The organism is Streptomyces sp. NPDC107454 (assembly GCF_055582885.1).
Genome location: NZ_JBVJPA010000006.1, coordinates 337727 through 453069, shown reverse-complemented (window position 1 = coordinate 453069; position 115343 = coordinate 337727). Strand labels below are relative to the sequence as shown.

The following is a 115343-nucleotide window of genomic DNA, read 5'->3' as shown; positions in this document are numbered from 1 at the left end:
TGCCGACCCAGGCGGACAATTTCCGGGTGGCCGCTTTCGTGCGTCTCCCGGTGGAGGCGATCTTCGGCGCCGCCCTGCTGATCGTCCTGCCCCGCAAGCCGCGGATCGCCGTGGCGGCGTTCGCCGGGCTCGCCCTGGGCGCCCTGACCGTCGTGAACTTCCTCGACATCGGTTTCAACGAATACCTCGGGCGAGGCTTCAACGTCGTCCTCGACTGGTCGCTCTTCAGTGATGCGCAGGGATACCTCCAGGACACGTTCGGCAAGGGTGGCGCGCTCGGCATCGCGGCCCTGGCCGTGACGCTCGTGATCGCCGTACTCGCCCTCACGACGATGTCGGTGATCCGACTGGGCAACCTGGCGGCCCGGAACACCGAGACGGCGACCCGCACGACGCTGGTGCTGGCCATCGCCTGGGTCACCTGCGCTGCGCTGGGCGTGCAGTACGCCGCGGGGATACCCATCGCTTCGGAGCACACCATGCAGGCCCTCCAATTCAAGACGGACCAGGTGCGGGCCACGCTGCGGGACGAGGCCGCGTTCCGCAAGATCGCGAAGAAGGACGACTTCGCCAACACGCCGCCCGACCAGCTGCTCACCGGGCTCCGCGGCAAGGACATGATGATCACCTTCATCGAGAGCTACGGCCGCAGCGCGATCGAGGACCCGGTCATGGCTCCCGGGGTCGACGCGACGCTCACCGCCGAGAACAAGAAGCTGACCGACGCCGGGTTCGCGGCGAAGAGCGGCTGGCTGACCTCGGCAACGTACGGCGGAAGCAGCTGGCTGGGTCACTCCACCTTCCTGTCGGGCCTGTGGATCAGCAACCAGCAGCGCTACCGCACCATCACCGCGGGCGAGCGCCTGACCCTCCCCGGGGCGTTCAAGAAGACGGGCGCCTGGGACACGGTCGGCGTCATGCCGGGCGTCCAGAAGGCCTGGCCCGAGCAGAATTTCTACGGCATCGACAAGCTCTACGACGCTCACAAACTCGGCTACAAGGGCCCGAAGTTCAGCTGGTCGACCATGCCCGACCAGTACGCGCTGACCGCGTTCGAGCGCCTGGTGCACAGCAAGAAGCACGACAAGCCGCTGATGTCGACGATCATCCTGACCTCCAGCCACCAGCCCTGGGCGCCGATCCCCAAGCTGGTCCCGCAGGACCAGGTCGGCGACGGCTCGATCTACAACGCGATCGAGAAGGCCGGCAAGAAGCCCGCGGACATCATCACCGACTCCACCAAGTCGAAGCAGGAGTACGGCAAGTCCATCCAGTACTCGGTGTCCAGCCTCATCAACTACCTGGTGAAGTACGGCAACAAGAACACCGTGCTGATCTTCCTCGGCGACCACCAGCCCATCGCCCGGGTCAGCGGCAACCACGCCAGCCGTGACGTGCCGGTCTCGATCGTCGCCAAGGACCCGAAGGTCCTGGACAAGATCGCCGACTGGAACTGGGCGGACGGCCTGCAGCCGAAGCAGGACACCCCGGTCTGGAAGATGAACGCCTTCCGCGACCGCTTCCTGACGGCGTACGGCTCGACCCCCGCGCCGTGATTCACGGGGCCGCGGACGCCACGAGCGCCCACACGGTCTTGCCGTAGCGGCCCCGGCTCCACACCCCCCACGCCACGGCGACGCCCTCCACGAGGTGCAGGCCGCGGCCGGTCTCCTCCCCCACGGAGACCGGCCGCGGCCGTGGTGTACCGAGGCCCTCGTCGGAGACCTCGATGAAGCAGGAGCCGTCGGCGAGGGCGGTCACCGCGACCTCGAACTCCCCTTCGTAGCCTTCGTGACCTTCATGAAGGGGTCCGTGGCGCACGGCGTTGGTCACGAGTTCGGAGACGATCAGGACGACGTCCGCGAGGGCCGGTTCGTCGGTGCTGTGACCCCAGTCCCGCAGATGGTCGCGTACCCGGCGCCGGGCGAGTCCGACGGACGCCGGATGCCGGGGCAGCCGGAACGCGTTGCGTCTCAACACCTCAGCTCCTCACCGCGCACACACCTCCGGCACATAGTGCGCACATGGTGCCGCGTTGGGCGAGAGCGCGATGTCACCGGGGTGGGGGGCCACCCCGCGAGATCACGTCACGTGTCATATCCAGCTCAGCCGCCAGAGGCGGAAGACACCGGTCCCGTCCGACAGATACTGGCCGCCTCCGACGTCCTCACTGCTGAGTACATACTCCTTGCGCTGCCACAGGGGAATCAGGGGAACATCGCGGGCCACGATTTCCTGCAGTGTCTGGAAGTCGTCGGACGTGCGGCTGCGGTCCTCGTACTGCTGACTGTCCTGAATCAGCCGGTCCACTTCCTTGTCGCTGTACCCGTTCTTCATGCTGTTGCCGGTGCCGACGAGCGCGGTGCTGAAGGTGTCCGGGTCGGGGAAGTCGGCGACCCAGCCGACCGCCCAGGCGTCCAACCGGCCCTCGGCGTACCGCTTCTGGAAGTCGGTCCACTCGTAGCCCTTGATGTCCACCTTGAACAGGCCGCTCTCCTCCAGCTGCCGCTTGAGCTCGGCGGCCTCCTCGCCGGCGGCGCCCCGCCCCTCGGCGTACCCGTAGGTGAAGCGCACCGGCGTCGACACCCCGGCCTCGGTCAGCAGGACCTTCGCCTTCTTCGCGTCGGGCTTGGGGTAGGAGTCGAAGAACGACGTCGAGTGCCCTGTGATGCCCGCCGGGATCAGCCCGTACAGCGGATCGGTCGTCCCCTTGTAGGTCTGGCTGACCAGTTGCTCGCGGTTGATCAGCAGGGCGACGGCCTGCCGCACAAGGCGGTTGTGCAGCGGCGAGTTCGCGCGGACGCTGAGGACGAGGTTGCGGGTCTCGGCGCTGTCGGACTCGGTGACGTGCTGGTTCGGGTCGCTCGGCGAGAGGGTGGCGAGCGTCGCGGGCGGCAGCTGACGCGTCGCGACGTCGACCTGCTTCGCCTTCCAGGCGTTCTCCAGTGCCTTGGGGGTGGCGTAGTAGCGCAGCACGGTGGGCGTGCCGCTCCCCTCGACGGAGCCCTTGTAGTACTTGTTCGGCGCGAGAACGGCCCGCTTGTCCTTCGTATACGACTTCAGTACGTACACTCCGGTGCCGTCGGCGCCCGCGTCCTTGCGCAGGGTGCGCTTCGGGTAGCGGGTGTGGTCGACGATCGACCCGGCTCCGGTGGCCACCTTGAACGGGAAGGTGGCGTCCGGCGAGGACAGGTGGAAGGTGACCTTGAGGCCCTGGGCGTCCACCGAGCCGAGGGTGGAGAGCAGGGACGCGGGCCCCACCTCGGAGTTGATGGCCTTGACCCGGTCGAAGGAGAACTTCACGTCCTCGGCGGTCACCTTGCTCCCGCTCGGGAACGTCAGGTCGTCGCGCAGGGTGCAGACATAGGTCCGCAGTCCCCCGCCCACGAACCCGCAGCTCTTCGCCGCGTCCGGCACGGGGGCGGCGCCACCGGGCTCGAACGTCAGCAGTGACTGGAACACATTGCTGAACAGGGCCCAGGAGCCGGCGTCGTACGCGCCCGCCGGGTCGAGTGACGTGACGGCGTCCGTCGTCCCGACCGTGATGGTCCTGTTGTCGTTCTTCTTCGACGGCAGTAACTGCCAGCCGCCCACACCCACGGCCGCCAGTACCACCAGCACCGCGAGAATCCGTATGCGAACCGATCGCATCGGCGCCCCTCCCCAGGCCACGCCCCGTGCCACTCCCCAGTGACGCGGATCACCCAACCACAGGTGTTTCGTCTGAGGGAAGAGGTGTCCGAAGAATCAGACGGGGTATTGGGGAAGACCGTTTCGCCCCTGTTTCACAGCTGGTTCTCAGGCTTGCAGGGACGCCAGCTCCACGACGGTGATGTCCGACGGCGCGCCCACCCGGGTCGGCGGCCCCCAGGCGCCCGCGCCCCGGCTGACGTACAACTGCGTGTCGCCGTACCTCTCCAGGCCCGCGACCGTGGGATTGGCCAGTTCCGCGATGCAGTTGCCCGGCCAGAGCTGTCCGCCGTGGGTGTGCCCGGAGAGCTGGAGGTCGACACCGTGCTTGACGGCGTCGTGGATCTGGACCGGCTGGTGGGCGAGCAGCACCACGGCCCGCGCGGTGTCCCGGTCCCCCAGCGCCCTCCCGAAGTCGGGCCCGTGCCCCTCGCTCTCCCCCGCGACGTCATTGACGCCCGCGAGATCGAATCCGGCCATTTCCGTCCGGGCGTTCTCGAGGGGGTGCAGACCCAGTTCCCGTACTTCCCGGACCCATTGCGCGGCGCCGGAGTAGTACTCGTGGTTGCCCGTGACGAAGTAGGAGCCGTGCCGTGCCCGCAGCCGCGCGAGGGGCGCCGCGGCGGGTCCGAGGTCCTTCACACTCCCGTCGACAAGGTCCCCGACCACCGCGATCAGGTCGGGCTGCGTCCCGTTGATCGTGTCGACGACCCGCTGACAGAAGTCCCGGCCGAGGGTGGGCCCGAGGTGGATGTCACTGACGACGGCGATGCGGTAACCGTGCGCGGACCGGGGCAGTTTGGCCAGCGGCACGGTGACCCGCTTCACCCGGGGCCCGCGCAGCACCCCGTACGTCCCGTACCCCACGGTCCCCAGGGCGACGGCCGCGGCGGCCCCGCCGACGGCACGCGAGACGAACAGCCGCCGCGAGGGGGTGGTGACAGGCCGTGGCGGTTCGGCGGGTGAGGTCTCGTGGGAGGCCGCCGCTCCCGTCGGCACCGACTCCGTGTGCGGCACCGACTCCGTCTGCGGTACGGGGGCCGGGTTCGGCACGGGTGCCGGTTGCGGTACGGGTGCCGGTTGCGGTACGGGTGCCGGTTGCGGTACGGCCGCGGCGGGGGCCGCGCGCCGCTCCAGGACCCGGCGCAGCAGCGGTCGTACGACCTCCCCCGCCACGACCCCCAGCAGCAGGTAGATCGACAGCGCCATCCACAGGAACCCGGGCCAGGCCAGCACCCGCTGGAGCCAGAAGGGCGCGCCGGCGCGCTCCGCGGTGACCGCGGCGATCATCAGCACCGGCCCGGCGACGAAGACCACCGTGCCCGCGCGCCGGGTGAGCCCCGGACCGGCCGTCGTGTCGCGCACCAGGCGGCGCCACACGTACCAGTACAGCCCCGCGACCGCGGCGAGGGCGAGCAGTCCCACCAGTACGAAGACGATGACCAAGACGCCGTATCCCCCACTGTCCGCCGTTGTGTTCCGCTGTCCCCCGTTTGTCCCCTGTTGCTATGACGTCTGGCGCAATGCGCGCAGTCCGCGGAACCCGATGCCGCCGACGACCGTCCCCAAGACAAAGGAGACGACGGCGAGCGTCAGGTGCACCCAGAAGTACGCCGTCGGGTCCCCGGCGTCGTTGAACGCGAGCCCGCTGCCGTCCTTCCACAAATTCTTGACGAAAGTGACCCAGATGATCCAGCTCCACACTCCGAAGGCGAGCAGGAACCAGGAGACGGGGCGGCTGAGTTTCACGCGAAGGGACCTTTCATCACTATGCCGGGCACCCGAAGCCGACCCGACCGGCCGGGGGTCCGGGGGTTGTCCCCCGGGTGGGCACAGCATGGGTCCAGTATCGCCGCCGCCGGCCGGGACCGGCTGCCGGGGTGGCCGGGACCAGGGGACTCCAGCTTCGGGTGATGGGACTTCCCGGCCCGCGCCCTGTAATTTCTCGATCGTGCCCGCCACCAAGAAGACCATCCGGCGATCGATGCTGATCACTTCCGCCACCCTGTTGTCCCTTTCGCTGACGACGACGGTCCCCGTCTTCGCGGCCGACAAGCCGTCGTCGTCACCGTCACCGACGGCGAGCCCGAGCGCGACTCCCCCGGCGAACATGTCGACGGTGGGCGGAGCGCGGCTGGGAGAGGCCGGGACCCAGGTGAATCTCGGCACGGGCGCCCCGGTGCTGCCCAAGGAGGTGACCGCGCGCTCCTGGATCGTCACCGACGCCGAGTCGGGCGACGTGCTGGCCGCCCACAACGCGCACTGGCGGCTGCCCCCGGCGAGCACGCTGAAGATGCTCTTCGCCGACACCGTGCTGCCGAAGTTCCCGAGGACCGAGCAGCACAAGGTCGCCGTCACCGACCTCTCGGGCATCGGCGCGGGCTCCAGCATGGTGGGGATAAAGGAGGAGGAGACGTACAGCGTGCACGATCTGTGGCTCGGCGTCTTCCTGCGCTCCGGCAACGACGCCGTGCACGTGCTGTCGGCGATGAACGGCGGCGTGGAGCAGACGGTCAAGGACATGCAGGCGCACGCCGAGGACCTCCAGGCCCTCGACACGCATGTGGTCAGCCCCGACGGCTACGACCAGCCGGGCCAGGTGTCGTCGGCGTACGACCTGACGCTGTTCGCCCGCTCCGGGCTGCAGAAGAAGGACTTCCGGGAGTACTGCTCGACCGTGCGGGCGAAGTTCCCGGGCGAGACGAAGAAGAACGACAAGGGGAAGAAGACCCGCGAGTCCTTCGAGATCCAGAACACCAACCGGCTGCTGACCGGTGACACCGACATCTCCACGTACCAGGGCATCGCGGGGGTGAAGAACGGCAACACCACCAACGCGGGCGCCACCTTCACCGGTGTCGCCGAGCGGAACGGCAAGGTGCTGCTGGTCACCGTGATGAACCCGGAGAAGGACGAGCACAACGAGGTCTACAAGGAGGCCGCGCGACTGCTCGACTGGGGCTTCAGCGCGGCCGGCAAGGTCACACCGGTGGGTCAGCTGGTGCCGCCGAAGGGCGTCGACACCGGCGTGCAGGCGGGTGCGACCGCGTCCGCCGGGTCCAACACGCCGGTGTCGTCAGGAGACCGGGGGGCCAAGGCCTCGTCGTCGCCGGTGGCCGCCTCCGCGGCGGCGAAGGACGGTTCCAGCGGGATCGGGACCGCCCTGGCCATCACGGGCGGTCTGCTCGCCCTGGTCGCCGGCGCCGTCTTCCTCGTCAACCGCCGCTGGCCCCTCCCCGACCTGATGCGCCGCCGCCGCTGACCTCCCCGAAGTCCTCGGGCTCCACGGGCTCGTCGGGGTCGTAGTCGCGTTGCTTCGGGCCGGTGTCGGCATGTCCCGTGGCCGTCCAGGCGGCGCAGAACAGGACCAGTTTCGAGGTGAAGTTGATCCACAGCAGCAGCGCGACGGGCACACCGAAGGCGCCGTACATGCTCTTCGACGCCACGCCCCGCATATAGCTGCTGAGCAGCAGCTTGAGCAGTTCGAAGCCGACGGCGCCCATCAGCGCGGCGACGACGAGCCGGTGGCGCGGCGGCTCGACGCCCGGCAGCAGGGTCAGGACGTACAGGAGCACCAGGAAGTCGGTGAGTACGGCGACGGCGAACGCGGCGGACTGCAGCAGCACGCTCCCCCAGTCGTGCTCGCCGATGCCGAGCTGCCGGGCCGTCAGGCCGACCAGCGAGGACGCGACGGTGGAGACGGCGATGGTGACGAGTACGGCACCGCCGAGTCCGACGAGGATCACGGCGTCCAGGAGCTTGCGCAGGAGGGGGTTCTCCTCCCGGTCGGGCAGCTCCCAGACCGCGCGCAGACAGTCCCGCATGGAGCCGACCCAGCCGATGCCGGTGAACAGCAGGACGGCGCCCGCGATGAGCCCGATGGTGCCGGCGTTCTGCACCAGCGCGTTGATGTCGAGCTGGTCGGAGATGCCCGGCACCTGCTCGACGATCTTGTCCTGGAGCTCCTTCTGCCGCTGGCTGGTGAGGGTGGCGGCGGCGATCGCGGCACCGACGGTCAGCAGCGGGAAGAGCGCCACGAAGCTGATGAAGGTCATCGCGGCGGCGAGCCGCGTCCACTTCACCCGGTCCAGACGCTCGTACGACCGCCACCCGTGCGTGGCCATCAGGCGGGTGACCAACGGCCCCACGCCGGGGAGCTTTTTCAGCCAGTCCATGATCCGACTCTGCCCTCACCTCGGAAAACCCATGTCCGGGTACCCCAAAAACGCAGGACCGTGGCGAGTGCCATGCCGATCCCCGCACCGGAGACCGTGTCGGCGCGTCGCGAGGTGAGCCCGAGGCCATAGTGGCTGACGGCGACGCACAGGAGCTGGACGAGGGCGCCCGCGAGGTTCACGGCGAGGAATACGAGGAAGTCGGCGTACCGCCGGGGTCCCCGCACGGCACGGTGCCGGTAGGTGCCCAGCGCGTTGCCGGTGTACGCGACCGAGCAGCCCGCCACGAACGACAGCGCCTTGGCGGTGAGCGGGCCGAGTCCCACCGGGCCGCGCAGCCAGAGGAAGAGGCCGAGGTCGGCGGCGTAGGCGAGGACACCGACGGTGGCGAAGCCCAGGAGCTCCTGGGTCAGCGGCCGCCGGGCGAGGCTCACCAGTTCACGACCGCGAGCCCGTACATCGCGAGCCACACCAGTCCGATCAGGGCGAGCGCGCGGTCGCGCAGGACGACGTCCTCGGGCTCGCCCGCCGCGCCCCGGTCGGCGAAGACGGCGTACCGCAGGACGGCCAGGATGAAGGCGACCATGGACAGCTGGCGCCAGGGCAGCACCCCGGTGCTGGGCACGCCGCCCTCCTCCAGGGCCCACAGGCAGTAGCCGAGCACGGCGACCCCGGCGGCCAGCTGCCAGACGAAGCGCAGATAGCCGGTGGTGTACTCGGTGAGCAGCGCGCGGGTGGCGCCGGCGTTCCCGGCCAGCTGGACGGCCTCGGAGTACCGTTTCGCCGCCACCATGAAGAGCGCGCCGAAGCCCGTGGTGATCAGGAACCAGCGGGAGAGCGGGATGCCGAGGGCGAGCCCGCCGATCATCGCCCGCATCAGGAAGCCGGTCGTGACGACGGCGAGGTCGACGACCAGGACGTTCTTGAGGCTGACGCAGTACGCCAGTTGCATGCCGAGGTAGGCGGTCAGCAGTGCCGCGGTGACCGGGGAGGACAGCAGGGCGGCGGCGGTCGGGGCGAGGACGGCGAGCACGCCTCCCGCGGCGTACGCGAGGGGCACGGGGACCTGGCCCGTGGCGACCGGGCGGTGGCGCTTGACGGGGTGGGCGCGGTCGGCTTCGGCGTCCCGGGCGTCGTTGATCAGGTAGACGGCGGCGGCGCAGGCCGTGAACAGGGCGAAGACGAGCGCGAGTTGGATCACCGCGTGCCCGGAGAAGAGCCGGCCCGCCGCCGCCGGGGCCGCCACGACGAGCAGGTTCTTCACCCACTGGCGGGGGCGGGTGGTCCTGAGGAGACCCCGGGCGAGGCCGGTGAGGGTCCGTACGGGAACCGGGGCGGTCGGCGTGGGGTCCAGGAGCACCGTGCGTTCAGCCATGGCCTGCCTCGATCCAGCGAGCGCCCAGACGGGCCGTCAGGGCGCCCAGGGCGGCACCCGCGAGCACGTCCGAGGGGTAGTGGACGCCGGCCACCAGCCGGGAGAGGCACATCGCGGCGGCGAGCGGCAGCAGCGGGCGGACACCGAGCGCGCCGAAGGCGACCGCCGCGGCCGTCGCGGAGGCCGCGTGGGAGCTGGGGAACGAGTGACGTCCGGCCGTGCGCACCAGCGGGACGATGTGCGCGGGGCGTGGACGGCGCACGATCCGCTTCACGCCCATGCTGGCGAGGTGCGCGGTGGCGGTGAGTGCCGTGCCGCGCAGCCATGCTCCGCACCGCCCGCGGTCGACCATCGCGCCCGTGAGCCCGGCCGCGAGCCACAGCACGCCGTGCTCCCCGCTCCAGGACAGGGCGCGTGCGACGGTCGCCACGCGTGGATCCGTGCCGCGCTCGTGGAGGGCCGACAGCAGCCGACGGTCCATGCCGTCCCACCGTCGGCGGTCCATGTCGTCAAGGTCGTCCATGTGATCTCACTCTTCTAGGGAGTGGCCGCAGAATTACGGCAATCTCGTACGACATCCCATTAATCACCCATTTCGGTGAGGAGCCGTGAAGACGGGAGAGGTGAGGGCTTTACGCACCTTTTTCGCCGATACGGTCACGGTCATGCCTGCCGACACCGCCTCCGGCCCGGCCGGATCCGTCTCCGGCCCGGCCGAACCCGTCTCCGTCACGGGCTGGGGCCGCACCGCCCCGACCACCGCCCGTGTGGTCCGTCCGCGCACCTACGAGGAAGCGGTGGCCGCCGTCCGCGCCTGCGGGGTCCGCGGGGGCATCGCCCGGGGCCTGGGACGGGCGTACGGGGACGCGGCGCAGAACGCGGGCGGGGCCGTGCTCGACATGACCGGCCTCGACCGCCTCCACGCGATCGACGTCGACGGCGGGACCGTGCTCTGCGACGCGGGCGTGAGCCTGCACCGGCTGATGGAAGTCCTGCTCCCGCTCGGCTGGTTCGTACCGGTCACGCCCGGGACCCGCCAGGTGACCGTCGGCGGCGCGATCGGCGCGGACATCCACGGCAAGAACCACCACGTGTCCGGCGCGTTCGCCCGCCATGTCCTCTCCTTCGAACTGCTGACCGCGGACGGCGCGATCCGCACGGTGGGCCGGGGCACCCCCCTCTTCGACGCCACCGCCGGCGGCATGGGCCTGACCGGGGTGATCCTCACGGCGACCGTCCGGCTCCAGCGCGTCGAGACCTCGCTGATGTCCGTCGACACCGAACGCGCGGCGGACCTGGACGACTTGATGGCCCGTCTCACCGCCACGGACCACCGCTACCGGTACTCGGTCGCCTGGATCGACCTGCTCGCGCGCGGCCGCTCGACGGGACGCTCGGTGCTCACCCGCGGGGAACACGCCCCCCTGGACGCGCTCCCCCCAAGCGCGCGCCGGCGCCCACTGGCGTTCCGACCGCCGCGGTTCCCGTCCGCGCCCGCCTTCGTACCGGAGGGACTGCTCGGCCGCGCAACGGTGGGCCTCTTCAACGAGCTCTGGTACCGGAAGGCACCCCTCGCGCGTGCCGGTGAGCTCCAGCGGATCCCGGCCTTCTTCCACCCGCTCGACGGGGTGCCGCACTGGAACCGGATCTACGGGCGCGGTGGCTTCGTGCAGTACCAGTTCGTCGTCGGACACGGGCGCGAGGAGGCCCTGCGGCGCATCGTGCGGCGCATCGCCGAACGCCGGTGCCCGTCCTTCCTCGCCGTCCTGAAGCGTTTCGGCGAGGGCGATCCGGGCTGGCTCTCCTTCCCGATGCCGGGCTGGACCCTCGCCCTGGACATCCCCGCGAACCTGCCGGGCCTCGGCGCCTTCCTCGACGAGCTGGACGAGGAGGTGGCCGGGGCGGGCGGACGCGTGTACCTGGCGAAGGACGCGCGGCTGCGGCCGGAACTGCTGGCCGGCATGTATCCACGACTGACCGAATTCCGGGAACTTCGAGCCGAGTTGGACCCGCGCGGGGTGTTCACCTCCGACCTGTCCCGCCGCCTCGACCTCTAGAACCGGTCGACCGTCCCGCCTCCTCACCCCTCTAGGAGTTGTCATGAAAGACGCCTTCGGAGCCCCCCAGTCCCTGCTGATCCTCGGCGGCACGTCCGAGATCGCGCTGGCCACGGCGCGCCGTCTGATCGCCCGGCGCACCCGCACGGTGTGGCTCGCCGGACGGCACTCGCCGGCCCTGGAGCGGGACGCCGAGCACTTGCGCGCACTGGGCGCGGACGTCCGTACCCTCGCCTTCGACGCGCTCGACCCCGAGTCCCACGAGACGGTCCTCGGCAAGGTCTTCGCCGAGGGCGATCTCGACATGGTGCTGCTCGCCTTCGGGGTCCTCGGCGACCAGGCCCGGGACGAGCGGGAGCCGGTGGCCGCCGCCCGGATCGCGCAGACCAACTACACGGGCGCGGTGTCGGCCCTGCTGGTGTGCGCGCGGGCCCTCCAGACGCAGGGGCACGGCTCCCTGGTGGTGCTCTCCTCGGTCGCGGGCGAGCGCGCCCGCCGCTCCAACTTCATCTACGGGTCGAGCAAGGCGGGCCTGGACGCCTTCGCCCAGGGTCTGGGCGACGCGCTGCACGGCACCGGCGTCCACGTGATGGTCGTACGCCCGGGGTTCGTCCGTACGAAGATGACCGCGGGGCGCGCGGAAGGGCCCATGGCCACCACGCCGGAGGCGGTCGCGACGGCCGTCGAGGTGGGGCTGCGACGGCGCTCGGAGACGGTGTGGGTGCCGGGGGTGCTGCGCGTGGTGATGGCGGCGCTGCGGCACGTACCGCGAGCGCTGTTCCGCCGCCTGCCGATCTAGCTCTACGGCGGCTGAGCGCTCCGCCGGAAGTGCCGGGATGTGCCGTCGACCGTCTGCGGCGCCATCGTGGCTGGTCGCGCAGTTCCCCGCGCCCCTTCGGGGCGCTGCCGCGCCGCAGGCCCCGCTCAGCGGCTGGCGATGGTCCCCCGCTCCACGTCCGCGTGGCCCGCCTGCGGTGGCACCACGGATCCGCCGAAGGCGAACTCCCGGAGCTTGCGCCACACACTGTCGGAGCCCTGTTCGTAGAGCGCGAACCCCGTGCAGGGCCACTCGGCGTCGTAGTCTGCGAGTTCATGGAACGCGCGGTCCATCGCCGCGTCGTCGATGCCGTGCGCCACCGTGACGTGCGGGTGGTACGGGAACTGCAGTTCGCGCGCCACGGGACCGGAGGCGTCACGGACCCGCTGCTGGAGCCAGGCGCAGGCCTCGGCGCCCTGGACGACCTTCACGAACACCACCGGCGACAGGGGCCGGAAGGTGCCGGTGCCCGACAGCCGCATCGGGAAGGGCCGGCCGGCCACGGCGACCTCGGTCAGGTGCGCCTCGACGGCCGGCAGGTCGGCGGCGTGGACCTCCGTCGGCGGCAGCAGGGTGACGTGCGTGGGGATGCCACAAGCCGCGGGGTCGCCGAAGCCCGCGCGCCGCTCCTGGAGCAGGCTGCCGTAAGGCTCCGGGACCGCGATCGACACGCCGATCGTTACGGTCCCCACGTCGTCTCCTGTCGTCGTGTCCGGTGGTCGTCGGTCGCGTCACCGGTTGCGTTGTCCTTCGCGTCGCCGGGCGCGTTGTCTGGTTCGTACTCAGCCGTCCGGCTTCGACTGTAAGGCCACGGCCGAGTTGTGGGCAGGCGCAGCCGTAGTGATGTGCAGCGCTCCGCCCAGTGGTACGTGTGTGCGGTCGTACGCCTCAGTGCTTGGCGGGCAGGAAGCCCACCCGGTCGTACGCCTGCGCGAGCGTCTCCGCGGCGACGGCGCGCGCCTTCTCGGCTCCCTTGGCCAGGATCGAGTCGAGCGTCTCCGGGTCGTCCAGGTACTGCTGGGTGCGCTCCCGGAACGGGGTCACGAAGTCGACCATGACCTCGGCGAGGTCCGTCTTGAGCGCACCGTAGCCCTTGCCCGCGTAGTTCTCCTCCAGTTCCGTGATACCGGTACCGGTGAGGGTCGAGTAGATGGTCAGCAGATTGCTGATACCCGGTTTGTGCTCGCTGTCATACCTGATGACGGTGTCCGTGTCGGTGACCGCGCTCTTGACCTTCTTGGCGGTGGTCTTCGGCTCGTCGAGCAGGTTGATGAGGCCCTTCGGCGTGGACGCCGACTTGCTCATCTTGATCGACGGGTCCTGGAGGTCGTAGATCTTCGCCGTCTCCTTGAGGATGTACGGCTTCGGGATCGTGAAGGTCTCGCCGAAACGGCCGTTGAAGCGCTCGGCGAGGTCGCGGGTGAGCTCGACGTGCTGGCGCTGGTCCTCCCCGACCGGGACCTCGTTGGCCTGGTAGAGCAGGATGTCGGCGACCTGGAGGATCGGGTACGTGAACAGGCCGACGGACGCGCGGTCCGAACCCTGCCGGGCGGACTTGTCCTTGAACTGGGTCATGCGGGAGGCCTCGCCGAAGCCGGTGAGGCAGTTCATGATCCAGGCGAGCTGGGCGTGCTCGGGGACATGGCTCTGCACGAACAGCGTGCAGCGGTCCGCGTCGAGACCGGCGGCGAGCAGCTGCGCGGTGGCGAGCCGGGTGTTCGCGCGCAGATCCGCCGGGTCCTGCGGAACGGTGATCGCGTGCAGGTCGACGACCATGTAGAAGGCGTCGTGGGACTCCTGCAGGGCCACCCACTGGCGGACGGCGCCGAGGTAGTTGCCGAGGTGGAACGAGCCTGCTGTGGGCTGGATTCCGGAGAGCACGCGGGGACGTTCAGAGGCCATGTTCACCATTCTCTCAGGTGCACCCGGGAGCTCGGGAACAGGTGGGAACAGAGCTCTCCCCGGAGAGAGGACCCGGGCGGATACTCGAGGCACGTGCTGGGGGCGGACGGGGGACACGCATGGCGGGCCGAGGCAGACGGGTGGGAGCGGGGATCGCGGTGTTCACGGGTGTGGTGCTCGCCGTGCCGGCGGCGCACCCGGCGGGAGCTCTCGCACCGGCCGCGGGGCACAGAGGGCCGGACATGGCCGTGGTCATCGAGGGCGGCACGGGGCGCACGACCGCGCTGCACTCCGGGGAGCGGGACTTCACGCGGCTGTGGGACCTGCTGACTCCCACCTACATGGGGACGGAGCGGGTGCCGGACGCGTGGACGGCGGGCGGCTTCCCGCCGGTACGGGCCACCGTGCTGTGGGGGCTGAGCGGGGTCGGGGGCTGGCCGCAGACCGACAGCGCGCCGGGGGGCGATGTCGCCATGGGGCGCCAGGACCAGCTGTTCCTGGCCGCGGACGGCACACCCTGGGTACGCACGGACCCCTCGCCCGACGTGGTGGACGACGACATCCGCTGGCACCGCGCGTCGCGCTCGGTGTTCGAGCGGATGGTGGGGCGCGGGAGGCTCATCGAGGACGCCGCGGGCGCACCGGCCTCGCAACGGGGTGTCGGGGAGCGTGCGCGATGGGTGCTGCCCGGGCTGGGAGCGGGTCTGCTCCTCGGGGCCGGCGGCACCCTCCTGGCACGCCGCGCGGCGGCCCGGCGCGAGGGCGCCGGACCGCCGCGGGAACCACGACAGGAGCTGATCGACCTCTGAACCAGGAGGTGGGTCAGCCGAGGTCGATCTCCGGGTAGAGCGGGAACGGGGCCAGCAGGTCGGTGGCGCGGTGGGAGATCTCGTCGGAGATCTTCGGGTCCAGGACGTGCTGGGCCTTGGACGGGGCGCCCTTGGCCGTGGTGCCGGGCTCGGCGGCGGTGAGGACGCGGTCGATGAGACCGGCGATCTCGTCCATCTCGGTGGTGCCCAGACCACGGGTGGTCAGCGCGGGCGTGCCGATACGGATGCCGGAGGTGTACCAGGCGCCGTTCGGGTCGGCGGGGATGGCGTTGCGGTTGGTGACGATGCCCGAGTCGAGCAGCGCGGACTCGGCCTGACGGCCGGTGAGGCCGTAGGAGGAGGCGACGTCGATCAGGTTGAGGTGGTTGTCCGTGCCGCCGGTGACCAGGGTGGCGCCGCGCCGCATCAGGCCCTCGGCGAGGGCGCGGGCGTTGTCGACGACGGCCTGGGCGTAGTCGCGGAACTCGGGGCGGCGAGCCTCGGCGAGCGCGACGGCCTTGGCGGCCATGACGTGCGGGAGGGGGCCGCCGAGGACCATCGGGCAGCCGCGGTCGACCTGCTCGGCGAGGCTCTCGTCGCACAGGACCATGCCGCCGCGCGGGCCGCGCAGCGACTTGTGCGTGGTGGTGGTGACGATCTGGGCGTGCGGGACGGGGTCGAAGTCCCCGGTGAGGACCTTGCCCGCGACCAGACCGGCGAAGTGCGCCATGTCGACCATCAGGGTCGCGCCGACCTCGTCGGCGATCTCCCGCATGATCCGGAAGTTCACCAGACGGGGGTAGGCGGAGTAGCCGGCGACGATGATCAGCGGCTTGAACTCACGGGCCGACGTCCGCAGCGCCTCGTAGTCGATGAGGCCGGTGGCCGGGTCGGTGCCGTAGGAACGCTGGTCGAACATCTTTCCTGAGATGTTCGGGCGGAAGCCGTGGGTGAGGTGGCCGCCCGCGTCCAGGGACATGCCGAGCATGCGCTGGTTGCCGAAGGCCTGGCGCAGCTCGGCCCAGTCGGCCTCGGAGAGGTCGTTGACGTTGCGGACGCCGGCCTTCGCGAGGGCCGGGGCCTCGACGCGGGCGGCGAGGACGGCCCAGAAGGCGACCAGGTTGGCGTCGATGCCGGAGTGCGGCTGGGCGTAGGCGTGCTCGGCGCCGAAGAGCTCGCGGGCGTGCTCGGCGGCGAGGGCCTCGACGGTGTCGACGTTGCGGCAGCCGGCGTAGAAGCGGCGGCCGACGGTGCCCTCGGCGTACTTGTCGCTGAACCAGTTGCCCATGGCCAGCAGGGTGGCCGGGGAGGCGTAGTTCTCCGACGCGATCAGCTTGAGCATGTCGCGCTGGTCGGCGATTTCCTGGCCGATGGCGTCGGCGACGCGGGGCTCCACGGCCCGGATCACGTCGAGGGCGCTGCGGAAGGCGGTGGACTCGGTGGAAAGGGGCTCGGGCATTGACGGCCTCCGGACGTGGCGTTCAGCGTTCACGGGTCGGCCCAGGCGCACGGCACACAGTTCACGGGACCGCTCCCCGATGGTCGATCCCATCCCAGCGCGCCAGTCACGGCCCCGTCGGCCAGCCTACCGGGCGCGCCGGATCACCGGCCACGCGGCGGTAGCCGCAGAGTGTCCCGCCGCGTCCACCGTGCGAGCGACGATAGGAAGGGAGCCACGAGCCCGCCCCCCCGTGCGGCAGCGGTCCCCGCGCTGCAGGAAACGGAGATCCCGTGACCACCACCGAACGACTCATCGCCTCGGCCGACGCGCACGGCGCGCACAACTACCACCCGCTGCCGGTCGTCGTGGCGACGGCGGACGGGGCCTGGATGACGGACGTCGAGGGGCGCCGTTTCCTCGACCTGCTGGCCGGCTACTCGGCGCTGAACTTCGGCCACGGCAACCGGCGGCTGCTCGACGCGGCGAAGGCGCAGCTGGAGCGGGTGACGCTGACCTCGCGGGCCTTCCACCACGACCGGTTCGCCGACTTCTGCGCGCAGCTCGCGCAGCTGTGCGGCATGGAGATGGTGCTGCCGATGAACACGGGCGCGGAGGCGGTGGAGACCGCCGTGAAGACGGCCAGGAAGTGGGGGTACCGCGTCAAGGGCGTCCCCGACGGCCGGGCGAGGATCGTCGTGGCGAGCGACAACTTCCACGGCCGTACGACGACGCTCATCAGCTTCTCCACGGACGCGGAGGCACGGACGGACTTCGGGCCGTTCACGCCGGGCTTCGACATCGTGCCGTACGGGGACCTGGCCGCGCTGCGGGCGGCGGTCACCGAGGAGACGGTCGCGGTGCTGCTGGAGCCGATCCAGGGCGAGGCGGGCGTGCTGGTGCCGCCGCCCGGCTACCTCGCCGGGGTGCGGGACCTGACGCGCGAACGGAACGTCCTCTTCGTCGCGGACGAGATCCAGTCCGGTCTTGGTCGCACGGGCCGCACCTTCGCGTGCGAGCACGAGGGCGTGGTGCCGGACATGTACGTCCTGGGCAAGGCGCTCGGGGGCGGGGTCGTACCGGTGTCGGCGGTGGTGTCGAGCAGGGAGGTGCTCGGGGTGTTCCGGCCCGGTGAGCACGGGTCGACGTTCGGCGGGAACCCGCTGGCCTGCGCGGTGGCGCTCGAGGTGATCGCGATGCTGCGGTCGGGCGAGTTCCAGCGGCGCGCCGCGGAACTGGGTGACCATCTGCACCGGGAGCTGGGGCTGCTGACGGGCTCGGGGCATGTCACGGCGGTGCGCGGGCGGGGGCTGTGGGCGGGCGTCGACATCGCCCCCGAGTACGGCACGGGACGCGAGATCTCCGAGCGGCTGATGGACCGGGGTGTCCTGGTCAAGGACACCCACGGGGTCACGGTCCGGATCGCCCCGCCGCTGGTCATCAGCAAGGAGGACCTGGACTGGGGGCTGGCTCAGCTGCGTGCGGTGCTGGGTGCCTGAGCGCTCCGCCGGAGCCGCCTAGAGGATCACGTGGGGCAGGAAGCGGGCGTACTCGTCCGTGACCAGCCCGGACGATTCGCGGATGCCGAGCCCCGCCGACTCGCCGTCCACGACCCAGGCGCCGAGGACGACATGGTTGCCGTCGAAGGAGGGAAGGGGGGCCAGTTCCTGGTAGCAGCAGGGCTCGTCCTCGCGTACGACGGGGGCGGCGCCCGGCGCGTGCACCGTCACCCCGGCGCCCTCGCGGCCGAGGAGCGGCTTGGCGACGTATCCCTGGGTGGTGGCCAGCTCCCGGGGTCCGTCGAGGTGGGCGGGGAGGAGGTTGGGGTGGCCCGGGTACAGCTCCCAGAGCACGGCGAGGAGGGCCTTGTTGCTGAGGAGCATCTTCCAGGCGGGCTCGATCCACAGGGTCGTGCCCGTACCGCCGCCGTTGTCGAGGGTGTCCAGGACGTGGTCGGCGAAGCGGTCGGTGGTGAGCCACTCCCAGGGGTAGAGCTTGAAGCAGCTGCGGATGAAACGGAGCTGGTTGTCGACGAAGCGGCCGGAGAGGGGGTCCCAGCCGATCTCCTCCACCGAGATCCAGTCGGTGTCGAGGCCCGCCTGCTCCGCCGTCTCCTTCAGGTACGCGACGGTCATGAGGTCCTCGCCGAGTTCGTCGGCGGCGGAGTGCGCGAAGTAGAGGGGCCTGCCCGGCGGGAGGAGGGCGGCCTGCTTCTTCCAGGCGGCGACGAGGCGTTCGTGCAGGGAGTTCCACTGGTCGGCGCCGGGGAAACGGTCCTCCATCCAGAACCACTGGGGGCTCGCCGCCTCGACCAGGGACGTCGGGGTGTCCGCGTTGTACTCCAGCATCCTGGCGGGGCCCGTGCCGTCGTAGCGCAGGTCGAAACGGCCGTAGACGGACGGGAGTTCGCCACGGCGCCGCCAGGCCTCGGCGACGGCACGCACGACGCGCGGGTCGGTGATGCCGAGGTCGGCGAAACGGTTCTCCGTGACGATGTGCTCGGCCGCCGCCAGGCACATGCGGTGCAGTTCCTCGACGACCTCCTCCAGCGCCTCCACCTCCGGGAGCGAGAAGGCGTAGTACGCGCTCTCGTCCCAGTAGGGGCGCAGGGAGTCGTCCGGGTAGCGGGTCAGGGGGTAGATGAGGCCCTGTTGCTCGACGGTCTGCTGCCAGCCGGCGCGGGGCTCGATGGTGCGGCGTTCCATGGCGTACGGGTCCGATCGGTGCTGGGCGCGCGGCCTACGGGTGCGGTGACGTGGTGTCGCGTCGCTCAGCCGCCGGAGCTGCCCTTGCCGCTGCCGAAGCCGCCGCGGTCGACGGAGTGGTGGCTGCCGCCGCTGGTGCTGCTGCCGGATCCCTTGCTCGCCTTGGTGAAGGAGCCGCCGTCGACCCAGCCGCCCTTCTTCTTGCCGCCGTAGTACCAGCCGCTGCTGACCGAGGTCTTGGTGGTCTCGGTCTTGGAGGTCTTGGAGGTCTTGACGGACTTGGTGGTCTTGCAGTTCTTGTCCGCGATGACCTTGTAGCCCTTGAGCGAGGTGTAGCTGTCGCGGTCGACACAGCGCTTGTCCGGCTCCGAGGAGCAGGCGGTGAGGGCCGCCGCCAGGAGTCCCATGCCGCCGAGCACGACCGTGCCCGAGCGCAGTTGCCGTCGTGTGTCCGCCATCTTCGATCCCCCGTTTGTCAGGACAGTGCGCGCGCTTTGCCTGGCGCAGGCGATCAGATTAGAGGTGCTTTGCACAAGGCAGGCGGGGGACCCCTGCGATTCGGCGTCCCCTACAGTCACTTCGTGCTCTTTGGAATGGTGTGCGCACTCGGTGCGGCGGTCTGCTTCGGTACGGCGACGGTGTTGCAGGCGATCGCCGCGCGGGCGGCGGCCGACAGCGGCGGCTCGGGCGGGGACGCGGCTCTGCTGCTGCGGGCGCTGCGGCAGTGGCGGTATCTCGCGGGCCTCGCGCTGGACGGGCTCGGCTTCCTGTTGCAGATCGCGGCGCTTCGCTCCATCCCCATCTACGCGGTCGGGGCGGCGCTGGCGGCGAGCCTCGCGGTGACGGCGGTGGTCGCCGCGCGGCTGCTGCATGTGCGGCTGAGCGGGGTGGAGTGGGCCGCGGTGGGGGTGGTGTGCGCGGGGCTGGCGATGCTCGGGCTGGCGTCCGGGACGGAGGGCAGCGAGGCCGGGTCCATGACGCTGAAGTACTGGATGCTGGGGACCGCGGTCGTCGTACTGCTGCTCGGTCTGGTGGGCGGGCGGATGTCCGGGCGGGGCCGGGCGCTGGTCCTCGGCCTCGGGGCCGGGTTCGGGTTCGGGGTCGTCGAGGTCTCGGTACGGCTGATCGACGATCTCGCGCCCGCCACGCTGCTGACCAACCCGGCGACGTACGCGCTGCTCATCGGCGGAGGCGCCGCGTTCATCCTGCTGACCTCGGCGCTCCAGCGCGGCTCGGTGACGACGGCCACGGCCGGTCTGGTCATCGGCGAGACCATCGGACCGGCCCTGGTGGGCGTGATCTGGCTGGGCGACCGCACCCGCGAGGGCCTGGCCTGGCTGGCGGTGCTGGGGTTCGCGGTGGCGGTGGCGGGCGCGTTGGCACTGGCCCGGTTCGGGGAGGCGCCGGTGGAGGAGCCAGTGGTGGAGGGGTGACGGGGCGACGGGGCGCGTGGTCCACGACTTGACGGACTGGCTTACGGGGCGCCGACTCGGCGCTTCACCGAGTTCCGGTGCCGTTCCCGCCACCTGTGCCCCCGCCCCCGGTCGGGGGCACGACCGTTGGCCGGGGCCTCAGGCCATCGCCTCCACGATCCCGTCCCACAGCCGGACCCTCGCCTCGAGGGCCAGCGTCGCCGTTTCGACCGCCTCCTGCCAGCGTGTGTCGTCCGTGCCGCAGAGGTCGGCCACCATCTGCATGGCCATGGGGGTGTGTTCCTCGCCGTCGACCTCGATATGTCGGGCCAGGTAGTCGCAGAAGAGCGGGAACCGGTCGGTGCCCTCCTTCTTGATGACCTGGTCGAACATGTCGGGGATGAGGTCCTCCCGGGAGAAGGCGAACGCGGCCGCCCGGCAGTGCAGCGGCCGGTCCGAGATGATCTCGAAGGTGGTGCGGACGAACTCCGCGGCGGGTGCGGGGACTTGGGCGACGCGGAGCGCCGAGGGCACGTCGTGGCCCTCGGTGATCAGGGCGAGGAAGGTGTCGATCCTGGTCGTGTCGGCGTCCGCCTCGGTCATGCCCGCGCGGTACAGCTCGAAGTGGCTGGTGAAACCGCCGTTCAGTTCGTCGCTCTCCTCGACCAGGACGATGTCGTTGATCAGGCGTCGGCTCACCTCCGTGCCGCGCGGCACCCAGGGGACGTCGACGCAGGTCAGTTCCCGCTGGAGGGACTTCAGGAGCGACATGAAGTCCCATACCGCGAACACATGGTGCGTCATGAACGTCGCCATGTCCTCCCGACTGTTTATCCGCTGGTAAATCGGGTGGGTGGTGACCTCCTTCCGAGCGGGTTCGATCACGGAACGCGCCTGCTCGATTCCCTCGTTGTTCATATTCCAGTCGTACCTGGACATGGGATCTCCTCCTTGATGCCGGATGGGGGCCACAGCGGCGATGGATGGCGATCGTGCAGCTTTATCACGGGACCCCGCAAGCACTTTCTGAAATTACGGGAGAGTTACCAGGAGTATCGATCGACAGAAGATGTCAAGATAACCGAAAGGTAAACAAACAGTCACGATCCGGACACTCAAGAAACTTCGTTGAAGATTTGAACGCGCTGTATGCGCTTTCCGTATTCGATGGCGTGACCAGGAATCCCGTAACCGTCACCGTGGCGTATCACGTGATCCCGGGCCGCGAGACCGACTTCCACTCCTGGGGGTGGGCCGTGCTGCGGGCGAGCTCGCGCGAACCGGGCTTCCTGGGGGGTGGTGTACTTGCCGACGGAGAGGCGGAGTGGCATGTGGTCTACCGCTTCGACAGCGAGGGATCGGCCCTGGCCTGGGAAGACTCGACCATCCGGGCGCAGTGGGCCACCCGGGCGGACCCGTTCGCCCGGGAGACGGGCCGGCGGAGCGTCCGGGGCTCCAAGAGCTGGTTCGACGCCCAGACCGGCGCCCCGAAACCGCCGTCCGCACCGCCCCCACCCGCAAAATGGAAGCTTTGGTTCATCAATATGAGCGCGGTTTTCCCACCAGTGCTCTTATTCAATCTGCTCGTGATTCCGTATCTCGGCGGTCTCAATCCGCTCATCCGAACGCTGCTGCTGTGTCTGTGTGTGACGGCCCTCGTCACCTGGATTCTCATGCCGCGCCTCCAGCGATTCTTCAAGAAATGGCTGTACCCACCGCTCCAGGCGCTCCGCGGACGCCACAAAAGACGGACCGCGTAGGCCCGAGAACGATCAAAGGGAGGTGGGCGGGTGAAGACCCTGCTCATCGACAATTACGACTCGTACACGTACAACCTGTTCCAGCTGATCGCCGAGGTCAACGGCGAGGAGCCGGTGGTGATCCTCAACGACGCCGCCGTCGACGGAACAGCCGGAAGAACTCCGGATCTCTCGGAATTCGACAATGTGGTGGTGTCGCCCGGCCCGGGACACCCGGCCGAATCCCGTGACTTCGGGATCAGCGCCAGAGTGCTCGCGGAGTCCACGATCCCGGTGCTCGGTGTCTGTCTGGGTCACCAGGGCATCGCGCTCGGGGAGCGGGGCCGGGTGCTGCCCGCCCCGGAGCCCCGGCACGGGCATCTGTCGAGGATCCGGCACGACGAGCTGGACCTGTTCCAGGGGCTGCCGCAGCACTTCACCGCGGTCCGCTACCACTCGCTGTCCGTGCGCGAGCCGCTGCCCGAGACCCTGGAAGCCACGGCCTGGTCCGAGGACGGCGTCCTGATGGGGCTGCGGCACCGCACCCGGCCGCTGTGGGGGGTGCAGTTCCACCCGGAGTCCGTCCTGAGCGAGTACGGCCACCGAATGCTCGTGAACTTCCGCAACCTCACGGCGCAACGCGCCCGCAAGACCCGTACGAAGAACACCGCGGTCACCCCGTCCGCGGCGGCCATCCCCGCCCCCGCCGCGCCCTCCCGCCCCACGCGGACCGTCCGCCCCGCCCACCGGCTGCACACCCGCCGCATCGCCACCGCCGTCGACGCGGAGGCCGCCTTCACCCGCATGTACGCCGCCTCTCCGCGGGCGTTCTGGCTGGACAGCGCGCGCGTCGAGGAAGGACAGTCACGGTTCTCGTTCTTCGGTGACGGCTCCGGGCCGCTGTCGGAGTTCGTCCGGTACGACGTCACGACCGGCCGCTGCGAGATCGAGCGGGCCGGCCGGCCGCCGCGCAAGGTCCGGGCGAGCGTCTTCGACTACCTCAAGCGGCAGTTGGCGAACCGTCACGTGGACGCCACCGGGCTGCCCTTCGACTTCACCGGCGGATACGTCGGCTACTTCGGGTACGAGACCAAGGCCGACTGCGGCTCCCCCAACCGCCACCGGGCCGAAACCCCCGACGCCTGCTGGCTGTTCGCCGACCGGCTGATCGCGGTGGACCACCAGGAGGGCTTCACCTACGCCGTCTGTGTGGCCGAGGACACCCCCCAGGCCACCCGGGAGGCCACCGACTGGCTCGACGGCGCGCTCGCCCAGCTCACCTTCGTCGGCCCCGACCCGCAGCCTTTACCGCCCGCCCCCGTGTCGGCCGAGCCGGACCTCGGCGCCGCCGAACCGTGGCTCGTCCGCGACCGGGCCACCTACCTCGCGGACATCGAGGCCTGCGTGCGCGAACTCCGCGCGGGCACCAGCTACGAGATCTGTCTGACCAACGCCGCCCGGCTGCCCGCGCCGCCCGACGCGTACGACTTCTACCGGGTGCTGCGCCGCGTCAACCCCGCGCCGTACGCGGCCTTCCTGCGGTTCGGCGACCTCGACGTGGCGAGCGCCTCCCCCGAGCGTTTCCTGCGGATCACCCGCGGCGGCGTCGCCGAGGCCCGGCCCATCAAGGGCACCGCGCCCCGGGGCGACACCCCGCAGGAGGACACCCGCCTGCGGGACGCGCTCGCCGCCGACGCCAAGACCCGCGCCGAGAACCTGATGATCGTCGACCTGCTCCGCAACGACCTGGGCCGGGTCTGCCGGACCGGGACGGTACGCGTCTCCCGGCTCATGGCCACCGAGACCTACGCCACCGTCCACCAGCTCGTCTCCACCGTCGAGGGCCGGCTGCGCGCGGAGACGGACGCGGTGGACTGCGTCCGCGCCTGCTTCCCCGGCGGCTCGATGACCGGCGCGCCGAAGCTGCGCACCATGGAGATCATCGACACGCTGGAGACCGAGGCGCGCGGGGTGTACTCCGGGGCCCTCGGCTACCTGGGGTGCAGCGGCGGCGCCGACCTCAGCATCGTCATCCGTACCGCCGTACTCGCGGACGGGCTGACGCACCTGGGCGCGGGCGGCGCGATCGTCCTCGACTCCGATCCGGCCGCGGAGTACGACGAGATGCTGCTGAAGACGGCGGCACAGATGCGGGCCCTGCGGGAACACCAGGAATCCACCACGGCAGGGGGGAGCGCCCGTCGGGCGGACACCCCCCGCCGAGCCGCCGTAGAGGAGCCCGCCCGGTGACGATCCCCACGTCCACGCCGACTCCGCAGCCGGCGGCCGCCACCCACGCCGACGCCGACGCCCCCGGCAACCTCGCCACCCATCTCGCCGCGCTCGCCGAGCGGCGCGGCTGGGGCGAGCGGATCGCCTTCCACCAGGGCCACCGGGCCTGGACGCACGGCGAGGTGCACGAGCTCGCGGGCCGCGCGGCCGGAGTGCTCTCCGGGCACGGCGTGGGCGCGGGCGACCGGGTGCTGCTCGCGCTGCCCGACGGCATCGCCTGGGTGGCGGCCTTCCTCGCCACCGCCCGGCTGGGCGCCGTCGCGGTCCTGGTCAACCCCGAACTGCCCCCGGCCGAGCACGCGTTCATGGCCGAGGACACCAAGGCCGTGCTCTGCGTGACCGGACCGGGCCTGGAGGACCGCTTCACCGACCGAGTGCGCCTCGGCGCCGATCAGCTGATGGCGCTCAGCGCCGACGCCGAGCCGGCCGCCGCGCACCCGGTCGACGCGCACACCCCGCTCTACGTCCAGTACACCTCCGGCACCACCGGCCGGCCCAAGGGTGTCGTGCACTGCCACGGCGACCCGAAGACGTACCACGACCTCATCGGCCGGCGGCTGCTGCGGATCACCCCGGACGACGTCACCCTGTCGGTGTCGAAGCTGTACTTCGCGTACGGCTTCGGCAACGCCTTCGTCTTCCCGCTCTTCTCCGGCTCCTCCGCCGTCCTGGTGGACCGGCGTCCGAACCCGGCCGCCGTGGACGAGCTGGTCGCCCGGCACCGGGTCACCCTGCTCTACTCCGTTCCCTCCGCGTACGCCGCCCTCGTCGCCGACCGGGGCAACGGCCACGCGACCTGCTTCGCCTCCGTACGGGCCGCCGTGTCGGCCGGGGAGGGCCTGCCCGAGGGGCTCGAGAAGCAGGTCGCCGATCTGCTGCGCGCGCCGGTCCTGGAGCAGCTCGGCTCCACCGAGGCCGGTCACGCGTTCTGCGCCAACAGCTTCGAGCACAACCACCCGGGCACGGTCGGCCGCCCGGTCCCCGGCTTCGAGGTGGAGCTGCGCGACGGCGCCGGTGTGCCGGTGGAGGACGGCGCGGAGGGCGAACTCTGGGTGCGCGGGCCGACGCTGACGCCCGGCTATCTGAACCGGCCCGAGGAGACGGCACGCACCCTGGTCGGCGGCTGGCTGGCCACCCACGACCGGGCGCGCCGGGAGCCCGACGGCAGCTACCGGCACCTGGGACGCACCGACGACCTGGAGATGGTCGGCGGGATCACCATCTCCCCGCTGGAGGTGGAGGCCGTGCTGCGGGCCCACCCGGCGGTGAAGGAGGTCGCGGTCGCGGCCATGACCGACTGGCGCGGTTTCAGCCGGCTGCGGGCCTTCGTCGTCCCCGTCTCGCCCCTGCCGCCCGGTCTCTCCGGACTGTCCGGGCCGTCCGGTCTCGAGGCGGAACTCGTGGGCCTGGCGCGCGAGCACCTCGCCGCGTTCAAGGTCCCCAGAGCCATCAGCTTCGTCCCGTCGCTGCCCCGCACCTCGACCGGGAAACTCCGCCGCCACCTAGTCCGCCAGGGCGCCTGGTGACCACCGCGGCACCGCGACCACGGATCACCGGCCCCGACCACACACCACGACCGCAGACCACAGCCACAGACCACAGGACAGAAGGGAACGGGCACATGCGACAGCAGCAGCCCCTGCTCGCCGACCGCGGTTTCTACCTGGGCCCGATGTTCCGGCACGCGGCGGACCGCCACGGAGCCGTCTTCGTCACCCTGGACCGGCCGCTCGACGTCCGTCCCGGCCTCGGGGTCGACCTCAGTTATCCGGTCCTGGCCGAGGTGGTCGAGGAGCTCTCCGGACGGCTGTGGGAGGCCGGGGTCCGGCCCTCGGAGGAGGTGGTCGTCCACAAGACGGACAACGTCGACATCGTCCTGCTGACCTGCGCCGTCTCCCGTATCGGGGCCGTTCCCGTGCTCCTGTCGCCCGCGCTCGCAGGCCCGGTGGTGGGCCGGCTTCTCGAACGGCTCCACAAACCGTGGCTGATCACCGACAGGGCCAAGCTGGAAGGCCCGCTGGCGGACGTCGGCCTCTCCGCGCTCGTACGACGGACGCTCTCCGTGGACGACGCGCCCGGGGCCGAACCCCTGGAGAAGTACGCCGGGGCAGAGACTCCCTCTCCCGTCCGGCTGCATCCGCGCGAGCCCGCCCTGATCACCCACAGCTCGGGCACCACCGGCCTGCCCAAGCTCGCCGTGCACTGCGCGAACACCATGTGGAACCGGCTCGTCCCGCAGAAGGCGATGGGCTGGCCCACCCGCGGCGAGACCGCCGCGCTGCACATGTCGTTCGTACACTCGCGCTTCTACCATCTGCTCGGCGTCCTGCTGCACTTCGGCAGCCCGCTGGTGCTCATCACCGACCCGGACCCCGCCACGGTGGGACCGCTGCTGACCCGGCACCGCCCCGGCATCGTCGAGACCCACCCCAACACCTTCGTGCTGTGGGAGGAGTTGGCCGACGCGCCCGGAGCGCCGCTGTCCCGGGTCCGCTCGTACGGCTCCACGTTCGACGCGATCCATCCGCGCACCGTACGGCGGCTGCTGGACGCCTCGAAGCGGCGCGCGCCCTGGCTGATCCAGCTGTACGGGCAGAGCGAGACGGGTCCGGTGGCCTTCCAGTGGTTCACCCGGCGCAGCGCCGGCCGCGCGGACGGGCGCCGGGTCGGGATCGGGATTCCCGGCTTCACCCGGGTCCGGGTCACGGACGACTCCGGCGGGCGGGCCAGGCCCGGCACGCCCGGCCGCATCGAGGCCCGCACCCGAGGGCGGATCCTCACCTATCTCGGCGCCCGGGAGCAGTACCAGCGCCAGCTCGACGACGGCGGCTGGTGGCAGATGGGCGACATGGGGTACCAGGACCGGCTGGGCGGACTCCATCTGATCGACCGTGAGATCGATCAGATCGACTCGGTGCACAGCAATCTGGAGGTCGAGGACGCCCTGATGGACCGCCTCGAGGAGCTGCGTGAGGTGGTCATCGTGCCCGGCGCGGACCGCGAACCGGTGCCGGTGGTGTGCGTGCGCGGCGAACAGCCGCTGGACCCGGCGCGCTGGCGGGAGGCCACGGCCGGTCTGCCGCCCCTGGCCGAGCCCCGGCAGTGGCGCTTCGAGGAGCTGCCGATGACCGCGACCTGGAAGGTGAAGCGGGTGGAGCTCACCCGCATGCTGACCGAGGGCGTACGCGCGTGAGCGGCGCGCCCGGCCATCCGGTCCTCGTGGTGGGTGCCGGGCCCGTCGGGCTGTCGGCGGCGCTCGCGCTGCGGGCGCACGGGCTGCCGGTCGTGCTCCTGGAGGCGGACCCCGAGGAGCGCGAACGCCCGGGCAGCCGCGCCCTGTTCGTGCACCGGGAGACCCTGCGGCTGCTCGACGGGATGCGCCCGGGACTGGCCGCCGAGATCACGGCGTACGGGCGCACCTGGCACACCAGACGGACCCTGTACCGGGGCCGCGAGGTGTACGCCCGCACCTTCCCGCCACCGTCCACGCCCGGCCTCCCGCCCTTCACCAGCCTGCGTCAGGTGGACACCGAGCGTTTCCTGCGCGCCGCGTGCGAGGCGGCCGGAGTGGAGTTCGCGTGGGGGGCGCGGGTGACGGGGGTGCGCGTCGCACCGACGGAGGTCGTGCTCACCGGCGAGGACGGCCGCGTCTGGACCGGCACGCACGCCGTCGCCGCCGACGGGGCACGCTCGGCGGTCCGGGGCGAGCTGGGCATCCCGATGGAGGGGACGCGCGCGGACGGCTTCCATGTCGTCGTGGACGTCGCCGACCTGCCGGGCGCCGAGCTGCCGTTGGAGCGGGTCTTCCACTACGAGCACCCGGGGGTGGGCGGCCGCAGTGTGATGCGGGTGCCGTTCACCGGGGGCTTCCAGGTCGACCTGCAGTGCCGGGACGACGACACGCAGGAGGCGTACGGGACCGAGGAGGCCGTACGGGAATGGCTGCCCGCGGTGGTGGGCGACGGGTACGCCGAACGGATCCTGTGGGTGTCGACGTACCGTTTCCTGCGCAAGGTCGCCGCCTCGTTCAGTGACCCGCACCGGCGGGTGCTGCTCGTCGGCGAGGCCGCCCATCTGTTCCCGCCGTTCGGCGCGCGCGGGATGAACAGCGGGATCGCGGACGCGGCGGCCGCCGCGCGGGCTATCGCCGACGGGACGGCCGCCGCGGTCGCCGACTTCGCCGAGGTCCGGCGGGCCGCGGCCCTGTTCAACAGCGCGGCCGCCGGCAGCGCGCTGGACCATCTGCGCCCGCATCGCCGGATCGTCCGGGTCAAACAGCGGGCGGCTGCGGCGCTCGCGCCCGTGCTGCCGTGGTGCGGTTCCTGGCTGGAGCACGCGCCGTACGGGCCACGGAACGGCTCGCCCGCTGTCGCGGGCCGCAAGTACTGAGACCGAGAGGGGTACGCAGTGACACAACCGGCCATCGCGGAGGAGCTGTTGACGTGGGCGCCAGGCCGTGGGCTGACCTCCGGTCCGGCCCCCGGTACGTCGCCGGGCGGCCGGCTGCTCGTCGCGGACTCGTGGCTGCTGCGCGACGGCCGGATGCGCGGCTTCGACCGGCACCGGGAACGCTTCCTGCGGGCCTGCGGCGACTGCGGCGGCCCGCCGCTGGACCGGCTCGTCGCGTTCTGGCGGGACATGACCGCCGCGCTGCCGCGCACCGGGGAGTGGTTCCCCCGGGTCGAACTCGCCTCGGGCTCCATGGAGTTGCGGCTGCTGCTGCGGCACGCGCCGCCGCTCGGCACGGGCGTGCGGGTCTGGGCGGCGGGGCAGAGCGATCCACGGACCGTCCCCCGTCGCAAGGGGCCCGACCTGGACACCCTGGCCCGGGTGAGGCGGCGGGCCGCCGGGGAAGGCGCGGAAGAGGCGGTGCTGATCGCGTCCTCCGGTGTGGTGCTGGAGACGGCCACGGCCAGTGTGCTGTGGTGGGAGGACGACACCCTGTGCCTGCCCTCGCCGCAGCTGCCCGTCCTGGCCGGAGTGACCGCCGGCCTCATCCAGGAGCGGGCCCACCGGTCCGGGATCCGTGTCGCCCACCGCGAACGGACCGTGGCCGAGCTCGACGGCCGTGAGGTGTGGCTCGTGAACGCGCTGCACGGGATCCGGCCGGTGACCGCCTGGACGGCACGGCCGATGAACCCGGCGCCGGCCGTGCGCGCCCCGGAATGGCGGCAGTGGCTGGACGACATCATGGAACCGCTGCCTGCCGACTGAATTCCTTGCACAAAAGCCGAAGACGGCGCGAAAGCCGAAGACGGACCGATGGCAGAAAAGCAGCGCCGGGACGAATTGAATTCGCCCCGGCGCTCCCTCTCATGCCCTCATTCCCGAATTCAGCTTTTCTTCTGGGCCGGCTGATAGGCACCCGGCACCATACGGGTCGCAATCGCGGTCCGGTTGTACGCGTTGATGACCGTGGCCACCCAGATCAGCGCCGCGATCTGGGCCTCGTCGAAGACCTCCGCCGCCGCGGCGTAGACCGCGTCCGGCACGTGTCCGTCGTGGACCAGCGTCACGGCCTCGGCCAACGCCAGTGCGGCACGCTCCCGTTCGGTGAAGAACGGGGTCTCCCGCCAGGCGTTCAGGGCGTAGATCCGCTGCTCGGTCTCGCCCCCGGCACGGGCGTCCTTGGTGTGCATGTCGAGGCAGAACGCGCAGCCGTTGAGCTGCGAGGCGCGAATCCGGATCAGCTCCAGGAGTTCTGGTTCGACCTTGGCGTCCTGGGCCGCGGAAACGGCGGCGCCGTGCAGGGCGGCCATGGCACCGGACACCTCGGGGGTAATCTTCTTGAGGGCCACACGGGACAGGGCTTCACTATTGGTCATGAGGCGACTCTATTCCATGAAAAGGGCCGTCATCCCCCTCGTCATGGAAAGTACCGTTGAAATTTCCGTGGAAAGTTCCGTGGAAAGTCAGTGCCGCGCACAATGCGTCCAGCGCCCCCGACCACCCGTGGTCCGGCGGTGTCCCGTACCCCACCACCAGCGCGTCGGTCCGCCCGGCGGGCGCCTGCGGGTGGCGGTAGCGGTCGAGCCCGTGCAGCGCGAGCCCCTGCCAGGCCGCCGCCCGCAGCGTCTCCTGCTCGGTGCCGGGCGGCAGGCGCAGCACCACGTGCAGGCCCGCCGCGATGCCCGTGGCCCGGACCCCGGGAGCCTGTTCGGCGAGCCGCGCCACCAGGGCGTCCCGGCGGCGCCGGTAGCGCAGCCGGGACGCGCGGACGTGGCGGTCGTAGGCGCCCGACGTGATGAACTCCGCCAGGGTGAGCTGGTCCAGCACCCCGCACGACCAGTCCGCCCCGCCCTTCGCCGCGACCACCTCCGGGGCGAGCGACGGCGGCAGCACCAGCCAGCCCAGCCGCAGACCGGGGGCCAGGGACTTGCTGGCCGTGCCCACATGGACCACGTGGTCGGGGTCGAGGCCCTGGAGGGCGCCGACCGGCTGACGGTCGTAGCGGAACTCCCCGTCGTAGTCGTCCTCCACGATCAGACCGCCGCCGCGTCGCGCCCAGTCCACCACCTGCGCCCGCCGGTCGGGGTGCAGCGGCAGGCCCATCGGGAACTGGTGGGCGGGCGTCATCAGCACCGCCCGTACGCCTCCCAGCGCGCTCCCGCCCTGCGGGCCGGCCGCCAACTCCTCCGTACGCGTGCCGAGTTCGTCGAATCCGAGCGGCACCGTCCGCAGCCCGGCCCGCTCCAGCAGCAGCCAGTGGACGTCGAGCCCGTACGACTCCACGGCCAGCGAGTCCAGGCCCCGTCCGCGCAGCACCTGGCCGAGCAGCATCAGGCCGTGCACGAAGCCGGAGCAGATGACGATGTGCTCCGGGTCCGTGCGGACGCCCCGGGCGCGGGCCAGATAGCCGGCCAGGGCGGTGCGCAGTTCCACCCGGCCGCGCGGGTCGCCGTAGTCGAGGGCCTCGTGCGGGGCGACGGTCAGGGCGCGGCGCGCGGCCTTCAGCCAGGCCGCGCGGGGGAAGGAGGACAGGTCGGGGGAGCCGGGGACCAGGTCGTACGCCGGGCGGGCGTGGGCCGGACGGCCGGGTGCGGAGGTGGTGGCAGGGGCCGGCACCGGGCGGCGGGCGACGCTCGTGCCCGAGCCCTGGCGGGCGGTGAGCCAGCCCTCCGCGACCAGGTCCGCGTACGCCTCCGCGACCGTGTTGCGGGCGATGCCCAGGTCGGCGGCGAGGGAGCGGGAGGAGGGCAGCCGGGTGCCGGGCGCGAGGCGGCCACTGCGGACCGCCGCACGGAGGGCTTCCGTCAGACCTCTGCGGACACCGGGTCCGGTCGGCTCGACGTGGAGGTCGACCCCGAAAGTGGCCCAGGATTTTGCCATGTAAATGGACCATACTCCTGGGCTGCTTCGCTCGTAGGGTCGAGAGTATGACGACGAACGACACCACCGACGAGACGACCGGCGCCACCGCCGAGTACGCCCCCGAGCACAGCCCCCGCCTGCACTGGGCCAAGCACGCCCCCGAGGTCTACAAGGCCATGCTCCGGCTGGAGACGGCCGCGCAGCAGGGGCTGGAGCCGAAGCTGCGTGAGCTGGTGAAGATCCGTGCCTCGCAGCTCAACCACTGCGCGTTCTGCCTCGACATGCACACCAAGGACGCGCTGGCCGCCGGGGAGAGCGTGCAGCGGATCGTCCAGCTCAGCGCGTGGGAGGAGTCGAAGCACTTCTACACGGCAAAGGAGCTCGCGGCGATCGAGCTGACCGAGGCCGTCACCGTCCTCACCGACGGATTCGTACCGGACGAGGTGTACGAGAAGGCGGCACAGCACTTCGAGGAGGCCGAGCTGGCGCAGCTGATCGCCGCGATCACGGTGATCAACGCGTGGAACCGGTTCGGCGTGAGCACGCGTATGGTCCCGGGCCACTACGAGGCGGGCCGGCACCAGTGACGGAGCGCGGCGCCGGCGCTGACGGAGGCGGTGGCCGTCCTGACGGAGGGCTTCGCCGTCGGATCCCACCGGGGGGACACGCACCGTGGGCGGGGTCGGCCGGGGTCACGACAGCCACGTACGCCATGTCGACGCGTGGCTGTCGACCCACTTCTTCGCCGCGTCCTGCGGCGACATCTTGTCGTTCGCGATCATCAGGGAGACCTCGTTCTGGTCCTCGGTGGTCCACTTGAACTTCTTCAGGAAGGCGGCCGCCTTGCCGCCGCTCTTCGCGAAGTCGGCGTTCAGGTACTTCTGGAGCGGTGTGTGCGGGTAGGCGCAGGCGACCTTGGCCGCGTCGGCGTCGCAGCCCTCCTTGTACGGCGGCAGCTTCACCTCCGTCATCGGGATCTTCTTGAAGAGCCACTGGGGCGAGTACCAGTAGGTGAGGAAGGGCTTCTTCTCCTTGGCGAACTGCTTCATCTGGGTGATCTGCGCGGCCTCCGAACCGGCGAACACCACCTGGTAGTTCAGCTTCAGGTTGGCCACCAGGGCCTTGTCGTTGGTGACGTAGGACGGTGAGCCGTCCATGAGCTGGCCCTTGCCGCCGCTCTCCGCGGTGCGCAGCTGGTCGGCGTACTTGTCGAGGTTCTTCCAGTCGGTCACGTCGGGGTGCTGCTCGGCGAAGTACGTCGGGACGTACCAGCCGATGTGCCCGGTGACGCCCAGGTCCCCGCCGGGGGCGATCGTCTTCTTGTCCTCGACGTACCGCTTCTCCTGGTCGGGGTGGCCCCAGTCCTCCAGGATGGCGTCGACCCGGCCCTGGCTGAGCGCGTCCCACGCGGGGACCTCGTCGACCTGGACGGTGTCGACGCGATAGCCGAGCTCGTGCTCCAGCAGGTACCGCGCGACGGCCACGTTGGCCTGCGCGCCCACCCAGGACTGGACGGAGAGGGTCAGGCTCCTCGAGCCCCGCGCGTTCGCGAAGGGCGAGGCCTGCTTGGTCATGTCGACGGCGCCGCAACCGGTCAGCGTCAGCAGCGCGGCCGCACCGGCCATCACCGAAGTCGTACGTAGACGCATGTCACGCTCCCTTCTTCGTGGTCCGCGCGGTCGGCTGGGTCACCCGGTCGAGCATCAGGCCGAGGCAGACGATCGCCGCGCCGGCGACGAGGCCGGTCGCCAGGTCGCCCTGTGCGAGGCCGAACACGACGTCGTAGCCGAGCGCGCCACCGCCGACCAGACCGCCGATGATGACGACGGCGAGGACGAGCACGACGCCCTGGTTGACGGCGAGCAGCAGCGACTGGCGGGCCAGCGGCAGCTGGACCTGGCGCAGCTGCTGGGCGCCGGTCGCGCCGAGCGAGCATGCCGACTCCAGCGCGGCCGGGTCGACGGCGCGCAGGCCCTGGGTGGTGATGCGGACGACGGCGGGCAGCGCGTAGACGACCGCGGCGGCCACGGCGGGCGCGCGGCCCACGCCGAACAGCGCCACCACCGGGATCAGGTAGACGAACTGCGGCATCGTCTGGAAGACGTCCAGGACCGGCCGCAGCAGCCGCTCGACGCGCTCGCTGCGCGCCGCCGCGATACCGGTCGCGAAGCCGAGCACGAGGGTCACGGCGACCGCGGCGAGGACCTGCGACAGCGTGTCCAGGGACGGCTTCCACACGCCGAGCACCCCGATCGCGGCCATCGCGAGGACCGCGGTGAGGGCGGTGCGCCAGGTGCCGATCAGCCACGCGAGGGCGGCGACGATCAGCAGGACCGACCACCAGGGCAGCCACTGGAGGCCGTCCCGGACGGGATCCAGGACCCAGGTGGTGAAGTGGCCCGCCCAGTCGGCGGTGCCGCCGATGTAGGGGACGCCCGAGTAGAGGTGGTTGGTCATCCAGTCGACGACCCGGTTCACGGGCTCGGCGATGGAGAGGGTCCAGGAGGCGGGCCAGTCGAGACGGCCGGCGAGGTGTCCGGCCAGCGCCACGGCGAGGGCCGCGGCAGCGGCGTACGCCCAGCGCAGTGCCATCGCGGGGGAGTCCGAGCCGAGCCGCTCCCCCGCCGCTCCCGTCACCCGGTCGAGGACGACCGCGAGCAGCACGATGGGGATGCCGGCGGCGAGTGCGGCGCCCACGTCGACGGAGGCCAGGGCCTGGTAGACGCGGTCGCCGAGGCCGCCCGCGCCGATCACGGAGGCGATGACCGCCATGGACAGGGCCATCATGATCGTCTGGTTGAGGCCGAGGAGGAGTTCCTTGCGGGCCAGCGGGAGGCGGGCGGTCAGCAGGCGCTGGCGGGCGGTGGCGCCGAGCGAGGTGACGGCCTCCATCACCCCGGCGTCGGCGTCGCGCAGGCCGAGCGCGGTGAGCCGGGCCATGGGCGGGGCGGCGTACACGACGGTGGCCAGGACGGCGGCGGGCACGCCGATGCCGAAGACGAGGACGACGGGCAGGAGGTACGCGAACGCCGGCAGCACCTGCATGGTGTCGAGGACGGGACGCAGCGCGCGGTAGGTGCGGTCGGACAGCCCGGCGGCGAGGCCGAGCAGCGCGCCCAGCAGGACGGACGCGAGGACGGCGACCACCATGAGCGCGAGGGTCTGCATGGTCGGTACCCACATGCCGAGGAGTCCGCAGGCGAGGAACGCGGCGGCCGTGCCGAGCGCGAGCCGTACGCCCGCCGTGCGCCAGGCGACGAGTGCCGCGAGGGCTGTCACACCGGCCCAGCCCGCCGCGAGCAGCACCACGTAGACGGCGCGCACGCAGAGGACGACGGCGCTGCTGACGTACCCGAAGAAGTACAGGAACAGGGGGTGGCTGTCCCGGTTGTCGATGATCCACCCACTGGCTCGGCCGAGGGGTGCGGAGAGATCGACGGTGAGGGCGCCCGGCCAGGTGCCGCTCGCCCAGTGGGAGTCGAGGACCGGGACGATCACGGCCGCCGCGACGGCGAGCAGCAGCAGTTTGCCGACGGCCCGGTGTCCGCGGAGGTTCTTGAGCAGGGCGGAGACGCCGGAGTGACCGACGGTCGCGGTGACGGTGGCCATCAGGCGGCCTCCCCACGGGGGCCGTCCGGCGCCCCGGCGGCGGGCGTGTCCGCGCCGGCCACCACGCCGAGCAGCGCCGCCGAGTCCACGACGCCGACGCAGCGTCCCTGGTCCATCACGCGGGCGGGGTCGCCCGAGCGGGCCACGGCCTCGATGGCCTCGGAGACGGTCGCGTCGGGTGCGAGCGCCGGGCCCCGGGCGGCCTCCGCGGCGGACGCGGCCCGCATGGCCGTACGGACGGTCATGACCTGTTCGCGCGGTACGTCCCGGACGAACTCGCGGACGTAGTCGTCGGCGGGCGAGCCGACGATCTCCTCGGGGGTGCCGAGCTGGACGACACGGCCGTCGCGCATGAGCGCGATGCGGTCGCCCAGCCGCAGCGCCTCGTTGAGGTCGTGGGTGATGAAGACCATCGTGCGGCCCTCGTCGTGGTGCAGCCGGATGACCTCCTCCTGCATGTCGCGCCGGATCAGCGGGTCGAGCGCGCTGAACGGCTCGTCGAAGAGCAGGACTTCGGGGTCGACGGCGAGCGCGCGGGCGAGCCCGACGCGCTGCTGCTGGCCGCCGGACAGCTGACCGGGCCTGCGCTGCTCCATGCCCTCCAGGCCGACCTTGGCGACGACCTCGGCGGCCTTCTCGCGGCGCTCCGCCTTGCCGACACCCTGGATCTCCAGGCCGTACGCCACGTTGTCGAGCACCGAGCGGTGCGGGAGCAGGCCGAAGTGCTGGAAGACCATCGCGGCGCGGTGGCGGCGCAGTTCCCGCAGCCGGTTCTTGTCCATGGCGCGTACGTCCTCGCCGTCGATGACGATCGCGCCCGCGGTCGGCTCGATCAGCCGGGTGAGGCAGCGGACCAGCGTGGACTTGCCGGAGCCGGACAGCCCCATGACGACGAAGACCTCGCCCTTGCGGACGTCGAAGCCGACGTCCCGGACGGCGGCCGTGCAGCCGGTGCGGGAGCGGAGTTCGGCGGGGCTGAGGGCGGCGAGCCCGGGGTCGGCGGGGACGCGCTCGGCCTTCGGCCCGAACACCTTCCACAGGCCGTCGACGGAGAAGACCGAATCGGTACTCATCACGCACCGCCCCCGATCAGCTCGGCGCATTTCTCCCCGACCATGAGCACTCCGATCATCGGGTTCACGGCGGGCATCGTCGGGAAGACGGACGCGTCGGCGATCCGCAGACCGTCGAGGCCGCGCACCCTCAACTCGGGGTCGACCACGGCCAGTTGATCATCCGTGGCGCCCATCCGGCAGGTGCCCGCCGGGTGGTAGACGGTGTGCGCGACCTGACGGGCGTACGCGCTCAGCTCCTCGTCGTCGGTGACCTCGGGCCCGGGGCACACCTCGCGCCCCAGCCAGCCGGCGAGCGGCTCGGTGCGGGCGATCCGGCGGGCGATGCGGATGCCGTCGACGAGGGTGCGGCCGTCGTAGTCGTCCTCGTCCGTGAAGTAGCGGAAGTCGAGGGCGGGCTTGACCGAGGGATCGGCGCTGGTCAGGTAGAGGCGGCCGCGGCTGCGCGGTTTGGGGATGTTGGGGGTCATGGAGACGCCGTGCGCCGGGCGTTCGTAGCCCAGCCGCTCCGGGTTGTCCGTGAAGGGGATCTGGTAGAAGTGGAACATCAGGTCGGGGCCCGCCTGTTCGGGGTCGCGGCGCACGAACAGGCCCGCGTCGGAGTCCATCGCCGAGTTCTCCGGGATCGGCCCGTTGGTCTCCCAGACGATGACCGACTCGGGGTGGTCGAGCAGGTTCTCGCCGACGCCGGGCAGGTCGTGGACGACGGGTATGCCGAGCTCCGCCAGGTCGTGGGCGGGCCCGATCCCGGAATGCAGCAGCAGCCGCGGCGAGTCGACCGCGCCCGCGCACAGCAGGACCTCGCGCCGGGCCCGTACGAGGGTCTCCGTGCCGTCCGCGGCGCGTACGTGCACGCCCGTGGCGCGCGTCCCCTCCAGCTCCAGCCGGTACGCCCAGGTCTCCAGCAGCAGCGTGAGGTTGGGCCGTTCGTCCATCACCGGGTGGAGATACGCGACCGACGCGCTGGAGCGCTTGTTGTTCTCGGGGTGGTAGGCGAGGTCGAAGAAACCGGTGCCCTCGGTGAACGGCTTCTTGTTGAAGCCCTCGACGAGGGGCACGCCCAGCGCGCCCCGGGCGGCGTCGACGAAGTCGCGGGCGATGGCGTTGCGGTCCTTCTCGTCGACCGGGACGATGTTGTTGAGGAGCCGCGCGAAGTACGCCTCCATGGGCACCGCGCCCCAGCCCTTGGCGCCCGCCGCCTCCCACTCGTCCCAGTCGGACGGCAGCGGCTTGAAGGCGATCAGCGTGTTGTGGGACGAACAGCCGCCGAGGACGCGGGCCCGGCTGTGCCGGATGTGCGAGTTGCCGCGCGGCTGCACGGTGGTCGGGTAGTCGTAGTCCAGTTCGCCGCCGAGCAGGCCCATCCAGCGGCGCAGGGTGAGGACGTCCTCACGGCCGACGTCGCTGGGACCGCCCTCGATGACGGCGACCGTGACGTCGGCGTTCTCGGTGAGCCGGGAGGCGATGACGGAGCCTGCCGTGCCGCCGCCGATGACGACGTAGTCGTAACTGTTCTCGGACGCGTTCTCGTGCGTGCTTTCGTGCATGGGGGTGCTCCAGGGTGCAAGGGGCAGGTGCTGTGTGGGCTTGGGGGGTTACGTCACTGGGGTCGGCCCGCGAACCAGCGGACCGGCTTCGGCGCCAGGTTCTGGTAGACGTGCTTGGTCTCGCGGTACTCGGCGAGGCCCGCCGGGCCCAGTTCGCGCCCCACGCCGCTCTTCCCGAAGCCGCCCCACTCCGCCTGCGGGAGGTAGGGGTGGAAGTCGTTGATCCAGACGGTGCCGTGCCGCAGTCGTCCCGCGACGCGGCGGGCGCGGCCCGCGTCGGTGGTCCAGACGGCGCCCGCGAGCCCGTACTCGGTGTCGTTGGCGAGCGCGACGGCCTCGTCCTCGGTGCGGAAGGTCTCCACGGTCAGGACGGGCCCGAAGACCTCCTCGCGGACCACCTTCATCTCGCGGTGGCACTGGTCGAGGACGGTCGGCTCGTAGAAGTACCCGGTGGCGGGCCGCTGGGCGCACGGCTCGGGGCGCCGGCCGCCCGCACGCAGCACCGCGCCCTCCGCGAGCGCGGAGGCGACGTACGCCTCGGTCTTCTCGCGCTGCCCCTCCGACACGAGGGGGCCGCACTCGACGCCGTCCTCGGTGCCGCGGCCGAGCCTGATCCTGCCTGCCCTGCGGGCGAGTTCGGCGACGAAACGCTCGCGCACGGACTCCTCGACGATGAGCCGGGATCCGGCCGAGCAGACCTGGCCGCTGTGGATGAAGGCGGCGTTGAGGGCCTGGTCGACGGCGGTGTCGAAGTCCTCGTCCGTGGCGCAGGCGTCGGCGAACACGACGTTGGGGTTCTTGCCGCCGAGCTCCAGGGCGACCTTCTTGACGCTCTCCGCGGCGGCCCGCGCCACCTTCGTGCCGCTGACCAGGCCGCCGGTGAAGGAGACGAGGTCGACGTCCGGGTGCTCGGCGAGGCGGGCGCCCACCGTGTGCCCCGGGCCGGTCACGAGGCCCGCGACCCCGGCGGGGAGGCCGGCCTCGGTGAGCAGCCGAATCAGCGCGATCGTCGTCAGCGGGGTGATCTCGCTCGGCTTGACCACGAAGGTGTTCCCGGCGGCGAGGGCGGGCGCGATCTTCCAACTGGCCTGAAGGAGCGGATAGTTCCAGGGGGTGATCAGCGCGCAGACACCGACGGGCTCGTGCACGACGACGCTGTGGACGTCGGCGGACCCGGCGTCGACGACCCGCCCGCCGCCCTCCGCCACGACGAGGTCGGCGAAGTACCGGAAGGCGTCCGCGACACAGTCGATGTCGACCCGCCCCTCCTCCAGGGTCTTGCCCGCGTCGCGGCTCTCCAGGAGTCCCAGCTCCTCGCGGTCGCGGACGAGGAGGCCGGCGACGCGGCGCAGCAGCGCGGCGCGCCCGGCGACCGGGGTACGGGGCCACTCCCCCGTGTCGAAGGCGTGGCGGGCGGCGGCGACGGCGGCGTCCACGTCGCGCTCGTCACCCTCCGCGACCACGGCGAACGGCTTGGCATCCGCGGGATCGAGGATCTCGCGGGTCGCACGGGAGACGGCCTCCCGCCACTCTCCACCCACGTGAAGGGTCTGTTGTGCCTGCTGAGCCTGGTGCGCTTGGTGTCCGGCCATGGTCGGTGTTGCCTTCCGTTCCTGTTCCGTGCCCCTGCGTGCCCGTGTGTCACACGCGTGTCACTCTCGGGGACCGGGAGCGCCTGCCCCTCGACCCGGAATGCATGCACAACCAGTGACCAAAAGTGCCCGGCGTCACTGAAAAATGAGTAGAAATACGACCAGAAACCGCACAACGCACACCGCCCGTGGCCGAACCGGTCCCGGTCTCCTTTGACTCAAGTCAAAGGTTGACTAGAGTCAAAGAATGAATGGACGGGTGTCAGCGGAAGACGTGCGGGCGCTGCGGCGCTTCAACCGGTACTTCACCCGGCGCATCGGAGCCCTCGACGACCACTACCTCGGACAGGACCGGCCGCTCGGCGAGGCCCGGCTGCTGTTCGAGATCGGGGACGGGGCCTCGCTGCGGGAGCTGCGCGGCCGGCTCGGCCTGGACGCCGGGTACTTGAGCCGGATGGTCCGGGCGCTGCAGGTGCAGGGGCTGGTGCGGGTGAGCGTGCCGGCCGAGGACAGCCGGCTGCGGGTCGCGGAACTCACGCCGGCCGGGCGGGTCGAGATCGAGGAGCAGAACCGGCGGGCCGACACGCTGGCCGAGGGGCTGCTCGGCTCCCTCGACGAGCGCCGGCGCGGCGAGCTCACCGCCGCCATCGCCGCCGCCGAGCGGCTGCTGCGGCTGGCCGCGATCACCGTCGAGTCCGTCGACGGTGCGTCGCGCGACGCGCGCGACTGCCTCGCCGGGTACGCCGCCGACATCGACGCACGGTTCCCGGAGGGCTTCGACCCCGCCGCCCTCGTACGGCCCGACGAGGTGTCGGGGGACTCGGGTGCCTTCCTGGTCGCGTACGAGGAAGGGCGTCCCGTGGGGTGCGGGGCGCTGCGCCGGCTCACACCGGACACCGGCGAGATCCGGCATGTGTGGGTGCGGCCCGAGGCCCGGCGGCTCGGCCTCGCCGGCCGGATCCTCGACGGGCTGGAGCGGGCGGCCGTCGCGCGCGGGTACGGCGTCGTACGCCTCGACACCCACTCGGTGCTCACCGAGGCGCAGGCGATGTACCGGGCGTGCGGCTACTCCGAGATCCCGCGCTACGACGACAACGTCTACGCCGCCCACTGGTTCGAGAAGCGGCTGCCCGGCCCGTCGGAGAACCAGCGGAAAGCTGGTGGAGAAACGGGCGTTGAGAACTAGGTACTACTCGCGCAACTCGTGTCGGTGGGGCAGAAGGAGTTCAGGGCCGTGGTGAGCGGGCCCGTCATGTCCACGCCCTCGGGACCGCTCGCGTTGATCGCGTAGAGCGTGCCGTCGGCGGCCTGGAAGCGGTGGTCGACCACATGCGTGGCGCCCTTCTGCGGGCTGTCGTAGCGGTAGGTGACCTCCGTCCAGCCGGTGCCGTTCTGCCGCGCGATGAGCCGGTACCCAGGGAGCTTCTGCGAGATCTCCTCGGCCTGGGACGACGACTCGGCCAGGGAGCTCTCCTTGACCTCGAACAGCATGAGCCTGCTACTGCCGCCGGGGGCCGTGTAGGTGACGACCGGCGCCAGCTTGCCCTGGACCTCCTCGCGTACCCAGCCGTCCGGCACGTCCACCGTGTAGCCCACCGGATCCACCGACCTGCTGTAGCCGGGCGACGGCTCCGGGGTCGTGGGCTGCGTCGCCGGGTCGCTGGACCCGCCCGAACCGGCGTAGATGTCCGGACTCCCGGAGGTGTACCCGGTGTCCGGGGAAGGAACGCTCTGGGTCGCCGTGACGGTCACCGCCGGGCGCGACGGGTCGGCGCCGGTGTGCCCGGACGAGTCGCTCCTGGTCAGCGCCCACACCGCGCCTCCGACACCGCCCGCGAGGACGGCGACGGCCACGATCACGACCAGCAGCCGGCGCGAGTCCGTGGGGGCCGGTCCCCGACCGCCGCCGGAACTCCCGCCGGGCCCGGGCCACGACGGTGGCGGCAGGGGCGTCTCGGGCGGGCGCGGTGGCCCCGCCTGGGTCGTCGCCGACGCCCACCACTGCTGCTCCGCGTCCGGCGGCACCCCGCCACCACCGGCCCCGCCCCTGCCCTGCCCGCCCGCGCCGTCGTCGACCCACCGCTGGCGGTCCTCGTCCCACCGTTGCGCCACCTCGTCACCCCGTTCCCACTAGACCGGTCCCGCGCCGACCGCTAACCGGCCAGCTGCGCGATCACCTGCACCACGGCCGCCGTCGACGCCAGCCCCGCCACGGCCGCGGCGGCGGTCTCCAGGCGCATCCGCAGCCGGCCGAGCCGCGCCGGGTCCGCCTGGCCCGTTCTCTCGATCTCCCCCTGCACCACGGCCAGTTCGCCGTCGAGCCCGGTCGTGTCGTCGGTCTCCGTGAGCAGCCGCAGATGGTCGCGCAACGTGCGGACGGCCTCCAGGAGCGCCACGGTCGTCTCGTCGGCGTCGGCCGCGGGCGGCGCCTCGTGATAGTTCGCGGTGCCGTGGTCGCCGAAGTTCACCGCACTGCGCGTGATCCGGTCGACCCGCCCGCCCGAGCCCTCAGTCATCCCTGCTCCCCTCGTTGTACGACGCGCCCCCACTGCCCATGGAGACGGCGCTCTTGCTGATCCGGCCCACCGCGGTGCCACCGCTCATCTGCCCGATGAACTGGCCCCCCGCGGCCACGTTGAAGATGTTCTGCTCGAAGCTGCCCGTCTCACAGCCGCTGCGCCGCAGCGCCTCGCGCACCCCGCTCGCGATGCGGTCCTCGACGGTCTTGATGTAACGGCTGACGTCCATCTCCTGGAACAGCGACAGCCGGTCGGTGCTGCCCATCTCCCGCACGGACACCAACGGGGCGTCCGGCGGGGCCTGTTCGGGCCGGGCCAGCCAGGTGCGCAGGCACTGGACGAGGGTGCGCAGCATGGAGAACCCGGCCACCACGCCCGTCGCCGGGGCGGACAGCACCGTCCGCAGCACCTCACGCGCCGTCGCGCCCTCCCCGGAGGCCGCGATGAAGTCGACGCGCCGGTACTCCTCGAAGATCGGCCCCAGCACGTGCGGCACGACTTCCAGCACCAGCATCCCGCCCTGCGTGTGGACGCGGACCAGCACCGAGACCACGACCTGCTCGTCCCAGGCGCCGACCCTGACGCGCAGGAAGTGACGGCGCGCCTCGCCGCCCTCGTCCACCGCCCCGTCCAGGTGCAACCGGGCCGACGACGGCTCGTACACGCCCTGGTTGCGGCCCACGCCGTAGGGCAGGTAGACGAACTCCTCGACCTCCAGGTCCTTGAGCCGGTCCCGGCTGGTGCGCGCGGCGGACTCCCGCAGCGCCTCCAGCTTCGGTACGACCAGGTCGAGGATCTGCCGGTTGGTCAACTGCACCGGCGGGCGGTGCCCGTTCGCCGATCCGTCGCCGGTCTGCTCGGGCAGCTTCCCGTTCAGACCGTCGAACGGCTTCTTGGCGGGGGTGATCTCCATCGCGAACGACCAGGGCTCGTACGGCTTTCCCGCGCCGACGAACGGCCGGTGGGCGTCGTAGAGCGCCACGGACGCGTGCTGCTCCCAGGTGACGGCCCGCGCGACCCGGAGCTGACGCTCGCTGCCCATGGGCAGTGCCACGGACGTACGGGCGAAGGCGTCCCGGGAGAGTTCGACGCTCATGACCGCGGCCACCTGGGAGCGGTGGGCACCGATCACGAAGGTGAGCAGGAGCGGGAAGATCACCAGAAAGGGGTCGTGGAGCAACTGAGTGAACGCGTACACCCAGTAGGCGATCTCCGCGGCCCGCGCCATGAAGGTGAGCCCCCAGGCGGTCGCCCTGCGCGGCAGACGCAGCCGGGCGGACTCGTCCCGGCTCGCGGCGTACATGCTCATGCCCCACCCGGACGCGGCCCGCGCGGACCACAGCAGAACGCAGACGGCGGCATAGAAGAACACGGCGGCGGCGCCGAACACGCCCGCGAAGCCCTGGACCCCGGAGTCCGCGACGCTGGTGGCCGCCCGAACCACCTCCACCAGGAAGAACACGATCCAGATGGCCAGCAGGCCGAGCCCGGTCAGGGCCTCCCTGCGGCGCGCCCGCAGCGCGTGCGCGAGCACGGCGACGACGTCGACACCGAGGGACGGTGCCGCGGGGCGCTCCTCGTGCCCTATGAGTTCGTCGATGACCCGTGCCCGGAACACGGTGTCCAGATGCACTCCGGCACACAACAGCCGTGTCGCCTCGCTGTGTGCGTACCGTCTCGCCGATTCCGTCACTGGGACCACCCCCGTGTGTCTCCCCCGGCCGCGCCCCAGCTCTCTTGAGCAGCCCTGCGCTCCCCTACCGGACCGTACGTCACGACGATAGCGAGAGTTACTCCCCGTGCACCCCCGCATACAGCGAGAAAGCATGTACGTTCGATGCGTACTTTCTGTACGCATGCGTCGGCCCCGCCCGGGACACTTCCCGGACGGGGCCGATGAGTTGCGAGTGACTCAGGTGAGTCGGGTACCTCAGATCAGACCGAGACCGCGGACCGCGTCGCGCTCCTCCTCGAGCTCCTTGACGGAGGCGTCGATACGGGCGCGGGAGAACTCGTTGATGTCCAGGCCCTGGACGATCTCGTACTGCCCGTCCTTGGTGGTGACCGGGAAGGAGGAGATGATCCCCTCGGGCACGCCGTAGGAACCGTCCGACGGGATACCCATGGAGGTCCAGTCACCGTCGGCGGTGCCGTTGACCCAGGTGTGGACGTGGTCGATGGCGGCGTTGGCGGCGGAGGCGGCGGAGGACGCGCCACGGGCCTCGATGATCGCGGCACCGCGCTTGGCGACGGTCGGGATGAAGTCCTCGGCGAGCCACTTCTCGTCGTTCACGACCTCGGCGGCGTTCTTGCCGGCGACCGTGGCGTGGAAGATGTCCGGGTACTGGGTGGCGGAGTGGTTGCCCCAGATGGTGAGCCGCTTGATGTCGGCGACCGTCGAGCCCGTCTTCTTCGCGAGCTGGGTCAGCGCGCGGTTGTGGTCGAGGCGGGTCATCGCGGTGAAGCGCTCGGCCGGTACGTCCGGGGCGGCGGCCTGGGCGATGAGGGCGTTGGTGTTGGCCGGGTTGCCGACGACGAGGACCTTGATGTCGTCCGCGGCGTTGTCGTTGATGGCCTTGCCCTGCGGCTTGAAGATGCCACCGTTGGCGGAGAGCAGGTCACCGCGCTCCATGCCCTTGGTACGGGGGCGGGCGCCGACGAGCAGCGCGACGTTCGTGCCGTCGAAGGCGACGTTCGGGTCGTCCGAGATGTCGATGCCCGCGAGCAGCGGGAAGGCGCAGTCGTCGAGCTCCATCGCGGTGCCCTCGGCGGCCTTCAGCGCCGGCGTGATCTCCAGGAGGCGCAGCTTGACCGGCACGTCCGCGCCGAGCAACTGGCCGGAGGCGATGCGGAAGAGCAGGGCGTAACCGATCTGGCCGGCCGCGCCGGTGACGGTGACGTTCACGGGAGTGCGGGTCATGGCGTTCTCCGTATGACAGCAGGCGGTGGGGCGTCCCTGCCCCGGGGTGCAGGATCATCCCCTGCGTCCACCGCAATGATCGATCAAAGGAACCGATGATCGATCTCTCGGCGTCAAGAGAGATCCGCCGTCAGGCTATCGCGCATCCAGGATCCCGCACGGCCGGGTCCCGTGTGGCCCACCCCACAGCCCCCCGACCGGGCGGCCGCCGGTCCGGGAGAGGATGACACGACGACCGCCGTCGGGGTGACCGGCCGGGGCCGGATCCCGTGGGGGTACGGTGCGCCTGCCCCAACGGCGCCGGAACATTCCTGCGCCGCGATTTTCGAGGGTGGTTCTCTTCGGCTACGGGTGAACGGGGGTTGCCCACGCCCCCCAGGCGGGGCTGCGCCCCGAAATCCCGGCCGCGTGTTCGTCTTTTGACGGACGGTTGGTGGGGGTTGCTCGCGCAGTTCCCCGCGCCCCTGAAGGGGCGCGGGCCCTGCGGGTGTTTCCTCGGCTGCGGGACGGTGGGGGCTGGGCGCGCAGTTCCCCGCGCCCCTAAAAGCCTCGGCTCGACCGGCGTTCGAGGACGGGGCCGAGGGTTGAACCCCGCCCACCCCGGCCCGCGTCCTTCAGCCAGTCCGGCGTTCGAGGACGGGGTCGGAGGCCGATGCCCCACCCACCCCGTCATCCCACCCGCCTCGGCCCGCCCTCCCCCAGCCCGTCCGGCGTTGGAGGACGAGGCCGTGAGCCGATGTCCCACCCACCCCTGGTCCCTCCACCCCGGCCCGCATCTTTCAGCCCGTCCGGCGTTTGAGGACGAGGCCGTTCAGGCCGATGCGGGGGTCCAGGGGGCGCAGCGCCCCTGGCGGGGGACTGGGGGCGGAGCCCCCGGGTAGGGATGGGACGGGTAGGGGCGGCGGGGGCGAGGAAACATGCCGCACGCACCCACCCGCCCCAGCCCCTCCCCCCGTTACTTCACTTCGTGCAGCCCTTCTGGCCCGATTTCAACGTGACGCAAGCCTTCGCCTCGGCGGCATCCTTGACGGCGATCATCGGGGTGTACGCATCGGTGGCGTTGTCGACGGTCCCGGTCTGCGCGGCAGCACCCCCACCCGTCACCTGCACCGAGTCACCGATCACGGCCTGGGTGATACGGGCCCAGGCAGCGGCGCAGGTCTTGCTGTAGCGCACCTCGACGAGGGTGGTACCCACGGTGATGCTGGTGCTGGTCGTCGCCAGTTGCCCACCGCACCCCATGTTCTCCGGGTCCTTGCCCGTGCAGTCGGCGCCGCTGCACTTCACCCCGGCCGGCAGATCGGGATTGACCGAGGCGGACGTCGAAGGCGTCTTCGGCGCACTCGCCGCCTTCTTGCCGTCGCCGCCCCCGGTGAAGTACACGACCGCGGCTATCACCACGAGCGCACCCACAACCCCCGCGAGGAACATCGTCAGCCGCCGCTTACGCCGCGCCGCCGCGTCCGCGGATCCGCCCACGGGCGCACCCGGCCCACCGGCACCGACCGACCCGGCCGGACCCACAGAACCGCCCGGCTCCGACGAACCCACAGACCCCGCGGAACCCACAGAACCCGCAGAACCCCCCGGCCCCACAGATCCCGCCGGAGTCGACGGACCGTACCGCCCCCCGTCACCGGACGGCGTGGCGACGACCCCCCAGCCCCCACCACGCGAGCCCCCACCGGACGAAGGCCCGCCCGAAGACCCTCCGGAAGACCCGCCCGAAGAGGACCCTCCGTACCCGGCACCCCCACGCGCCCCACCCCCGAGCGGCGACGAAGAGCCGTACGACGAGTCCTCCACCTCCGTGGCGGACGGCTGCGGCGGCACCGTCGGCGACACCCCCGCGGGCCCGGCGATCCCCGGCGTGATGCCGGGCGTCGCGGTCGCGCTGCCGCCCTTGCGGGCCTGCTTGCCGTTGCTCCCCTTCGCCGGGGGCGCCCCGAACTCCCCGAGCGCGGCGCGCGCCTGAGAGATCCGGATCGCTTCCATGGTCATGTCGTGGCGCATCTCCGAGCGGCTCCACGCACGCTCGGCCAGCTCCCACATGGTCGTCAGATGGATGGGATTGGTCCCGGTCACCTCGGCCAGGGCGACGATCGCGCCCTTGGGCGCGAGAAGCCGACCGTTGAGGTACCGCTCCCAGGACGTCTTGCTGTAGCCCGTACGGTCGGCCACCGCGGCGATGCTCAGCCCGCTCCGGTCGACCAGTCGGCGCAACTGGCTGGCGAACTCCCTGACCTGCGGATCGAGTTCATCCGGCAAGTCCCTCCAACGAGGCATTACTGCTCCCCCCTGCTTCTTTCCCCCCGTACATGCCTGACTGTTCCCCCGCGTGTTCGGCGCCCCTCCGTCGAGTCCCCCCGGCCCCCCCGGTCCCCGTTCTGGCTACCCACAGGGATGCGATCGGTCAGGATCTCAGTTCCCGGGATGGGGGCGTACGGGAGCATTCGGGCCCGGGCATGCACCGTTGCACGCCCCGCGGGCTGCGGCCCATTGTCCCATCGACGTCATGCCCGCCAATCGGACCCTCGCCCTCCGCAACAGGACGTCCGATACCGTCCCGATTGGCCACGCTAACCGGGTTGTTGGTGTGGATCAGGGTAAATCCCTGAACTTGTCAAGACATCGACACAACGGGAACACAGGTGCGACCTCACCCGTCACGAGAACGCTCAGTTCACCCGAGGGTGACGGCACCCACGACGGCGGCGAGCAGGATGACGACGGCGAGGAGGGCCGCGTAGAGGAGGAGGCGGGGCGTACGGGGCCCGGCGGGCCGCCGGGACGCCTCCTCGTCGAGCAGGTCCCACCACGGGAGCGTGGGGTCCTCCTCGTAGCCGTCACGGCCGCGCACGGCGGGAGCGCCGTGCACGACGGGGCCGGGACCGCCCGCCGGTACCCGTACGGGCGGCACGGGCGGCACGGGCTCGCGCGGCCAGGCCCGCACCGCCAGTTCCCAGCGCACCCCGAAGCGTTCGGTCTCCTCGTCCGCGACACCCGCGACCCGGCACAGGGCGACGACCGCCTGCCGGGGCGGCGGCTGGCTCGCGTTGAGGTAGCGCTGCCAGGAGGACTTGCTGTACGCGGTGCGCGTGCCCAGCGCGACCAGGCTCATCCCGGTGCGGTCCTTGAGCAGCCGCAGCTGCTCGACGAAGTGCCGTACCTCCGCCGGAAGCTCCTCCGGCAGCGGCTGCCAGGCACCCATCGCTTCACCCACCTCCCGCGGCGCTCACCAGGCGCCCCGTGTCGTTCCCCGTGAGCGATTGACGACGCCGGGCGGTTGACGGTTCCCGTGACGTGGCGCGGACAGCGTGGCGGAATGGTCACTTCCGTGCCACAGGGAACTGACGGCTGTTGTACAGGCGGTGCCTGTACAGAAGGGTTGACCCGGGCGGTCCGGCCGCCCGGCCGCGGCCCGTCCTTACTCGGGGGAGGGGACGGGCCGCGCCCTGCTTCAGGGCATGCGCGGGGGTCTCAGCGGACCGTGAAGTGCAGCGTGTCGTCCAGGAACGGGATCACCAGCCACGGGTTGGGCTGTGCCATCAGCGAGAGCAGCACGATGGCGACGCCCAGCACGCCGTACGTGACCATGTCCGTGAAGCGGGAGCGGACCGCGAGCATGCCCACGTCGGGCAGCATCCAGCGCATCACGGCGCCGGCCAGCAGCGCGGCGCCGATCAGGATCGTGCCGAGCCGGAACACGTCGAGGGCGGTCAGCAGCAGGCCGAGTCCGACGGCCGACAGCACGGCGAGGATCGGCCACTGGCGGGCCGGGGCCGGGGCGTCGCCGCCCGCCGCCCGGCCGCCGCCCTCGGGCCGCGCGGTGTCCCTCGTGAACAGGGGGAAGCGACGAGTGGTGCGGCGCGGCTTCCCCTCTGCGTCGGGGGCGCCCTCGACGTCGGGCGCACCCGGCTCTCCCTCGGCGTCGGGCGCGCTCACGGCGTCGGGCGCACCCGGCTCTCCCTCGGCGCCCGCCGCCTCCCGCACACCCGCCACACCGTTCACGGCCCCCGCCTTCCCCGAACCGGCCTCACCGTTCACGGCCCCCGCTTTCCGAGGACCGGCCTCACCGTTCACGGACCCCGCCTCCCGCGCGACGGACGCACCCTTCACAGCCCTCGCCCTCCGCACGGCCGATCCGCCGTTCGCGGACGCGGACGCGGCCTCCCGCACGGCCGACTCGGCGTCGGAGCCGGTGTCGGTGTCGGAGCCGGTGTCGGTGTCGGAGCCGGTGTCGCGGGCCGCGGCGTCCTCGGGTCCGCCGTCAGCCGACACTGCGCTCCGCCGCTTCCACCACGTTGACGAGCAGCTGGGCGCGGGTCATCGGGCCCACGCCGCCGGGGTTCGGGGAGATCCACGCGGCGACCTCGGCGACGTCCGGGTGGACGTCTCCGACGATCTTGCCCTCGGCGCTGCGCGAGACACCGACGTCGAGGACGGCGGCGCCCGGCTTCACGTCCTCGGCGCGGATGAGATGGGCGGACCCGGCCGCGGCGACGATGATGTCGGCGCGCTTCAGATGCGCGGAGAGATCACGGGTGCCGGTGTGACACTGGGTGACCGTGGCGTTCTCGCTGCGTCGCGTCAGCAGCAGCGGCATCGGACGCCCGATGGTCACCCCGCGGCCGACGACCACGACCTCGGCGCCCTTGATCTCCACGCCGTAGCGGCGCAGCAGGGTGAGGACGCCGTTGGGGGTGCACGGCAGCGGGGCCGGCTCGTTGAGGACCAGCCGCCCGAGGTTCATCGGGTGCAGGCCGTCGGCGTCCTTGTCCGGGTCCATCAGTTCCAGGATGCGGTTCTCGTCGATGCCCTTGGGGAGCGGGAGCTGGACGATGTAGCCGGTGCACGTGGGGTCTTCGTTGAGTTCGCGCACCACCGCCTCGATCTCCTCCTGCGTGGCGGTCGCGGGCAGTTCACGCTGGATGGAGGCGATACCGACCTGGGCGCAGTCGCGGTGCTTGCCCGCGACGTACTTCTGGCTGCCGGGGTCGTCGCCGACGAGGACGGTCCCCAGGCCGGGCGTGACGCCCTTCTCCTTCAGGGCCGCCACGCGGGCGGTCAGATCGGACTTGATCGCGGCTGCGGTGGCCTTGCCATCGAGAATCTGGGCGGTCATGGACCCATCCTCGCGGATGACCCGCTCCCGGTTCCAATCCGGGCGCCCCTTTCCCCCTGTGACCAGCCGCGATCAGCTGTGATCAGCCGTGTTGCGCTTGCACAACACCTGCACAACACAATCGGAAGTGCTCTGGACAAATAAGTAAGGCATTGAGAACGATGAACATCACAGTGCCGCGGACAGTACCGGGGGGACGGACCGCTCTGTAGAACTCTCCTCCGCACCTTGCCGCGCGTCCCCGCACCAGGCAACGGAGGAAGACCCGCCATGAGTTACGGCGACCCGAACAACCCCTACGGTCCCCCGCAGGGCCAGCCGGCCGGCTACCCGCCCCAGGGCCAGCCCGGCTACGGCTACCCCCAGGGCGCCCCGCAGCAGCCCGGTTACGGCTACCCGCAGGCCCCGCCGATCGGCCAGCAGCCGTACGGCGGCTACCCCGGTGGCCCGATGGAGATGCCCGGCACGGTCAAGGCCGCGCGCGTGATGCTGTTCGTCATCGCCGGTTTCCAGGTGCTCGGCGCCATCCTGATCGCGATCTCGGCGCTCGCCGTCGCCGCCGCGAAGAACAACGCGGACCTCAAGGACGACGTCCAGTTCCAGCAGCTCGCGGACTACTCGTCCGGCGTCCTGTGGGGCGTCACGGTCGCGGTCCTGGCGTGGGGCGTCTTCGCGATCTGGCTCGGTGTCAAGTGTGCGAACGGCGGCAGCGGTGTCCGCATCGCCGCGCTGGTGTTCGGCATCCTCACCGCGGTCCTCGGTATCTACCCGTTCGTCGTCATCGGTCTGGTGCACACCGTGCTCGCCATCCTCATCGCGGTGTTCGTCGGCAAGGCGGACGGCGCCGCCTGGTTCGACCGCCCGAAGTACTCGGTCTGAGGCCACCGGCGGCACGGCCGCCACTAGGCCCACTGCGAGGCCGACTCCGAGGCCGACTCCGAGGCCGACTCCGAGGCCGACTCCGAGGCCGACTCCGAGGCCGACTCCGAGGCCGACTCCGAGGCCGACTTCCAAGCCACGAAGGCGACTTCCCGCCATTCGCTCCGAGGGCCGTGTCTCACCCTGCGCAAGGGGAGACACGGCCCTCGCGCGTCTGTCCACTCCCGGTTTCTCAGCGGCCCTGCGGCAACGGCGCGAGCCGGGGCTGCACGACCGGCTTCACGACTCGTCGGGCCGGGCGGGCGACCCGCGCAGGTGCGCGAGCCGCCCTCTGGCTCAGCCGCAGTTACCGGTGATCCACTGGTGGGACCGCACCTTGTACGTACCGGCGAGGTTGCCGCCCTGCTGCTGCCGGGTGCAGCCGATCCGGCCGTTGTAGTTGGTGTTCGCGTAGAAGGCGACACCGCTGTACGACCCGGTGCCGGCGTTCCACACCGACTTCACGTTGGTCGTGGCGGCCCAGGAACACTTGATGGCGCCGCTCTGCCAGTCGGGGTCGGCGACGCTCCACGAGCACTTGCTGCCGGTGAAGTTGAAGCCGGTCCAGAAGCAGACGTCACCCGACGCGCAGTCCACGGCGGCGGCCGAGGCCGGTGCCGCCGAAGCGGAGGCGGGCAGGGCCAGCGTGGTGGCGGCCGCCGCGCTGACGGCGAGGGTCGCGAGCAGCGGGGAGAGCCGGCGCGGACGACGTAGGACGGAAAGGTTCATGGGTCTGTTTCTCCTTGCGATGCGGCTGCTGGTGCTCGGACAGCCAGAAGGTGGCAACGCGTGTCCCGGCCGGGCAAGGAGACCGGGCGGGATGGGACGCCGGGACGGCCGGACGCCCGCTACTTGGCGCGTTATCTAACCCCTGGGACGGCCGTGGGACGGCTACTGTGTCCAGCCACTGGAACGTCTGACCAGCGTGCCGCAAGTGCCAGGGGGGAACCGCGATGCCCGCGTGCCCGGAAACCGAACGGTTCGCCGCGCTGTTGCGTTCGCTGAAGAACCGGTCCGGTCTGAGTTACGAGGCCCTCGCCAAGAAGACCGGAACGGCCGGATCCACACTGCACCGCTACTGCCGCGGCACTTCGGTGCCCCAGGACTACGGGAGCGTGCACCGGTTCGCCACCGCCTGCGGCGCGACCCCGGACGAACTGCGGACACTGCACCGGCAGTGGGCCCTGGCCGACGCCGCCCGGACGGAGCCGGGGACGGCGACGGAGGCGGAGGCGGAGGCGGAGGCGGAGGCGGACGCAGGCGTCGGCGAGGTCGTCGGTCTCGTGGACGGCGCTGGTGCCGAGGAGCCGACGGCCGTGGAGCCGGGAGCGGTGGAGCCGGAAGCGGTCGAGCCGGAAGCGGTGGAAACGGGAGCGGTGGAGCCGGAGGCGGTCGAGGCCGGGCCCGTTCGGACGGTCCGTCAGGGCCGGTTCCGTCTTGACCAGTTCCGGCAGGGCCGGTTCCGTGTAGTGGTGATCGGCGCCGTGGTCCTGACGCTCGGTGTCTCCGCCTGGGCCCTGACGACCGATCACCCGTCGTCCGGCAGCAGCGGCGGCTCCGCGGCGGACGGCCGTCTGCTCTTCTCGGCCGCATGTCAGCCCGTGGTGGCCATGGGCCAGCACGACGCGTGCGTGGGCGAGGTACAACGGCTGCTGCACGCCAAGGGCGCGGACATCGACGTCGACTCGGACTTCGGCCCGCAGACACTGCGCCGGGTCACCGCCTTCCAGGTGTTCACCGGTCTCCAGCCCAACGGAGTCGTCGGGGACGCCACCAAGAAGGCGCTCTACACCTCGAACGTACGCATGACGGTCTGGCCGCCGGCGAAGGTTCGGCAGCACATCCGCACGGTCTTCACCGACGCACCCGACGCGGCGGTCGCCATCGCGGACTGCCAGTCGTTCCTCGACCCGCTGCACATCCTGCCCAACACCAACGGCACCCGTAACTGGGGTCTGTTCCAGATCTCCGACCTGCGCCTGCGCGAACTGGGCGGGACCCCGCGTCAGGCGCTGGACCCGGAGTGGAACATCAGGGCGGCCAGGCGCCTCTGGAGCAAGAAGCGCGACTTCCACGACTGGCCGAACTGCGAGCGCGCGGTCAAGGGCGCCGCCACCACGGCGCCCGCACGGTAGCGGCGGCCCACCGGAACCCCGGTGGACCGCCGCGCACGCACCGACCTGCCGCGGATCAGTGGAAGAAGTGCCGCGTCCCCGTGAAGTACATGGTGATGCCCGCCTTCTTCGCGGCCTCGACCACCAGCTCGTCACGGACCGAACCGCCGGGCTGGACCACGGCCCTGACGCCCGCCTCGGCGAGGATCTCCAGACCGTCGGGGAACGGGAAGAACGCGTCCGAGGCCGCGTACGACCCACGGGCCCGCTCGGCGCCCGCCCGCTCGACCGCGAGCTTCGCGGAGTCGACGCGGTTGACCTGGCCCATGCCGACGCCGACCGAGGCGCCGTCCTTGGCGAGCAGGATCGCGTTGGACTTCACCGCGCGGCAGGCCCGCCAGGCGAAGGCCAGCTCGTCGAGCTCGCCCTCGTTCAGGGCGTCACCGGTCGCCAGGGTCCAGCTCGCCGGGTTGTCGCCGTCGGCCTGGAGGCGGTCGGTGACCTGGAGCAGCGCGCCGCCGTCGATCGGCTTGAGCTCGGTCGGGTTCGCGGGCGCGCGGTGGGCGCGCAGCACGCGGATGTTCTTCTTCTTGGTGAGGGCTTCGAGGGCGCCGTCCTCGTACTCGGGCGCCACGATGACCTCGGTGAAGATCTCGGCGACCTGCTCCGCCATCTCCTTCGTCACCGGCCGGTTGACCGCGATCACACCGCCGAACGCGGACAGCGGGTCACAGGCGTGCGCCTTGCGGTGCGCCTCGGCGACGTTCGAGGCGATCGCGATGCCGCACGGGTTGGCGTGCTTGATGATCGCGACGCAGGGGTCCTCGTGGTCGTACGCGGCACGGCGCGCGGCGTCCGTGTCCGTGTAGTTGTTGTACGACATCTCCTTGCCGTGCAGCTGCTCGGCCTCCGCGAGACCGCCGGCGTGGGAGGTGTAGAGGGCGGCGGGCTGGTGCGGGTTCTCGCCGTAGCGGAGGGTGTGCGCGCGCTCCCAGGTGGCGCCGAGGAAGTCGGGGAACCCGGAGGCGTCGACGGGGGCGTACTCGGAGGCGAACCAGGAGGCGACGGCGACGTCGTACGCGGCCGTGTGCTGGAAGGCCTCGGCCGCGAGCCGCTTACGGGTGGTGAGGTCGAAGCCCCCGGTCCGCACGGCGGAAAGGACGTCGCCGTAACGGTCGGGGCTGGTGACGACGGCCACGGACGGGTGGTTCTTGGCGGCGGCACGGACCATCGAGGGGCCGCCGATGTCGATCTGCTCGACGCACTCGTCCGGCGTCGCGCCCGAGGCGACGGTCTCACGGAAGGGGTAGAGGTTGACGACGACGAGGTCGAAGGGCTTGACGCCCAGCTCTTCCAGCTGCCGCCGGTGATCGGGCAGCCGCAGGTCGGCGAGGATGCCGGCGTGGACCTTGGGGTGCAGGGTCTTGACTCGGCCGTCGAGGCACTCGGGGAAGCCGGTCAGGTCCTCGACCTTGACGACGGGGACCCCGGCCGCGGCGATCTTGGCGGCGGTGGAGCCGGTGGAGACGAGCTCGACACCGGCCTCGTGGAGCCCGCGGGCAAGCTCTTCGAGCCCGGTCTTGTCGTAGACGCTGACGAGCGCGCGCCGGATGACCCGCTTGGTGCCCTCGGTGCTCTCGGCCGTGACTGTGCTGTCGGCGGTCACTGGATAACTACCTTTCGTCCCTCAATGCGATAGCCGTTGCGGGCGAGCCGCCCCACGACATCGACGAGCAGTCTTCGCTCGACTTCCTTGATGCGCTCGTGCAGAGCGCTCTCGTCGTCCTCGTCCCGGACCTCCACCACGCCCTGAGCGATGATCGGTCCGGTGTCGACGCCGTCGTCGACGAAGTGGACGGTGCAGCCGGTGACCTTCGCGCCGTACGCGAGCGCGTCGCGTACGCCGTGGGCTCCCGGGAAGCTGGGCAGCAGGGCGGGATGCGTGTTGACGAAGCGCCCGCCGAACCGGGTGAGGAATTCCTTCCCCACGATCTTCATGAACCCCGCGGAGACCACCAGGTCTGGCTCGTGGTCGGAGACGGCCTCGGCGAGCGCGCCGTCCCACTCGTCCCGGGTGTCGTAGTCCTTGACGCGGCGGACGAAGGTGGGGATCCCGGCCCGCTCGGCCCGGGCGAGCCCTTCGATGCCGTCGCGGTCGGCGCCCACGGCCACGATCTCGGCCCCGTAGGCCTCCGGCCCGGCCACGGCGATGCCGTCGAGCAGTGCCTGCAGATTCGTGCCTGATCCGGAGACCAGCACGACGAGGCGCTTGGTCTTGGCCACGACGGGGCCCTTTCTCGGGGGAGCATTTGTACGGTCGTACGAATGCTTCGCGCCCCTGGATACGGGGAAGTCTACGAAGCGGCCGACCGTCAGCAACGATACCGGCACACCGGGCAGCCCCCACGGGACGGGGGCGTGGCCGGAAGGTAGCGTCTGCGGTGGATCCTCCCGGGAACACCGTTCAGCACGGGGAACGCCCTGTGCGCTTGGGACGTTGACCTGGGACGGGTAGAACGTTCGGGGTACGAGCCCCGGGGGCGAACGTCCGGGGCGCGGGCCTCGGGCGGAAATCCCGGGGCAGGGACTCCATGGAGCGGTGTCCGGGGTGCGAATCCCGGGTCCTGATCCTGAAAACGAACGCCCGGGGTGCGAGCCCCGCGCAGGACGCTCGGGGTGCGCGTCGCGAGCACGATGCCGTGTGGACACGCCGCCCGCCAGAACCACCAAGGGGAAGACGCACACCTGATGCCGGACCGCAGTCTCCGACTCCCTCCGCTGCTGCTTCGCGAGCGGCGCCCTTCGCCTACCCCGCCGCGGGAGAGCGGGGACACGCCCTCGGGTGGGAACGGTTCCGCGGGCGGACGCGGCCCGGACACAGACCCCGGCTCCGGCTCCGGCTCCGGCTCCGGCTCCGGCTCCGGCTCCGGCTCCGGCTCCGACGACAATCCCTTCGCTCCGCCGCCGGAGGGCACGCCCGACCGCCCCTGGCAGCCTCGGCGTCCCTCGTCCGGCCAGAGCCCGAACGACAACGACGGCTCCGGACCTGGCTCCGACCCCGGACAGTCCCCCTGGGGCAGCCAGTGGAGCGACCGGCAGCCGGGGCGTTCGTCCGGCGGCGGTTTCGGCGACCGTCCCGGGGCTCCGCAGGGTCAGGGCGGCCCGGAAGGTCCCGGCGGTGGGCCGGGCTCCGGAATGCGCTGGGACCCGACGGACCCCGCCCAGCGCCGCGCACGCTACGCGCTGCTCTCCGGAATGTGGGCGTTCTTCTTCGCCCTGTTCAGCTGGCCGTACGTGGCGCTGCTGCTCGGCGCGCTCGCCCTGTACTGGGGCGGCAGCGCACTGCGTGCCAAGCCCCGCGCGCAGGACCCGGACACCCCGGCCCCCGACGCGAACACCCGCCCCCAGACGACCGCCGCGGTGAGCGGCCTCGTCACCGCGTCCCTGGCCATCGTCATGGTCGCCGCGACCTTCACCGCGCAGTTCGTGTACAGCGACTACTACTCCTGCACGAACGACGCCCTCACCAACACCGCCAAACAGTCCTGCAACGACCTCCTCCCGAAGGACCTGAGGGGCGTCCTGGGAACGCGCGGCTAGCGCAAACATGGGAAGGGGTAGGGGCGGCGGGGGCGAGGAAAGCGAGGGCTCCCCACTCACCCCATGTCATCGGAGGGCAAGAGGTCGTACGGCTCCAGGCTCGGATCCCGAGCCGGGCCCGAACCCGAAGCCGGACCCGCCCCCACCCTCGAAGCCGCCCCCACCGTAGGAGTCGGCTCCCCCTTCGTAACCGCCTCCACCTGACCCCCCTCACCACTCGACCGCCACGCCCCCCAGGAGAACCACGAGGGCCACGAGGGCCACGAGGGCCGAGTGAGCCGCGTAGGCCAAGAAACCCCCCGTCGCCGCCGAAGCTCCCACCCCCACAACCCCACCCCCACAGGAACCCCCACTCCCACCGTCCACACCACCACCGCGCCCCCCACCTGCCACCACACCGGCCCGAAGTGAGCCAACGCCGCCACCCCCAACGGCCCACCCGCCACCCCGGCAAGCACCGCCATCACCAGCCCGCACAACACGGCCGCGACCTCCACCCCCACCACGACCCGCCCCCACGACCAGGCCTCACGCCCCTCCCCCGGCGCCGCCGCGGTCACCAGGAACCACGCCACCGTGACCCCCGCCACCACCGGCACCGTCATCCCCACCTCGCTCCACACCGTCCCGGGCACCGGCACCGCCGCCAGCAGCGGAAACGCCGGCAGCAACGGCCCGGGCCCCGCCGCGGACAACGGCCCCGCGACATGCCCGGCCCCCAGCACGACCCCGGGCCCGAGCCCGTACGCGGCTCCCCACACCGCCGCGTTCGGCACGAGCGCCATACAGAGCAGCAGTACCGCGAACCGCCCCGACCACACCTCGGTGAGATGCGCGAACGAGCCCCGGACGGCATCGCCGTGCCACACCAGCGACGCCGCCACCAACAGCGAGCCACCCCCGACGAGCACCGCCGCCCCGGCCCCGGCCGCCCGCGCCACGGCCCCGAGGAATTCGGGCGAGCAACGGCGTACGCCGGCGGGCAACACGGCGAGCAGCCGCCGGACCCGCGCGGGCGCAGGGAAGCCGGCGCGTCCGTACGTCGCCCACACCCCCACCCCCGCCGCACCCCCGGCGAGCAACGGCAGGCATGCGGCGGTCCACACCCACGAAGGCCGCAACTCCCCGCCCGAGCAGTACAGCGCGGCCGCCAGTCCGACCGTCAGATAGCCCCCGACGACCCCCGTCCACACCGTGCGCGGCTCCGCCTCGGCCTCGGCGTCCGCCACGCCACGCGCCGCCCGGTACAGCAGCCACACGGGCAGCACGACCAGCAGCAGCGGTGTCACACCCACCGGCATGGGCAGGCCCGACAGCGTCTCGGTGCGGATCAGCTCCACGCCGTGCGCGAGCAGCCACAACGCGGCGGCCACGTGCAGCGATCCACTCGGTCCGCTGTCCGGATAGGGCGAGCTGATCCACAGCATCATGACGAGGACGGCGAACGAGCCGAGTCCGAGCCCCGCCGCGAGGGCGCCACCCAGGAGGCTGGCGCCCAGTCCGGGTGAACGGTGGCGCATCCGGGTGAGCAGGGGCGACAACGACAGCCTGCGGTCGGTCATTTGGGTCACACCCGCCATGCTCCCAACGACACGCGCTTTCTCGTCGTAACAGGCGAACCTCGGATGTGTCGCTCAATATGCAGCTATGTACTTTTTCGTACTAAGGGGCACCCTATGGGGTCCGACATGACAGGCACCCCTGAGACCCCGCTGCCCTCCCCCAAGGAGCGCCGCCGCCTGCGCGAGGCCCAGTCGCTGAGCCAGGCCGACGTCGCGGCCGCGGTGGGCGTCACCCGTGCGACGGTGCGCTCGTGGGAGAACGGCCGTACGACGCCACGCGGCACCAAACGGGATGCGTACGCACGACTGCTGACGGGCGCCGAGGAGGTGACCACGCATCAGGAGAGCCCGGCTCCCGCCCTGGTCGGCGCCGCCACCGGCCCCGTACAGGCGCCCCCCGACCGCGCCGAACCCACCCCCGAGCCGCCCTCCGACACCCCACCCGCCTCCGAACTCGCCCCCACACCCGATCCCGAACCCGGCCCCGAGCTCCTCCCCGAACCCGAGCTCCTCCCCGAACTCGGCCCCAAAGCCGAACTCGAACCCCTTGCGGCCTCCCTGACGCCCGCTCAGGCCTTCGACGCCCTCTACGCGTTCTGCGCCCCCGCCCTCGTACGGCAGACCTACCTGCTCACCGGGCGGCGCGAACTGGCGCGCGAGTCGGTGGAGCGCGCCTTCCAGCTGGCCTGGCACCGCTGGCCCGAGGTGGCCATGGACCGCGATCCGGCGGGGTGGGTGCGGGCGACGGCGTACGAGTTCGCGCTCTCGCCCTGGCACCGGCTGCGCCCCCGGCACCGCAACCCGGAGCCGCCGCCCGCCGCCCCCGCGGACCGCGCGCTGCTCGACGTACTCCTGCAGCTGCCGCCCGTGTACCGGCGGACCCTGCTGCTCTACGACGGGGTCGGGCTCGATCTGCCGGAGACCGCGGCCGAGACGGAGGCGAGCACGCCCGCGGCGGCCAACCGGCTGCTGCGCGCGCGTGAGGCCGTGGCCACGCGGCTGCCGGAGCTGGCGGAGCCGAAGGAGCTGCACCGGCGACTCGCCGAGGTCGCCTCCGCCGAGCGGCTGCGCGCCGCGAAGCCCACCACGGTCCGCTGGGGCGGAGAGCAGCGTGCCCGGCACTGGACCCGCGCCGCCATCGCCTTCACGGTCGTCCTCATCGGCGCCACGACACTGACGCTCCGTACGGCCCCGGACCACTACGAGCCGCCGCTGGCGCCCGGCGCCACGGTGCACGGGGTGCCGCCCCGGGTCGCGCCCGGGCCGCTGTCCGCGGAGGAGCTGGCCCTGCGCGCCAAGCTCAAGGGGGAGACGGTCAGCGGGCCGGAGCGGCTGGTTCCGAAGGCAGGCTGAGCCGGGTACGACGACGGGCTCGCACCCCGGTGGGGATGCGAGCCCGTTCAGTCTGGAGAAGGTCCAGCCTGGAGAAGGTCAGCCGGCGAGGATCTCGCGGGCCAGCTTCGCCGTCTCGGTCGGCGTCTTGCCGACCTTGACGCCGGCGGCCTCAAGGGCCTCCTTCTTCGCGGCGGCCGTGCCGGAGGAGCCGGAGACGATGGCGCCGGCGTGGCCCATGGTCTTGCCCTCGGGCGCGGTGAAGCCGGCGACGTAGCCGACGACCGGCTTCGTCACGTTCTTGGCGATGAAGTCCGCCGCACGCTCCTCGGCGTCGCCGCCGATCTCACCGATCATGACGATCAGGTCGGTGTCGGGGTCGGCCTCGAACGCGGCGAGCGCGTCGATGTGCGTCGTACCGATGACCGGGTCGCCACCGATGCCGACGGCGGACGAGAAGCCGATGTCACGGAGCTCGTACATCATCTGGTACGTCAGCGTGCCGGACTTCGAGACCAGGCCGATGCGGCCCGGCTTCGTGATGTCGCCCGGGATGATGCCGGCGTTCGACTGGCCCGGGGTGATGAGACCGGGGCAGTTCGGGCCGATGATGCGGGTCTTGTTGCCCTTCGACTTCGCGTACGCCCAGAAGGCGGCGGAGTCGTGGACGGCGATGCCCTCGGTGATGACGACCGCGAGGGGGATCTCCGCGTCGATCGCCTCGACGACGGCGGCCTTGGCGAAGGCCGGCGGCACGAAGAGGACGGACACGTTGGCGCCCGTCTTCTCCATGGCCTCGGCGACCGTCCCGAAGACCGGGATCTCGGTGCCGTCGATGTCGACGGACGTGCCCGCCTTGCGCGGGTTCACGCCACCGACGATGTTCGTGCCGTCGGCCAGCATGAGCTTGGTGTGCTTCATGCCCGTGGCACCGGTCATGCCCTGGACGATGACCTTGCTGTCCTTGTTGAGGAAGATAGCCATGGCGGTTGTTTCCCTCGTCCCTTACTTCGCAGCCGCGAGCTCGGCGGCCTTGTCGGCCGCGCCGTCCATGGTGTCCACGCGCTGGACCAGCGGGTGGTTGGCGTCCGACAGGATCTTGCGGCCCAGCTCGGCGTTGTTGCCGTCCAGACGCACGACCAGCGGCTTGGTGACTTCCTCGCCCTTGTCGGCGAGCAGCTGGAGCGCCTGGACGATGCCGTTGGCGACCTCGTCACAGGCGGTGATGCCGCCGAAGACGTTGACGAAGACGGACTTGACGTCCGGGTCGCCGAGGATGATCTCCAGGCCGTTCGCCATCACCGCGGCGGAGGCGCCGCCACCGATGTCGAGGAAGTTGGCGGGCTTGACGCCGCCGTGGTTCTCACCGGCGTACGCGACGACGTCGAGGGTGCTCATGACGAGACCCGCGCCGTTGCCGATGATGCCGACCTCACCGTCGAGCTTGACGTAGTTGAGGTTCTTGGCCTTGGCCGCCGCCTCGAGCGGGTTGGCGGCGGCGTGGTCGACCAGCGCCTCGTGCTCCGGCTGGCGGAACTCGGCGTTCTCGTCCAGCGACACCTTGCCGTCGAGCGCGATGACGCGGCCGTCGGCGACCTTGGCGAGCGGGTTGACCTCGACGAGGAGGGCGTCCTCCTTGATGAAGGTGTCCCACAGCGTCACCAGGATCTCGGCGACCTGCTCGGCGACCTCGGCCGGGAACTTCGCCTGGGCGACGATCTCGCGGGCCTTCTCGATCGAGACGCCCTCGTTGGCGTCGACCGGGACCTTCGCGAGGGCCTCGGGGTTCTCCTCCGCGACGACCTCGATCTCCACGCCGCCCTGGACGGACGCCATGGCGAGGAAGGTGCGGTTGGTGCGGTCGAGGAGGTACGAGACGTAGTACTCCTCGGCGATCTCGGGCGCGGTCTCGGCGATCATCACCTTGTGGACCGTGTGGCCCTTGATGTCCATACCGAGGATGTCCGTCGCCCGGGCGACGGCCTCGTCCGGGGTGGCGGCGAGCTTGACGCCGCCGGCCTTGCCTCGGCCACCGACCTTCACCTGGGCCTTGACGACGGACTTGCCGCCAAGACGCTCGGTCGCCTCGCGGGCTGCCTCAGGCGTGTCAATGACTTCACCGGCCAGCACCGGTACACCGTGCTTGGCGAAGAGGTCCCTCGCCTGGTACTCGAACAGGTCCACGCGCGTCCGTCCCTATCAGTGATCTCGCGGTTCGTTGGATGCGTGGGCGTGCCGCGAAGGGCAACGTGACGTCCGCTGTCACAAGGGTGGCGCACACGGTGTCCGAGCGCGCGGCATGTCCGTCTCGCAGGTTATCGCCGCAGGACGTGGGTCCCTAAATCGCAGGTCACACCTGAGCGGTGATACCTGTCACAGATCTGGCCGGGACGGGGCCTCACCAGGCTGGGGTTTGCCTGGTGAGGCCCCTCGAACAGCCCCTGAGGGGCCCAGGGAGGGTGGTCCCCACCCCAATGGGGACCGCCCCTCCCCATCCGCGGGGTTTCGGTCGGACACGGCTGATGGCTTTCGGCCGTCCGGGGCCGTGGCCCCGCGGAGTCGGTCGGTGGGTAAAGCGGTACGAGCGGTACGAGCGGTACGGCGGGAGGGACGGTCAGAATCTGTACCGCCGACATTCCTCTCGCCGCCCTAGGCCAGACCGGTGGCGCCGGCGGATGTTCTGGCCGGAGACGGTTCGGATCGGGACCGGAGAGGGACCGGAGAAGGTCTGGACGGCGGGCAGACATGTTCCGCTTCCGCCCCTGCGCGGCAGCGCCGACATCGGGGAAAGGACCGCCCTAGCCGGGGAAGACCGGAATATCCCGGTACCTGTCCCGGGACTCGGCCCCGGTCACCGCCGCGGGTACGCCGGGCACGAGCCGCAGCGGCGCCCGGTGACTCGCAGTGACGACGGCCTGAGGATCGCCGTGGCGCGGCGTGCCGCCGTCGACGGCAGACTGACCGCCCAGCGCGCCCGAGGGGTCGCCGGGGGGTGCCTGCCGCTCGGGCGCCGGTGCTGGCGCCGCACCCCGGTGCTCGCCGCGCACGGCGACACCGGCCGTGTCCGTACCGAGGCGGGTGGGGCCGTAGTACGTCGGACCGACGGGCCCGGCGTCCGCGTGCCGCACCACGGCATGCGACGACGAGGGCATGGCCCCCGCACGCGAGTGCTGAGGCCCCGAAGCGGCGGACGGAACCTGGCCCCCCGCGCCCGGACGCACGGGCGGACCGGGCAGTTCCGGCACCTCGGGCAGCGAGGGCAACGAGGGGAGGGACGGCAGGGTCTTCGGCGGCGCTTGGCCCAACTCGCCCGTCACCGTCTCCACGAGATCACCGACCGGCCGTACGACGCTGTCGGCAGCCGACCGTACGACGTCCCGGACGGTGCCGGTCACATGGGTGACGGTGTCGCCGACCTGAGCGCCGGCGACCGTGACATGAGCGTGAGCGACGGTGTCCGTGACGTGAGTGACGTTGTCTGTGACGTGAGTGACGGCGTGGGCCGCCGAGCGCGCCACCGGGAGCGGAGCAGCCGGCTTCACCACCCGTACCGACGAGCTCGTCGGAACCGTCGGAACTGTCGGAACCAACCCGTCCGCCGCATGCGCCCGCTCCCCGCAAAGGAGCCCGAGCGCGAACAACCCGGCCACCAGCAGCGCCAGTCGCAGCGCACGCCGCCCGGCCGCCGTGCGCGGCATGCGCGTCATGCGCAGAGCGGCACCGGCGAAGGGCAGTTCGACGACGGGCAGGGTCAAGACGGGGTGATCCTCCGTGCGGCGGGAAGAGGCGTCGATCCTCGCACGGCTCTCCTGAGGTCGCGCAAGCCCCTTGTCGCCGCTCCTCCCCTACCCTCTCCTCTTCCTCCCCCCACGTCTCCTCAGGCGGTGTCCGGTATCGGGAGCGGTCGCTTCTCGATCGCTGCCGCCATTACCTCGGGAAACAGGTCGGGCGTACAGGCGAACGCCGGTGCGCCCAGTGCCGCGAGCGCCGCCGCGTGCTCATGGTCGTACGCGGGCGCCCCTTCGTCGGACAACGCCAACAGCGTCACGAACTGCACCCCCGACGCCTTCATCGCCGCGACCCGCTTGAGCATCTCGTCGCGTATACCTCCTTCGTAGAGGTCGCTGATGAGCACGACCACCGTGTCGGCGGGCCGGGTGATCTGCGACTGGCAGTACGCCAGCGCCCTGTTGATGTCCGTACCGCCGCCCAGCTGGGTACCGAAAAGGACGTCGACCGGGTCGTCGAGCTGATCGGTCAGATCGACGACGGCTGTGTCGAAGACGACGAGCCGGGTGGCGATGGACCGCATCGACGCGAGGACGGCGCCGAACACGGAGGCGTAGACGACGGACGCCGCCATGGATCCCGACTGGTCGATGCAGAGGACGACCTCCTTCTTCACGGACTGCGAGGCACGCCCGTAGCCGATCAGCCGTTCGGGCACGATCGTGCGGTACTCGGGCAGGTAGTGCTTCAGGTTCGCCGCGATCGTGCGGTTCCAGTCGACGTCGTGGTGACGGGGTCTGCTGATGCGTGCACTGCGGTCGAGGGCGCCGGTGAGAGTCGCCCGCGTGCGGCTCGCGAGCCGCTTCTCGAGATCCTCGACGACCTTGCGCACGACCGCCCGCGCCGTCTCCTTCGTCGTCTCCGGCATGGCCTTGTTCAGGGAGAGCAGCGTGCCGACCAGGTGCACATCGGCCTCGACCGCTTCCAGCATCTCGGGCTCCAGCAGGAGGGTGGACAGCCCGAGCCGGTCGATGGCGTCCCGCTGCATGACCTGTACGACGGACGAGGGGAAGTACCTCCGGATGTCCCCGAGCCAGCGCGCGACCGACGGCGCCGACGCCCCCAGCCCCGCCGAACGGTCCCGCCCGGACCGCCCCTTGCCGTCCTTCCCGTACAACGCGGTGAGCGCCCCGTCCATCGCCGCGTCCTGCCCCGCGAGCACGCATCCGGTGCCGTCCGCCTCCTCACCTCCCAGCACCAGCCGCCAGCGCCGCAACCGCTCGCCGGCGGCCTCGGTGGGTCCGGCCGGACCGTTCGATCCGGTCGCTTCCACAGGTGCCGCTGTCATCGGGCCACCCCCGCAAAGTCGTCGTCGTGGGCCTCGCCCAGCCCCAGCAGCAGGCTCAGCACCGGCAGGACCGCGTCGGCGCGCCCCAGGTCGAGGTCGGGCGCGAACCCGGGTATGCCGGAGGCGGCGGCCTCGGCGCTCCCCCGCGCCCCCGGGCCGCGCCGGACCAGCTCGCCCAGCGTTCTGCGCACCCCTGCCTCGTACGCCGAGAACGTGCGCCGCAGCAGGGGCAGCACATCGGTGAACGCCTCGGCCGGCACCCCGGTCAGCCACGCGTCCACCAGGCCGAGCAGCCGCTCGTCGTGTACGAGCAGCATCCCGCCCCCGGAGCCACCGCCGACGAACCCCTCGATCCACGCGGCCGCGTCCCCCGGCTCCGTACCGGGCGACAGCACGAGACCCATGAGCCGCGCGGCCTCGTCCTGCTCCAACTCCCCGTCGTCCAGCAGCAGTCGTACCGACCGCCCACGGATCACCCCTGGCACGGTGTCGCGCCCGGTCAGCACCCGCAGTACGGAGTGCCAGCGCTCGCGTATGCCGCCGGAGGCGGCCGTGCCCGGCTCCCCCAACAGCCCCACCGCGCCGTGCACCGCGTCCACATGGCGTCGCATGTGCTCGGCGGCCTCGGCGTCGAGGGCCGCACAAGCCGGTGGGAGGCCGACGAAGATCCGCTCGGCGAGGCCCACGGCGACGTCCGTGAGGGCGTGTGTGTCCGTACCGCGCACATCGCCGTACCGCAGGGAGCGGACCAGCGCGGGCAGGGCCTGGGCGAGGTGGCCGACATCCGCGTCCAGCGCCGCCCGGTCGGCGAGGACCCGCATCACCACGGGCAGCGCGTCCGGGAGTTCGGCGAGCAGACAGCGCTCGGCCAGTGCCGTGACATCGGCCAGGGCGTGCGCGGCGACGGCGTCCGCCTCGGCCTTCCCGGTCGCCGCCGACAGCACCGTCGTGCCCCAGACCCCGGCCTCGGCGACCCGCACGGACAGCTCCGGCTCCCAGCGCAGCCGCCAGGTCTCCCGGAAGGTGCCGGTGCTGCCGCGCGAGGCGGTGGGCTCGCCCCACGCGATACCGAGCAGCCGCAGCCGGTGCAGGAGTCTGCTCCGCCCGGCGTCGGTCTCCCCCCGCAGGTCCAGCTCCACCTCCCGCTCCATCGGCTCGGGTTTCAGCCGCAACCGCTTCTGCGCACGCGCCAGGTCGCGCTGCAACGGCACCGCGGGAGCTGACTGAGGCACCTCGCCCAGCGCATCGCCGACCACGAGCCGGTCGTGCACGAGCCCCAGTGGCACATCCGAGCCCTCGCACATCACGGCCCGTATGGCGTCGGTGGTCTCGGTCAGCCCGGGCAGTGGGCGACCGCGCATCGCGGCGAGGGTGTCGGCCAGCCGTACCGCCTCGATGACGTGCGCCGAGGACACCATCCGGTCCTCGTCGCGCAGCAGCCTCGCCACCTTCGTCATCCAGCGCTCGACGGGACGGTCCGGGGCGGCGAACAGATGCCCGTACCAACCCGGCGAGTCGATGCCCGCGCCGTACCCGCTGACGCGCGACAGCCTCCGGTGCGTCCAGGGCACCCACGTCATGTCGGCCTTGGCCTTGGGGAGCCCCTTGAGCAGCGCCCGATCGGCGGCCACGGTCCTCTTCTGCCGCAGCGCAGGCACGTGCCAGGCCCCGCACACCACGGCCACCTCGTCCCCGAACTCCCGCTGCGCCGCCCGCATCTGGAGCCGCATGTACGCCTCGCGCACCAGGTCCCGGTCGTGTCCCCCTGCCCCGTAGGCCTCCCGCAGTGCCGCCATCGCCTCCTCCAGCGCGGTGAACGGCGCCAACGGGTCGGCCCCGGTCCCCGCCCCGCCCCGGTGCTCGACCACGTCCTCCCACCAGCGCTCGGGATCGTCGTACCCGGCCGTCTCCGCGAGTACGGCGAGGGGGTCGATCCGCACGTCCGCGTCGACGGAACGGTCGGCCGCACCGGCCCCCTTCTCCTCTTCGTTCCCCCACGCCAGCGTGTGGGTCGCCGGGAGGTCGATGAACCGGGCCGGGACTCCCTGCGCCAGGGCCCACCGGATCGCCACCCACTCGGGGGAGAACTCGGCGAGCGGCCAGAAGGCGGAGCGGCCGGGCTCGTCCACGACATGGGCGAGGAGTGCGACAGGAGGACGCATGTCCTTCTCGGCGGCGAGCGGGATGAGCGCGTCCGCCTCCGGGGGTCCCTCGATCAGTACGACCTCGGGCGTCGCCGCCTCCAGCGCGGCCCGCACGGCACGGGCCGACCCCGGGCCGTGATGCCGCACCCCCAGCAGCAACGGCCCCGCCGTGAAGCTCGTCATGCGCTCACCTCCCGGCAGGCCCGGTAGAAGTCCTTCCAGCCGTCCCGCTCGCGGACGACCGCCTCCAGATACTCCTGCCAGATGACCCGGTCGGCGGCCGGATCGCGGACGACGGCGCCGAGGATGCCGGCCGCCACGTCGGACGCGCGCAGGACACCGTCGCCGAAGTGGGCGGCGAGGGCCAGGCCGCCCGTGACGACCGAGATCGCCTCGGCCGTGGACAGCGTGCCGCTGGGCGACTTCAGCTTGGTCCGCCCGTCGGCCGTGACCCCGTCGCGCAGCTCGCGGAAGACGGTGACGACACGACGGATCTCGTCCATGCCCTCGGGCACGGCGGGCAGGTCGAGGGAGCGGCCGATCTGGTCGACACGCCGCGAGACGATGTCGACCTCGGCGTCCGCGCTCTCCGGCAGGGGCAGCACCACCGTGTTGAAGCGGCGGCGCAGGGCGCTGGACAGCTCGTTCACCCCGCGGTCGCGGTCGTTGGCGGTGGCGATCAGGTTGAAGCCGCGGACGGCCTGCACCTCCTGTCCCAACTCCGGTATCGGCAGGACCTTTTCCGACAGGATCGTGATCAGCGTGTCCTGCACGTCCGCCGGGATGCGGGTCAGCTCCTCGACCCGGGCCGTCATGCCCTCGGCCATGGCCCGCATGACCGGGCTCGGCACGAGGGCGTCCCGGCTGGGGCCGTGAGCCAGCAGCCGCGCGTAGTTCCAGCCGTACCGGATCGCCTCTTCCGGTGTGCCCGCCGTGCCCTGCACCAGCAGGGTCGAGTCGCCGCTGACCGCCGCGGCCAGGTGCTCGGACACCCACGTCTTCGCGGTGCCGGGCACGCCGAGCAGGAGCAGGGCGCGGTCGGTGGCGAGCGTGGTGACGGCGACCTCGACGATGCGGCGCGGTCCCACGTACTTCGGTGTGATCACCGTGCCGTCCGGCAGTGTGCCGCCCAGCAGATAGGTCGCCACCGCCCATGGCGACAGCCGCCAGCGGGCGGGCCGCGGCCGGTCGTCCTGCGCGGCCAGCGCGGCGAGTTCGGCGGCGAAGGCGTGCTCGGCATGTGGGCGCAGCGCCTCGCCCGCGCTCTCGCTCACGCCTTCACCCAGGCTGTCGCTCACGGGCGGACGGACGGTCGTCGGTTCAATGGACGCAACGGGCACGGACATGGCTCGCTCCCCCTCCAGCTCGGCCGGTTCGGATCTGGTTCCACCGTGCACCACGCCACTGACAATGCGCTCTGACCTGTGCAAATACGCTCGCGAAGGTCGATTGTCAGTGGCGGGACCTACCTTCGATGACATGACTCAGCAGGGGGTGCGCTGGACGGCGGATCAGGTGCTGGCACTGGCGCCTGATGCCGCGTCACGTACGGCCGGCAGCAAGCTCGGCGCGGCCGGGCCGTGGTCGGAGGCAGGCAGTTCTGACGAGGGGACGGTATGGGGACTGTGCAGGGGAAGCGGCAGCAGGCCTTATCAGACGGTCATCGACATCGCGGACTCCACCGGGCCCGCGTACACGTGCAGTTGCCCGAGCCGGAAGTTCCCGTGCAAGCACGCGCTGGGACTGCTGCTGCTCTGGGCGGGCGCGGACGGTTCGGTGCCGCGGGGGCCGGCGCCGGACTGGGCGGAGCAGTGGATAAAGGGGAGACGAGAGCGAGCGGAGGAGAAGGGGACGACGGGCGGGGGATCTGGGACGGCGTCACCGGGCGATCCGGAGGCGGCGCGGCGCAGGGCGCGGCGGCGGGCCGAGCGGATCACCGCGGGGGCGGCGGAGCTGGAGCAGCGGTTGGCGGATCTGCTGCGGGGCGGCCTCGCGTCGGCCGAGCAGGCGGGGTACGGGATGTGGGAGGAGACGGCGGCCCGCATGGTCGACGCGCAGGCGCCCGGACTGGCCGCGCGCGTCAGGGAGTTGGGGGCGATTCCCTCCTCCGGACCCGGCTGGCCGGTGCGGCTGCTGGAGGAGTGCGCGTTGCTCCATCTCCTCGACCAGGGCTGGCTGCGCCGTGAGCGGCTGCCGGACGACCTGGCCGCGACGGTTCGCTCGCGGGTGGGGCTGCCGGGTTCGGCGGACGGGCCACCGGTGCGGGACCGCTGGCTGGTCCTCGCCCAGTACGACACGGCGGACACCCGGCTCACGACCCGCAGGATCTGGCTCTACGGCGCGCAGAGCGACCGCACCGCGCTGCTCCTCTCCTATGGGGCCGCCGGCCGCGCGCCGGAGCTGACACTGCCGGTGGGGCTGGCCTTCGAGGCGGAGGTGTCCGCGTATCCGGGCACCGGACAGCTCCGAGCGGCCCTGGGCGAGCGGTTCACGCCGCCCGCCCCCGCGCAGACGCGTCCACCGGGGCTGACCGCCCCCCAGGCGGCGGCCCGCTTCGGCGAAGCCCTGCGGGCCGACCCCTGGCTCGACTCCCACCCGGTCACGCTGGCCCGGGTGATACCCACCCCCGACGGCGACACCTGGCAACTTGCGGACGCCGAGGGCGACTTCGCCCTCCCGATCGCCTCTTCCCTTCTCTCCCGACCCGGACTGTGGCGCCTCGCCGCCCTCTCCGGCGGCGCCCCCGTCACGGTCTTCGGAGAGTGCGGCCACCGCGGCTTCACTCCCCTGACGGCCTGGCCGGAGGGCGCCGGGGAGCCGGTGTCCCTGTGCTGACCACCGGCACTGCCGGCACTGCCGGCACCACCGACACCACCGGCACCGCCCACAGCACCAGCACCAGCACCAGCACCAACACCAACACCAACACCAACACCAACACCAACACCACTGTCACCGCTCAAGCCATCAGCACCGCCTCCCCACGGAAAGGACGCTCATGAACACGACCTCCGCCCCCGCGGGCGCGCCCGTCGGAGGTTCCTGGGAGGAGCTCGTCACGATGGCCCTGCTCGGGACCGAGCGGCGCCCGGCTCCCGCCTGGGCCGCCGGGCGCGAGGCACCGGTGGTCCTGCTGGACGCGGCCGCGGTGGAAACCCTGCGGCGGCGGGCCGGGGTGCGGGCCGCACGGGCGGCCGCCCGTCCCGAGCCCGCGGCGCCCGACCCACGACCGGCCCTCCCGCCCGCCGCGGCCCATCGACTCGCGACGCTGCTGGCGGACCGGCCCGGCACCGGAGGCGGCGGCCGCCGGGGCACGGCGCCCGACCTCATGGAGCTGCTGCCGCAGTGGCTCGCGCTGGCGAACGCGCGGGGTTTCGCACCGCCCCCGGAAGCACTGCCCGCGCTCCTCGACGCCGCCCGGGGCCGTACGGACCTGCGGCCGGCGGCCCTGTCCTTCGCCGGGCCGCGCGCCCTGTGGCTCGCCCGGCTGAACCCGGACTGGCGCTTCGCCCTGCGTTCGCTGCCCGGCGGCGGCACCACACTGCCCGGCCCAGAGGACCCCGAACGTACGCAACAGCTCTGGCAGGAGGGTCTCTTCGCCGAGCGGGTCGCACTGCTCACATCGATACGGGCCCAGGACCCCGGGGCCGCACGCGAGCTCCTCGCCACCACCTGGGCGACCGAGCGGGCCGAGGACCGGCTGATGTTCCTCGACTCCTTGCGCTCCGGACTGTGCCCGGCGGACGAACCGTTCCTGGAGCGGGCGCTCGCCGACCGGAGCCGCAACGTCCGGGCCACGGCCGCGGAACTGCTGTCCGCGCTGCCCGGTTCGGCGCTCGCCGCGCGGATGGCGGCGCGGGCCGGCTCATGCGTGGCCGTCGACCGGACGCAGGGCACACCCTCGATCGTCGTCGAGGCGCCGCACGAGTGCGACGCGAGCATGGAGCGCGACGGTGTTGTACCGAAAGCTCCGGCGGGACGAGGGGAACGGTCGTGGTGGCTGGGCCAGTTGGTCGAAGCAGCGCCGCTCGGGACGTGGTCGCGACGGCTCGGCGGACGTACGCCGGAGGAGATCGTGGCGCTTCCGGTGACGGACGACTGGCAGAGCGAGCTGCATGCCGCGTGGTGCCGGGCGGCGGTGCGGCAGCGGGACCCGGGCTGGTCCCGGGCTCTCCTCGGCGCGCCGTCGGCTCCGGAGGCCGGCGGGCCGGGGGCGGTGTCGCTGGCGGAGCGGTCGAAACTGCTCGCCACGCTGGGCTCCGCCGAGCGGGCCGAGTGGGTGGCGGGGTTCATCGCCACGCACGGTTTGTCCGAGGCGTTCCAGCTGCTCGGGGTCTGCGCGGTGCCGTGGGCGGGGCCCCTGGGACGGGCGGTGGTCGACGCGCTCAATATCGCGCGGGACGCGGGGAGTTATCCATGGAGCTTCAGTGGGGTGATGGGGCTGGCCGAGCGGTGCCTGGATCCGGCGGAGGCGGGGCGGCTGGAGGGACTCACGGCGGTCGCCGACGAGCCGGAGAACGCGGCGCCCGGTGCCGGTGGCTACTGGGCGGAGGCCTTCCAGCGCCTCGTCACCACCCTGCGTCTGCGCGCGGTGATGTCCTCGGAGCTGGATGGTGCGGAACCACGCTGACAGGAGCGCCCCTTGAAGGGCGCGGGGAACCGCGCGACGAGCCCCCGCCCACCCGGGGCCACCCCACGAGCGAAGGGGACCGCACCCCCGCCGGAGAGGCGCTACGCGCCGGCCGGCTGGCGTACGTTCGCCCGGACCCACTCCACGATCGACGCGGTCGTCGCGCCCGGCGTGAAGATCTCGGCGACGCCCTTCTCCTTGAGCGGCGCGATGTCCGCCTCGGGAATGATCCCGCCGCCGAAGACCTTGATGTCCTCCGCGTCGCGCTCCTTGAGGAGATCGATGACCGCGGCGAACAGGGTGTTGTGGGCGCCGGAGAGGATCGAGAGGCCGATCGCGTCGGCGTCCTCCTGGATCGCGGTGTCGACGATCTGCTCCGGGGTCTGGTGGAGCCCGGTGTAGATGACCTCCATACCGGCGTCGCGCAGCGCCCGCGCGATCACCTTGGCCCCGCGATCGTGGCCGTCGAGCCCCGGCTTGGCCACCACCACGCGGATCGGACCGGCTGCCACAACCATCACTGCCTCCATGAACGGACTTCATCGACCGCCCCGCACCGCACCGGCAGGGGAAGTGAACGAACGTTATCGTCAGATCCGTGCAAACCGCAGTTTCCCGCTGAAGACCGAGGGGGAAATCACACGGTGGGACACATTCGCCGCGCACCGCTCCGCGTCACTGCGGCACACGCGCCGCAGGGATCTGCGACGCGCGGGCCGGGGCCGGAGCCTGCGCAAGGAGAGCCGCCAGCAGGTGGCAGCACCACCGTCGCATCACGGAGGCGCGACGGCGGTGCGGCGCACCGGCGGGAGCACGACGGCAGGGAATCCCGTCGCGTCACCGGCGCACCACACGCCACGGACGCACCGTCGGCAACCGCCCACGCCATCGCCACCGGCACCACCACCGCGGCTTTCCACGAGGGCACACGGGGGACAGAGCGGTCCCGCTGCGTGCCGACTGGAGGTCGGCCATGAAGGTCACCGGGGCTGAGTTGCCCTTTCTCCCTCTCCGTCAGCGCCTGCTGCCCAGCCGACTGACCGGGCTCTCGGTGGCCCTGTTGAAGGCGACGGCCCTGGAGCTCGCCATCCTCGCCGGGCACCTCCTCCTCTATCCGTCCGGCATCACCCAGGAGCGCCGCGGCACCTCCGCGCTCCCCCGGCCCGACGCGCCCCGGCTGCCCACCGGGACCAAGCCGCCGGTCGTGCTGCTGCACGGCTTCATCGACAACCGTTCGGTCTTCGTGCTGTTGCGCCGCAACCTCGCCCAGCACGGCAGGCAGCACATCGAGTCGCTCAACTACTCGCCGCTGACGAACGACATCCGCGCCGCCGCGGAGCTGCTGGGGCGGCACATAGAGGACATCTGCGAGCGCACCGGGCGCGACCAGGTGGACATAGTGGGGCACAGCCTCGGCGGACTGATAGCCCGCTACTACGTCCAGCGCCTCGGCGGGGACCTGCGCGTGCGCACCCTGGTCACGCTCGGTACGCCGCACGCGGGCACCAAGGTCATTCCGCTGATGAACGCGCACCCGATCGTCCGTCAGATGCGCCCGGGTTCCGAGGTGATCGAGGAGCTGCGCAAGCCGGCGCCCGACTGCCGTACGCAGTTCGTGAGCTTCTGGAGCGACCTCGACCACCTGATGGACCCGCTGGAGACCGCCTCCATCGACCACCCGGACCTGCTCGCACAGAGCGTCCAAGTGAGCGGAATCGGACATCTCGCCCTTCCCGTTCACCCCGCGGTCGCCGCCGGGATACGACAGGCACTCGACTTCGAGGAGACACAGGCCCGCCCCGCCGCCGCGCCCGCCGCCGAAACCGGGGGTCTGACAGTGGCGTAACACCCCCGCAGAACACCCTCAACATCGAACGGCAATCGAACGCCAGGCCAAAGCCGTGCCCGCCCTCCCCCGAAACACGGCCGAATGCCCGTTTCCCGAGTGGAGGAAACCTGCGGAAGATTGTCGCGCCCGCGTACCGCCGGGTACAGTCGCCGCACTGCTCTGCCAGCCCCTGTTGTCGAGGCGAAAGAGAAGTTGGTGAACGACCGTCACCCGTCGGGGACCGTAACGCCCCCGGCTCCGGCCTCCGATGCCGCCGCGGCGCCCTATGCGTCGTACGGTGGCCAGGAAGCCCAGTACGGCGACTTCACCTCGTACGACGGCTACGCCACCACCGGTACGTACGCGACCGGAAGCTTCGAGACCACGGGTTTCGAGACCTCGACCTTCGCGGCCGACCCTCTCTTCGGCGACATGTCGGGCGGCGACGGCACGGGTTCGTACGACGCCACGCAGTGGGGCACCGGCAGTCACCAGATGCCGCACTACGACCCGTACGCCGCGCAGCACCAGGCCGCTTACGACACGGGTGCCTACGACACGACCGCCTGGGCGAGCGGATACCAGCAGCTCGCCAACATTCCCGCGCAGCACCCGGGCCCCGAAGGCACCGGCCAGTGGGACGCGGCCGCCTGGCTCCAGGCCGAACAGACCGGCCAGACCCAGCAGTGGACCGCGCACACCCAGGAGACGGGCGCGTACGACGCCACGCAGTGGAACACCGCGGGCGAACACGACCCGTACGACGGGTACGAGCAGCACCAACAGGCCGAGTCGTACGAGCAGCAGCTCGCCGCCGAGGCCTACGAGCATCAGCCGGTGTCCGAGTCCGACGTGGACGAGCGGCCCTTCGACCAGCAGGCGACCGCGACCTTCGAGCAGGTGTCGTACGAGGAATCCGGCGCCGCGGAGGACGAGTTCGAGGACGCCGGTGACGCGCAGGACGCGCCGCTGCTGGAGGACATGGAAGAGGTCACTCCGGCCCCGCGTGCCGCGAACCGGTCCGCGTCCCGTTCCCGGCGGCGCAGCCCGGCGAAGCGTTCCGCCTTGTTGACCGTCGCGGTGCCCTCGGCCTGTGTCATGGGGGTCGCGGGGATCGCCGCCGCCTCCGTGGGCACCATCGGCGGCAGCGACAGCAAGGACAACACGACCCTCAGCGCGTCCGACGGGACCGCGGTGAAGCCGTCGGCCGCCAACAACAAACTGGACACCCAGCTCCAGAGCCTCTCCGCGGGCGCGGACGACTTCGCCGACCGGGCCAGCCGGACGCAGGAACGTATCGACCTCAAGGCTCAGCAGGCCGCCGAGAAGCAGAAGGCGGCGGCGGAGGCGGCTCGCAAGGAGCGGCTGCGGCCGAAATTCGTGCTCCCGGTCACGCAGAAGGGCCTCAGCGCCTACTTCGGCCAGGCCGGCATCAACTGGATGTCCGTGCACACGGGCATCGACTTCCCGGTGTCGTATGGCACGCCGGTGATGGCCGCGACCGACGGCACCGTACGGACGCAGTGGAACAGCGCGTACGGGAACATGGCGATCGTCACCGCGATGGACGGCACGGAGACCTGGTACTGCCACCTCTCCAGCTACAAGGTGCCGTCGGGGACGGTCGTGAAGGCCGGAGACCAGATCGCCTTCTCCGGGAACTCCGGCAACTCGACCGGTCCGCACCTGCACTTCGAGGTCCGCCCCGCGGGCGGCTCGGCGATCGACCCGCTGCCGTGGCTGCGCAGCCACGGCCTGGACCCGACGTAATCCATCGGTCCCTCACCCGGCGACGTGACCGAACGCCGTCGCCAGGTGCCAAGCTGCCCCCCGTAGAACTACAGCTTCTCCACCGGCGCGTACCGCAGCAGCAACCGCTTCGGCTTCACATCGCCGAAGTCGATCGTCGCCTCCGCGTTCGCACCCGTCCCCTTCACGCCGACCACGGTGCCCAGGCCGAACTGGTCGTGGGTGACCCGGTCGCCCACCGCGAGTGAGACCACCGGCTTCTCGGGGACCCCGCGGCGCGTCGCGAAGCCGGAGGCACCGGACGCCGCGGACCGCGAACGCGAGGACGACAGCGAGGCGGCCACACCGGAGACGGGCCCCGAGGGCATGGGAGCGGTCGCGCCGGTGCGCTTCCACTCCAGGTGCGTCTCCGGAATCTCCTCCAGGAAACGGGACGGCGGGTTGTACGAGGGCTGGCCCCAGGCACTGCGCATGGACGAACGCGTGAGGTACAGCCGCTCCCGCGCGCGCGTGATGCCGACGTACGCGAGGCGCCGCTCCTCCTCCAGCTCCTTGACCTGTCCCAGCGCGCGCATGTGCGGGAAGACGCCGTCCTCCATGCCGGTGAGGAAGACGACCGGGAACTCCAGGCCCTTGGCGGTGTGGAGGGTCATCAGCGTGATGACGCCGGAGCCGTCCTCGTCCTCGTCGGGGATCTGGTCGGAGTCGGCGACCAGGGCCACCCGCTCCAGGAAGGCGGCGAGCCCGGCGGGCGTCTCGCCCTCACCCGCACCGGACTCCTGCTCGAACTCCAGGGCCACGGCGGCGAGCTCCTGGAGGTTCTCGATCCGGGTCTCGTCCTGCGGGTCGGTCGAGGCCTGCAGCTCGGCGAGGTAGCCGGTGCGTTCGAGGATGGCCTCCAGGACAGTGGCCGGGCCCGCACCGGACTCGACGATCGTACGGAGGTCCTCCATGAGCGTGTTGAACCGCTTCACGGCGTTCGTCGACCGCGCCGCCATCCCGTACGCCTCGTCGACGCGCTTCAACGCCTGCGGGAAGCTGATCTTCTCGCGCTGCGAGAGCGCGTCGATCATCGCCTCGGCGCGCTCGCCGATGCCGCGCTTGGGCACGTTGAGGATGCGGCGCAGGGGGACCGAGTCCTCCGGGTTGGCCAGTACACGCAGGTAGGCCAGGACATCCCGGACCTCCTTGCGCTCGTAGAAGCGGACGCCGCCCACGACCTTGTAGGGCAGGCCGACGCGGATGAAGATCTCTTCGAAGACACGGGACTGGGCGTTCGTACGGTAGAAGACGGCGACGTCTCCGGCCTTCGCCTCGCCCGCGTCCGTGAGACGGTCTATCTCTTCGGCGACGAACTGCGCCTCGTCGTGCTCGGTGTCCGCGACATAGCCGGTGATCTGCGCGCCCGCGCCCGCGTTGGTCCACAGGTTCTTGGGACGGCGGGACTCGTTGCGCTCGATGACCGCGTTGGCGGCGGAGAGGATCGTCTGAGTGGAGCGGTAGTTCTGCTCCAGGAGGATCGTCGTCGCGTTCGGGTAGTCCTCCTCGAACTGGAGGATGTTGCGGATCGTCGCGCCGCGGAAGGCGTAGATCGACTGGTCGGCGTCGCCCACGACGCACAGCTCGGCGGGGAGCAGGTCGTGCTCGCTGTGCGGGGTGTCCTCGTCTTGCGCGCCGGTGCCGACCAGCTCACGCACCAGCGCGTACTGCGCGTGGTTGGTGTCCTGGTACTCGTCGACCATGACGTGGCGGAAGCGGCGACGGTAGTGCTCGGCGACGTCCGGGAAGGCGCGCAGCAGGTTGACCGTGGTCATGATCAGGTCGTCGAAGTCGAGCGCGTTGGCCTCGCGCAGCCGCGACTGGTACATCGCGTAGGCCTGGGCGAGGGTCTTCTCGAAGCCTCCCCCAGACTCCGTCTGGGAGGTGCCCCCAGCGGCCTGGGCGGCGAAGTCCTCCTCGTCGATCAGCTCGTTCTTCAGATTCGAGATCTTGGCGCTGAAGGACTTGGGCGGGAAGCGCTTGGGATCGAGATCCAGATCACGGCAGACGAGCGCCATCAGCCGCTTGCTGTCGGCGGCGTCGTAGATCGAGAACGAGGAGGTGAAGCCGAGCTTCTTGCTCTCCCGGCGCAGGATCCGCACACACGCGCTGTGGAAGGTCATCACCCACATCGCGTTCGCGCGCGGGCCGACGAGCTGCTCGACGCGCTCCTTCATCTCGCCCGCGGCCTTGTTCGTGAAGGTGATCGCGAGGATCTGGCCGGGGTGGACATGGCGCTCGCCCAGCAGATGGGCGATGCGGTGGGTGAGCACCCGGGTCTTGCCGGAGCCCGCGCCGGCCACGATGAGCAGCGGGGAGCCGGAGTGCACCACGGCCGCGCGCTGGTTCTCGTTCAGCCCGTCCAGCAGGGCCGCCGGGTCCACGGCGGGGCGGTGCGCGCCGTCGCGGTAGTAGGCGTCCCGGCTCGCGGGCGCGTCGAAGCGGCCGCCGAACAGGTCGTCCGGAAGCGGCTCCGGCGCTCCGTCCTCGGGCGGCGGCGGGGGCTCTTCCTCGTGGGCCCCGGAAGGCTTGAGGTCCGCCAGAAAGCTGTCATCAAAGAGGCTGCTCATCGCTCTCCGAGTCTAGGCGGCCCCACTGACAACCCGCGGCCACCCTGAAAACCCGACCGGTTTTTCCGCGACCGCTCATGATCTCTTTCCGTGACAACGCCTGATCGCTTTCCGCCACTCTTTCCGCCGGCCTCTCCGCCGCGGATGCCGTCACCGTTCAGGATCGGTTCATCACGGTCAGCCACAGTCGGTCCCGATCAGTGGCTCCCAGGGTCAAGGTCACAAAAATGTATCGGGCATATCGCACATCAAACTTCACAGAACACTTATGAGTTGGCTACCGTGCCGGGCAGGCCGCTCGACCCAACCGGCGAACACCGCCGGGCCGTGCGGCCTCCGCCGAGTCCGGTGCGCCGTAAGGCAGCCGGAGCCGGGGACCCAACCGACCTTGGGGTGAATCGGTCCAATTGTCCGCTGGGGCAAGGACCGTAGGGCAAACCTTCCGGAAGCACCCGCCCGAACCCGACAGCTAACTCGGTAGGCGGAAGACGGAAGGAGTCGTCTCTCTTGGCGTCGCATCGCAAGTGGAGTCCTACCGGTACGCGCATAGCGGGTATACGGACCCCCGCCCTCGCCACGGCGGCCCTCACCTCCGTGGCCCTGCTCTCCCAGACGGCGAACGCCGCGCCCTCGGCCGACTCCAAGCCGAGCATCGAAGAGGTCGAGAAGAAGGTCGACGACCTCTACCACCAGGCCGAGGCAGCGACCGAGAAGTACAACGCGACCAGGGAGAAGACCGCCCAGCAGCGCAAGCGCGTCGACTCTCTCCTCGACGACGTGGCCCAGCGCACCGAGAAGCTCAACACCGCGCGCGAGGAGCTGGGTTCGTTCGCCGCGGCGCAGTACCGCACCGGCGCCGCCGCCCCCGACACCGCGACCCTCCTGCTGGCCGACAATCCGCAGGACTACTTCGACCAGACCCAGCTGATGGACCGGCTGACCAGCCGCCAGAAGGTGGCCGTCGACGACTACGTCACCGAGCAGGCCGCCACCACCAAGAAGCGCGCGGAGGCATCCAAGAGCCTGCAGACGCTCACCACGACGCAGAGCGCGCTGAGGACGTCCAAGGCCGACGTCCAGCACAAGCTCGCCGAGGCCCGCTCCCTGCTGTCGAAGCTGACCGCCGAGGAGAAGACGCGGCTCGCGGCGATCGAGAAGAAGAAGCAGGAAGCGGCCGACCGCAAGGCGGCGGAACTGGCGCAGCAGCAGGCCGCGGCGGAGAAGAAGGCCCAGGAGGCGGCCGCCCAGCAGCAGACGACGTCCGGGAGCACCGGCACCACCGCCACCACCGGGAGTACGGCCACCGACTCCTCGTACACCGCCAAGGCCGACAAGGCCCTCGCCTTCGCCCGCACCCAGGTCGGCAAGCCGTACGTCTGGGGCGCGACCGGGCCCGGCTCCTACGACTGCTCCGGCCTCACGCAGGCCGCCTGGAAGGCCGCCGGCGTCGATCTCCCGCGTACCACCTGGGACCAGGTCAACGTGGGCACGACGGTCCCGCTCTCCGACATCAAGCCCGGTGACCTCGTCTTCTTCTACGACGACATCAGCCACGTCGGCCTGTACGTCGGCAACGGCATGATGATCCACGCCCCCAAGCCGGGCGCGTACGTCCGCGAGGAGTCGATCTTCTACGGCGGCGAGTCGATCATCCACAGCGTGGTGCGTCCGGCCTAACGCCTCGGCGTCCGGCACGCGCGCGTGGGGCTCATCGAGCTCCACGCGCGCGTGGCCCGCCGCCAACCCGCTCGAAGGTCCTTAGCATCGGGCCCATGTCAGCCATCTCCCCGCCCGGTACCCGGTGGACCGGCCTGCGCACCTGTTGGATGCAGAGTCCGCCGGGCGCCGGAGCCGCGATCCTGGCCACCGGCATCATCTCGATCGGGCTGGAGCAGACCGGCTACGAGATCCTGTCCCGGATCGCGCTGGTCCTGGCGGCCGTCGGCTGGCTCGGGCTCGCCGCGGCCTTCGTCGTACGGCTGCTGCGGGAGCGGGAGCGGTGGCTGACGGAGGCCGGTACACCGAGCGCGCTCACCGCGGTCGCGGCGACCACCGTGCTCGGCACGCGGCTGGTCACGCTGGGGTGGGAGGTGCCGGCCGAGGCCCTGCTCGCCCTGTCGGCGGTGCTCTGGCCGGGCCTGCTCCTCCTGGTCGTACGGCAATGGCGGCCCCGTATGCCCGGAGGGGTGTTCCTCGGCTGCGTGGCCACGCAGGGGCTCGCGGTGCTGGGCGCGACGCTCGCCCCCGCGACGCACACGGACTGGCTCGCGCACACCGCGCTGGTGCTGTTCTGGCTGGGGCTCGTGCTCTACGCGGCGGCGCTGTTCTACTTCGACTACCGCGAGGTCGCCACGGGCGCCGGGGACCAGTGGGTCGCGGGCGGAGCGCTCGCCATCTCGACGCTGGCGGGGTCGAAGCTGATCCTCGCGTACCAGGCGAACCTCTACCTGTGGAACGACGACGACAACGGCGTGCTGCGCTGGGTGACCGAGGCGCTGCTCGTGCTCGTCCTCGGCTGGTACTGCGTGCTGGCCGTGGCGGAGGCCCTGTGGCCCCGACCGCGCTACGACGTGCTGCGCTGGGCGACCGTGTTCCCGCTGGGGATGACAGCGGTGGCGACGCTGTCGGTCGCGGCCGCCATCGGAGTCGGCGGGCTCAGGGGGCTCGGGCAGGTGCTGCTGTGGATCTCGGTCGCGGCGTGGCTGGCGGTGGTGGCCGTAGCGGTCAGGCGTCCGCGGGAGCCGTAGCGGTCCGGCATCTGTGACGCCGTCCGGAAGCGCCGTAGCCGTCCGTGGGGGCCTTCGGGGGGCAGTCAGGTCCAGAGCACCGCGATGAAGATGTTCGCGGTCGTGAGCAGCCCTACGAGCCCGAACAGGCCCTTGTCCACCTTCTCGTCGTCCCGCTTCACATAGACGAGTCCGAGGATCACGATCAGCAGGGCGAGCTTCACGCCGATCTTGATGGTGTTGACCGAGTGGTCGTCGGCCTGGTTGAGGCCGACGAGGGCGACGCCCGTGACCAGCATGGTCAGCGCGCCGTGCAGCATGGCGGGGACGAACCGGGCGGTGCCCTGGCCCATCGCCTTCATCTGGGTGAGGAAACCACCGAGGAGCGAGGCGATGCCGATGATGTGCAGGCCGACGAAGAGATGGATGAGTACGTCCATGGAGCCGGAGCCTAATCTGCGGCCCTGACCCCTCTTGTCACCGGCCCACCCCCTGTAGACCCGTACCACCTGGGAACCACCGATTGTCCCGGAACCGCCCCATCGGTCATCACACCGCGTGAAGTCGACTGCGCCGGGCCGGGATCACGGTCACATACGGTCACCCCGCGATCCAGTGACGCCACTTCCGTACATGACGTCACCAGGGCATCACTCTCAGGTTTAGCGTCCTCCACCAGGTGACCGGCTCCCCACCGCCGCCCGGGCCAGGGGCGGCAGCCGGACACCACCGCCGAGAAAGGTCCGGCGGCGGCCCGCTCCCCCTGTGTGGGCCGCCGCCGGACGTGTCCCCCGCTGACCGCGCTCGTCCCCGGCGGTCGCAGGCAAGTCCCCGGGAAGGATGTGGGCCCTCGTGGCAGCGCACCGAAAGCCCAGACAGCGCTCGCTCGGTGGTAACACGGCCCGCGCAGCCGCGACCATCGCCCTCGCGGGCGCGGCCACGGCGACGGGCTTCGACGGGACCGGGCACGCGGACCCGCAGCTGTCGCCGGCACAGGTGAAGGCCAAGGTGGACAAGTTGTACGAGGAGGCGGAGGTCGCCACCCAGAAGTACGACGGCGCGAAGGACAAGGCCGACAAGGCCGAGCAGCGGCTGAACGCGCTGCGCGACGAGGCGGCACGCAAGGAGGACCGGCTCAACACCGCACGGGACGCGCTGGGTTCGATCGCCGCCGCGCAGTACCGCAGCGGAGGCCTGGACCCCGCGCTGCAACTCGCGCTGTCCGACAACCCCGACCAGTATCTGGAAGGGGCCGCGTTCGCCGAGCGGGCCGGCAGCCGGCAGGCGGAGGCCGTGGCCCGGGTGCGCAAGCAGTTGCGGGAGATCGAGCAGCTGCGCGGGGCCGCGCATGTCGAGCTGGCCTCGCTCAAGTCGCGTCAGGCGGAGCTGAAGCGGGCCAAGAAGACGATCACCGGGAAGCTGGACACGGCGCGGCAGCTGCTGTCGCGGCTCACCGACGAGCAGCGCGCACAGCTCGGGGACCTGGGAGCGGCCGGGGGTACGGGAAGCGCCGGGCAGCGCGCCTCGCGCTCCGCCGCGCGGGACCTCGGCCCGGTGCCGTCGCCCGGCTCCGTCGCGGCCCCCGACTCGCGTGCGGCGGAGGCCGTCGCGTACGCCTACGGGAAGCTCGGCAGCCCCTACGTCTGGGGCGCCACCGGGCCCGACGCCTTCGACTGCTCGGGCCTGGCCCAGGCCGCGTACCGCGCCGCGGGCATCTCGCTGCCGCGCACGACGTACACACAGATCAACGCCGGACACCGGGTCTCACGGTCCGAACTCCGCCCCGGTGACCTGGTGTTCTTCTACTCGGGAATCAGCCACGTGGGTATCTACGTCGGAAACGGCCAGATGATCCACGCCCCGAACCCGTCGGCGCCCGTGCGGCTGGCGCCGGTCGACGAGATGCCGTTCGCGGGGGCCACCCGAGTGGCGTGAAAGACGCGGGGGCGGCCGCGGTGTGGTGCGGACGGAGAAGTGGATCACGGTAGCGTCGGCGCGGACTCTGTTTCCGTCGTCATCGCTCCGTCGTCCCGTCGTCGCTACGTCGTCGCTCCGTCGTCCGAGAGGTTCTGATGCCCGGCTCTCTGCTGCCGCCTCCGCCGCCGCCCGCGCACATCAGGACCTGGCCGGACCGCGCCGCGCTGCTGGCCGACCGGGGGCGGGCGCTGGAGGAGCTGCGCAGGCGGAGCCTCGGGGTGCACCGGGTGCTGCTGCTCTGGCTCCTTGCGCTCGCGGCGATCGTCGGCTGGGCGCTGCTGGTGCTGCCGCTGCGGCAACTCGAGCAGCGCGACCCCACCGGTTTCGTCCTGGGCCCGCTCTTCGCCCTGCTGGGCCTGGCCGCGCTCGCCCCGACCGTCGTCGCCGTCGCCCTCTCCGTCCGCCGGGACCATCACATACACCGACTGCTCGACGCCTGGTCCGAGTTGGACCGGCACCCCCCGACCGACTCCCGGCTCCGCTCCCCCGGCCTCAGCCTCTTCTGGCTGCTCTCCTCGCTCGGCGTCTGCGCGATCGGCGCCTGGACGTCCTTCACGGCAGCCGCGCGGGCCGAGCCCGGCCACCCCCTCTACAGCGATGTCGTCCAGGGCATGGGCATCGGCCTGATCCTGTGGCTGACCGGCCTCATCGGCATCGTGAAGGCCGTACGTCACTACCGCTGGGCGCTGCGGATACTGGGCCCGGCGCCCGAGGCGCCACACCGGTAGGCAACCCCCTCGACGCGATCGGCTAGACCAGCCGACGCGCGGTGGCCCATCGCGTCAGCTCGTGCCGGTTCGACAACTGGAGCTTCCTGAGGACCGCCGAGACGTGCGACTCGACCGTCTTCACGGAGATGAACAGCTGCTTGGCGATCTCCTTGTAGGCGTAGCCGCGGGCGATGAGACGCAGGACCTCGCGCTCGCGCTGGGTGAGACGGTCGAGGTCCTCGTCGACGGGCGGGGCGTCGGTGGAGGCGAACGCGTCCAGGACGAATCCGGCCAGGCGGGGCGAGAAGACCGCGTCGCCGTCCTGGACGCGGAAGACGGAGTCCACCAGGTCCGTGCCGGTGATGGTCTTGGTGACGTACCCACGGGCGCCGCCGCGGATCACACCGATGACGTCCTCCGCGGCGTCCGACACGGAGAGCGCGAGGAAACGGACGGGCTGCCGGGCGTCGGCCATCAACGGGGCGCAGCGGCGCAGCACTTCGACACCGCCGCCCCCGGGCAGATGGACGTCGAGCAGGACGACCTCGGGCCGGGTGGCCGTGATGACCGTGACCGCCTGGTCGACGTCCGCGGCCTCGCCGACCACCTCGACGCCGGTCCGCTCGGTCTCCCCGATCTCGGCCTGTACTCCCGTACGGAACATGCGGTGGTCGTCGACGAGCACGACCCGTACACGGCGTCCGCCCGCGGCAGCCGTCGTGTGGGGGCCGCCGGCGGTCGAGCCCGTGGTCGCGCCCACACCGGCGACGGACTCGGTGGCCGATCCGGTGGCCGACCCGGTCGCGGCCTCGGCCCCGGCCCTCTCCCCCGCCCCGGCGCCGGCCGTGCCCACGGCGGCATCCTCCGGTCCGTTCGATGCCGGGGTCTGCCCGGTCGGTCCGTTCACGTCGCTCATGACGTCTTCTCCGCCCTTTCCATCTCCAGCTCGACCTCCGTGCCGCCGTCCGGCACCGCGCGCAGTCGCGCCGTGCCGCCGTTGCGCTCCATGCGGCCGATGATCGATTCTCTGACGCCCATGCGGTCGGCGGGTATCCCGTCGAGGTCGAAGCCGGGGCCCCGGTCGCGGACGGACACGAAGACCGTCCTGCCCTCGACTTCGGCGTAGACCTGTACGGCGCCGCCCTCGCCACCGTACTTGGCGGCGTTCACCATTGCTTCCCGCGCGGCCTGCATCTGTGCGGTCAGGCCCTCGTCGAGCGGGCAGTCGCCCACGACGACGACCTCGATGGGGACGCCGTGCTTGTCCTCGACCTCGGCCGCGTTGCGACGGACCGCCTCGGCCAGGGTCGTCGGCTCGTCGGCCTCGTCCTTGCCGGTGCCCTCCGGTTTGTAGAGCCAGGCGCGCAGGTCGCGCTCCTGCGCGCGGGCGAGCCGTCGCACCTCGTTCGCGTTCTCCGCGTTGCGCTGGATCAAGGTCAGGGTGTGCAGCACCGAGTCGTGGACGTGGGCGGCGACCTCGGCCCGCTCCTGGGCGCGGATGCGCATCAGGCGCTCCTCGGAGAGGTCCTGGGTCATGCGCACGAGATAGGGGCCGGCGAGGAGCGCCGTGCCGACCAGGACCGCGAGTGCCGCCTGCAGAACCGACCCGAGGTGGGCCGCCGAGCCCTGGAGCACGAATATTCCGGAGACGCCCGCGGTGACGAGCAGGACCCCGGCCGCGGAGCGCAGCAGCGTGAGCGTACGACGACGACGGCCGACCTCGACCCAGCGGGCCCGCCGCGCGTTGTCCGCCTGGCGCCAGACCAGGGCGACGCCCGCGCCGACGAGAACGGTCGGCCAGAGATAGGCCCTTGCCCCACCGCCGAGATTCACATTGCCGACGAAGACCATGGCCACGACGACCATGAGGAGCAGGGCGACCATCTGGCCCCGGTCCGGCTTGCGGGCCACGAGTCTGCGGCGCCCGTCGGGGGCGGTCTCGGTGGTGAAGGCCGGGGTGCGCCCGGAGTCGACGCCGCCGACGCCGAGCGGCACGAAGAACCAGAACGCGGCATAGAGCAGCGCCCCGAGGCCGTCCGCCATGAACAGGCCGACGAACACCAGCCGCACCCAGATCACGGGCAGCCCGAGATGCCCGGCGAGCCCTCGCGCCACGCCCCCGAGCCAGCGTCCGTCGCTGCTGCGGTAGAGCTTGCGCGGGGGCCGCGGGTCGTCGAGGGGCACTGCTGCGGCTTCCGGCATGCCATCGATGTTCACACGGGCGCAGGGCAGGAGCATCAGGGTCGACCCCCGATACTCCCCTGATCTTCGGGAGACCGGTGCTCGAACGGTTCCCTCCGCCCCCGTCAGGGCCGATATCAGGGTTCGGCCAGGGTCGTCCCGACTGCCGCCGGGCCTTCCCGCCCGTCACCATGGACACATGACAGATCAGCAGCACGCGGCAGCGGAGCCGGATCCCGGCCCCGGCCCGGGCGCCCCACCGTCGGGCGCCGGGCCGCGGGACGCCGTGCCGCCCTCCGCGGGCACCGCCACGGGCGCCCGGGCAGCCGGGGGAGCCGCGGAGGGCGTGGGAGTACCGGGCGCGACAGGTGGGGAACCGCGCGTGCACGGGGAGCCGCCCGCGCCCGAGGGCCCGCGCAGGTTCCGGCGCGACCGGCGGCAGAAGATGCTGGGCGGTGTGTGCGCCGGGCTGGGTCGGCAGTGCGACATGGACCCGGTGATCTTCCGGATCGTGCTCGCCGTGCTCTCCGCCACGGGCGGCATCGGTCTCATCTTCTACGGCTTCGTCTGGCTGTTCGTTCCCTACGACGACGAGGAGGAGAACGAGGTCCGCAAGCTCCTCACCGGCCGCGTCGACGGCCACGCGCTGGCGGCCGTGCTCTTCGCGCTGGTCGGCTGCGGGGTGTTCCTGTCGATGTTGAGCAACGGCAGCGTGCTGACGTTCGCGGTCGTCCTCTCCCTGCTGCTCGCGGGCGCGGGGTACTGGTCGCAGCAGCGCGGCGCCCCCGACCCCGACCCGCTCGCCGCCCAGGCGGTGGCGGACGCCCCGCCGGAGGCGCAGGCCCCGCCCGTCCCCGTCTCCTACCCGTCCTGGTGGCGCGACCCGATCGTCAAGGACGGCTCGCACGTGGGCGGCACCGGCTATCTCTGGGGCCCGCCGGGCGCCCGGGACCGGGATGTCGCGGCGGCGCTCAACATCGCCCGCGGCATGCCCCGCCCGGACATACGGGACCTCCGCGCGGCCCGTGAGCCGCAGCCGCGCGGCCCACGCTGGATCGGCGGCTGGGTCTTCCTGCTCGCGCTGGTCGCGGGCGGCCTCGGCACGGGCCTGACCTGGCACGGCCATCCGCTCGCCATCAGCCTGCAGACCGGTCTGTCCTGCGCGCTCGTCGTGTTCGGCCTGGGCATCGCACTCAGCGCGTTCGTGGGGCGTACAGGCGCGGGGTCGATCTTCCTCGCAGTGATCACGGCAGCGCTGCTGGCCGGCTCCGTGGCCATGCCGAAGGACATCAGCACCCACTGGATGCGGGTCGAATGGACCCCCAGGACCGCTGCCGCCGTGCCGGCGCGTTTCGACCTCGGCACGGGTGTGGGCACCCTCGATCTCACCCATCTCGGCCTCACCAAGGGCCAGACGGTGACGACGGCCGCGGAGGTGGGCGCGGGCCGGCTGAAGGTGATCGTCCCCAAGGACGCGACCGTGAAGCTGAACATCGAAGTGGGCGTCGGGGACATCCAACTGCCGGGCGACGGCAAGAAGGACGTGGACGTGGAACCGGGCAAGCACAAGCAGGTGACCCTGCCGGCCCCGACCGGCGGCAAGAACGGCGGCACGCTCGACCTGGACCTCCAGGTCGGCGTGGGACAGGCGGAGGTGGTCCGTGCCACGTCATGAGTTCCAGCCGGGAAAGCTGGTCGCCGGCCTGTTCCTCACCGCCGGGGGCGTCACCTACGCGGGCGACGCGGGCGGTTGGTGGGACACACCGTGGTTCGCGATCATCCCCGTCGTCACGGGTGGGCTCTGCCTGGCGGGCGCGGTGGCGTTCCTGACCCACGGCATACGTCGGCGGCGGTTGCGGCGACGGGGGGCGGGGGTGTCCGGGTAGCGGGGGCGAAAACGGAGCGCTGGTAGGTGCGGGGCGATCGGCTCCCTGCACCTACCAGCCCGCAATGCCCTGCGACGCACGTGCGAGCCACCCTGCGATGCCGTGCGACGCGCTGCGTTGAACTGCCCTGACCCGCGTTACTCAGTAGCGGAGGTTCCCGGACCGTTGCCCGCGCCTCGCGCGCAAGGCCGCGTCGACGGAGAAGACCGAGGCGCCCGCGAGGACCAGGGGCAGCCAGGCCATCAGGTAGGCGAGGTCGTTGCCGTAGTAGTACGGGTCGGAGGCCCAGCTCACCGTCAGCCACAGGCTGAGGGAGATGAGCGCGCCGCCGAGCGCCGCGAGACGGGCCAGCAGGCCGATGAGGGTGCCGATGCCGACGGCCAGTTCACCGAAGGCGATGGCATAGCCGAAGCCGACGGGGCTCTTCAGGGCGAGGTCGACAAGGGCCGGGATCGCGGCGGAGTCATGCACATTGCGCATCAGCTCGCCGATCGAGCCGGAGCCGGAGTCGGAGAGGAAGGCGCTGTTGGTGAGTTTGTCGAGGCCGGCGTAGATGAAGGTGACGCCGAGGAAGACGCGCAGGGGCAACAGGGCATAGCGGGTGGCGGTGTCCCGCCAGTCTCGTCCGCCGCCGTCGAGATAGGGGGTTTGGGTGTCCGACCGCATACCGTGAGTCATCGCTCTCCGCCGCCTCTCGCCACGTGCCGTTGACCCCTCAACAGACCATACGTACGAGAACGGGTTCCCGCTCAATGCTCGGGGCCAGTTTTTTTGATGGCGCGGGCGCGCCCCCAAGGGGGCGGAGAACTGCGCGAACGGCCCCCACCGGCCCGCAGTCGAACGACTCCGGTGGGCCCACCCGCCCGCATTCGAACTTACTCCGGTGAGGCCCCCGCCCGCAGCCGCGGAGTGGTGAGACCCCCGCCCGCGGCCGCGGGGTTCAGTCCGTCACCTCGATCAGGCAGCGGTTCGTTTCCACTCCGGCCGCCGTTACCACCTGGACCTCCACCCGGCCCGGTTCCACGTCGACCGGGACCGGCACGGTCAGGACCGCGTCCGTGGGGTTGCTGAAGCCGCCGGGGACCGGCACCAGGGGGACATGGACGTGCACCGCGCCGATGCGGACGACCATGCGGGACAGACGGTCCGCGCTCTGGGCGCCGGGTGGGACGAAGCCGGCGCCCCGGATCTCGATGTCGTCGCCGGTGCGGATCGGCGCGTCGAGGTCGCCGGCCTCACGGGAGCGGACGACGGAGAGGATGACGGGGCGGCCGCCCTCGGCGTACTTGCCCGCGAGGTAGGTGGCCGCCGAGACGAGGACCAGGAGCGCCAGGCCCCAGGGGAGGTCGGGCAGTTGCTCCGGGCGCCTGGCGAGCCGTACCGCCGCGAAGACCAGGGCGACGGCGCCGATGACGACGTACTGGATGTCGGCGAAGCTGCCCCGGCCGGAGTCGTCCGTGAGGAGGTCGGCGGCGCGCGGCCGGTCCGCGCGTACCTTCTGCAGGCGTTGCCCGAGGACCCGCAGGCCCACGACCCGGCGTACCAGCACCGCGATCGCGCAGACGACGGCGACGACGGTCACCACACCGGCGCCGCGGGCGAGTTCGAGGCCGGCGATCAGGTCGTCGCGCTTGCCGTGGGCGGAGGCCGCCGCCAGCTGGCCCACGAGGACGAGTACGGCGTAGACGACGAACAGGACCCAGCCGGCGGCCATCGCCCGTGAGGTGGAAAGGCGGTTGTCCTCGCCGACGACCGGGGCGAGGGCCCCGCCGCGCGCCCGGTGCAGATAGCCCGCGCCCGTCAGTCCGGCGGCGACCACCAGAGCGGCCAGCAGGCCCGCCGTGCGCGCCGCCGTCCAGCCCGCGCCGATCGCCGTGAGCGCCTGGACGACGAGCAGGGCCAGGACGGCCCCCCACACCGCGTACGCCGTGCGTCGCCACAGGCGTCCCAGCCATGCCTCGCCGTCGACGCGTCCGCGCTCGGCGACCAGGTCGGCGGACTGGGTGAGTTCGTCGGAAACCCACTGCCGGGACGCGGACGCCGAGTGCGCGACGGCGGCGGGCAGTCCCTGTCCGGACGCCAGCTCGTCGCGCTTGGCGAGGAACGCGGCGACGGCGCGCCGGTGCCCCTCGCGCGCTCCGTGCGGACAGTCCCCGCAGGTGCAGCCGCCCGTGTGTGCCGCCCCCTGTCCCGCACCGAGCCCGCCACCGCGCTCCGCGCCGTGTCTCGCCTCCTGCACCGCCACGCCCACTGCCGCCTTCCCCGCGCCGAGAGCTGCCTCGCAAGTCTTGCAACTGCCTTGCGATGACAGGGCATTGTGCCGCACGAAACAGTGCTCGCGTCGGGCAGGTCCGGTCAGCGCGGGTGAAGCGGGGGACCCCGTGTTGACCCGGCTGCGAGAATTTCCCCATGGCCGAGATCATCCAGCGCGACGGGACCTGGGCCTTCGACGGCAGCACGGTCAGGATCACGCCCGGACTCCATCGCTCCGTGCCGTTGTTCCGGCAGACGTACGGAGAGATCGCCGTTCCCCTGGAGGCGGTTTCAGGCATCGTCTACGAACCCGAACGCAAGCGCGGCAGACTGCGCCTCAGGCTCCGCGAGGGTGCCGATCCACTGCTACAGGCGACCGGCGGACGGCTGCCCGACGCGGCGGACCCGTACCGGCTGACGGTCGACATCGACCGTACCGGGGTCGCGGAGTACGTCGCCGAGGAGATCCGGCACGCCCTGCTCCTGGACCAGATCCCCAAGGAGCCGGCGAAGGCCTTCCTCCTCGCGGGGCCGCCCGTGCCCGTGTCCGTCCGGTCCAGCGACGGCACGATCTCCTTCGACGGGGCGCAGGTGCGGATCGACTGGGCGGACACCTCGGACCGGGTCAAGCGGGCGACGGGGCCGCGGATCATCGCCGTCGGGGACCTGGTGCAGGTGGAGTGGCTGCCCAATTCCGGGTACGAGGACGGGTTTCTGCGGTTCGTGACGCGCGAGACCGTGTTCTCCAAGCTGCCGCCGGAGAAGGATCCGTTCGCCCTCGACCTGTGGGGCAGCGCCCGCCGCGACCTGCTCACGGCGCTCGTCGCCGCCGCGGTGACCGCCCGGCTGCCGCATCCGTCCCTCCAGGCGGGCGAGCACGTCGAGGTCCCGCCGCAACTGACCGCGGCGGCGGGACCAGGATCGGCGCCACCGGCAGCATCGGTACCGGCCCAGGCCGACCATCACGACGTACTGCTGCGGCGGCTGCGGGAGCTGGGCGAGCTGCATCGCGACGGTGTGCTCACGGATGAGGAGTTCGCGGCGACCAAGGCGGCTGTGCTGCGGGGCTTCTAGCCGTTGCGCACCGGGATTCAGCTGAGGAGGTCCGGTTCGCTGCGGCTGATGTCCTGCCACAGCGGCTGGTAGTTGATCCACGCCACCAGGTCGCCGCCGAGCTGCTCCCGGGTCGCGACCGCCTGCTTGTGGTCGATGAGGAGGGGGCGGCCCGCGGCCCGTGCGGTCAGCTGGACCTGGCTGGAGCGCTCCATCGACAGGAACCACCAGGCCGCCGCGTCCACCGAGTCGCCCACGGTCAGCAGCCCGTGGTTGCGCAGCACGAGCGCCTTGCGGGTGCCGAGCGCGGAGGCGATCCGGCGGCCCTCCTCGGTGTCCACGGCGACACCGGTGTACGAGTCGTACAGCGCGTGGTCCTCGTAGAAGGCGCAGCTCTCCTGGCTGATCGGGTCGAGCAGGTCACCGAGGGCGGACAGGGCGCGGCCGTGCACGGAGTGGCAGTGCGCGACGGCGACGACGTCGGGGCGGGCGGCGTGGACCTGGGCGTGCACGGTGAACGCCGCCTGGTTGACGTGGTAGCGGCCCTCGATCACCTGCCCGTCCTGGTTGGCCATGACCAGGTCGCTCACGGTGACGTGCTTGAAGGGCATCCCGAAGGGGTTCACCCAGAAGCAGTCGCTGTACTCCGGGTCGCGCGCGGTGATGTGACCGGAGACCCCGTCCTCGAAGCCGAGCCGCCCGAAGATCCGCAGCGCGCCGGCCAACCGTTCCTTGCGATGGCGTCGCTCGTCGTCCAACGAGTCGTACATCGGCGGCATGGCGAACTGCAGCTGGTCGGTGGGCAGGGGCACGGGCGGCGTGGGCCCTTGCATAGGTCCTCCAGCACTGGCGTGTCCGATACGGAGCGGAAGTTACCTCCGGTCGGTGCAGGAGAACAGAGCCGTTCGGTGAAGAGAGTGCGCAACCGTTACGAGAGGGGGCGGGGCAGCTGCCGTGAGCGCCTGCCGAGCGCCCGCCAATACCCGACATCAGTTGTCGGGTATTGGCGCCACACTCACCGTATGAGCGCTGCCAACGGTCTTACCGAGAGCCCTGCCGACCCTGCGAACCCTGCGCGCTGGGGCACCTTCGTCGCCGCCGAACCCTCACTCGCCCAGTCGGTCGAAGAGCGTTTCGGGGCCTTCACGCACCACGTCCTGGCGACCCTCCGCAAGGACGGTTCGCCCCGGACCACCGGCCTGGAGGTGCGTTTCCTGCGCGGCGAGCTGTGGCTCGGCATGATGCCGGACTCGCTCAAGGCACTCGACCTGCGCCGCGACCCGCGCTTCGCGCTCCAGGCGAACCCGGGGCCGGGCACGGCGATGGGGGGCGGGGACGTCCGGATCAGTGGACGGGCCGTCGAGGTCGGCGACGGGGCGGCCAGGGCCGCGTACGTGAAAGAGGTGGAACCGCCGGAGCCGTTCCACCTCTTCCGCACCGAGCTGACGGAGGTCGTGCGGACCTGCGTCGAGGACGACACCTATCTGGTCGTCCAGGTCTGGACGCCCGGAGAGCCGGTGCGGACACTCAGGCGGACCTGACGGGTGGGACTACTCCCACTCGATCGTGCCCGGGGGCTTGCTCGTGACGTCGAGGACGACTCGGTTGACGTCCGCGACCTCGTTGGTGATGCGGGTCGAGATCTTGGCGAGGACCTCGTACGGGAGGCGGGACCAGTCGGCGGTCATCGCGTCCTCGGAGGAGACGGGGCGCAGCACGATCGGGTGGCCGTACGTGCGGCCGTCGCCCTGGACGCCCACGCTGCGGACGTCCGCGAGCAGGACCACCGGGCACTGCCAGATGTCACGGTCCAGGCCGGCCGCCGTGAGCTCCTCGCGCGCGATGGCGTCGGCCTCGCGGAGCAGGTCCAGGCGCTCCTTGGTGACCTCGCCGACGATCCGGATGCCGAGGCCCGGGCCCGGGAAGGGCTGGCGCTGGACGATCTCGTCGGGGAGACCGAGCTCCTGTCCGACCATCCGGACCTCGTCCTTGAACAGCTTGCGCAGCGGCTCGACGAGCTCGAACTCGAGGTCCTCGGGGAGGCCGCCCACGTTGTGGTGGGACTTGATGTTGGCCGTGCCGGTGCCGCCACCGGACTCGACCACGTCCGGGTAGAGCGTGCCCTGGACCAGGAAGGCGACGTCCTCGCCCTCCGCGGCCTCGGCGATGATCTCCGCCTGGGCCTGCTCGAAGACCCGGATGAACTCCCGGCCGATGATCTTCCGCTTCTCCTCGGGGTCCGAGACGCCCTTGAGCGCGGTGAGGAACCGCTCCTGCGCGTCCACGACCTTCAGCTGTACGCCGGTCGCGGCCACGAAGTCCTTCTCGACCTGCTCGGTCTCGCCCTTGCGCATCAGGCCGTGGTCGACGTACACGCAGGTCAGCTGGGAGCCGATGGCCTTCTGTACGAGGGCGGCGGCGACGGCGGAGTCCACGCCGCCGGAGAGGCCGCAGATGGCGCGCTTGTCGCCGACCTGCTCGCGGATGAGGGCGACCTGCTCGTCGATGACGTTGCCGGTCGTCCAGTTCGGCGTGAGGCCCGCGCCGCGGTACAGGAAGTGCTCGAGCACCTGCTGGCCGTGCGTGGAGTGCATGACCTCCGGGTGGTACTGGACGCCGTACAGCTTCTTCTCGTCGTTCTCGAAGGCCGCGACCGGGACGACGTCCGTGGACCCCGTGACCGTGAAGCCCTCGGGGGCGGCGCTGCACGCGTCGCCGTGCGACATCCACACCGACTGCTCGTCCGGGGTGCCCTCGAAGAGGGTCGATCCGGGCTTGGAGACGTGCAGGGGCGTACGGCCGTACTCGCGGGCGCCGGTGTTGTCGACCGTGCCGCCGAGGGTCGTCGCCATCAGCTGGAAGCCGTAGCACATGCCGAAGACGGGGACGCCCGACTCGAAGATCGCGCGGTCGAGGCGGGGGGCGCTCTCGGCGTACACCGACGAGGGGCCTCCGGAGAGGATGATCGCCGCCGGGTTCTTGGCGAGCATCTCCTGGACCGGCATGCTGCTCGGCACGATCTCGCTGTAGACCCGGGCCTCGCGGACGCGGCGGGCGATGAGCTGGGCGTACTGCGCACCGAAGTCGACGACCAGGACGGTCGCGGGGGCGGCGGGGGACGCTTCTGGCACGGTTTGCCTTCCGGCGGTGAGCAGGGGGTGTGGGGTATCGAGTCTACCGGGGGTCCACGCGAGCGTGCCTGCACCGGGTTCTCCGCCCCCGCCGCCCCTACCCGACCCATCCCCAGGGGCTCCGCCCCTTCGCCCCCGCCAGGGGCTCCGCCCCCGGACCCCCGATCGGCCTGAACGGCCTCGTCCTCAAACGCCGGACGGGCTGAAAACGTGGGGAGTCCGGGTCTCAGTATCCGAACCCGCTTGGACGTGGCAAGGCCCTGTGGGCATACTGCTTGCATGCTTACGCAGGCGACCTTCGTGTTTACCTATGGCAACCGGCCCACCGGCTGCCATGGTCGTGCTGCTTGAGCAACTGACAAGCGACTTCCCAGGCGCCCCGGGCCGACAAGGCCCGGGGCGCCTGCCGTTTCCGGGTCCTGCCGATCCGGGGCACCTCATCCCAAGAGGAGCCCACCATGGCCGACGTACTCGACAAGACCGGCGCCCGTACCGACGAGGCCGCGGACGTGATCACCGGCGCCCGTGAACGCATCGACGCCCTCGACGACCGGATCATCGGCCTCGTCCAGGAACGGATGGCCGTGTCGAAGGTGATCCAGGAGGCCCGGATCGAGTCCGGTGGCCGCCGGGTGAACCTCTCGCGCGAGATGGAGATCCTCGCCCACTTCAGGGACGCGCTCGGCAAGCCCGGCACCTCGCTCGCCATGACGCTGCTGGAGCTGTGCCGCGGCCGCGTCTGACCCCGTACGCGACGTGCTCACGTACGCACGTACGCATGCCCTCTCACCCGTACGGCGCGTGACCGGGGCGCCGCGGACTTCGTTGGTCCCGGTGTCCGTGCCAGCCAGGGGCGGGCCCGAAAGAACCACGCGTGGCTCCACTGGGGCGATGAGACGTACGGATCGTGCCGTACGTCGTGGGACCTCGTCCCAGGGGTGTGACCGGACGGCAGGGGACAGCGGCCCGGTCACTCAAGAGAACGGTCGGCTCCGGGGACGCCCGGGGCCGTCCGGCGGAACCCGTTCCACGGTCCCACGTCCCGTATCCCGTGTCCGTGCCCCCGTGTCCGTGCCCCGTGTCCATACCCCCCGTATCCGTCCCCTCATGGCAGTACCCCCGTAGCCATACCCCGTGTCCGTACCAAGACCCGCGGCGCAGCCCCCGGCGCCGCTCCCCAGGCACCGGCGCTGCCCTGACGTCGGTGCTGACGACGAAGGGCCCCGCGGTCTCCGTCCCGCGGGGCCCTTCGCACGCCCGTCACCTCACATCAGGTGCGGGACAGCGTGCCGCACGTCTGCGTGCCGGAGTGCTCGATGTCCCGGCTGCGGTCGTACGGGTCGGTCGTGGGCCCCGTCGGAGGCGCGCCGGTGGGGGCGGCTGAGTCGAACTGGGGGTGCAGGAAACCGTCGTAGACGTCACACGCGGTGTTGCCGAGGTCCTGGTCGTACCGGATGACCGACAGCTTGCCGGGAGTGGCCTGGTACTTCCGCGGGTCGAGGAGTTCGAGGTCGAGGACGCGGCGCACGATGGTGCGGGCGACCTCGGTCGAGCCCCCGCCGGAACCCTCGGTCGGCGCCTTCGACGCCTTCGACGCCTGGATCAGGGGGTAGACGAAGGTGTAGTCCATGTGGATGGCGACGGACCCGTGCTCGCCCGCCTTGAACGTCATCCGGCCACGGACCTTGACCACATCCCCGGCCGGCCGTACCTCGGCCGGGTCGAACCGGCTGAAGAGCAGCAGCGGATCGTGCTTCTTGCCCGGCGCGCGCAGCCGGCTGTTCAGGTCGTCGAGCATGCGGGGCTGCTTCGGGTCGAGGACGGCGAGCGCGCTCTCGGGGCGCTCGCCCCGCAGGGTCCCCGGGGCCAGGTTCGCGCCGACGAGCAGGGTCTTCGCCTGCTTCAGGGCCTCGGCCACCTGCGCGCTCGTGAACGTACCGACCGGCTTCGCCTTCGGTACGACGATGGCGGCGGCGCCGTCGGCCCAGCCCTCGGCGGGCGAGCCGGCGAACGGCCTGTCGAGGGTGGGCGTGTCGGGCGCGGCGCTGGAGGGAGCGGCGGTCGGAGGCGCGGTCTCGGCGGGCAGCGCGGCGGCGGACGCGCCCCCGGACGGCGTACCGGACGACGTGCCGAAGGGGTCGCCCGGCAGCAGCGAGGGCTTGACCGCCACCAGCGCCACGGCGATCGCGACGGGCACGCCGAGGATCGCCCACAGCCGGCGCCGACGGGACGCGCGCCCGTCCATCTCCCTCCCCCAAGCTCTCGACTTCGCTCGACCAGGGGGGACCATGGCCGGACCCGTTCGCCACCCCTCCGGCCGGGCGCCCTCGGCGTCCTTCTGCCGGAGCCGTTCGGTCACCATGCGCGCCCGGGCGGACGGCTCCTTCGGCGCCGAACTGCGGATGTCACGTTCGGTGTCGCGGGCGAACCGTTCCCACACGTCGTCGGGGACCGAGGGTTGCTTGAACTCCCCGGACTCCCCCGCCCCTTCGGGCTGCTTGTCAGACACGAGGATCAGTTCTAAGTGGATCGAAAGCCTGTACACAAGGCAGATCCGCACAGATCCGCATGTGACACAGCCCACATAAGAATTTGGTGAGTGAAGGCACAACCGTTCACAGGTTTCGCGGGTCACACCTGCAGAACCAACGGCCACACCCGCGCCCCACACGCGGAGGCCTCATCCCATACGAGTACCGTGACGACGCGGTACCGGACTTTCCGAGGTCTTCATGAAGCTTCGCCGTGCCATGGCCCTGGCGGCCGCAACGGCAGCAATAGCCCCTCTGGCGCTGCTTTCGGCGCCGGCCGCGTTCGCGGACGAGAGCCCCTCCCCCACCGCGACGGTGTCCGAGTCCGCGAGCGAGTCCGCGTCGGCGACCCCGACCGAGACCACTCCCGCGCCCTCCGAGACCACGTCCGCGACGGCGACCGAGACCGCTCCGACGTCGAGCGCCACCGCCACCGCCACCACCTCGACCTCCGCGACGCCCGCGCCGAGCACGTCGACGTCGCCCGAGCCGTCGGACACGCCGGAGCCCGAGCCGTCCGAGTGCCAGGACTCCAAGGTCGACGTCTCCATCTCCGGCCTGCCCGGCAAGATCGCGGCGGGCAGTGGCTGGCACAAGTTCTCCCTGAACGTGCTCAACAACTCCAAGTCCACTCTGAACGAGCTCGGCTTCTTCGCCGGCGCGTCCTCCGACAAGGCGGGCGACGACCTCTTCCAGAGCAAGAAGGTCCAGCTCCAGGCGTACAACGAGGACACCAAGGCCTGGGAGGACGTCGACTCCGAGGGTTACGCGGTCGGTTACGTCGGCTACACCGACGAGCTGAAGCCCGACTACGAGGTCGACATCCCGCTCCGTATCAACGTGAAGTCCAGCGCCCCGGTCGGCGCCGGCTTCTCGCTCGGCGCCAGCATCTACGGCGACACGGACGGCCAGTGCACGGGCTTCGGTGAGGTCGCGTACAAGTTCCAGATCGTCTCCTCGGGTACCGACACCGATGGCACCAAGCCGCAGGAAGGCGGCAAGGTTCCGGTCTCGGACAAGCCCGCCGACAAGGGCAACACCCCTGAGGTCAACGGCAGCCTCGCCGAGACCGGCTCCAGCTCCGCCCTGCCGATGATCGCGCTTGCCGGTGGCATCGCCGTCGTCGCCGGTGCGGGTGCGGTGTTCGTGGTGCGTCGTCGCAAGTCGGGTGACGCGACCGCGTAAGCGGTGACCGCCACACCCACGTAGGCAGCACGCCTCGTAAGAGAAGAAGGACCTGGGCTCGGAGGGGGGCACAGGTCCTTCTTCGCGTGCACAGAGCCGTCAGCACGCTTGTGTACTGCTTACGCCTGTACTCCCCTCGAAGCCGTACCGCTCACGGCTTCGGGGGCACCTTCGGCATCCCCAGGAACGGCAGCCGCAGCGCGCCGAAGGCGTCCGCGGGCACCGCCGGGTCACGGGGCTCGACCGGCTCCAGACGCTCGTACGCCGCTCCCGGCGCCGGACGCGGGTCCGCCTCGCCCTTGTTGGGCCAGTACGACATCGCGCGTTCGGCCTGGGCGGTGATGGTGAGCGACGGATTCACCCCGAGGTTCGCGGAGACCGCCGCGCCGTCGACGACGGAGATGCCCGGGTGGCCGTACAGCCGGTGGTACGGGTCGATCACGCCGGTCTCCCGGGAGTCGCCGATCGGGCAACCGCCCAGGAAGTGCGCGGTCAGCGGCGTTCCCATCAGCTCGCCCACGTTGCTGCCCGCGAACCCGTTGATCTCCGCGGCGACGGCGGACGCCGCCTCGGACGCGGCCCTGATCTGCTTGGGGTTGGGCGCGCCGTGCCCCTGCCGGGCCGTCAGCAGGCCCTTGCCCGCGCCCTTCGACTTCAGGTAGGTCGTCAGGGAGTTGTCCAGCGACTGCATCACCAGACCGATGATGGTCCGCTCGGACCAGCGGCGGTTGGAGAGCGAGCGGAGCACGAGGAGCGGGTGCTTCGCCGCGTTCGCCAGCCATCCCGCCACCCTCGACGAGCCCTCCGCGTACGGGACCTGGAGGATGGACAGGCCGCCCATGGCGTTCGAGCCCTTGCCGTAGCGGACGGGCTCGATGTGGGTGTTCGCGTCCGGGTGGATCGAGGACGTGATGGCGACACCCTGGGTGAAGTCGGCCTTGGGCGTGCCGTGTGCCTTGCGGTAGCGGCGGTTGTCGGTCTGCGCGCCCACCAGCGCCTCCGAGTTGGTGCGGGTCAGCTCGCCCAGCCTCGGGGAGAGGTACGGCAGTTGGCCGCCCGCCTTCATCCGGTGCAGCAGTGTCTGCGTGCCGTACGTGCCCGCGGCGATGACGACCCTGCGCGCCTTGAGCGTGCGCCCTTCGCCCTTGCGTTTCTCGTCCGTGGGCAGGGTGGCGACGGCGTATCCGCCCTGCGAGTCGTCGGTGACGGACACGACGGTGGTCATCGGGTGCACGACCGCGCCCGCCTTCTCCGCCAGGTACAGGTAGTTCTCGTTGAGGGTGTTCTTCGCGCCGTGCCGGCAGCCGGTCATGCACTCGCCGCACTCGGTGCACGCCTTGCGGGCGGGTCCGGCGCCCCCGAAGTAGGGGTCCTCCACCTCACCCCCGGGCCCGGCCTTGGCCGTGCCGTCCGCGTCCTGCCCGTCACCGAAGAAGACGCCGACCGGCGCCATGTGGAAGCTGTCGCCGACGCCCATCCGCTGCGCGGCCGCCTTGAGATGGACGTCGGAGGGGGTCATGGTCGGGTTGAGCCGCACACCGAGCATCCGGCGGGCCTGGTCGTAGTACGGCTTCAGCTCCGCCTGCCAGTCGGTGATGTCCTTCCACTGCGGGTCGTCGAAGAATGCCTTCGGCGGCACGTAGAGGGTGTTGGCGTAGTTCAGGGAGCCGCCGCCGACTCCGGCGCCCGCCAGCACCATGACGTTGCCCAGCAGATGGATGCGCTGGATGCCGTACATGCCGAGCGCCGGCGCCCACAGGTAGTTCTTGATGTCCCAGGAGTTCTTGGGCAGCGCGTCACGGGTGAAGCGACGGCCCGCTTCCAGCACTCCGACGCGGTAGCCCTTTTCGGTGAGCCTGAGGGCCGTGACCGAGCCACCGAAGCCGGAGCCGACGACGATGACGTCGTAGTCGTACGGGTCGCCTACCGGCGGTCGGGCAGAGTTCTCCTGCGACACGTGTTCTCCTCGCTGCGGGTCGTCCGTGGTTGCTCGCGCAGTTCCCCGCGCCCCTTGCGGGGCGCTAGCGCAACCGGAGCGCCTTCATCACCCTCAGGCTGCGGCTCATGAACTGCGCGTACTTCTCGTCGTCCATGCCGAGCGAGGGCGCCATCGGCAGCAGTCGCTGCTGGGCGACGGTCTGTGCCTCGGTGTACTTGAGGATGCCCTCGGAGCCGTGCCGGCGGCCGAGGCCGGAGTCCTTCATGCCGCCCATCGGCGACTGGACGCTGCCGTACGCGGGCGCGTATCCCTCGTTGACGTTGACCGTGCCGGTGCGCAGCCGCGCCGCGACCGCGCGCCCGCGTCGCCCGTCCTTCGTCCAGACGGAGGAGTTGAGGCCGTACGACGTGGAGTTGGCGAGTTCGACGACCTCGTCGTCCGTCTTGAAGCGGTAGAGGGAGACGACGGGCCCGAAGGTCTCCTCGTTGCAGACAGCCATGGGGGCTTCCACGCCGTCGAGGATGGTGGGCTCGTAGAAGTAGGGGCCGATGTCGGGGCGGGCGACGCCGCCGGCGACGAGCTTCGCGCCCTTGGCGACCGCCTCCTCCACGTGCCGGGTCACGGTCTCCAGCTGCCGCTCCCCCACCAGCGAGCCCATGTCGGCGCCGTAGGCGAGGGAGGTGCCGAGCCGCATGGCCTTGGTCCGCGCGGCGAAGCGCTCCGCGAACGCGTCGGCGACGGACTCGTGGACGTACAACCGCTCGATGGAGATGCAGAGCTGCCCGGCGGAGGAGAAGCAGGCGCGGACGGCGCCCGCGGCGGCCTTGTCGATGTCGGCGTCCTCCAGGACCACCATCGCGTTCTTGCCGCCGAGCTCGAGGGAGACGCCGACGAGCCGGGCGGCGGCTCCCTGGGCGACCTCGCGGCCGGTCCGGGTGGACCCGGTGAAGGAGACGTAGTCGGCGTGCTTGACGACCTCGGGACCAACGACCGGACCGTCCCCGATGACGACCTGGAAGACCTCGGCGGGCAACCCGGCCTCGACGAGCAGGTCGCGCGCCCACAGGGCGGTGAGGCAGGTCTCGGTGTCCGGCTTCATCACCACGGCGTTGCCCGCGACGAAGGCCGGGAGCGCGTCGCCGACGGAGAGTTCGAGGGGGTAGTTCCAGGGCGCGATCTGGCCCACGACACCGCGCGGGTGGCGCAGCTCGGTGACCTTGGTGAGGGTGGGCATGGCCCCGGCGTGCCGCTTGGGGCTGAGGTAGGCGGGAGCCTTCCTGCCGTAGTGGCGGGCGGCCACGACGACGGCCTGCACCTCTTCGTGCGCGTGCAGCCGGGCCTTGCCGGTCTCCAGCTGGATGAGGTCGAGCACCTCGGCCTGGCGGGCGAGCACCAGGTCGTGGAAGCGGAGCAGGACGGCGGCGCGCTGCCGTACGGGCGTGGCACCCCAGGCGACCTGCGCCTTACGGGCCCGCTCGAAGGCCTCCTGTACGTCCTCGGGGGTGGACTCGGGCAGGTCGGCCAGCTTCTCGCCGGTGAACGGGGTGTGGTTGGCCGTCCGCCCCGAGCCGACGACACCCTTGGTGAGCTGCGCGACCAGCTCGGGCGTGACCACGTCGGCGGCGGTGCGGGCGCCCACGGGTGCGGGGGCGAGGGGGTTGGTGCCGGTCTTTTCCGACTTGACCGTGCCGGTGATTTCCGAGGCCTGCGAGTCCGTCATGAGGCGCAGCGTATGACGGAGTGCGGGCTTTGGGTACCCGTTGGTAACTCGCTTTCACCGACTGCACACACCGCGCCAGTGGTCACTGGCAGGGAACGCCCTGATCAGGGCGTTGTTCGGGAGCTCGACGCCGCTTCGCCGATGTCCAGGAGTGCGCGGGCGCTCTTGGACGGCCAGGTGCCCCGACGGCGCGCGCGGCGTCCGCCGCACCCTTTATGCCCCACTTATGCTCCACCCGCGTTCCATGATTACCGCAAGGGAAATTTCCCAGGAAAACCCTCTTTTGCCGTCCCGCCCTTTCCCCTGCCAATTTTCCAGAGCGCTTTTTTCGGGAGAAAGCATGAATGAATCGGTCATTCGAGAAGTGAGCTGAACCACACTTCAGACTCCGACTTCACTGAGCATTCATGTTGAACGCACCGACGACTCACGGTATGTTCACATCTCTATCGGCACCTTCTCCCACACATATGGATCTTGCTTACGCGGTTTCCCAAGTGGCCGGCAAACGAGGGGCGTGCCCCGTCTTGCCAGGAGAACGTGACGATGGCTGTGCCCACTGTTTCGGTGATTGTCGCTGCTTATAACGCGATGCCCTACCTGACACGGTGTATTACGTCCGTCGCCGATCAGAGCATCGGGCAGGACCAGCTGGAGATCATCGTCGTCAACGACGGCTCCACGGACGGCACGGCGGCCGAACTCGAGCGGCTGTCCGACGCGTATCCGGCCCTGCTGCGGGTGATCCATCAGGAGAACTCCGGTGGCCCCTCCGCCCCGCGCAACCGCGGACTCGACCACGCGCGGGGACAGTTCGTGTTCTTCCTCGACGCCGATGACTACCTGGGGCCGGAGGCCCTGGAGCGCATGGTGGCGATGGCCGAGGAGAACGGCACGGATGTCGTCCTCGGCAAGATGGTCGGTGTGGGCGGACGCGGCGCGCCCACGTCCATGTTCCGGCGCGACCAGCCGAAGACCGACGTCTTCTCCTCGCGGGTCTACTGGACCCTGAACCCGATGAAGCTGTTCCGCCGCGAACTCCTGGAACGGCACCACCTCCGCTTCCCGACCGATCTCAAGATCGGCGAGGACCAGATGTTCGTCGGCCCGGCGTATCTGCACGCCTCGGGGATCTCCGTGCTGGCCTCGTACGACTGCCTGTACTGGGTGCAGCGGGACGACGACGGCAACATCACCCTGCAGACCGGCGGCTCCGAGCCCCGGCTGCGGTTCCTGCCGCGCATCGTCGACGTGATCCTGGAGAACGTGCCGGCCGGCCCGGGCCGCGACCACCTCGCCCACCGGCATCTGACCGTCGAGGTGCAGCAGCTCCTCGGTCATGTGGCGCGCGAACCCCGCGAGCTGCAGCAGAAGCAGCTGGACCGGCTCGCCGACGCCATCGCACCGCTGTGGCACGAGGGGATGGACGACCAGCTCTCGGCGATGGCCCGGCTCCGGCTCCACCTCGTGCGGCACCGGATGCTCGACGAGGTGCTCGAACTGACCCGGTTCGAGAAGCAGCTGGCCAAGAGCAAGGTCGCCACTCCCGTGCTGGTCGACGGCGGCCGGGCCTACGCCCGCTACCCATTCCTCCGCGACCCCGCCCGCTCCGTCCCGGACAGCTGCTACGACGTCACCGACCAGCTCGGCCTGCGTCACCAGGTCACCCGCGCCGAGCTGCACGGCACCACCCTGCGCCTGGCCGGGTACGGGTACCTCCACCGCGTCGCGACCGAGGACGTCACCACCGGTCTCGTCCTGCGCGAGCGCGGCAGCGGGACGGAGTACCGGCTCCCCGTCCGGCACACCGCCACTCCGGGGCTCGGCGCGCACGAGGACGAGGGCGCGTACACCTACGAAGAGGCCGGATTCGAGACGACCGTCGACATCGACACCGCCGCGGACGGCGCGCCGCTCGGCGACGGGCTGTGGGACATCTCCCTGGCCGTCGGCGCCCAGGGGCTGTCCCGTGAGGTGCGGATCGGCAGCAAGCGGGCCCTGGACGTCTCCGGCGCGGCGGACACCCGTGTCGTGGACACCGCCCGCGGTATTCGCGCCGTCACCCTCTACACCACCAAGCCGCACGGCAACTTCACGCTCGACCTGGGCGAGAAGAAGAACCGGGTCCTGCCGCACCTCACGTTCGGGGAGTCCCGCTGGAACGCCAGCAACCCCACCGAACTGCTGATCACCGGCCGCTGGACCCTCGGCGCCTACCCGGACGGCCCGCTGACCCTGGCCCTCAGCAACGACAGCGGCGCCACCGCCGCCTTCCCCGTCGCACGCACCGCCCACGCCGACACCTTCACCGCCCGCGTACCGGTCCTCGACCTCCCCGCCGGCACCTGGACCGGCGAACTGCGGCTCTCCGGCTGGTCCTTCGCCCTGCCGAAGATCCCGAAGGACCTGGAAGCGAGCAAGTGGCGCCGCCGGGGTCTGCCCTGGTACGCGAAGTCGGCTTCCGGCTCCGGCGGGCGCTTCGCCCTGCTGGTCGCGAAGACCGACCTGGTCAAGGCGGTCGCGGGCAAGCTGAAGGCGTGACCGGAGCGGCGAGGCCGAGCCCTGGTCAGGCCCTCACAGCCGGTCGATGTCCAGGTTCGCGATCGCCGTCCTGGCGACCTCACGGCCGCGTGCCGTGAAGTCGCCCTTGCCCGGATAGCTGATCGTGAGCTTGTACATGTCGCCCTTGGCCGTCTTGTAGTAGAAGATCTTCACCTCGCGCGGGCGCGGGTTCTGGCTGTCGGTGGTCGTGTAGACGACGGTGTTCTCGGCGGACTGCCTGCCGTGGTACTTCGTTTCCTCCGGGTCCGTGCGCGGGGCCGCGGGCATGCTCAGCTCGTACGCGCCGCTGCCCTTGAAGTCGTCGTTGTCGGCGTACATCTCGGCGGCCGAGGAGTCCTTGATCCGATGGCTCGTGTCCTCGGACTTCTCGATCAGGGTCAGGCCGATCCAGATGCTGCCGCTCCAGTCGGTGTACGTGACCCAGTGCCCTTTGTCCGACGTCCGGTCCGGCGTCGATCTCTGATAACCCGCGGGTGCCGCCAGTGTCGCGGCGACGTCCGTCTCGTGGTGCTTCTTCCAGCCGTCGGGCAGCGGCCCCGCGAACGGGTTCGCGAACAGCAGGTACGCCGCCACCGCCGTCGCGACGACCATCGCGCCGAGGCCGAGGAACAGGGGCGTGCGGCGCACGCGCAGACCCTTGCCGCCCGGACCCGCGATCTGCACGACCTGCGTCGGCTCCGGGGCGGGTGGCGCGGCGGCCTCCTCCAGCATCCGCCGGACCCGGTCCGCGCCGGGGCGGCGGGAGGGGTCCTTGTCCAGGAGTCCGTCGATGGCCTCCGCCAGCGGCCCCCGCGCCGAAGCGGGCGGCGCCGGGGTGGAGTTGAGGACCGACTGAAGCGTCGCGGGCGTGTTGCTGCGGCGGAAGGGCGACACGCCCTCCGTGGCCGCGTACAGGACGACACCGAGCGACCAGAGGTCGGAGGCCAGCCCCGGACGCTGGCCGAGCACCCGTTCCGGCGCGATGTACTCGGGCGACCCGACGAAGCCGCCCGTGGCGGTCAGATTCGTCTCGCCCTCGATCTGCGCGATGCCGAAGTCGGTGAGGACGACCCGGCCGTGCGGGCCGAGCAGCACGTTGTCGGGCTTGACGTCCCGGTGCAGGATGCCCGCCGCGTGCGCCGCCTCCAGCGCGCCGAGCACCTCGAGACCGATCCGCGCCGCCTCCCGCACCCCGAGCGTGCCCTCCTGGAGGGCGGCGCCCAGCGAACGGCCCCGCACCAGCTCCATGACGATCCAGGGCTGACCGTCCACGACCGCGACGTCGTGGACGTTCACCACCGCCGGGTGGTCGAGCCGGGCCGCGGCGCGCGCCTCGCGACGCATCCGCTCGAAGACATTGGCGCGTTCACGCTCGGGAAGGTGGTCCGGGACGCGGGGCTCCTTGACGGCGACCTCACGGCCCACCGTCTCGTCCTCGGCCCGCCAGACCGTCCCCATCCCACCGTGACCGAGCTTGCCGAGCAGCCGGTAGCGGCCCGCGACGAGCCGCCCGGTGCCGGGGTCGGGATCGGGCTCGGCGGCGGGGTCGGGCGCGGTCACGGGATGGAGCACGGGCGTGGGTACTGGACCGGGCGCGGAGTCGGCCGTCGGCTCCGGGGCGACCCGGGTCGGCGGTTGCAGAACGAAACTCGTCGGCTCGTCGGACCCGTAAGGGACTCCCCCGTTGTTCCTCATGGGTCCATCCCTATCGCGGCACGCTCTGCGGCATCCAGACCCGTCACGCACCGGTCACAGACCCGTGACGCGGGCCGTCCCTTATCTCCCGTTGATCCCCCGTCCGCGGGGCCACGAAGATGGTCTCGTCTACGGGGCCACGAAGGTGTCCAACGCCACCTCGAAGTACTCCTTCGCCTGCGTCACCTTGCCGACCGGCGCCGACACCCACACGTCGTACATCCGGCCGCCCTCCTCCCAGCAGAGGTCGTACGTGTGCCGCGCGCCCTCCGCCTCGCTGAAGCCGTTCCAGGTGAACTCCCAGAGCGCGGCGGGCTGTCCGTCGTGCGTGGTGGAGGTGACGGCGCCGTCGTGGTAGCCCGGGTTCGTGGACGGCCCGTCGGCGTCGGCGCGCCGCATCACCGCGAGCGGGCCGCCCGCCTCGGGGTCGGTCGCCTTGATGCCGAGGCGGAAGGTCTGGCCCGGTGACAAGTAGAAGATCCGCTCGCCCTCCGGATCGCGGGTGAAGCCGTCCGGCACGGCGAGCGAGAACCCGTCCGGGTCATGGACCGTCCGGTAGCCCGAGGGTGCCGTGCCGGAGGAGGCGGCCGGCTTCTGCTGCCGGGTGACGGTGACCGTGGGGGCGGGGCTCGGTGAGACCGAAGACCCCGGCGCCGCGGGCGCGCTCGGGGAGTGCGACGCGCTCACGGACGTGCCCGGCGCCGAACTGGCGGACGGAGTCGACGTACCGCCCCCGCCGCTGCCCCCGCCGTGGTTCACCAGCAGCAGCGCCGACACGCCCGCCCCGGCCACGGCGGCGACCAGCGCCGCGACGACGAGCATGGTCCGCGCCGACCGCTTCGGGGCACGGTCGGACCCGGCGGCGGGGGGAGCAACCGGCGGAGGGGAGGGGTGCGCGGCCTGCTGGACGGGTGACTTCCGCTTCGGTACGTCCCGTTGCGTGGGCGTGTAGCCGGCCGACGCGGCCCGCGGCGTACGGCCCGTCTCCAGGAAGGCCTTGAGCAGCCGCTCCGCCTCCATCGCGTCGAGCCGCCGCTCCGGATCGCGCTCCAGCAGCCCCCGTACGACCGGCAGCAGGGGCGCGGCCTGCGCGGGCGGGCGGATCTCGTCCATGACGACGGCGTGCAGGATGCCGCCCAACGAGTCACGGCGGAAGGGCGATTCACCGCTCAGGACCGTGCAGAGCAGCGCCCCGAGCGACCACAGATCGGACTCGGGGCCGGTCCTGACGCCGGACATCCGCTCGGGCGCGGTGTACTCGGGCGAGCCGACGAACGACCCGCTCTCGGTGAGCGTCGTGGCGCCCGCGACCTGGGCGATGCCGAAGTCGGTGAGCACGACACGGTCGGTGCCCGCCTCCATCAGGACGTTGGCGGGCTTGAGGTCACGGTGCAGGACACCCGCCTCGTGCGCGCGGCGCAGCGCGCCGAGGAGGGCGAGGCCGATCCGGGCGGCCTCGCGCGCGTCGACGGGACCGTCGGCGGAGATCCGCTCGGCGAGCGAGCCGCCGTCGATCAACTCCATGACGATGTAGGGCCGTTCGTCCTCCTCGACCACGTCATGCACGACGATGATGTGCGGGTGGTGCAGCTGGGCGACCGCGCGGGCCTCGCGCAGGGTGCGGTCGCGCTGCGTCCGGGCCTCGTCGTCGGAGAGCGAGTCGTCGAGGGCGAGTTCCTTCACCGCGACCTGCCGGGCGAGCAGCTGGTCGGTGGCGCGCCAGACGACGCCCATGCCGCCCCGGCCGATCCTGGCCTCCAGCCGGTAACGGCCGCCGATCACACGGACGTTCTCCCCCTTGGTCCCCATACGCCTCATCATGCCGCACCGGACGGACGCGCTCCGGGCTCCGGACCACGCGAGGGTTGTTATCCGGCCTCGTCAGACCGGTTGCGACCAGTTCGTGTCCGTCCGGCCCGTCAGGTCTTGGGGAGCCAGCTACGGAGAATCACGTCGAACTGCCGGCGCGCCGTGTCCCAGTCCGCCGCGGGCGAGGACATGTAGATCGCGTACTCGACACCCTCGCGGCTGAGGTACGTCTGCTCGATCGCCCGCCGCTCGCCGGGGAACGGCGTCTGCTTCGGCAGCGCGGTCCAGGTGAAGTCCCACAGGGAGCCCGGGCAGTCGCGGAAGGTGTTGGACTGCAGTTGCACCTGGCGGTAGTCGGCCAGCTTGGTCAACTGCTCCTCCAGGTCCTGCTGGTGTGCGTACGGGGTGGGGAAGTCCGGCGAGTCGTCGATGGCGATGCGGACGAAGTGCTTGCCGCCGTCGGGCGTGTAGTCGACCTGGTTGCCGTTGGCCTGCCGCTGCCAGGTCTTGTCGGGCAGGGAGATGGTGAAGCCCTCGACGTCGTCCCGCTGCACCCAGGTGTCGGGCACGGCGCCGGACGGCTTCTGGGTGCCCGAATTCGCGCTCGGGGTGCTCCCGGGCTTGGTGGTGCCGGGACTCGCGGTGGGGGGCGAGGCGCTGTTGTGGGTGTCGTCGGTCCGTGCGCCGTTCACATAGTGCATGGCCACGGCGCCGCCACCGCCGATCAGGGCGGCGAGCACGACGACGAGGGCGATCGTACGACCGCGGCGCCGCCTCCCGGACGCGCCCCCGGTGCCGGTGCCCTCGGCCAGGGGCCCGGGCACCGGCGCATGCAGCGTCGGCGTCGCCCCGTGCGCGCCCGATCCGTGCGCCACGGACCCGTGCGACGCCGTCTCGTGCGCCCCCGGTCCGTGGGGCGCGGCGCCGTGCGCCCCCGTCCCCCGGGGCGCCGTCCCGTAGGGCGCCACGCGCTGCGCGCCCATCCCCATGGTGCCGGTGTCCACGTGCTGCTCCGTCGGCACATACGCCTGCGCCGCACTCGGCCGGCGACCCTCCGCGGCCTCGGCGAGCATCTGCTCGGCCTCCTCCGCACCGGGCCGCACGGCCGGGTCCTTGTTGAGCAGCGCGGTGATGACGGGCCCGAGCGGACCGGCGTGCTGCGGCGGCGCGGGCTCCTCGTCGACCACGGCCTGCATGGTGGTCAGCGGCGAGGTCCGGCGGAACGGCGACCGCCCCTCCACCGCCGTGTACAGCGTCGCGCCGAGCGCCCACAGGTCGGCGGACGGCCCGGGGTCGTGCCCGCGCACCCGCTCGGGCGCCAGATAGTCGACCGAGCCGACGATCTCGCCGGTGCGCGTGATGGTCGTGTCGCCCTCGACCTGCGCGATCCCGAAGTCGGTGAGCAGCACCCGCCGGTCGGAGGACAGCAGTACGTTCCCGGGCTTCACGTCACGGTGCAGCACGCCGGCGGAGTGTGCGGCGCGCAGGGCGCGCATCACCCACAGCCCGATCCGCGCCGCCTCGGCCGGTTCGACGCGCCCCTTGTCCTTGACCTCGTCGGCCAGTGAGTTGCCCTCGACCAGCTCCATGACGATCCAGGGCCGGTTGTCGTGATCCAGGACGTCGTGCACGGTGACAACGGCCGAGTGGTTGATCCGGGCGGCGGCCCGCGCCTCGGCGTGGGTGCGCGCCAACAGCACGGCCCGGTCGCTCTCCGTCACGTACAGCGCGGCCGTCAGCTCCTTGATCGCGACGGCACGGTGCAGCACCTCGTCGTGCGCACGCCACACGCGGCCCATGCCACCGCTGCCGATGGATTCGACAAGTCGGTAGCGGCCCGCGAGGAGCAGGCCCTGCATCTGATTCACGTTTCCCCGCAATGGTATTGACAGGGTCAGACTAAAGAGCGGTCCCCGCACAGGGAACCGGCGGGGTCGTACGGAGACCGCACTGTGACGGTTCTCCCTTCCGTGTACGGGAGGGAACCATTCGGCGTTCAGCGGTTCATGACTACGGGAATTGCTCAGCCGGTGACTTGGTAGGTCGCCGACGCCTGCTCGTACAGCCTCGTGACCTCGTCCCGTTCGGCCTCCGGGCCACGCACCTGCACCACGTGGTAGCGGCCGCCGACGATGATCGCGAGATTGCGGACGTACAGCGACTGCCCCGCGGAGTTCTGCCAGGTGAACTGGCCCTCGGCCATGGTCCGTCCGCCCACGTCGATCCGCCGCATCCCGCTGGAGGTGGCCCATGTCGAGTCGCGGAACGGCTGCAACTCGCTCTCGGTCTCGCGCTGGTACGTCAGCGGATCGCCGCCGTACTTGCTGGTGCTGTCCCGTCCGGGTACGACGATGAGCTCGAAGTCGCCCTGGGAGTAGACCACCTGGCCGCGACCGTTCTTGGGCGTGCGGTTCCAGCCGTTGGCCACGGCGACCTGGAAGCCCTCGGAGTCCTTGCGCAGGGTGAAGCCCTGGCCGACCGCCGGGTCGTTGGACTGCGAGGTCGTCGAACTGGCGCCGCCCGAAGGGTTCGTGTCCGTGCCGGGAGAGGTCTGGTCGGGGCGCGGCCGGCTGCTGGCGCTGCCGTCGGCGCCCGTGCCCGCGGTGTTCCCGGGTGCCGGGCTCACCTGGCCCGCGGAGCCGGTCCGTTCGCCGTTCGCGTCGCTGTTCGGGTCGGTCTTCTTCGGCATGAAGACCATCGCGTACGCGACCGCCGCGACCAGCAGGAGCAGGACCAGCAGGAGCAGGTTCCGGCCCAGCTTGCGGGGCTTGGCCGTCTCCGTCGGCCTGGCCGGCCTCGCCTGCCGGTCGGGCTTCGCGCGCTTGTGGCGGGCGTGCGCGCTGGTCGCGGGCAGTCCGGACCGGCGCCTGCGGACGAGCTCGCCCCTGCGCCGTACGATCGGCAGCCGGCTGGGGTCGACGGGCGGCGCCGCGACGACGTGCGCGCCCGCCTCGGGCTCCGGCGCGGACCGCACCAGCGAGCGCAGCCAGCCGCTCAGCTCCTCGAAGTCCAGCCGCTCGGTGGGGTCCTGACGCAGCAGCGACTCCACGACGGGCCGCAGTGGCCCGCACTCCTCGGCGAACGCGGGCGGCTCCGCGCACACCAGCTGCACCAGCTCCGCGGTGTTGTCCTCCGGGTAGGGCGCGTGCCCCTGCACGGCCCGGAAGAGCAGGGCGCCCAGCGCCCACAGATCGGTCTGGGGGCCGATCGGCGCCGCCAGCTGCCAGTTCTCGTGCACCGGCCCGGCCTGCTCCGGCGCCCATCGCTCGGTCACCGGACCGACGACGGCCATCCGCGCCTGCCGGGCCCGCTCCGCGGCGAGCGCGGTGGCGGGACCGCGCCGCGGGGGCGCACCGGCGACCAGCTCGTCCCAACGGCCGTTGGGCGTCGGGGCGGAGGCGGACTGCTGTCCGGGCACGAGGGCGGGCGTGCCGTGATTCTGGGGGCCGTGGTTCTGGATGCCGTGGGGGCCCTGGGCTCCTGGGGGAACCGGGGTGCCGCTGTGGCCGCTTCCATGACCGGTCGCGGGGCCGGGGAGCGCCGGGCGCCCCTGACCGCCATTGCCGCCGGGACCGGGGCCGGGGCCACCGAATCCGGGGCCGTTGACGCCAGGGGCGGTACCGGTGCCGGGGCCGCTTCCGGGGCGGGGCTGCGCGCCGGGCCACGCGCCCGCGCGTCCGACACCGACGCCGTAGGGGTCGGCGATCTGACCGGGGGGCGGGGTCTCCGGCCGCTGCTCCACACCGTGCCCGGAACCCTGGGTCCCCGGCACGGAGCCGTCGGCCGGCGGGGCGGGACGGGGCCCGGGCAGTGCCGCCGGACCGCCCCGCTGCTGCTCGTGCACCCGGGCCGCGGCCCGGGCTCCGGCCCGGTACGCGGCGATGGCTCCGGCCCGGGCCGCCCGGGCGTCGCCTCCGGCCTCCAGAGCCCTGCGCGCCAGGGCCGCTCCGCCGTCGACGGGCGGCTCTCCCACGGGAGTGGTGTTCTCGGCCCGCGCCTCGATCGCGGCCCGCCGCGCGGCCTCGGCGTCGGCCCCCTGCGCGCCGGCGACCACCGCGCCGAACGAGGCTCCGGGACCCCCGCCGGAGGCACCACCGGCTCCCCCGCCGGGCAGTCCTGCGGTCACTCCACCAGGCGCGCCACCGCGCGCACGCGCCGCGCCACGCGGGACACCGGCGCCCGTGCCCGTACCCGCTCGTGAATCCGCGCCGGGACCCGCGTGGGGTGAACCGGCGCCGACGCCTCGCTCACCCCCGGGACCCTCGAAGTCCTGTACCGGCACCGGGTCGTACCCGCACAGTGCCTCCTCCGCGGCGCCGGCGGCCAGGCCGGTCAGCATCACCCGGCCGTCGTCGCAGACGAGCACCGTGCGCACGGTGATGTTGCGGTGGACCCATCCGTGCGCGTGCAGCACCCGCAGCGCGGTGACGACGTCGGCGGCGACCTCGGCCGCCCGATAGGGGCTCAGCGGCTTCTCGGCGAGCAGCGCGGCCAGGGACCGCGCGGGCACCAGCTCACTCACTATCCACAACGACCCGCCTTCGGCGAACACGTCGAAGACCTGGTCCAGTCGGGGATGGTCGGGAATCTGCGCGGCGGCCTGCGCCGCCTCGATCGCCCGTCGCACGGCGGGTTCGGTGGGCCTGCGTGTGGTCCGTGCGGAGGCGCGCCGCACCCCGCCGTCCCGCGCCACGAACCCCTCGGGCAGCCCGTCCGCGTCGAGCATCTCCGCCTCGACGACCTCCGGCAACGGCACCTGCCGGACGAGGACTTCCTGACCGCTGTAGGTGTCGAAGGCCCGGCTCTCGGCGAATTCGTACTCGTCGGAGGGCGGCAGCGGCAGGCGGTAACGGTCGGCGAGTACCCGTCCCGCATAGTCGTCCACGATGCCTCCCCCGGCCGCCCGGTGGTCAATTCCGTTCGCCTCGCGTCCCGTTACGGCTTCGTACGGTCCGCAACCACTCACGATACGTGCCGGAGGCAACCCGCAATGTCGGGATGCGAGATGTCACCGCCCCGTGACCGACCCCTACAACAGACACCCCGGGCGAACCGGCCCGAACCTCACGACATGGGCACGCGCCTCATGACGTGGGGTCGGGCCCAGGCCTCACGACTTCGGCTGGAACGTCGTCGTCAGTGTCTTCCACGTGTCCTTGCGCAGCTCGCTGTCCCAGTCGGATGCCTTCGCCGTGTACATCAGCCCGTACCCGAGATGATCATTCACGACGAACCCACGGTCGATCGACCGGTACTTCGTGCCACCGTCCTGATAGGTGAACTCCCAGTCGGCCGTGTTCCAACCGCGGTAGTCCACCTGCTCTATGCGCACCCGCTTGTACTGCGAGCGCACCATGTACCCCTCTTGGTTCTTCCAGTCCGCCACGGGGTCGCTCTTGGGCGTGGTCGTCCAGCCGACGAGGAGCTTCTGCCCGTCGGGACCGGTGAAGCGGGCTCCCGCGTCATCCGTCGACTGGTACTTCCACCCCTTCGGCAGCCCGATCTTGAACCCCTGGCTGCCCTTGTACGTCGACACGGCGGTGGAACCCGAGGAGCTCGACTCCTTGCCGTCGCCGCCCGTCCCGCTCGTGGCGGCGGCGCTGCCCGACGAGTCGGCGTTCGGTGTGCTGCCCGAACTCCCGTCCCCGGCCGACCCGGTGGCACCGTCCGTCTTGTCGCCGCTGTCGGTGTGAGAGCCGCTGGTCGCACCCTTGCCGCCGCTGCCCGCGGTCACCCCGTGGGACGGGGCCGCCTTGGTGTCGCCGCTCTTGCCGTTCTTCGCCCCGCTGTCGTCACCGCCACCGAGGGTCAGGGCCAGCACGGTGCCGATCACGGCGAGCGCCACCACCACCGCGATGATCATCAGGGTCCGCCGTGGCACCACATCGGTGAGCGGTGCCCGCGGCACGGGCCGCGGCGGCCGCTCGGGCGCCACGGGCCACCCGGAAGCCGGCCTGGCGTCGCCGCCCGAACCGGTGGAACCGGAACCCCCCGAACCCGCCGAGCCCGCCGAGCCGAGAGCCCCCTTCGAGCCGACGGGACCGGAGGGCGAGCCCACGGGCGCGCCGTCACGCACGCCCGGCTTCGGGGAGCCCTCCGCCGCCTCGCCACCCCGGCCGGGCGTGACCGTCCCGGACTTCCCCGGCGTCCCCGCAGCCGCGGCGGGCTTCGACACGTCCACGCGCGGCGGAGCCGGGGGAGCCTTCGGAGCCGCCCCCTCCGCGACCACCGAACCGGAAGCCGTGGTACCGCCGGAACCACCCGCACCGCCGGCGCTGCTCGCACCGCCGCCGCTGCTCGCACCGCCCGCGCTGCCCGTCCCGCCCGCAGCGCCGGACTTCGCACGGGCCGTCGCGGCAGCGGTGGCCGCCGCCGTGGCCGCACCGGCGACCGAGGCGGCCTTCCGCACGGAACGCAGCGCCCCGCGCAACCGCTCCCCGGCCTCCTCACCGCGCTTGGCCCCGGAACCGCCCGAGTCGCCCGAACCGTCCGAACCCTTCTTGCCCCGGCCCTCGTCCGGCACCGGCGGCAGCGCCACGACCTTCGTCGCGTCCGCCGGCTCCGGCACGGTCTCCTTGGGCTCGGGGGCGTAGACCACCTCGCTGAGCATCGCCCGGGCGCGCTCGTTGTCGAGCCGCTGCGCGGGGTCCTTCACGAGCAGCCCGTAAATCACGTTCTCCAGCGGGCCCGCGTTCTTCGGCTGCTCCACCGGCTCGGTCATCACCGCGGTGAGCGTCGCGATCGCGGAACCCTTGTCGTACGGCGGCACGCCCTCGACCGACGCGTACAACAGCCCGCCCAGCGACCACAGGTCGGCCGCGGGGCCGGGCTTGTGCCCGCGCGCCCGCTCCGGCGAGATGTACGAGGGCGCGCCGACGAGCATGCCGGTCGAGGTGATGGACGGGTCGCCCTCGACCTGCGCGATGCCGAAGTCGGTCAGCACGACCCGGCCGTCGTCGGAGATCAGCACGTTCGACGGCTTCACATCGCGGTGCAGGATGCCCTCGCGGTGCGCGGAACGCAGCACGTCGAGTATCGCGAGCCCCACCTCGGCGGCGCGCCTCGGCGTGAGCAGGCCGTCCTCGCGGATGACCTCGGCGAGCGACTTGCCCTCGACGAGCTCCATCACGATCCACGGCCGGTTGTCCTCGTCGACCACGTCGAAGACCGTCACCGCGCCGTTGTTACGAATCCGCGCGATCGCCTTGGCCTCACGCAGGGTGCGCGTGATCAGCCGCCGTTTCTCGTCGTCGTCGATGCTCGACGGGAACCGCAGCTCCTTGACGGCGACCGTGCGGCCCAGCGTTTCGTCCTGGGCCCGCCACACCGTGCCCATGCCGCCGCGGCCGAGAACATCTCCCAGCCGGTAGCGCCCGGCGAGGAGACGTTCGCTCTTGTCCTGACGGGATGCTCCCGCCCGCTCCGCCTCCGACATGCGTCCCCTCATGCAACCCGCCCTGACAGAGCCTTCATTGTCCCTCACCCGACAAGCGCTCAGCGCCCAGGGGGCCCTTCGGCCGACAAGCCTCCGGCGACCGGCACGCCCCTCACCTGCGGACCACCTGCTCGTGCGCACAGGTCCGTCCCCCATGATGTGCCGCAACAAGGAAGGGAACGCCGATGCCTGCGCCCCGGACACCTCGGACACTCCTGGTCATACCCGTGTCTCTGGCCGTCCTGTTGCTGGCGCCGATCGGCCTGCCGCGCCTGATGCCGACCGCCGGCCCTTCCCACTCCACCACGCCCTCGGCCGCCCGTCACACCCCCAGGTCCGCGGCCCGGACAGGCTCACACTCCCCCGCCACCGCCCCGGCAACGAGCGCCACCCGTGCCCTCCGGCGTCTGCTCCCCCTTCTGGTCACCCGCGGCAAGGCTCCCGCCGCCGCGCTGCTGGCCGGCGACGCCTCCGGCGCACGCTTCGCCCGCGCCGGCGAGGGCATCGCCCGCGACGACCACTTCCGCGCGGGCAGCATCACCAAGACGTTCATCGCGACCGTGGTGCTGCAACTCGCCGCCGAGCACCGGCTGTCCCTGTCCGACCCCCTGGACGCTCACCTTCCGGGTCTGGTGCGCGGCGCGGGCAACGACGGCCGGCGTCTGACGCTGCGCTCCCTGCTCACCCACACCAGTGGCCTGTACAACTTCACCGACGACACCAAGGGGGCCGTCCCCCTCACCCCGCTCCAGGCCATCCGCATCGCACTCACCCACCCCCCGACCACCCGCGGCCGCTTCGCCTACTCGAACACCAACTACGCCCTGCTCGGCATGGTCATCCGCCAGGTCACCGGCCACTCGTACGCCACCGAGGCCGAGCGCCGCATCATCAACCCCCT

At 71.6% G+C, this 115343-nt stretch carries 92 protein-coding genes and 2 riboswitches (2 of these 94 running past the window's edge); of the genes, 36 read left to right on the top strand and 56 right to left on the bottom strand.

The window, feature by feature from the left end:
- Positions 1-1556: the 3' portion of a sulfatase-like hydrolase/transferase gene (locus tag ACZ69M_RS17735; protein ID WP_470050772.1), read on the top strand. The gene continues 562 nt to the left of window position 1, outside the view; the window shows 1556 of its 2118 coding nt (coding positions 563-2118); the start codon falls outside the window, past its left edge; the stop codon is at positions 1554-1556.
- 1 nt (position 1557) lies between these two features.
- Here the strand turns inward: ACZ69M_RS17735 and ACZ69M_RS17730 are convergent, their stop codons facing one another.
- The 4 genes from ACZ69M_RS17730 to ACZ69M_RS17715 all read right to left on the bottom strand — a co-directional run bounded on the left by ACZ69M_RS17730 (position 1558) and on the right by ACZ69M_RS17715 (position 5439).
- Positions 1558-1980 (bottom strand): ATP-binding protein, encoded by a 423-nt coding sequence (locus ACZ69M_RS17730; RefSeq protein ID WP_470050770.1) that lies wholly within the window; start codon positions 1978-1980, stop codon positions 1558-1560.
- Positions 1981-2094: 114 nt separating this feature from the next.
- Positions 2095-3651 carry an ABC transporter substrate-binding protein gene (locus ACZ69M_RS17725; RefSeq protein WP_470050768.1) on the bottom strand — a complete coding sequence of 519 codons (1557 nt, stop codon included), beginning with the start codon at positions 3649-3651 and terminating at the stop codon, positions 2095-2097.
- Between the two features lie 147 nt (positions 3652-3798).
- Positions 3799-5136 (bottom strand): metallophosphoesterase, encoded by a 1338-nt coding sequence (locus ACZ69M_RS17720; RefSeq protein WP_470050766.1) that lies wholly within the window; start codon positions 5134-5136, stop codon positions 3799-3801.
- Positions 5137-5196: 60 nt separating this feature from the next.
- Positions 5197-5439, bottom strand: coding sequence for an SCO4848 family membrane protein (locus ACZ69M_RS17715; protein ID WP_054233715.1), 243 nt, complete (start codon positions 5437-5439; stop codon positions 5197-5199).
- A 202-nt stretch (positions 5440-5641) separates the two neighbouring features.
- Here ACZ69M_RS17715 and ACZ69M_RS17710 point away from each other — a divergent pair, with 202 nt between their 5' ends.
- Positions 5642-6952 (top strand): D-alanyl-D-alanine carboxypeptidase family protein, encoded by a 1311-nt coding sequence (locus ACZ69M_RS17710; protein ID WP_470050764.1) that lies wholly within the window; start codon positions 5642-5644, stop codon positions 6950-6952.
- Here ACZ69M_RS17710 and ACZ69M_RS17705 read toward each other — a convergent pair.
- Genes ACZ69M_RS17705 through ACZ69M_RS17690 form a run of 4 tightly spaced genes read right to left on the bottom strand, consistent with a single transcriptional unit; the run spans position 6906 to position 9763 of the window.
- Positions 6906-7865 carry a YihY/virulence factor BrkB family protein gene (locus ACZ69M_RS17705; protein ID WP_470050762.1) on the bottom strand — a complete coding sequence of 320 codons (960 nt, stop codon included), beginning with the start codon at positions 7863-7865 and terminating at the stop codon, positions 6906-6908. The genes ACZ69M_RS17710 and ACZ69M_RS17705 overlap by 47 nt on opposite strands.
- Entirely contained in the window at positions 7853-8299 is a 447-nt protein-coding gene (locus tag ACZ69M_RS17700) for a GtrA family protein (protein ID WP_470050760.1), read from the bottom strand. The genes ACZ69M_RS17705 and ACZ69M_RS17700 overlap by 13 nt, the downstream gene beginning before the upstream one ends.
- Entirely contained in the window at positions 8296-9240 is a 945-nt protein-coding gene (locus ACZ69M_RS17695; protein ID WP_470050758.1) for a decaprenyl-phosphate phosphoribosyltransferase, read from the bottom strand. Before ACZ69M_RS17695 ends, ACZ69M_RS17700 begins: the two co-directional genes overlap by 4 nt.
- Positions 9233-9763 carry a phosphatase PAP2 family protein gene (locus tag ACZ69M_RS17690; RefSeq protein ID WP_470050756.1) on the bottom strand — a complete coding sequence of 177 codons (531 nt, stop codon included), beginning with the start codon at positions 9761-9763 and terminating at the stop codon, positions 9233-9235. Before ACZ69M_RS17690 ends, ACZ69M_RS17695 begins: the two co-directional genes overlap by 8 nt.
- A 142-nt stretch (positions 9764-9905) precedes the next feature.
- On the opposite strand from ACZ69M_RS17690, the gene ACZ69M_RS17685 reads away from it, so the two are divergent.
- Positions 9906-11297, top strand: coding sequence for an FAD-binding protein (locus tag ACZ69M_RS17685; RefSeq protein WP_470050754.1), 1392 nt, complete (start codon positions 9906-9908; stop codon positions 11295-11297).
- Between the two features lie 43 nt (positions 11298-11340).
- On the top strand, positions 11341-12096 hold the full coding sequence (locus ACZ69M_RS17680; protein ID WP_470050752.1) for a decaprenylphospho-beta-D-erythro-pentofuranosid-2-ulose 2-reductase: 756 nt from the start codon (positions 11341-11343) through the stop codon (positions 12094-12096).
- Positions 12097-12221: 125 nt separating this feature from the next.
- Here ACZ69M_RS17680 and ACZ69M_RS17675 read toward each other — a convergent pair whose 3' ends face one another.
- Positions 12222-12806 (bottom strand): 2'-5' RNA ligase family protein, encoded by a 585-nt coding sequence (locus ACZ69M_RS17675; protein ID WP_470050750.1) that lies wholly within the window; start codon positions 12804-12806, stop codon positions 12222-12224.
- A gap of 196 nt (positions 12807-13002) precedes the next feature.
- On the bottom strand, positions 13003-14016 hold the full coding sequence (trpS, locus tag ACZ69M_RS17670) for a tryptophan--tRNA ligase (RefSeq protein WP_470050748.1): 1014 nt from the start codon (positions 14014-14016) through the stop codon (positions 13003-13005).
- 119 nt (positions 14017-14135) lie between these two features.
- On the opposite strand from trpS, the gene ACZ69M_RS17665 reads away from it, so the two are divergent.
- Entirely contained in the window at positions 14136-14825 is a 690-nt protein-coding gene (locus tag ACZ69M_RS17665) for a hypothetical protein (protein ID WP_470050746.1), read from the top strand.
- A 13-nt stretch (positions 14826-14838) separates the two neighbouring features.
- Here ACZ69M_RS17665 and ACZ69M_RS17660 read toward each other — a convergent pair whose 3' ends face one another.
- Positions 14839-16335 (bottom strand): glycine hydroxymethyltransferase, encoded by a 1497-nt coding sequence (locus ACZ69M_RS17660; protein WP_079089764.1) that lies wholly within the window; start codon positions 16333-16335, stop codon positions 14839-14841.
- Positions 16317-16404: riboswitch (ZMP/ZTP riboswitch) on the bottom strand. Its footprint overlaps the gene before it by 19 nt.
- A gap of 152 nt (positions 16405-16556) precedes the next feature.
- Between ACZ69M_RS17660 and rocD the strand changes: the two genes are divergently transcribed.
- Positions 16557-17762, top strand: coding sequence for an ornithine--oxo-acid transaminase (rocD, locus tag ACZ69M_RS17655; RefSeq protein ID WP_470050744.1), 1206 nt, complete (start codon positions 16557-16559; stop codon positions 17760-17762).
- 18 nt (positions 17763-17780) lie between these two features.
- Here rocD and ACZ69M_RS17650 read toward each other — a convergent pair whose 3' ends face one another.
- On the bottom strand, positions 17781-18968 hold the full coding sequence (locus ACZ69M_RS17650; protein ID WP_470050743.1) for a glutathionylspermidine synthase family protein: 1188 nt from the start codon (positions 18966-18968) through the stop codon (positions 17781-17783).
- A 65-nt stretch (positions 18969-19033) separates the two neighbouring features.
- Positions 19034-19426 (bottom strand): hypothetical protein, encoded by a 393-nt coding sequence (locus ACZ69M_RS17645; RefSeq protein ID WP_470050741.1) that lies wholly within the window; start codon positions 19424-19426, stop codon positions 19034-19036.
- 135 nt (positions 19427-19561) lie between these two features.
- Between ACZ69M_RS17645 and ACZ69M_RS17640 the strand changes: the two genes are divergently transcribed.
- Positions 19562-20401 (top strand): DMT family transporter, encoded by an 840-nt coding sequence (locus ACZ69M_RS17640; protein ID WP_470050970.1) that lies wholly within the window; start codon positions 19562-19564, stop codon positions 20399-20401.
- Positions 20402-20539: 138 nt separating this feature from the next.
- Here ACZ69M_RS17640 and ACZ69M_RS17635 read toward each other — a convergent pair whose 3' ends face one another.
- The gene (locus tag ACZ69M_RS17635; RefSeq protein WP_470050739.1) at positions 20540-21319 is read right to left on the bottom strand and encodes a DUF3050 domain-containing protein; all 780 of its coding nucleotides are present in this window, start codon (positions 21317-21319) and stop codon (positions 20540-20542) included.
- A 233-nt stretch (positions 21320-21552) separates the two neighbouring features.
- On the opposite strand from ACZ69M_RS17635, the gene ACZ69M_RS17630 reads away from it, so the two are divergent.
- The 6 genes from ACZ69M_RS17630 (at position 21553) to ACZ69M_RS17605 (ending at position 29625) form a co-directional block, all read left to right on the top strand.
- Entirely contained in the window at positions 21553-22140 is a 588-nt protein-coding gene (locus ACZ69M_RS17630) for an antibiotic biosynthesis monooxygenase (RefSeq protein WP_470050968.1), read from the top strand.
- 30 nt (positions 22141-22170) lie between these two features.
- Positions 22171-24369, top strand: a complete 2199-nt coding sequence (pabB, locus tag ACZ69M_RS17625) for an aminodeoxychorismate synthase component I (protein ID WP_470050738.1) — start codon at positions 22171-22173, stop codon at positions 24367-24369.
- Complete coding sequence (locus ACZ69M_RS17620) at positions 24366-25937, top strand: AMP-binding protein (RefSeq protein WP_470050736.1); 1572 nt, start codon at positions 24366-24368, stop codon at positions 25935-25937. The genes pabB and ACZ69M_RS17620 overlap by 4 nt, the downstream gene beginning before the upstream one ends.
- 95 nt (positions 25938-26032) lie before the next feature.
- Positions 26033-27604, top strand: coding sequence for a class I adenylate-forming enzyme family protein (locus ACZ69M_RS17615; RefSeq protein WP_470050734.1), 1572 nt, complete (start codon positions 26033-26035; stop codon positions 27602-27604).
- Positions 27601-28800 (top strand): FAD-dependent monooxygenase, encoded by a 1200-nt coding sequence (locus ACZ69M_RS17610; protein WP_470050732.1) that lies wholly within the window; start codon positions 27601-27603, stop codon positions 28798-28800. Before ACZ69M_RS17615 ends, ACZ69M_RS17610 begins: the two co-directional genes overlap by 4 nt.
- A gap of 18 nt (positions 28801-28818) precedes the next feature.
- Positions 28819-29625: an aminotransferase class IV gene (locus ACZ69M_RS17605; protein WP_470050730.1), complete on the top strand. Its 807-nt coding sequence runs from the start codon at positions 28819-28821 to the stop codon at positions 29623-29625.
- A 119-nt stretch (positions 29626-29744) separates the two neighbouring features.
- On the opposite strand, the gene ACZ69M_RS17600 is transcribed toward ACZ69M_RS17605, so the two are convergent.
- Together ACZ69M_RS17600 and pdxR are read right to left on the bottom strand one after the other, a co-directional pair.
- Positions 29745-30236 carry a carboxymuconolactone decarboxylase family protein gene (locus ACZ69M_RS17600; protein ID WP_470050728.1) on the bottom strand — a complete coding sequence of 164 codons (492 nt, stop codon included), beginning with the start codon at positions 30234-30236 and terminating at the stop codon, positions 29745-29747.
- Positions 30226-31740 (bottom strand): MocR-like pyridoxine biosynthesis transcription factor PdxR, encoded by a 1515-nt coding sequence (pdxR, locus tag ACZ69M_RS17595; protein WP_470050726.1) that lies wholly within the window; start codon positions 31738-31740, stop codon positions 30226-30228. The genes ACZ69M_RS17600 and pdxR overlap by 11 nt, the downstream gene beginning before the upstream one ends.
- A gap of 47 nt (positions 31741-31787) precedes the next feature.
- Here pdxR and ACZ69M_RS17590 point away from each other — a divergent pair, with 47 nt between their 5' ends.
- Complete coding sequence (locus ACZ69M_RS17590; RefSeq protein ID WP_470050724.1) at positions 31788-32309, top strand: carboxymuconolactone decarboxylase family protein; 522 nt, start codon at positions 31788-31790, stop codon at positions 32307-32309.
- Between the two features lie 105 nt (positions 32310-32414).
- Here the strand turns inward: ACZ69M_RS17590 and ACZ69M_RS17585 are convergent, their stop codons facing one another.
- From ACZ69M_RS17585 to ACZ69M_RS17565, 5 genes are read right to left on the bottom strand one after another with little or no spacing between them, the layout of a single operon-like run.
- On the bottom strand, positions 32415-33371 hold the full coding sequence (locus ACZ69M_RS17585; protein WP_470050723.1) for an ABC transporter substrate-binding protein: 957 nt from the start codon (positions 33369-33371) through the stop codon (positions 32415-32417).
- A gap of 1 nt (position 33372) precedes the next feature.
- Entirely contained in the window at positions 33373-35331 is a 1959-nt protein-coding gene (locus ACZ69M_RS17580) for an ABC transporter permease (RefSeq protein WP_470050721.1), read from the bottom strand.
- Positions 35331-36404, bottom strand: coding sequence for a quaternary amine ABC transporter ATP-binding protein (locus ACZ69M_RS17575; RefSeq protein ID WP_470050719.1), 1074 nt, complete (start codon positions 36402-36404; stop codon positions 35331-35333). The genes ACZ69M_RS17580 and ACZ69M_RS17575 overlap by 1 nt, the downstream gene beginning before the upstream one ends.
- Positions 36404-37951: a GMC family oxidoreductase gene (locus ACZ69M_RS17570; RefSeq protein WP_470050717.1), complete on the bottom strand. Its 1548-nt coding sequence runs from the start codon at positions 37949-37951 to the stop codon at positions 36404-36406. Before ACZ69M_RS17570 ends, ACZ69M_RS17575 begins: the two co-directional genes overlap by 1 nt.
- Before the next feature lie 53 nt (positions 37952-38004).
- Positions 38005-39543, bottom strand: a complete 1539-nt coding sequence (locus tag ACZ69M_RS17565) for an aldehyde dehydrogenase family protein (protein WP_470050715.1) — start codon at positions 39541-39543, stop codon at positions 38005-38007.
- Positions 39544-39790: 247 nt separating this feature from the next.
- Between ACZ69M_RS17565 and ACZ69M_RS17560 the strand changes: the two genes are divergently transcribed.
- Entirely contained in the window at positions 39791-40729 is a 939-nt protein-coding gene (locus tag ACZ69M_RS17560) for a bifunctional helix-turn-helix transcriptional regulator/GNAT family N-acetyltransferase (protein ID WP_470050713.1), read from the top strand.
- Here ACZ69M_RS17560 and ACZ69M_RS17555 read toward each other — a convergent pair.
- The 8 genes from ACZ69M_RS17555 to ACZ69M_RS17520 all read right to left on the bottom strand — a co-directional run bounded on the left by ACZ69M_RS17555 (position 40726) and on the right by ACZ69M_RS17520 (position 50107).
- Entirely contained in the window at positions 40726-41655 is a 930-nt protein-coding gene (locus tag ACZ69M_RS17555; RefSeq protein ID WP_470050711.1) for a hypothetical protein, read from the bottom strand. The two genes, ACZ69M_RS17560 and ACZ69M_RS17555, sit on opposite strands and share 4 nt — an antisense overlap.
- A gap of 41 nt (positions 41656-41696) precedes the next feature.
- Complete coding sequence (locus tag ACZ69M_RS17550) at positions 41697-42059, bottom strand: hypothetical protein (RefSeq protein ID WP_470050709.1); 363 nt, start codon at positions 42057-42059, stop codon at positions 41697-41699.
- Positions 42052-43695, bottom strand: a complete 1644-nt coding sequence (locus tag ACZ69M_RS17545; protein WP_470050708.1) for a hypothetical protein — start codon at positions 43693-43695, stop codon at positions 42052-42054. Before ACZ69M_RS17545 ends, ACZ69M_RS17550 begins: the two co-directional genes overlap by 8 nt.
- 297 nt (positions 43696-43992) lie before the next feature.
- On the bottom strand, positions 43993-44982 hold the full coding sequence (locus tag ACZ69M_RS17540; protein ID WP_470050706.1) for a malate dehydrogenase: 990 nt from the start codon (positions 44980-44982) through the stop codon (positions 43993-43995).
- Between the two features lie 960 nt (positions 44983-45942).
- Positions 45943-47268 carry an XRE family transcriptional regulator gene (locus ACZ69M_RS17535; protein ID WP_470050704.1) on the bottom strand — a complete coding sequence of 442 codons (1326 nt, stop codon included), beginning with the start codon at positions 47266-47268 and terminating at the stop codon, positions 45943-45945.
- 397 nt (positions 47269-47665) lie between these two features.
- Positions 47666-48193, bottom strand: coding sequence for a helix-turn-helix domain-containing protein (locus ACZ69M_RS17530; RefSeq protein WP_470050702.1), 528 nt, complete (start codon positions 48191-48193; stop codon positions 47666-47668).
- A gap of 269 nt (positions 48194-48462) precedes the next feature.
- Positions 48463-48927, bottom strand: coding sequence for a DUF3017 domain-containing protein (locus ACZ69M_RS17525; RefSeq protein ID WP_470050966.1), 465 nt, complete (start codon positions 48925-48927; stop codon positions 48463-48465).
- 325 nt (positions 48928-49252) lie between these two features.
- Positions 49253-50107 (bottom strand): bifunctional methylenetetrahydrofolate dehydrogenase/methenyltetrahydrofolate cyclohydrolase, encoded by an 855-nt coding sequence (locus ACZ69M_RS17520; protein ID WP_054233749.1) that lies wholly within the window; start codon positions 50105-50107, stop codon positions 49253-49255.
- 270 nt (positions 50108-50377) lie between these two features.
- Here ACZ69M_RS17520 and ACZ69M_RS17515 point away from each other — a divergent pair, with 270 nt between their 5' ends.
- The gene (locus tag ACZ69M_RS17515; protein WP_470050700.1) at positions 50378-50986 is read left to right on the top strand and encodes a hypothetical protein; all 609 of its coding nucleotides are present in this window, start codon (positions 50378-50380) and stop codon (positions 50984-50986) included.
- 336 nt (positions 50987-51322) lie between these two features.
- On the opposite strand, the gene ACZ69M_RS17510 is transcribed toward ACZ69M_RS17515, so the two are convergent.
- Positions 51323-51754, bottom strand: a complete 432-nt coding sequence (locus tag ACZ69M_RS17510; RefSeq protein ID WP_470050698.1) for a peptidase inhibitor family I36 protein — start codon at positions 51752-51754, stop codon at positions 51323-51325.
- A gap of 224 nt (positions 51755-51978) precedes the next feature.
- Between ACZ69M_RS17510 and ACZ69M_RS17505 the strand changes: the two genes are divergently transcribed.
- Positions 51979-53160, top strand: coding sequence for a helix-turn-helix domain-containing protein (locus ACZ69M_RS17505; RefSeq protein WP_470050696.1), 1182 nt, complete (start codon positions 51979-51981; stop codon positions 53158-53160).
- A gap of 55 nt (positions 53161-53215) precedes the next feature.
- Here the strand turns inward: ACZ69M_RS17505 and purH are convergent, their stop codons facing one another.
- Complete coding sequence (gene purH, locus ACZ69M_RS17500) at positions 53216-54805, bottom strand: bifunctional phosphoribosylaminoimidazolecarboxamide formyltransferase/IMP cyclohydrolase (RefSeq protein ID WP_470050694.1); 1590 nt, start codon at positions 54803-54805, stop codon at positions 53216-53218.
- Positions 54802-55422, bottom strand: coding sequence for a phosphoribosylglycinamide formyltransferase (gene purN / locus ACZ69M_RS17495; protein WP_470050692.1), 621 nt, complete (start codon positions 55420-55422; stop codon positions 54802-54804). The genes purH and purN overlap by 4 nt, the downstream gene beginning before the upstream one ends.
- A 465-nt stretch (positions 55423-55887) precedes the next feature.
- Between purN and ACZ69M_RS17490 the strand changes: the two genes are divergently transcribed.
- Positions 55888-56739 (top strand): hypothetical protein, encoded by an 852-nt coding sequence (locus tag ACZ69M_RS17490; RefSeq protein WP_470050691.1) that lies wholly within the window; start codon positions 55888-55890, stop codon positions 56737-56739.
- 56 nt (positions 56740-56795) lie between these two features.
- Here ACZ69M_RS17490 and ACZ69M_RS17485 read toward each other — a convergent pair whose 3' ends face one another.
- Positions 56796-58319 (bottom strand): cell division protein PerM, encoded by a 1524-nt coding sequence (locus tag ACZ69M_RS17485; RefSeq protein WP_470050689.1) that lies wholly within the window; start codon positions 58317-58319, stop codon positions 56796-56798.
- 108 nt (positions 58320-58427) lie between these two features.
- Here ACZ69M_RS17485 and ACZ69M_RS17480 point away from each other — a divergent pair, with 108 nt between their 5' ends.
- Positions 58428-59654, top strand: a complete 1227-nt coding sequence (locus ACZ69M_RS17480; protein WP_470050687.1) for a sigma factor-like helix-turn-helix DNA-binding protein — start codon at positions 58428-58430, stop codon at positions 59652-59654.
- Positions 59655-59732: 78 nt separating this feature from the next.
- On the opposite strand, the gene sucD is transcribed toward ACZ69M_RS17480, so the two are convergent.
- The 6 genes from sucD to ACZ69M_RS17450 form a co-directional block, all read right to left on the bottom strand.
- Positions 59733-60617: a succinate--CoA ligase subunit alpha gene (sucD, locus tag ACZ69M_RS17475; protein WP_060901445.1), complete on the bottom strand. Its 885-nt coding sequence runs from the start codon at positions 60615-60617 to the stop codon at positions 59733-59735.
- A 21-nt stretch (positions 60618-60638) separates the two neighbouring features.
- Positions 60639-61817, bottom strand: a complete 1179-nt coding sequence (gene sucC / locus ACZ69M_RS17470; RefSeq protein WP_099921057.1) for an ADP-forming succinate--CoA ligase subunit beta — start codon at positions 61815-61817, stop codon at positions 60639-60641.
- A gap of 614 nt (positions 61818-62431) precedes the next feature.
- Positions 62432-63388, bottom strand: coding sequence for a hypothetical protein (locus ACZ69M_RS17465; protein WP_470050685.1), 957 nt, complete (start codon positions 63386-63388; stop codon positions 62432-62434).
- Between the two features lie 122 nt (positions 63389-63510).
- Entirely contained in the window at positions 63511-64710 is a 1200-nt protein-coding gene (locus ACZ69M_RS17460) for a VWA domain-containing protein (RefSeq protein WP_470050683.1), read from the bottom strand.
- Positions 64707-67037 (bottom strand): DUF5682 family protein, encoded by a 2331-nt coding sequence (locus ACZ69M_RS17455; protein ID WP_470050681.1) that lies wholly within the window; start codon positions 67035-67037, stop codon positions 64707-64709. Before ACZ69M_RS17455 ends, ACZ69M_RS17460 begins: the two co-directional genes overlap by 4 nt.
- On the bottom strand, positions 67034-68200 hold the full coding sequence (locus ACZ69M_RS17450; protein WP_470050679.1) for an ATP-binding protein: 1167 nt from the start codon (positions 68198-68200) through the stop codon (positions 67034-67036). Before ACZ69M_RS17450 ends, ACZ69M_RS17455 begins: the two co-directional genes overlap by 4 nt.
- 133 nt (positions 68201-68333) lie before the next feature.
- On the opposite strand from ACZ69M_RS17450, the gene ACZ69M_RS17445 reads away from it, so the two are divergent.
- Genes ACZ69M_RS17445 through ACZ69M_RS17435 form a run of 3 tightly spaced genes read left to right on the top strand, consistent with a single transcriptional unit; the run spans position 68334 to position 71484 of the window.
- Positions 68334-69689 (top strand): SWIM zinc finger family protein, encoded by a 1356-nt coding sequence (locus ACZ69M_RS17445; RefSeq protein ID WP_470050677.1) that lies wholly within the window; start codon positions 68334-68336, stop codon positions 69687-69689.
- A complete protein-coding gene (locus ACZ69M_RS17440) occupies positions 69683-69856 on the top strand; it encodes a hypothetical protein (RefSeq protein ID WP_470050675.1) in 174 nt (57 codons plus the stop codon). Before ACZ69M_RS17445 ends, ACZ69M_RS17440 begins: the two co-directional genes overlap by 7 nt.
- Positions 69853-71484 (top strand): DUF5691 domain-containing protein, encoded by a 1632-nt coding sequence (locus ACZ69M_RS17435; RefSeq protein ID WP_470050673.1) that lies wholly within the window; start codon positions 69853-69855, stop codon positions 71482-71484. Before ACZ69M_RS17440 ends, ACZ69M_RS17435 begins: the two co-directional genes overlap by 4 nt.
- Before the next feature lie 101 nt (positions 71485-71585).
- Here the strand turns inward: ACZ69M_RS17435 and ACZ69M_RS17430 are convergent, their stop codons facing one another.
- Positions 71586-72002, bottom strand: a complete 417-nt coding sequence (locus ACZ69M_RS17430) for a cobalamin B12-binding domain-containing protein (protein ID WP_470050671.1) — start codon at positions 72000-72002, stop codon at positions 71586-71588.
- A gap of 455 nt (positions 72003-72457) precedes the next feature.
- Between ACZ69M_RS17430 and ACZ69M_RS17425 the strand changes: the two genes are divergently transcribed.
- Both ACZ69M_RS17425 and ACZ69M_RS17420 read left to right on the top strand, forming a co-directional pair.
- On the top strand, positions 72458-73330 hold the full coding sequence (locus ACZ69M_RS17425; protein WP_403690079.1) for an esterase/lipase family protein: 873 nt from the start codon (positions 72458-72460) through the stop codon (positions 73328-73330).
- An 84-nt stretch (positions 73331-73414) separates the two neighbouring features.
- Complete coding sequence (locus ACZ69M_RS17420; protein WP_470050669.1) at positions 73415-75082, top strand: M23 family metallopeptidase; 1668 nt, start codon at positions 73415-73417, stop codon at positions 75080-75082.
- Positions 75083-75150: 68 nt separating this feature from the next.
- Here the strand turns inward: ACZ69M_RS17420 and pcrA are convergent, their stop codons facing one another.
- Positions 75151-77670, bottom strand: coding sequence for a DNA helicase PcrA (gene pcrA, locus ACZ69M_RS17415; protein ID WP_470050667.1), 2520 nt, complete (start codon positions 77668-77670; stop codon positions 75151-75153).
- A gap of 327 nt (positions 77671-77997) precedes the next feature.
- A riboswitch (cyclic di-AMP (ydaO/yuaA leader) is annotated at positions 77998-78169 on the top strand.
- An 8-nt stretch (positions 78170-78177) separates the two neighbouring features.
- On the opposite strand from pcrA, the gene ACZ69M_RS17410 reads away from it, so the two are divergent.
- Complete coding sequence (locus tag ACZ69M_RS17410) at positions 78178-79347, top strand: C40 family peptidase (RefSeq protein WP_470050665.1); 1170 nt, start codon at positions 78178-78180, stop codon at positions 79345-79347.
- A 95-nt stretch (positions 79348-79442) separates the two neighbouring features.
- Complete coding sequence (locus tag ACZ69M_RS17405; protein WP_470050663.1) at positions 79443-80417, top strand: tellurite resistance/C4-dicarboxylate transporter family protein; 975 nt, start codon at positions 79443-79445, stop codon at positions 80415-80417.
- Positions 80418-80482: 65 nt separating this feature from the next.
- Here the strand turns inward: ACZ69M_RS17405 and ACZ69M_RS17400 are convergent, their stop codons facing one another.
- Positions 80483-80836, bottom strand: a complete 354-nt coding sequence (locus ACZ69M_RS17400) for a hypothetical protein (RefSeq protein WP_060901458.1) — start codon at positions 80834-80836, stop codon at positions 80483-80485.
- Positions 80837-81248: 412 nt separating this feature from the next.
- On the opposite strand from ACZ69M_RS17400, the gene ACZ69M_RS17395 reads away from it, so the two are divergent.
- Both ACZ69M_RS17395 and ACZ69M_RS17390 read left to right on the top strand, forming a co-directional pair.
- On the top strand, positions 81249-82331 hold the full coding sequence (locus tag ACZ69M_RS17395; RefSeq protein WP_470050660.1) for a C40 family peptidase: 1083 nt from the start codon (positions 81249-81251) through the stop codon (positions 82329-82331).
- A 137-nt stretch (positions 82332-82468) separates the two neighbouring features.
- On the top strand, positions 82469-83101 hold the full coding sequence (locus tag ACZ69M_RS17390; RefSeq protein WP_470050659.1) for a hypothetical protein: 633 nt from the start codon (positions 82469-82471) through the stop codon (positions 83099-83101).
- A 22-nt stretch (positions 83102-83123) separates the two neighbouring features.
- Here ACZ69M_RS17390 and ACZ69M_RS17385 read toward each other — a convergent pair whose 3' ends face one another.
- On the bottom strand, positions 83124-83999 hold the full coding sequence (locus ACZ69M_RS17385) for a LuxR C-terminal-related transcriptional regulator (RefSeq protein WP_470050657.1): 876 nt from the start codon (positions 83997-83999) through the stop codon (positions 83124-83126).
- Complete coding sequence (locus ACZ69M_RS17380; protein ID WP_225900432.1) at positions 83996-85285, bottom strand: ATP-binding protein; 1290 nt, start codon at positions 85283-85285, stop codon at positions 83996-83998. The genes ACZ69M_RS17385 and ACZ69M_RS17380 overlap by 4 nt, the downstream gene beginning before the upstream one ends.
- A 178-nt stretch (positions 85286-85463) precedes the next feature.
- Here ACZ69M_RS17380 and ACZ69M_RS17375 point away from each other — a divergent pair, with 178 nt between their 5' ends.
- Together ACZ69M_RS17375 and ACZ69M_RS17370 are read left to right on the top strand one after the other, a co-directional pair.
- Complete coding sequence (locus ACZ69M_RS17375) at positions 85464-86939, top strand: PspC domain-containing protein (protein ID WP_470050655.1); 1476 nt, start codon at positions 85464-85466, stop codon at positions 86937-86939.
- Entirely contained in the window at positions 86926-87150 is a 225-nt protein-coding gene (locus ACZ69M_RS17370; RefSeq protein ID WP_470050653.1) for a hypothetical protein, read from the top strand. Before ACZ69M_RS17375 ends, ACZ69M_RS17370 begins: the two co-directional genes overlap by 14 nt.
- A gap of 141 nt (positions 87151-87291) precedes the next feature.
- On the opposite strand, the gene ACZ69M_RS17365 is transcribed toward ACZ69M_RS17370, so the two are convergent.
- Complete coding sequence (locus ACZ69M_RS17365; protein ID WP_470050651.1) at positions 87292-87828, bottom strand: DoxX family protein; 537 nt, start codon at positions 87826-87828, stop codon at positions 87292-87294.
- A gap of 262 nt (positions 87829-88090) precedes the next feature.
- Positions 88091-89395, bottom strand: coding sequence for a hypothetical protein (locus ACZ69M_RS17360; RefSeq protein ID WP_470050649.1), 1305 nt, complete (start codon positions 89393-89395; stop codon positions 88091-88093).
- Positions 89396-89559: 164 nt separating this feature from the next.
- Between ACZ69M_RS17360 and ACZ69M_RS17355 the strand changes: the two genes are divergently transcribed.
- On the top strand, positions 89560-90477 hold the full coding sequence (locus ACZ69M_RS17355; RefSeq protein ID WP_470050647.1) for a DUF4429 domain-containing protein: 918 nt from the start codon (positions 89560-89562) through the stop codon (positions 90475-90477).
- Between the two features lie 17 nt (positions 90478-90494).
- Here the strand turns inward: ACZ69M_RS17355 and ACZ69M_RS17350 are convergent, their stop codons facing one another.
- The gene (locus ACZ69M_RS17350) at positions 90495-91289 is read right to left on the bottom strand and encodes a class II aldolase/adducin family protein (protein ID WP_351830756.1); all 795 of its coding nucleotides are present in this window, start codon (positions 91287-91289) and stop codon (positions 90495-90497) included.
- A 189-nt stretch (positions 91290-91478) separates the two neighbouring features.
- Here ACZ69M_RS17350 and ACZ69M_RS17345 point away from each other — a divergent pair, with 189 nt between their 5' ends.
- Positions 91479-91997 (top strand): pyridoxamine 5'-phosphate oxidase family protein, encoded by a 519-nt coding sequence (locus ACZ69M_RS17345; protein WP_470050645.1) that lies wholly within the window; start codon positions 91479-91481, stop codon positions 91995-91997.
- A gap of 9 nt (positions 91998-92006) precedes the next feature.
- On the opposite strand, the gene guaA is transcribed toward ACZ69M_RS17345, so the two are convergent.
- Complete coding sequence (gene guaA / locus ACZ69M_RS17340; protein WP_470050643.1) at positions 92007-93587, bottom strand: glutamine-hydrolyzing GMP synthase; 1581 nt, start codon at positions 93585-93587, stop codon at positions 92007-92009.
- A 419-nt stretch (positions 93588-94006) separates the two neighbouring features.
- Here guaA and ACZ69M_RS17335 point away from each other — a divergent pair, with 419 nt between their 5' ends.
- Complete coding sequence (locus ACZ69M_RS17335) at positions 94007-94330, top strand: chorismate mutase (protein WP_282459373.1); 324 nt, start codon at positions 94007-94009, stop codon at positions 94328-94330.
- 527 nt (positions 94331-94857) lie between these two features.
- Here the strand turns inward: ACZ69M_RS17335 and ACZ69M_RS17330 are convergent.
- A complete protein-coding gene (locus ACZ69M_RS17330; RefSeq protein ID WP_470050642.1) occupies positions 94858-96096 on the bottom strand; it encodes a hypothetical protein in 1239 nt (412 codons plus the stop codon).
- Positions 96097-96319: 223 nt separating this feature from the next.
- Here ACZ69M_RS17330 and ACZ69M_RS17325 point away from each other — a divergent pair, with 223 nt between their 5' ends.
- Positions 96320-97303 (top strand): LAETG motif-containing sortase-dependent surface protein, encoded by a 984-nt coding sequence (locus ACZ69M_RS17325; RefSeq protein ID WP_470050640.1) that lies wholly within the window; start codon positions 96320-96322, stop codon positions 97301-97303.
- Positions 97304-97454: 151 nt separating this feature from the next.
- Here the strand turns inward: ACZ69M_RS17325 and ACZ69M_RS17320 are convergent, their stop codons facing one another.
- Positions 97455-99260 (bottom strand): GMC family oxidoreductase N-terminal domain-containing protein, encoded by a 1806-nt coding sequence (locus tag ACZ69M_RS17320; RefSeq protein ID WP_470050638.1) that lies wholly within the window; start codon positions 99258-99260, stop codon positions 97455-97457.
- 64 nt (positions 99261-99324) lie between these two features.
- Positions 99325-100962, bottom strand: coding sequence for a succinic semialdehyde dehydrogenase (locus tag ACZ69M_RS17315; RefSeq protein WP_470050636.1), 1638 nt, complete (start codon positions 100960-100962; stop codon positions 99325-99327).
- Positions 100963-101553: 591 nt separating this feature from the next.
- Between ACZ69M_RS17315 and ACZ69M_RS17310 the strand changes: the two genes are divergently transcribed.
- Positions 101554-103503, top strand: coding sequence for a glycosyltransferase family 2 protein (locus ACZ69M_RS17310; protein ID WP_470050634.1), 1950 nt, complete (start codon positions 101554-101556; stop codon positions 103501-103503).
- A gap of 33 nt (positions 103504-103536) precedes the next feature.
- Here ACZ69M_RS17310 and ACZ69M_RS17305 read toward each other — a convergent pair whose 3' ends face one another.
- From ACZ69M_RS17305 to ACZ69M_RS17285, 5 genes are all read right to left on the bottom strand, one after another.
- Positions 103537-105198 carry a serine/threonine-protein kinase gene (locus tag ACZ69M_RS17305; RefSeq protein WP_470050632.1) on the bottom strand — a complete coding sequence of 554 codons (1662 nt, stop codon included), beginning with the start codon at positions 105196-105198 and terminating at the stop codon, positions 103537-103539.
- Between the two features lie 129 nt (positions 105199-105327).
- Positions 105328-107007: a serine/threonine-protein kinase gene (locus tag ACZ69M_RS17300; RefSeq protein ID WP_470050630.1), complete on the bottom strand. Its 1680-nt coding sequence runs from the start codon at positions 107005-107007 to the stop codon at positions 105328-105330.
- Between the two features lie 110 nt (positions 107008-107117).
- Entirely contained in the window at positions 107118-108866 is a 1749-nt protein-coding gene (locus tag ACZ69M_RS17295) for a serine/threonine-protein kinase (protein ID WP_470050964.1), read from the bottom strand.
- 164 nt (positions 108867-109030) lie between these two features.
- On the bottom strand, positions 109031-111892 hold the full coding sequence (locus tag ACZ69M_RS17290; protein ID WP_470050628.1) for a protein kinase domain-containing protein: 2862 nt from the start codon (positions 111890-111892) through the stop codon (positions 109031-109033).
- Positions 111893-112117: 225 nt separating this feature from the next.
- The gene (locus ACZ69M_RS17285; protein ID WP_470050626.1) at positions 112118-114442 is read right to left on the bottom strand and encodes a serine/threonine-protein kinase; all 2325 of its coding nucleotides are present in this window, start codon (positions 114440-114442) and stop codon (positions 112118-112120) included.
- Positions 114443-114627: 185 nt separating this feature from the next.
- Here ACZ69M_RS17285 and ACZ69M_RS17280 point away from each other — a divergent pair, with 185 nt between their 5' ends.
- A protein-coding gene (locus ACZ69M_RS17280; RefSeq protein ID WP_470050624.1) for a serine hydrolase domain-containing protein crosses the window boundary here: on the top strand, positions 114628-115343 show its 5' portion. It continues 448 nt past the right edge of the window; 716 of the gene's 1164 nt are visible here — the first part of the coding sequence; the start codon lies at positions 114628-114630; its stop codon lies off the right edge, out of view.

Bases quoted from the DNA above. Each gene is read 5' to 3' on its own strand.
- ACZ69M_RS17725 (WP_470050768.1), bottom strand. From the start codon at position 3,651: ATGCGATCGGTTCGCATACGGATTCTCGCGGTGCTGGTGGTACTGGCG.
- ACZ69M_RS17705 (WP_470050762.1), bottom strand. From the start codon at position 7,865: ATGGACTGGCTGAAAAAGCTCCCCGGCGTGGGGCCGTTGGTCACCCGC.
- ACZ69M_RS17695 (WP_470050758.1), bottom strand. From the start codon at position 9,240: ATGGCTGAACGCACGGTGCTCCTGGACCCCACGCCGACCGCCCCGGTT.
- ACZ69M_RS17690 (WP_470050756.1), bottom strand. From the start codon at position 9,763: ATGGACGACCTTGACGACATGGACCGCCGACGGTGGGACGGCATGGAC.
- ACZ69M_RS17685 (WP_470050754.1), top strand. From the start codon at position 9,906: ATGCCTGCCGACACCGCCTCCGGCCCGGCCGGATCCGTCTCCGGCCCG.
- ACZ69M_RS17680 (WP_470050752.1), top strand. From the start codon at position 11,341: ATGAAAGACGCCTTCGGAGCCCCCCAGTCCCTGCTGATCCTCGGCGGC.
- trpS (WP_470050748.1), bottom strand. From the start codon at position 14,016: ATGGCCTCTGAACGTCCCCGCGTGCTCTCCGGAATCCAGCCCACAGCA.
- ACZ69M_RS17665 (WP_470050746.1), top strand. From the start codon at position 14,136: ATGGCGGGCCGAGGCAGACGGGTGGGAGCGGGGATCGCGGTGTTCACG.
- ACZ69M_RS17650 (WP_470050743.1), bottom strand. From the start codon at position 18,968: ATGGAACGCCGCACCATCGAGCCCCGCGCCGGCTGGCAGCAGACCGTC.
- ACZ69M_RS17645 (WP_470050741.1), bottom strand. From the start codon at position 19,426: ATGGCGGACACACGACGGCAACTGCGCTCGGGCACGGTCGTGCTCGGC.
- ACZ69M_RS17640 (WP_470050970.1), top strand. From the start codon at position 19,562: ATGGTGTGCGCACTCGGTGCGGCGGTCTGCTTCGGTACGGCGACGGTG.
- ACZ69M_RS17635 (WP_470050739.1), bottom strand. From the start codon at position 21,319: ATGTCCAGGTACGACTGGAATATGAACAACGAGGGAATCGAGCAGGCG.
- ACZ69M_RS17615 (WP_470050734.1), top strand. From the start codon at position 26,033: ATGCGACAGCAGCAGCCCCTGCTCGCCGACCGCGGTTTCTACCTGGGC.
- ACZ69M_RS17600 (WP_470050728.1), bottom strand. From the start codon at position 30,236: ATGACCAATAGTGAAGCCCTGTCCCGTGTGGCCCTCAAGAAGATTACC.
- pdxR (WP_470050726.1), bottom strand. From the start codon at position 31,740: ATGGCAAAATCCTGGGCCACTTTCGGGGTCGACCTCCACGTCGAGCCG.
- ACZ69M_RS17590 (WP_470050724.1), top strand. From the start codon at position 31,788: ATGACGACGAACGACACCACCGACGAGACGACCGGCGCCACCGCCGAG.
- ACZ69M_RS17585 (WP_470050723.1), bottom strand. From the start codon at position 33,371: ATGCGTCTACGTACGACTTCGGTGATGGCCGGTGCGGCCGCGCTGCTG.
- ACZ69M_RS17580 (WP_470050721.1), bottom strand. From the start codon at position 35,331: ATGGCCACCGTCACCGCGACCGTCGGTCACTCCGGCGTCTCCGCCCTG.
- ACZ69M_RS17575 (WP_470050719.1), bottom strand. From the start codon at position 36,404: ATGAGTACCGATTCGGTCTTCTCCGTCGACGGCCTGTGGAAGGTGTTC.
- ACZ69M_RS17570 (WP_470050717.1), bottom strand. From the start codon at position 37,951: ATGCACGAAAGCACGCACGAGAACGCGTCCGAGAACAGTTACGACTAC.
- ACZ69M_RS17565 (WP_470050715.1), bottom strand. From the start codon at position 39,543: ATGGCCGGACACCAAGCGCACCAGGCTCAGCAGGCACAACAGACCCTT.
- ACZ69M_RS17560 (WP_470050713.1), top strand. From the start codon at position 39,791: ATGAATGGACGGGTGTCAGCGGAAGACGTGCGGGCGCTGCGGCGCTTC.
- ACZ69M_RS17550 (WP_470050709.1), bottom strand. From the start codon at position 42,059: ATGACTGAGGGCTCGGGCGGGCGGGTCGACCGGATCACGCGCAGTGCG.
- ACZ69M_RS17540 (WP_470050706.1), bottom strand. From the start codon at position 44,982: ATGACCCGCACTCCCGTGAACGTCACCGTCACCGGCGCGGCCGGCCAG.
- ACZ69M_RS17535 (WP_470050704.1), bottom strand. From the start codon at position 47,268: ATGCCTCGTTGGAGGGACTTGCCGGATGAACTCGATCCGCAGGTCAGG.
- ACZ69M_RS17530 (WP_470050702.1), bottom strand. From the start codon at position 48,193: ATGGGTGCCTGGCAGCCGCTGCCGGAGGAGCTTCCGGCGGAGGTACGG.
- ACZ69M_RS17520 (WP_054233749.1), bottom strand. From the start codon at position 50,107: ATGACCGCCCAGATTCTCGATGGCAAGGCCACCGCAGCCGCGATCAAG.
- ACZ69M_RS17515 (WP_470050700.1), top strand. From the start codon at position 50,378: ATGAGTTACGGCGACCCGAACAACCCCTACGGTCCCCCGCAGGGCCAG.
- ACZ69M_RS17510 (WP_470050698.1), bottom strand. From the start codon at position 51,754: ATGAACCTTTCCGTCCTACGTCGTCCGCGCCGGCTCTCCCCGCTGCTC.
- ACZ69M_RS17505 (WP_470050696.1), top strand. From the start codon at position 51,979: ATGCCCGCGTGCCCGGAAACCGAACGGTTCGCCGCGCTGTTGCGTTCG.
- ACZ69M_RS17490 (WP_470050691.1), top strand. From the start codon at position 55,888: ATGCCGGACCGCAGTCTCCGACTCCCTCCGCTGCTGCTTCGCGAGCGG.
- ACZ69M_RS17485 (WP_470050689.1), bottom strand. From the start codon at position 58,319: ATGGCGGGTGTGACCCAAATGACCGACCGCAGGCTGTCGTTGTCGCCC.
- ACZ69M_RS17480 (WP_470050687.1), top strand. From the start codon at position 58,428: ATGACAGGCACCCCTGAGACCCCGCTGCCCTCCCCCAAGGAGCGCCGC.
- sucD (WP_060901445.1), bottom strand. From the start codon at position 60,617: ATGGCTATCTTCCTCAACAAGGACAGCAAGGTCATCGTCCAGGGCATG.
- ACZ69M_RS17460 (WP_470050683.1), bottom strand. From the start codon at position 64,710: ATGACAGCGGCACCTGTGGAAGCGACCGGATCGAACGGTCCGGCCGGA.
- ACZ69M_RS17455 (WP_470050681.1), bottom strand. From the start codon at position 67,037: ATGACGAGCTTCACGGCGGGGCCGTTGCTGCTGGGGGTGCGGCATCAC.
- ACZ69M_RS17450 (WP_470050679.1), bottom strand. From the start codon at position 68,200: ATGTCCGTGCCCGTTGCGTCCATTGAACCGACGACCGTCCGTCCGCCC.
- ACZ69M_RS17445 (WP_470050677.1), top strand. From the start codon at position 68,334: ATGACTCAGCAGGGGGTGCGCTGGACGGCGGATCAGGTGCTGGCACTG.
- ACZ69M_RS17435 (WP_470050673.1), top strand. From the start codon at position 69,853: ATGAACACGACCTCCGCCCCCGCGGGCGCGCCCGTCGGAGGTTCCTGG.
- ACZ69M_RS17430 (WP_470050671.1), bottom strand. From the start codon at position 72,002: ATGGTTGTGGCAGCCGGTCCGATCCGCGTGGTGGTGGCCAAGCCGGGG.
- ACZ69M_RS17425 (WP_403690079.1), top strand. From the start codon at position 72,458: ATGAAGGTCACCGGGGCTGAGTTGCCCTTTCTCCCTCTCCGTCAGCGC.
- ACZ69M_RS17420 (WP_470050669.1), top strand. From the start codon at position 73,415: ATGCCCGTTTCCCGAGTGGAGGAAACCTGCGGAAGATTGTCGCGCCCG.
- pcrA (WP_470050667.1), bottom strand. From the start codon at position 77,670: ATGAGCAGCCTCTTTGATGACAGCTTTCTGGCGGACCTCAAGCCTTCC.
- ACZ69M_RS17405 (WP_470050663.1), top strand. From the start codon at position 79,443: ATGTCAGCCATCTCCCCGCCCGGTACCCGGTGGACCGGCCTGCGCACC.
- ACZ69M_RS17400 (WP_060901458.1), bottom strand. From the start codon at position 80,836: ATGGACGTACTCATCCATCTCTTCGTCGGCCTGCACATCATCGGCATC.
- ACZ69M_RS17390 (WP_470050659.1), top strand. From the start codon at position 82,469: ATGCCCGGCTCTCTGCTGCCGCCTCCGCCGCCGCCCGCGCACATCAGG.
- ACZ69M_RS17385 (WP_470050657.1), bottom strand. From the start codon at position 83,999: ATGAGCGACGTGAACGGACCGACCGGGCAGACCCCGGCATCGAACGGA.
- ACZ69M_RS17380 (WP_225900432.1), bottom strand. From the start codon at position 85,285: ATGCCGGAAGCCGCAGCAGTGCCCCTCGACGACCCGCGGCCCCCGCGC.
- ACZ69M_RS17375 (WP_470050655.1), top strand. From the start codon at position 85,464: ATGACAGATCAGCAGCACGCGGCAGCGGAGCCGGATCCCGGCCCCGGC.
- ACZ69M_RS17365 (WP_470050651.1), bottom strand. From the start codon at position 87,828: ATGACTCACGGTATGCGGTCGGACACCCAAACCCCCTATCTCGACGGC.
- ACZ69M_RS17355 (WP_470050647.1), top strand. From the start codon at position 89,560: ATGGCCGAGATCATCCAGCGCGACGGGACCTGGGCCTTCGACGGCAGC.
- ACZ69M_RS17350 (WP_351830756.1), bottom strand. From the start codon at position 91,289: ATGCAAGGGCCCACGCCGCCCGTGCCCCTGCCCACCGACCAGCTGCAG.
- ACZ69M_RS17345 (WP_470050645.1), top strand. From the start codon at position 91,479: ATGAGCGCTGCCAACGGTCTTACCGAGAGCCCTGCCGACCCTGCGAAC.
- ACZ69M_RS17325 (WP_470050640.1), top strand. From the start codon at position 96,320: ATGAAGCTTCGCCGTGCCATGGCCCTGGCGGCCGCAACGGCAGCAATA.
- ACZ69M_RS17315 (WP_470050636.1), bottom strand. From the start codon at position 100,962: ATGACGGACTCGCAGGCCTCGGAAATCACCGGCACGGTCAAGTCGGAA.
- ACZ69M_RS17310 (WP_470050634.1), top strand. From the start codon at position 101,554: ATGCCCTACCTGACACGGTGTATTACGTCCGTCGCCGATCAGAGCATC.
- ACZ69M_RS17305 (WP_470050632.1), bottom strand. From the start codon at position 105,198: ATGAGGAACAACGGGGGAGTCCCTTACGGGTCCGACGAGCCGACGAGT.
- ACZ69M_RS17300 (WP_470050630.1), bottom strand. From the start codon at position 107,007: ATGGGGACCAAGGGGGAGAACGTCCGTGTGATCGGCGGCCGTTACCGG.
- ACZ69M_RS17295 (WP_470050964.1), bottom strand. From the start codon at position 108,866: ATGCAGGGCCTGCTCCTCGCGGGCCGCTACCGACTTGTCGAATCCATC.
- ACZ69M_RS17285 (WP_470050626.1), bottom strand. From the start codon at position 114,442: ATGTCGGAGGCGGAGCGGGCGGGAGCATCCCGTCAGGACAAGAGCGAA.